This window comes from Paenibacillus sp. Root444D2, assembly GCF_001426375.1.
Taxonomy (GTDB): domain Bacteria; phylum Bacillota; class Bacilli; order Paenibacillales; family NBRC-103111; genus Paenibacillus_E.
The window spans coordinates 1-115343 of sequence record NZ_LMEO01000005.1; the positions used below are offsets into that span (position 1 = coordinate 1).

Consider the following 115343-nt stretch of genomic DNA (forward strand, 5'->3'; position numbering starts at 1 on the left):
CTCATTTGCGTTGCTAGCGAGATTTTGCAATCTCTTTTTTGAACGATTTCTCGTTCGTGCTTACTCACTCGTTGTTCAGTTTTCAAAGATCAATTTCTTTCGTTTTTCCGCATTCTCTCAAAGCCGGATGATCAATAAACATACTAATTTTTATTTCGCAACTTGTTTTTCTTAAGTTACTTTCCTGCCCGTCTTGCGGCCGGAAAAACAATATACCATGGACCGTTACTACAAGGCAATGTTTTATTTTCCCAATTGCAAAAAAGTTTTATAAGATTGATTCTTACTAACTTATATACTATCTCCCTTCAATAGATCCTTATAACCAAAACACCTGCTACTAAATAGACGTCTCTAATACTCGTTTTTCGAATGTAACGTATGTATCATAATTAGATTGGATTGGTTGTATCATACTTCAGCTTCGTTGCAGAGGAAATGTAAAAAAGGCTGAGAATCCGCCCTTTTTACTTCATTTATCCTTTCAATGATTGAAGCCACTCAGAATAACATAGACTGCAAAGTATTTCATAACTGTCTTCGACCCCATCCTCCAGGTAAACCGTGATACTATGCGCGGCTTTAGAGTCCGTGTCTTTTTCGCAATGTTGACAAGTATATATCATAAGTCACCCTCCTTCAGATGCTTTATGATTGCGGTTATTGAGTGGTGATCATGTAAGTGACGCGATCCGTTTGAATCTCCATTCCCTTTTCATTTTGAATACCATGGAAGTTTCCATCGAAAGAAATTTCGTAACTATCTTCAGGAAGCTTTTGCTTTTCACCATCATGTGTCTCGATGCTCCCACTTCCGCGTAGTACGATCACTTTGGGCGATAAATAGGCGTCTAAGGTGTCTGAAAAGCTCATAAGTCCAACGTCATTGACGTTAATTTCTATCTGATCTATATCTTCCTGATCTTCTTTTTTAATCATGATGCTCTTGTCTTTATTGGCTTCAAACCAGCTACAAACCTCTTGTATAGTTAATTCATCCATCATATTGTCCATCCCTTACTTTATTTGATTCGATTCAAATGTTCTACGTAAGCATAAGTATTCTTTACATTAATGTGGATCGGCTATTCTATACTTTGGGTAGTAATAATTGTTACCTTTATTGTTCGACGATAAATACAAAAAGACCCCATTCATAGGGGTCTACATCATTTACGCATATAAAATTTTCTTTGTTTTACGACCATACTTCATTTGCGCAAACTTCATAAAGAGATTTTGAACCATTCTAATTTCGTGATCAGCTAAGTTCATGATGGCGATATACTTCTGAGAATTCCGATCCTTTAAAAAATCGTCCCAACTTAACATCTGGTCATTTACAATAGCATTGTCAAGCGACATAAGGATCCATTTCTTGATGCCGCCCGTACATATTTTCACAGGATCTGGGGTGAAATAGTTGATATCACTTACGATTCCTGGTTTGAGCTTCAATAAAAGCGCAGCATTTAATGCATCATCCAGTGCAGAATGACTTTGTCCGATGAACTGAAGGCCATGATCCTCTAAAGCTTGCTGCAAGCCTCCATCAAAATGCCGCGTCAAGTCCAACAATTGAGTAGTAATCCATTCTGTATGAACATGATTTACTTTGCAATCAACCATTAAAGTGAAGAAATCGCTGGCGCCCCATGAGATCAGCTTATAATCTGTGTCGCAAAATTTTTTGAATTTTTTAATAACCGCTTCAAAAGGCATGCTTTTTAATAACGTTTCTTTTGTGATACCGCAAAACTGCAATGCAAATCTATTTAAAGGAAATTTAGGACGAATAAAGCTTTGGAATGTCTCGATAATTTCCATCTGCTCATTTAATTTTACAGCCCCAATTTCAATAATCTCCATAGGATAAATGTCATAATGCTGCCTACCGTTGAATTCGAGATCGATAACGATGTAATTCATGCTCTATTCACCTCATTACTTCTCATATACCTTGTACATATAAATGAGATTATAATGGATACGAATGTACCACATTCTCTTCATCCACTCAATCCTTCAATTCTTCCCAATAAGGTATCGACATCAACACACTAGCACCTCAGAAAGCTATTGTTTATAAGCTAGTCCCTCGTTAATTGAGCCGATATAACCCTGAAATCCGTACACCATAACCTTTATGTATTTATTGGATTAAGCCCCATGGAGAGATTGCCTAACTTCGTTATATTCGCACTAACGAAATAGAAAGCGCATGCTACCTCGGAGTTTTTCTACTATAACACATGCGCATTCTTTTCATTTTATGGAATACGATTGATTACCATAAATCGTTATAATTCACACTTGGATTTATTTTATAAACTCCACTTCATAATAAGATTTGATTAATGCCAAAGTGTTAAGTTATTTATAAATGCCTATATGTTACATTACGAATTATAAAGATTACATAGATAAAGCACGTTGAGCATTCTATACATCATTTGCTAATAATTGATGGAGGGGTAGGTTTGAACATAAAGAGTTTTTAAAGCTGGATTATTAACACTATTAAGCATACGTTTTAATTGATTAAACCATTTGTTTGGAACGCCTTGAGTTCATGCTTATCTATCGTTTCATCTCAAGCCAGATGCGTATATTTGCTCATTTTTTTTAAAATCCTCCTATAAATTTAAAGGTGAATACAACTGTAATAGTGTATTCGCCTACTCAACATTCGTTATAGATTATTCTTTTATATGCATTGTTCTTAAGAGTTGGTCCTTATCGAGGTGATAAATTCAGGCACTTTCGTAATACATTACATAATACATTTTAGATAGAAACTAGGGAAAATTACTTCAGAAGATACTGGAGGTGATAACGTATGCTTAAACCAAAAAATAAGAAACAAAACATCCAATCTAATTCAGAAATTTATGAAAAGTTATTGACTCAAAAAATTCCAAAAGACAAGCAGCAAGAAATGAACAATAATTAATCAATCAATTTGAAGAAGCAACTCTTCTTTTCTACTACTCCTAAAACTCTAAATTCGTATTTTGGATACAATGCATCTTTTGAAAGTGCTTTGGTATGCTTGATGTAACAATAGATTCATTCTAAATCAAAAGACTGGATTGTTAAAAATTAACTTTCCAGTCTTTTGATTTATGATAATTATGATTATCGCGGATAAAAAGAATCGTGTTTCATTGGTTTTTTTATTTTGAGGATTATCTCACCTTTTTCAATATCCAACATTTCTGCTCCATCTGATGCCCCGACTGTTTGAGCAAACCTCTGCGCTAATAATCGCGCTTCTTCTTCCTAATTCGGTTAACGATATAAGTTCTTGTTACAGGCTTTTGACAAGAATATCGTTAAAATGAAAAAGCCGCAAATAAGCGGCTTCTTCCCATATATGTTCTTTTCACCCGACACCGCTTCTACGTGCGGTAAACGGCTTTTGATTTTTTGGCTTCATGCCCCTAGTGAATTGAAAAATGCAGATTGAAATTTGCGATGAAATCGTCATAGCTTTATGCATGCTAAATCTAAGTTATGAGGGAAGCCACTCGAAAAAGGCTATGCGCTCTGACTTGGTTTCTTGCGTATGCTTGTGAGTTCAAAAGCCTCTTTGGGAATCCCCAGTTCTTGAGCCTTCTTTTTTATAATCACCATAGCTTGTTGTAAGCTAGTGGCTTGAAATTCAACTGTGGTGCTAAGCGGATCCTCAAATGCATAGTAGCTTTTTTTATTGGACATTAACTTAGCGCCTCCTCATCTTATTCTCGAATGATTTTGCCTTGGCCATTTCTCGGCCGCTTACCCAATTCTCGGGCCCTTCCGAGCTGTATCTGCTTGCATTGACGCTGGATGTCGCGAGTATGCCGGCATCGGGATCGTCGAAGTCACCGCCGAGCGTTAAGTAGCCAAGTCTAGGGAAGTCGCCAGAAATGGTGGCTCCCAGCTTGTCCAGCTCTTGAATGCCGGTGCCCGCATAGCCATCGATGTACTCAAACGCATGCTCGAATCCGTCGCCTCTTTTGCCTGGTCAGGCATATTAAAGTAGGCGAAAATTGTTCAATATTAGAAGCTCCTTTCAAAATAATTTCGGCACATATGGCAAATCACCCCAATAGTGTTCGTCTCATCTTAGAGAACTATGCGCGAAGGCTGACCTCATAACTCAACTACGAACACCAGTCACATCCTGCCAGTTGTCTCCACTTTCCATTTATCGAATCATTCTGGGGCACACTTTGCGTTCAAGTGGTATATAAATGAAAATTTATGGTCTGTTGTCAGTTAGACCGTCTTTTTCGCTAAGCTCGAGGCTTTCAGTGAATATGTTTGGGGTTTCAATCACAATATTTTCAACGTAAGTGTGGTCATTCACCGGGATCAAGCCCCATTTCTGCATACACTGCTCAAACATTTTCATGGTAAGGAATTGAGCTTGAGGCTTCAGTTCGTAGCCAAGTTCCCCATTGACCTCGATCGATGCTGTCTTTACATCGGATATTCGAGTTATACTATGTTGTCGCAATCTCATTTCTAACTGCCCATAGGTCATGCGCATTCGTTTCAACTGCTTTTCGTCGACCTTGCCGTCTCTGATGATGATTGCAGGTTTTCCGGTTATCCATCGTTCCATCCATTTGTTTTTGAGCACTAAAACTTCCATAAGAAATAGGATTGCGACAAATAATGCAACGGCTACAATCGATCGCAACACAGAATTCTCAATGATACCTTGCGCCATAAGTTCTCCAATGGAGATCATAACTACTGTAGTAGCAACAGTCATTTGAGCAATCGATTTCCTGCCAGACCACCGTAACAAAATTACGCCGAAGCCGACAATAAATGAACATTTCCAAATGATATGCCATGTAAGTCCTTCCAAACTGTAGCCCCCAATACTTCATTTATTCTTAGAATGTTCCTAAAGAAATGGATTTATTACCAGTATTAGAAAACTTATTAAAAAAAGATCCATAATAGGAATACTGCCCGTTAGAATAACACGGCTGCCGATCCATGCCGGCAGCCGTGTCTAAGTTGCTTATTAAGCTAAAGTTTTCCGAAACAGCTTTTTGTGTTTTATCTCTTGTTCTTCAACATAATTGCGATACTTATTACCGCTGTAGAAATCAACAAAGTCTTAGTTAATTTCTGGGTACAGTTGAATCGAATGCATCTAAAAATCGGTATCCGTTTAACATCTACTTGTTTAGTATCTGGATTTTGTGGAAGTTTGGGATATGAACCTGATATTATTTCACATTCAAATGTAATACCCACAGATGGGTGTCGCCATAAATATAATTGCTTTTAGTTGGTTGATATTCGTAAACAAAAGCAGCAGGTCCGACTTCCACCCGACACCCTTTTCACAGCTTCAACAAAGGTTTCGCCTGGCTCAACACCACCTGCGGGATGATTGTAATGGACACATTTCATTTCCTTTTAGGAGATTCATTACATTAAGCTGCTCTTTAATTGAACGCCCTAATTATCCAAACAAAAAAACAAAAACCCGCACTATGCGGGTCATTAGCGGAAACACGTGCTCTACTCCTCTTCATCTTTTTTCCTTTCCCAATAACTTCCCTCACCAAAGTAATCCTGACAAACGTTATCAAGGTTCTGCAACGTATCGATAAATCCTTTTAAATCACACGTATGAAAAGTATCATTAAGTTCACGATTTTCTTCAGTAACTGAATATACGTGAATTTCTGTACAACCATCCCATCTAACATTAACATCAAGACGCTTATCATCGGTTTCTAGTTCTAGAGCTACAGTTCCACCATCTTCATCTCTTTTATGTTCTGTTTTTATAATCCACAATATAAAACACCCCTTTTGGTATATGATTACCGAAAGGGGAACCTTTTAAAAGCATTTGTTCACTGTTCCTCGTTACTCAAGGATATTTACTTTTTGTCATCCTAGCAGCTTGCACTGTGGTATCCCTCCTTGACGAGGCGATGTTCCCCACATTTCTACCTGATCGGTGGAATTCACGTATGGAAAATGATCGTTCTTTTCATTCACTTTACGCTGCTCACTCTATCTTCTGATGGTACATACGTTTCTGTATGCTCTAACTTTAGACCTGTACATTCGGAAGTTCGTCAGTTCGCTTCTAATGCGAGCATTCTCACCATATCCAGTTTTTCAGCCGAGTGACATATCCGTTGGCATCCCTTTCTAAAAGATGGCTACAGCCTTTCACGATGTTAGTCACTTATTGCAGAACTTGTCATACTTATCCGTTAGTTAAATGGGTGAATCTGTTTCCATCAGTGTTTCTTTCCAATGTACATCAGATGTTCAGCTAAACTCAGTAAGTTCTCACGCTCACATACTTGCTCAGCTAAGTCCAGCCAGGCTTCTACCACTTCAGGTGATTGACTAAGAAGTTCTGGTTCGCGCAAATATAAAAAGCTTTCACAATTAAGTAAATGGAGTTTATACAATTCAAACTGCTGGAAAAAGGGAAGCACATCGCTAGGACGGATAAAGTAATTATCTGAAAACCCATGACCTGAAAAATTCTCATCGTTTACTATGGTATTTAGCTGTAATCTCCTCTCCTCATTTAAGATCATACCTGGATTACCAATCAGATAATCCCACACGAAAGAATAAGAAGAAACAAAAGCTACGAAAATCATTCCGTTAGGTTTTAATTTTTTTAAGCATTCATTAATTGTAATAACCCTATCGTGTTCCTCTTGCAGATGATACATCGGTCCCATGCAAAGAACATGATCAAACTGACCATCTTGGATCTCCGATAAATCACGACAATCAACCCGCAGACCGCTCAGCGGAAGGTTAAGCTCATTTGCCTTATTTAGTGCAAAATCCACGTTATTCTGGGAAAGATCCGCTAATGTAACATGACAGCCGCGCTGCGATAGGTATAATGAATACTTTCCAGGTCCACCACCTAAGTCTAACACACGGTCATTCGGCTTGATGTAACGGTTTATGTAGCGCTTGGTAAGCTCAAATTCCACTTTATGCCGATCAAGTCTCCGCCACTCATAGTTTACGGATTCATCATAAAACTTTCTAACATTTTCCAAACTGTCCATATAAACACCCTCCTAAAAATAAAGTAATTATTTGATCGTTGACATTCTTAATAAAAAAAATCCCGCCCCCAAGACAATTGTCTCAGGGACGAGATTGTGTATTTCTCGTGGTACCACCCAGGTTCGCAAATAGATTACCCTATAAGCCTCTTCAAGTACGGCATTACATAAGAATGCTTATACTCTAGCTCTGTAACAGGAGCTCCCGTCACACCATCCCCTAATTGGTTCCGATGTGCTGCTCAGAGGCTTTCTTCGATAAAGAACTCTTGCTCCATTTCAGCTATCGGAGCTCTCTGTGAAAGAATTCAATTATGTACTTCCCTCTTCTTCGCTTTTCAAATATTGGAATTATGATAACAAGTATTCACACTCCTGTAAACATATTTTCTGAAAAATCAAAAAAGTAAATCTATTACTACTGACTGTTACTTTTACATCCTGCACTATCCAATCCATTGAGCGCTGCCGTTTGAGTCTAATAGTTTATTTTCTCAGTCTACAACTCTATTTCCAGTCTATAACTCAATGAAATAAGATATTTCACATTTCCTTTGAAAATATCCTTTTTTGATTTCGCAAGAATGCCCATTTGCTGGGAAAGTGGATGTTCTATGAAAAAATTACTCCACTCAACAATATCTGCTTCTTTATCAAAAGCTACAGAGAGATATTTAAATAAAAACTTTTTTTCAATCAGCATGGGGGATTAAAAACCCGTACACGAAACACAACCATTTTTCTAATAAGGATTACGGTTTGGAGAAATACTTTTATGGATTAAGACAGGAGGTGAACAATAAACATGAGCAAAACTAAAGAAACTAACAACCCAAAGCATGCCACGTCATCAGGTAAAACTGGAGAACAAAAGAAATCGAAGTAAAGCTTTTACGTACCCGGTCAAATACGATCAAACCATCAACAAACCCGGTTTACTTGACCGGGTTCTTTTTTTGAAATATAGCAAAAAGTGACTCCTGACAATGGTGTTAGTAAGAGATGGTATTGCTTTATATGCACCTGAAACTATTTCTCTCACTGTCCAATATTGGCAAGTTTTTTTTTGGATTTATCCATTCTGTAATTCTATTTGCGATTTACTGTGAACTCCTTTGATCGCCCCAATAATCCCAACTGCTTTGTTAATGCCTGTCTACGGCAACGGCAGATTAAACTTACTATATTTACCAGAGACAGTATTACTAACCATAAAATAAGAGATGGCATCGTCATCCATATTCCGTTCCATGGCACAACCCTCCCACCTCCGATGAAGGACAAAATGGGCGATAGAAACAACAGAACAAGCACGGGGAATAAAGTCCTTACCGATGCGAAGATCAGTTTTCGGCGATATGCCGTGAGCCGATTCTTGTTCTTTTTCAGCCGGTAGAACGAATACCCACCCCAGAGGAGCGTTCCCGCCATCAGCAGAATCATCGCGATTTCCATGTTTCTGCTGTTGATGAGGGAAATTTCGGCCTTTCCTCCATCCACGATTTGGGCAATTCCTCTTACAAACGCGGAATAATCAACGAAAGCGTTCATGCCTGTGTCGAACATCATGGTGATACCAAGTCGCTTCTCCAAATATACGGTTTCTTCTGCCTTGTAAGTCCAGAAAATTCCTGAGTGGGAGATCGTCCGGCCCCAATCGTTATCATTGGAAGCAAGCCACCCCATACCATATGTGGCGTGTTGCCCGGCAGCATGGTACTGTTCCATGAGACTAGGGGAGAGAAGCCGAGGATCATATTGCGCACGCATCCATTTTGCCATATCCTCTGCAGTGGAAATCACGCCGGCCGGGCCATCTATAAACCATAACGGTTCAGCTGTACTTATCGGCTTGCCCAACAACAGATAGTGTCCCTGCGGAATTGTATGATTCTCATTGATTTGTTTCGTGGTACTGACGCTAAAAGTATCATTCATCCTCAATGGCGCAAAGATATGATCATTGAGATATTCGGAAAACCGCTGCCCGCTAATCTGTTCAACAAGTAATGCCAGAAATTGGTAGTTCGGGTTGTGGTAGCTGTATGTTTCACCTGGAACATTGGCAAGGGTTACTAGGTCCAAAGATTTTTTTATCTCTTGTAATGATTGAAATTGAGCGGATTTTGTCATGTCGGGATTCACATTATCGTTAAGGCCGCTTGTCTGATTTAGCAAGTGCCGGATCGTGATACGGTTGACACGATCGTCCGCGGGCGAGATGTCGGAAAAGTATGAGACATACGGAGCGTCAAGGCCGATCAGCCCCTTATCCGCGAGCTGCAATACGGCCAGCGCCGTCATGGATTTGCTCAAAGAGGCAATTGGGAAGGACGTCGTGGCGGTAATTTTTCTTCCATTGGAATATGCGCCATAGCCTTGCGTATAAAGCAAATCTTTCCCATATGCGATTGCAAGAGATGCACCGGAAATATGGTTGACTTCCATGTTTTTCTTAACATAGTCATCAATTTCGGCCACGATCTCTGTTGTACCTCGGGATTCAACAGCGGCAGAAGTCAATGCGGAAATAAACATCGCAAGAAGCAAACAGATTAAGCAAACAGGTATTATCTTACGCGTGACAGTCATCTTTAACACTCCTTAACTTGAGATAAGGAAATGCTAACCCATAAATATCAACTATTTATCAACATGGCATATAAAGCTGGCGGTTACTTTTCCACCGCCACTGGAGCTGTTTGCGACCTGTAAGCCACCTTGATGCTTTTCGCAGAGTACTTTGCAAATGTAAAGCCCTAACCCCTGATGCTCATTCGCTTCCGGCTCCACTCCGCGATAAAAAGGGAGAACAGACTTCCGCAAGTCAACATCGGAAAATCCGGATCCATCATCGATGACCGTTATGGAAAAAATGCCGTTGTAAACAAGGTAATCGACGTTCACTTGATTGGAAGCATAGCGCGCTCCGTTTGCCACCATATTTTCAAAAACCTGCATGACGAGATCCATGTCGACAAACAACAATGTGGAATCTGCAGATCTGCACGAGTCGGATGTTTTGCCGCTTTGGTCTGCGATCCGGCTCGCGCTGTTATCTAGTAAGGCGATTAATGTGTCGAATTCAATCTCCTGTTTGTTTATCGGCATATCATCCAGCTTTTGAATCGAGTTCATAGACTCTACATAACGCTCCATACGCAAAATATGGGTTTCCATCGTTTTGATCGTGTCCAGAAGTTTTTCCTCGGAAATTCTTTTTTGCGGCAGATAGGTGGTTATAAACTCGGAATATCCTTTCATGATAGAAAGCGGCGTTCTCAAGTCATGGGCAAAAATGGCATTGAGCTGATTACGTTCCTCGACCGAACGCCAAAGGGCTTTGAAATTGCTTTCCAGTTGACTGCGCATCTTTTCAAATGCACGGCAAAGCTCGCTCATTTCGTCCTTGCTATCATAGGAAACATGAAACCCCAAATCGTTCGACGATATTTTCTCCGATGCGCTCATCAAGATTTCCAAAGGTTTTTTCAATTTCAGTTTATAAAAAAGGCTGGCTATCAAGACTAATCCGATTCCTATCGTCAACAGCATCGCGATAATCTGAGCAGTTATAACCCAATCGTTTCCGGAAGGATGATCGGCAAAGCGTCGCCGAATCCGATCGGCCCAATCGAATTCGAACACAATGGCTGTTAAAACGGCAACTAAATACACGCAATTTAATGCGACGAAGGATTGCAGCATGGTCATATTCTTCAGTCGAAGATAGCTTATTATTTTCGCCATTTATATCCTACACCCCAGACGGTTTCTACCTTTTTTTCGCAGCCATGCTCTTTCATTTTAGATCGAATGCGCCTGATATGCTCAGCGATCACGGAGCTGTCACCTTCTTCCTCCGTTCCCCATACCCGTTCATAAATGCGTTCTTTATCAAAAACCATTCCAGGATGTGTGGACAGAAGCTCTATGATATCAAACTCCTTTTTAGCTAAAGAAATTTGTATGTCGTTACAGTAAAGCGCTCGCTCTGAATAATCTATGACCAGATCGTCGCTAAATTTTACCGAAGCTTTCTTTTGATTTCGCATTTCTCTTCGTAAATGGGCATCCACTCTGGCGCCCAGTTCATGAATGCTGAACGGCTTTTGAATGTAATCATCTCCTCCAGCCTGAAAACCGGATATTTTATCTGCATCTTCTACACGTGCGGTAAGAAATAAAATGGGGCAGGACACAAAACTCCGGATCTTCCTGCATACGTCAAGACCGTTAATCTCAGGCATATTGATATCCAGCAAAATAATATCCGGTTGCTTTTCTACTTGCCGCAATGCCTCATTGCCGTCCTTTGCCGTCAATACAAGATACCCGTTAACTTCAAAATAATCCGCCAGCAGTTTTCGAAGACCTGCTTCATCATCAATTATCAATATCTTTTTCATTTACATATCCTACTTCCCAAATATTTACTCCCATTATTATACTACCAAGTTCGAATTTTTCACCTGTTTCTGCCTTGCTGACAAGCTCATTCATGATGTCTCTCATTGACGGATATCATCAAAGGGAAACCAGTTTGTTGCTGTATACTTTGCATCTCTTCAGATAATAGAAATTTCATGAAGTCCCATGCGGTTGCTTTAATCGTTGAATTAGCGTTCATGGCAATGGTTTGGATACCACCAAATGCCACTCCTGATTGTTGATCAGCTGCATGCGGCTTCTGATAGACAGTTCCATTGTATAAAAAAGGAATTGCGAGCAATGAAATCTTCTGGGGAATAGATCTCCGACATACGGAAATTAGTATCCTTCTGTCATCGAAAACGGTTATGTTAAATAAGAAATAATGCCTTCGGTAATTGCAGCTGCTGTCTTGTTTTGAAAATCTTGCGTTTGAATTCGCTGTTCATCCGCTCGATTGGATATATAGCCTAGCTCGAGTAAAAGGGATGGGCTCTGATTTTCTCGAATTACGAAGAAGTCCCCCTGTGCAACACCACGATCTCTGGTATCGATGTTTTGTTCGAAAATCTCATCATGTATTGTCGTTGCTAATAGTCTATTTGCTGATTTATTGTAATAAGTCGTAATACCAGCTACGTCATGACTTGTAAATGCATCAAAATGGATACTTATAAATAGATCGGCAGCATTCTTCTCGGCGATCTCCACTCGCTCCGCAAGCGTCAAAAACTCATCCTGCTCACGAGTCAAAACAATCTTCGCACCCGTTTTTCGAGCTAATTCCTGCTTAATATTTAATGCTGTCTGCAGCGCTAGATCTTTCTCATGGACGCCTGATTGGCCTGTTGCACCTACATCTTTTCCACCATGTCCTGCATCAATGACGATCGTTTTCCCTTCTAAAATACGGCTTTCTTTATTCATAGATTTGCTAGTAGCAGAATGTACAACTGTCTGAGCAGTTCCATTCTTAAATAGGCTGCTAGCCTGTACGTTATATAAAATAAGGCCGGATATAAGTGTACTCATTGAAGTAAGGGCAATAGTTACATTCTTTTTCATAGATGGTGTTCCTCTCATTATACAAACTCTAGCTGGTTGAAACTTTTATTTCATAGAGTTAGCTTACAAGAGGCAGATGAAAATAAAGCGGAAATGAGATAAAGATGAGATCAAGACATGACAAAAACCACCTTCCAAGACGTAAAACCTCACGTCATGAAAAGTGGTTATTTCAAGCTTTGTTTAAATAAAAGTAGAACAAAACACCGTCTCCTGTATTCGCAGCACCAAACTCTACGCCATGTAACTCCAAGATATTCTTGGAAATGGCAAGCCCTAAACCTGTTCCACCTTGTGAACGATGGCGAGCCGAATCACCGCGGTAGAAACGATCCCAGACTTTCGCCAATTGATCCTCGAGGATATGTGCTCCTTTATTTTCGATACAAACCTTAACGTTCTTAAGCTCTTCATGTACAGTCACATAAATATGTTCATCTTCTGGCGAATAACGAATGGCATTAGTTAAAAAATTGGTGATAACCTGCTCTATTCGGAGCTGATTGGCTATGACTTCAACGGAGTCAAGCTCCCTATGAACATGAAGCCGTTTACTGTTGAATGCTAACGATAGCTTCTCACAGATCTCCTCGATAAGCTTATCGATGCAGAACGCATCCATCTCCATTTTATACGTACCGGACTCGAACTTAGCAAGCTCCAGCATGTCCACGATCAAGATATTCATCTTATCGACTTCTTTATTCATAGCTTCGAAATAATGATCTGTTTTCTGTACGGCAACGCCATCTTGAAGAATAGAAATACAGCTCTTCATCACACTAAGCGGCGTCTTTAACTCATGAGATACCCCCGAGATAAACTCTTTCCTTGTCCGTTCCAATTGTTTCTCTTTCTCAATGTCCTGCTGCAGCTTGCCAATATAGGAGTGAAGCGTTAGGGAAAGTGAGTTGATATTGCGCGATAATTCACCAATTTCATCATTGGATCGAATCGGTATCGTTTCCGAAAAATCTAACTTCGCAATTCGTTTCGTTGTTTCATTCATTTTCAATAAGGGTCTAGCAATCTTTCTCGAGTAGTACAAGGCAGCAAGAATTATCAGTATTACAACTAAAGCTATCATGTACACATAATAATCTTTAAGCATTTGAACAGCTTCATCGACAGGCTGTAAGGAGGTCATGGAAAAAATATAGCCGGTAATGCCAGTCTGATCATTAATCGGGTCAATAAAGAGCTTATACTTGACGTCATTCTGAGTGAAATCAAGAATTTGCGGGCTATCCAAATTAGTCTTTGACTCATTAAACAACAAGTTCGCTTGAAAGTCTTTTATTCGGTCCAGAAATAAACTATTTGTATAAATATAGCTGGAAGATTCATTCCCGTTAGGCAATTGGACTTTGGTAATCGCTCCATTAAGTGTAATCCCTGGAAAATCTACATTTACCTTCTTATAATTCTTAATATCTAGCGTGAGCTCATCTAGCTTTTTGGTCATTTTCTCATTTACCCAAAATACATTGCTCTTTTCCATTTGCAACCGATAGGGAATTAATTGCGAATCTCGTTTATACAACGAAATAAGGACACGAGCATTGGGAATCAACATAGCAATCATTTGACCGTTTGTTTTATTTAATACTTCATTAATGTTAATCATTTGATAAAGAGGTACCATGATCGTTTTTCCAGCATACGCATTGTTCGCTTTAGTCGAATCTATTTTTACCTCTACATAAAAATCATTTGCATTTCTCAAATTTCCTTGGCTATCTAAGGTTGTAATCCATGTATTATTTTGCCGATAAAAATCTTGCTCTAGCTTCTGAATAGCCAGTAAGTTTCCTGTATCTTTTACATACTCATTCTTAAATATTTGGATATTCGTCTGAATTTCATTGACCTTTCTGTTCTCGTAATATTGTTTAAAAAATATCGTTTGTCCTATATAAATAGTCGCTAGTATGAAAAGGCATAACATCGTTGTCAACGTAAATAGTTTGATGACAATACTGATTTTCATACTTTAGCCTCGAATTTATAACCAGTTCTAATAATGGTTGTGATCAGCTTCGATTTATCCCCGAGCTTACTTCTTAAATTTCGAATATGCGTATTCACGGTACGATCATCCCCCTCATACTCATATCCCCAAATTTTCAGAATGAGCTGCTCTCTGGTAATGACAATGCCGTTATTTTGCATGAGGTAAGCTAATATTTGGAATTCCGTATAAGTCAGGTATACAGGTTCGCCATCAACCGTTAATGCCCTTGAGGGGATATGAATCTGAAGTCCTTTTGCTGATATGGTATCGCTATTGGAAGAATCAGAAGTTGTCGTTTGTCGTTCTTCCCTCATCCTGCTCTCGATTAGTCGCTTGGCTCTAGCCAGTAAGACAGCTGGACTATACGGCTTGGTCACATAATCATCTGCACCTAGCTCAAATCCCAGTAACGTATCATCCTCATCTACTCTAGCTGTGAGCATGACGATTGGCACGTTGGATGATTTCCTAATTCGTCTACAAACCGACCACCCGTCTAACTCCGGAAGCATGATATCCAGAATGATTAAATCAACGTCATGATCATGGAATAAAGTTAATGCTTGTTTCCCATCTGCTGCTTCTAGAACCTGATAACCTTCATTCAGTAGATAATCTTTACTAATTTCACGTAGAATGTCTTCATCTTCTACAACTAATATCGTTTTCTGCATGTATCGTCTCCCCCGCTGTGGTCAACATTCTCATCGAATATTTACAATAGTATTTACCTACTGGAAATTTTTATAAAGATTGCGCATCTAATATTTGTAACATAGTCAGATAAAGATTGTGTAAAGATATTCTACATATTTCGTTCATGAAAAAAGAAGTAAGTTTATTTCATTTCGCTTTTATGAGACATGGGGCGAACCAATGCAGTTTATATCTACAAAAATAAAATTAACCACCAGTCCCAACAGTCGTTCCACTGATCGTTCGAAATAAACCCGGCATGATCTATGCTCCTTCAGCCCTTTGAAGGAGAATACACCATGAAGATATTCGGCTAAGGAGTGTTCGGAGTGGACAAATAACTATGTCGCCCAAATTCCACATCCTGAATACAGCCAAGAAGGCCTAATTTACTGAAGCCCTCTAGTTAATCACACACTCCAAGTCTATCGGTTCCGAATATGTTGTGGGAGATCACACATTATTCGTATTGAGGGAGTGATAGCTATGCCCGGACTGTTACGCACAGTCAACGGAACGACCACCCTTTTCGCAACGGCAAGCTTGAGATCCAAGCAAGCAGGCATTTTAAGCGCTAACATCGAATTGGTCACGAATGCCAGCCGTGGCGTCTCGGACTTCTTCCTGAACATTACACAGAATGCATGCAACCTCGCAACGATCAAAATCCAATCACTGACGCGCACAAGCAGCAGACTCATCGCTTCCTTCGGTAAACCAGTGAAGGGCATCTCCAGCGCCAACATCCTTCTCCAAGATAAGAACGGTAAGCTCACCGCTAGAGGATTTATTAATAAAAAAGCCATCGTTCCCATTAAATTTCATTGCGGCTGTCAAAACGGGTGCTCTTGCACGGGTACGAAAAAAGTACGATTCAAAGACGGCACAACGTTGAATATCTCCATCGACAAATCGGTCGAGTTTGCCCTGAAGCGACTATTCACGAAGCTTGAGCGTGAACTAAAGAAGCTGATTCCGCGTAGACGGAGAGGCGCAGCTGCCGATCCCGATTGCAGAGCAAGATGTGTTCAGATTGGAAACAATTGCCGGGCCGCATGCGGCATCTTCGCTGCCTTATGCGCTCCGATCTGTTTCACCGCGCAGACGGTTTGTATCATACAGTGTGGTTTCTAAGTGGATTCGATGGCATAAAAAATACAGAGCAACGGTGGTTATCCCGCCATGCTCTGTATTCGCCATTTGAATCCTGCTATACGTCTTTCCGGTGTTAAGAAGCTAACGTTCCCGTTAGCTTCTTAACTTAACCTTAAAGTAAACTTTTTGTATTGGTTTAAGCATATATGAAGGAATAACGCTATTTAGAATATGCTGAATTATTTGTGTTTTATAAATTTGGCTCCCGTTTTGCAAACTCTTGTAACATCCCTCTTATTTGTTCTACCAATAAAGCAGGCGCTTTCTTTGGGGAACCCGTATCAAATGGAGGCTGAGGATCGTATTCCAAAATCAGCTGGACTCCTTTACTCATATCTTCTCCCAATTCCCATGCTATTAATTGAAGTGCCATATCGATACCAGAGGAGACACCGGCTGCTGTAACGATTTTGCCCTGACGAACCACTCTTTCATCGGTTGGAATTGTTCCAAGAGATTGAAGCAGGTCGAAGGATCCCCAATGACTGGTGGCTACGGTTCCATTTAACAAGCCTGCGGCGCTCAAAATCAGAGAGCCGTTACAAACCGACGTGGTCCATTTCGTAGTTTCATGTACTTGGCGAATCCAATTTAACGTTTCTTCGTCATTCATTGGAGTTTTATAATTTGGCGGACTGCAACCTGGAACAACGAGAATATCAGCTGAAGTAACTTCAGAAAAACTGTAATCGGCATGCAAATAACCCATAGTTGAGTCCAGTTTAATTAACCCTTTTTTCTTAGCGACAAACTTCACTTCACATTTCAGTGTAGCAGCAAATACATCGTATGGACCAATTGCATCTAATGCTGTGATTCCATCGAAAAGCATGATTGCGATTTTCAAGATGATCTCTCCTTTGGAGTGGGATTTATTTTTACAAGCAAACTATAACATACTCATACGGGGTATGGGTATGTCGATAATGTGAATACACTGCTCGGCGTTCTGGTCATGAGTAGATCTCGACACCGAAGGTTCTTATTTATGGCAACCATGCGTTTGTTGATGAAAAACAGTGAGTTTAAAACGATGCATAAACACAATGTCAGCATGAAGAAGATGAAAAGGATGAAGTCTGTCATGATTTATTACCTCCATTACGCGAAAAAGACAAGAACTTGTATCCTTATAATAAAAAAACCGCGTCCAAATCGCCCATATAGTAATTTGCATTTCCTGGACTATAGTATTCTTGTTTATAATTCTTAGATGCTCATCGTCTTTTTTAGTATATCTTTCAGGTATTACAGAGAGTTGTCGGCACTTTAAAAACAAAAAATGCCTGATTGCTCAGGCATTCTCTTACCGTTCATGATCAACCAATCTCCTCAAGCTCATACAGCGATGCTTCCCTGTTGCGAATAATTCGCCGCAGCAAAGATGCTATATCACGCGTGATGTCTCCCCGCTCGAAAAACACTTGCACCGCATCGCGCTCCGCCTGTATGGCAATCCAGTGGAGCTCGCGTCGGCAATCGTTGAATGACGCATCCTTGCGCCGCGAGCCGAATGTGAATCTGCGCAGCCTATCCAGCATTTGCTGGTAATAGTCCAGCACGCCTTCGGTTGCATCATCGCTTTGGAGGGCGCAGCGTTTGGAGAATTCATCGACGACAGCTTGGCTGCATTGCATTTTCAGCGTGCGAATCGCAGTGATATCAGGTTCGATGTAATTAGTCACCAGATGAGGCTGGGAGATGGACGTCATCAGCATTTTTAAGCGTCGCCAGATGTTCTTGACGATGACTTTGCCTAGATCCAGTTTATTGGCTAGAATGAGCTCTACTTGCTCCAGCATGTTCAAATAATAATTTGCCTGTTCACGGCTAACTTGCCCGTTCTCCAAACGTTCGTTCACATATTTGCGCTCTATATCCAGCGCCAGCAGGCGTATCCCTGCTTCTTCCTGCTGAAAGCGCGGGATTCGTTTCCATTTGCCATCCTTTTGTCCAAGCTGCTGCATCATGAGTTTATAGTCGCCAATCACTGTGTCTACAGCGACCTCGTTCTTCTCGGTGCTGGTCTTCTGGAGTGCCCGCACAGCGGCAGCCATGACCTCGATTTGCCACTCGCGCTCCATACGTTCTCTCTCGGCATCACCCGCTGTGCTTTTCTTCTTTGCAAGAAGCGGCAGAACGATACTCGCCGTCAACAGCGAGAATAGAATGACGGTCGCCGCAAGAAAAATAATGAGATCTCTCTGAGGAAAGAGAGCGCCATTTTGAAGGACTAGCGGAATGGAGAACGCACCGGCCAACGTCACCGCTCCACGCACACCGGAAATAGCTGTTAATGTTAGCATACGCAGGCTGGGTACCTCTTGATTCTTATTCCCAAACCAGCGCCCTCCTCTAGCGAACAGAAGCGTCCAAACAAAACGCAGCAGCAACAACAGTACAAAAATGAGAACTGCATAACCGATGACTTTGAAATTATCGAAATTCGGGTCGCTTAGAATCGTTCGGGATACGCCCGGGATTTGCAGACCCAAAAGGACAAAGACCAATCCATTTAGAACAAACAAAATGACAGACCAAGTTGCATTAGATACATTTTGGAGAGTCGGCATCGTAAACGCCATACGTTCGTTCTCGATCGCATGCACCAGACCTCCCGCTACAGCCGCCAAAATTCCTGATACTCCAAGTTCCTCGGCAATCAAATAGAGCAGAAAAGGCGTCAAAATTTGCAGCAGCATGTGCATCGTCTCATCCTCAAGTCCTGCTCGGCGCAGCAGCTGACGAATGCCGATGATAAGAAAAGCGACCAGAGCTCCGATCACTAAGCCCCCAATGGAGATGACGAGAAAGCTTAGACCTGCCTTCGGTAAAGAAAAAACACCGGTGACCGCCGCGGCTATGGCGAACTTGAAGGCAACGAGACCCGATGCATCGTTCATCAAGGCTTCTCCTTCTAACAGCCGCTTCAAGCTTTTAGGCAAATGAATCCGCCCGGCTAAAGAGCTGACTGCTACGGCATCTGTTGGAGACAGGATGGCTGCTAACCCGAAAGCGGCTGCAAGAGGGATCGAAGGAATCAACCAGTGAACGACATATCCGACGACGCACACCGTTATGAAAACTAGACCCACCGACAAAAGAAGAATCGGAGCGCGCAATTTCCAAAGCTCATCTCGCGGTGTATGCTTTCCATCGTTATACAACAACGGGGCAATAAATAAAAGGAAGAACAATTCCGGTTCCAGCTGCAAGTGAATGCCAAGAGGCACGACCACCAGTATGGCGCCTAATGTAATCTGGATAAGGGGGACGGGAATGAACGGAACGAAGCGGTTCACGACATTCGATACGCCGATCAGAACCAATAGTATGAGAATAATAATAAAAACGTTCAAGCGGTTATCTCCTTCCCCGAATAGTTCAATAGATTTCTAAGAAATCACTATGGACATGTTTGCTATCAGTATACGATGTACTTTTGTAATATTTCAATATTTCCCAAAAGAATCCTTCTCCATCCATGCAACAACGACAACCGATCCATAGACCGACTGCTGTTCGGGAAGGCGTTGGACAAGTATTTGAAATTCATCCCGCATTTTAGTGAAAGTGTAGCCCAACTGAGTTTACGATTATCTTTTGAGTGCCAACTACCACCATATTTATCACCATTTGGATAACTTTAGATGATAATATTATAGCGCTTTAAACTTATGGGAAAGAGATGTGTTCTTGTCAAAATCGGGAATGGATATGTCACCTGACAATAAAAAACAAACACTGCCATTTTTTTCGTTTGGCAGTGTTTGTTTACAGTAACATTACGCTCTGCTAACATTGACTTCATCGGAGATCAATGATTACATATGGATAACTTGACCTCCGTTAGCTGCGCTCTTCCAAGCCGCTTCCGTCAAACGCGCAATTCTTAAACCGCAGCTGGATGGCGCAGCGGCTTCGTTCACCCTGCCCAGGATGAGATCAACAAAATCGCGATTTGGATCACTGGAAACCGGAAGCTCTTCCGATACTTCGACAAGTTCTCTTTGCCCTTCCTTGGCGACGAATATTTTGTTATTACGGTACAATACGGTTCCCTGATCGCCGTGAATAGACACATCCTCATGCCAACCGATGCTGGCGCTGCCGACAATATTGAAAGTCGCAATTGCGCCTTCCCGAAAGCGAACGGTGACGGCCGAGTCGATATCGACTTGCGATCCACGGTTGTCGATGAAAGCAGACACGTTTGCCGGTTCGAGACCGGTAACCCAAAGCACAACGTCAAGAAGATGGCTTCCGGAATCATTTAGCTGCCCCCCACAGGATAATACAGGGTTTTGCCTCCAGGAACCTGTCGTACCTTTCAGCCAACTTTGTGCCTGATAAGCGCAAATGTAATTGATTTTTCCCAGTTCTCCACTTTGGATCAACTCGCGAATATAGATGTATGGGCCCATCAAGTGACGCTGATAGGCAACAGCGAGATGCTTGTTTACACTTGCCGCATGGGCAATGATGCGTTCCGCGTTCTCGGATCCGTCGACAAACGGCTTCTCCATCAGTACGTTTAAGCCGCCGTCCAAGCATGCCATTCCTTGCTCATAATGCATACTGTGCGGCGAGATAATAATGGCTGCATCTGCTTTTGCCTGTGAGATAGCCTCCCGGTAGTCCGTATAAACCGCTACAGTCTTCAACTCGGTAAAACGCTCAGTCACTTGTTCGATTGCTGCAGCGGAAGGATCCGCCAACGCTACAATTTCTGCTTCGGGAACTTGCAGCAATCTTCGAACGTGCTCTCTTCCCATTCCACCCACACCAATTATTAAGAAACGAACTTTTCCCATGTAATTTCCCTCCACAAAAGTATTGAAATGTCTATTCGAAATACTAAATTTCGATATGGCAAAAGCTAGGTTTGCATGGGCTCCTGCAATGGACAAGGTATGCACAAACTCCAAACCCCTGTCCTCGAGCGCCGCCTGTAATTAATGCTGCTTTCCCTTCTCTCCAGCCGTTATTTGAAATACAGAGCCAAATGCTCCGCTGCCTTGACGATTCCTTCCCGCTCCTTCTCCAGCGTCCCCCAGAACCTGTGATCCTCTAGCTCAATGCTGACTGCTCCTTGATAGCCCAGACGGTCAAGTCTCACGGCGACTTTACTCCATTCCACCGCGCCGTGTCCGGGAATCGTATACCGCCACGAGCCTTCGGAGAATCCATATTTTGCGCCGAAAGTCGTCGGTAAGACGCCGCATTCGTACAACTCGTCATGCAGAATCTCCGTATCTTTCCCGTGGCAATGGTTGATACGCTCACCGAATTCTGTCAAAGCTCTTAAATAATCGATACCGAGCCGCACCAAATGGGAAGGATCGTAATTGAGGCCGAAATGCTTGGAAGGTATCGCTTCAAACATAGACCGCCACATCTCCGGCGTACATCCGATTGTCGGATAGTGGGGAGCGGGTCCCGGCCAGCCCTCGATGGCGATGTAGACCCCCTGGCGTTCGGCGTGACGAACAAGCGCTGGGAAGGTGTCCTTCCAAATGGCGAAGCTCTCCGTGCGAGGAGTCGTATGATCCTCAGGTACAAGGCACATGAACATCACCCTTGCGCCGAGCGCAGCCATGTCAGTCATCTGCTGCTTGACTGCTTCCGCTGCTGTCTCCCGTCGGGCTTCATTTTTACTCAACAACGCGGCAGTATGTGCCGCATCGACGGAGCCAATGCCGATTCCCGCTATGTCGCACACTTGCTTGACTTCCGGATTCAGTTTCGGGACATCAAGCACACCCAGACCTGCACTAACGGCCCATGCGGCTACTTTTTCCATTCCTTCAGCGCCGATCTTCGGTGGAATACGCATTCCGATTTGTACGTTCATTTTGTTCTCTCCTTTTGTTGGTTCATCCTTCTATTCAAAAAGGTTTATATCCAGTCGCTCGATAGATCATTTCATTAAACTTCATCATGCTGCTGCCCCTCCTGATTTATTTAATTCCTGAGAAAGTAATTCCTCGGATAAACGCCTTTTGAACGAGGAAATAAAGAAGGATAATCGGCAGCGTTATCATGACCAGCGTAGCCATCATCATCTGCCATTCGGCACCGTGTTGGGACTTGAACGCCTGCATACCGAGCATCAGTGTATACTGGCTCTCATCCGACAAGTAAATCAGCGGTCCCTGATAGTCCGTCCAACTGCCCATGAATTGAAATAGTGCAATTGTCAATAAAGCGGGACGGCATAGCGGAAGCATGATTTGCCAATAAATCCGAAACTCAGAGGCACCATCAATCCGAGAGGCGTCTTCTAGCTCCCTCGGTAACCCCATGAAAAACTGCCGGAGCAGAAAGATAAAGAACGGAGCACCGAAAAATGCCGGCAGCCATAGCGGAATATTGGTCCCTACCCAACCAAAATTTTTGAATGCGATAAAAATAGGAATCATCGTCACCTGGTAAGGCAGCATCATGACAATGAGCGTAATCGCAAAAAGCGGCTTGGCACCTTTCCATGGAATTCTAGCTAAACTATAAGCGACAAGTGGGCAAGAAAATAAAACCGCCACAGTCGCCAGACCTGCAATCGTAACCGTATTCGATAAATATTTAAAAAAAGGAATATAGTCAATCGCTTTAGGATAATTGCTCCATTCCATAACGCTTGGAATCCACACAGGAGGCCAGAGAAACAATTCGCTGTTCGCCTTGAGTGAAGTGGAAACCATCCATAGAAACGGCGACAGAAAAAAGGTGCCAATCACAATTAACACGACATGAGCAAATACTTTTTGAACAGTTCCAAATCCAGTGCCTCCCATGACGATTTCCCTCCCTATTCTTTTCCTTGATAATGAACCCAGCGTTTCTGAGAGACAAAGATTAACGCCGTTAAAATGATCACGAGTAAGAAAAGAATCCAGGCCATGGCAGAAGCATATCCCATCTTTAGATAGCCGAAACCATTCGTGTATAAATACATCACGTAAAACATCATTGAATTGGCCGGTGTACCCTGACCGTTCGAGAGTGTGTAAGGCAGAACAAAATTTTGCAGAGCGCCGATAGTGCCCATAATCAAGTTGAAAAAGATGACAGGTGTTAACAGGGGCAACGTGATGGTCTTCGTCCGCTGCCATGCATTAGCTCCATCCACTTGGGCGGCATCATAATAATCTTGGGGGATATCCTGCAGACCTGCTAAATAAATAACGACCGCTTGCCCTGTCCCCCACAAACTCATAAGAATTAAGGATGGCTTAGACCAAGATTCACTTCCGATCCATGGCGGTCCAGAGATACCGATCTGATCCAACCAATAGTTCACAAGCCCGAATTGCGGGTTTAACAGCCAGAGCCAAATAATCGTCGTCGCTACGGGAGGCACCAAGCTGGGGATAAAAAATAACGTTCTATAAATGCCTTGACCGCGTATTTTCAAATTCAGAAGGAGGGCCAGTCCTACACCCATCACTATGCTCAGTGGGACAAAAATCACCGTATAGTACAAGGTATTATAAATACTGATCCAGAAGACCTTATCTTGAAAAAGTGTCGCGTAGTTATTGAACCCTACGAATTCCCCCGGCTCTAGGATGCTGTAGGAGGTTAAACTATAGTAAGCTGACATGAATAACGGAAAGGCGTGAAAAAGAAGCAAACCGACAATCCAGTGCATCGCGAAGATGAGACCGAACAGGCTGATCTTTTTCTCGAATCGGGTTTTCCTTTTCTTTACCACATCAACTACAACTGTCATTTTTTTTTCGGACGTTTCGATTGCAGGCAATTCTATTACCTCCTCTTTGCATGTCTATTCTATGAGATAAACCTCTATCGAGGTCTTTTGAAGATGTAGTAAAAGAGGGAGGGCAAAGCTATCCACCCTAACCCTCTTTATTTTTACTTTAATACTTGTTATAGGAATCAGTTCTGCTTAGCCAATTCCGCATCTACATTCTTTTTCACTTCATCGAGAAGCGCTTGTGCGTCCCCTTTACCATGAATCGCCAAATCTTGTACGCGCATCGTTTCGTTCCAAAGAAAGGCACCTGCCGGTGAAACCGGTCTGGTGAAAGCTGTCGGCATTAGATCCAAGAAAACTTTCAGATTTGCATTATCGGCAAGTTTCAATTGTTCGTTAACAGCCGGCAAAGCCGTTATATCATTACCGGCATTCGGTCGTTTCGCCCAGAGCAATGTACCTTCCTTATGAGCTACGAATTTAACAAATTCCCAAGCTTCTTTCTCATGCTTCGAGCCCTTCGGAACGACATACGACCAACCGCCCGCCCATGTCACCGATTTATTACCATCAGCCGCCGGCATCGGAGCTACGCCCCAATCGAAGTTAAGCTTGTACTTCGCCAAATCGTTCAGGATCCAGTTGCCGTCGAACTCGAAGCCAACTTTTCCCGTCCAGAATGGATTCATCCCCGTTTGTCCCATGGCGTCAGAGAAGCTAGTCAAGTTGCCAATATCATACTTCTTGGCGTAACCGGCCATCCAAGCAAGTGCCTTCACATTCTGCGGATCGTTGGGAGTCAAATTATGATTGCCATCCTCCCATTTGCCTCCCCAGTTCCAAGCCTGCGTATAGAGAAATCCCTGGTTCATCCATGGAATGAATCCTATTTGAGAATATTTGTTATTGCTTCCTTTTTTGAAAATTTTCTCGGCCATTTGATCCAATTCTTGAATGGTCTGTGGCGGCTTGTTCGGATCAAGTCCCGCTTCTTTCATCAACGTCTTGTTGTAAAACATACCACGATTGTCGGTACCCCATGGCAATGCGTATACCTTGTCTTTATAGACGGTTTCGGCCCAAAGCCCTTTATAATAATCATCCGTAGAAATGCCGCTGTTCTTCACATAGGCCGTCAAATCCGTCAGGGAGCCTTTCGCCGCCCAGGAACCGATCAAGAATCGGTCGAACAAAGCAACGTCAGGAGGATTGCCGCCTGCGATGGCTGTAAGCAATTTATCGGAGGCCTGTGTCTGACCAGTCGTTTCCACGAATGTCATTTTCACTTTTATGTCAGGATGCTGCTTCTCGAATACGTCGACAACATTAGCTTTGAAATCTTTTTGGTAGTCTCCGCCCCACGGAAACCAGAAATCGATCGTAACGGGCCCGCCCGAATTGGTAGAACCTTTAGAACTGTTGTTATCCGTACTTTTGGCATCAGTTCCTTTGCTGTTAGTGCTGCTGGTTGCGGTGTTAGTCGAACTGCAGCCGACTGCCGTTAAAGCCATCGCAAGTGTTGCCGCCAGAGGTAGTACAACAAGCTTTTTGCTTTGCCAGCCTATCCGTATCTTTTCATTGTTCATATTTTAACCTCCTCTTTTCTTATACTCTTTCCGAGCACATCCTTATTGTATCCGTTTTCATTCGTCTCCCGAAACGAGGGGATTTTTGTTTTTAGTGTGTTATTTTTGTGTGTTTATCTGATAACAGCAAAAAACACCTCTCTTATTTGGTAATAGGAAATGACAAGCAACCATCTAACCAAAGAGAGGTGTTTAATTTCGTTATCTAAGTGGAATGACCAACGTGACTTTAGTACCGACACCAAGAGTGCTTTCTATGAAGAGCCCGTACTCCTTACCGTAGGCTAATTTGATTTGTGTATTAATATTTCTCAGCGCAAAATTTTGTTCCCCTACTACCTCGTCGATTTCCAACACTTCCGTCAGCTCCGCCAATTTTTCGGATTCAATCCCGATGCCGTCGTCCTCAACTTCGAAATAAAGAATTTGTTCTTCCATTCTCCAACTTATGTCCAACCGGCCGCTCCCCCGTTTATTTTCCAAACCGTGATAAATCGCGTTCTCCACCAGCGGCTGAAAGACGAATTTCAATACCCGGTAGTGCATAATCGTCGGATCCATCTTCATATTGACCATGAATTTGTCCTGATACCTCACCTTTTGTATGGACAAATAACTTTCCAGCAATTCGGCGCTTTCCTTTACGGTAACAAAATCGTTTCCCTCACTTAAACTGATCCGGAGATATTTGGACAAACCGAAGATCATCGTACTGATCTCATCAACTTTATAAATGCGGGAAATCCAGTGAATCGAATCCAGTGTATTGTACAAAAAATGAGCGTTAATTTGAGATGCCATCATCTTCAATTGGGTTTCTTTTTTTAATAGCTTCTGAATGTACACTTCATCGATTAAATTTTTGATCCTCGTGACCATCGTATTAAAACTGTGAAATAACATGCCAAATTCGTCGTTTCGCACATCCGTAATTTGTACGTCGAAGTCTCCTTCTCTCGCTCTGCGCATGGACCAGAACAGCACCCTGACAGGTTTGTGCATATACTTGGCAAACACTAGGGCAAGCCCGATGGCCACAACGCTAAATCCAATGACAAGATAGACGGTATAGTAACCGATTTCTCTCGAATCGCTGACCAGGTTTTGGATCGGTGCCATTCCGACAAACTTCCAATCGGTGGTCTTCGATTTATCGAAGACCACCATCATTTCTTTGCCATCCACCACGTCGGTTAAAAAACCACTTTGTTCGGATGGAAGATTCAGCCCGGAAGGCTGCATGAGACGGGAAGCGTTCGAATCGGCTACAACCGTGTTGTTTTGATCGACGATAAACGTAGTGCCTTGCGCTTGAAAATCGACCTCGGACATAAAAAGCTGCATCGATTCAGGATCAAACTCCATGATGAGTACACCTATGTTCTGATTTATATGGTCGAAATTTTTGAGCGCCCTACCGAGCACAAAAACCGGTTTATTATCTTCGTTGTTATTTTGTTTTATAAAAGTCGGACGAATTCCGTACCATACCACCTGACCGTCCGCAGCTATAATTTGCTTGTACCATTCTTGAGCTTGATCATCTTTACTAACCATTGGAAGCTCCGCAAAGCCATTGCTTGACAACCGATAGGAAGCGCTGCCTTCACCCATAATATAAATATTCAGAGTGTCGTTTTTCACGTTAACCAAGTTGGACAAAAACTTGGCGATTTGCTGATTGTTGTAGCTTTGATCGTAGCTTTCGCGATATTCTCCGAGAATGCCTTTCTGGATTTCCCTATTACTGAAAACGATTAGAGACCGGTTAGCATACTCGTTCAATAACAATTCGAGACGTCTGTTAGCCTGCTGCACGGTTTGCAAAGCAACCTGCGATACTTTGGAACTAATAATGACATTGGCTTTATGATAGGACAGATAACCCATGATCATAATGGAAATTGACATGCTGACAAAAAATATAATAAACAATTTGTAGCCTACTGAACGCCATTTTAAATGTGCATGAAGATTCAAACCGGCTCCCCCTCGGTCAGGTTACAGTACGCCCAAATCCCTGTACTGGGCAGGGGTCATCCCCTCCTGGTCCTTAAACAGCTTGGCAAAATGCCGGAAATCCTGGTAACCTACCTGTTCAGCGACCTCGTATATTTTAAGCGTCGAAACTTTAAGAAGGTTCTTGGCCTTTTCCATCCTGAGGCGAATTAAATATTTGCTGAAAGTTTCACCTGTTTTCTCATGGAATATTTTACTGAAATAAGACGGATTCAAAAATAGATGTCTGGCAACCTGGTTCATGGTAATCGCTTCCGTACAATGCACTTCCAAATACTTGATTGCCTGTTCGATGGACTTTTTTCGATTTCCGTAGGCGTTGTGGGCTTGTTGGTATTGGCGGACAACCATCAACAGTTCGTCTTTCATTTCCGACAAAGTACAGTAAGGAATGAACAGTCTATTTCTGCTTGAGGTTTGCTCTGAGGGGTGACTTGACTCCAGCTTTTTTTCAATTTCATTAAGCAGAGCTGCCAATCCGTCTCGCAACTGATGAGGTGGATATTTCTGTCGACACGTTTGCAAATGTGCAATCAGCTCATCAATCAATTCACTAAGCGCCGCATCATCGCCCAATTTCACCACATGCACGAACCGATTATCCCAACCGTTAGGCCCTGTATATACCTGAACCTGCAAAGATTGAAGCTGCTCCAATCGCTCTGCTTCGTAAACCTTCCCGTAACCGTCATAAAATGCGTAAGCGCCAGCGTGAACAGCCTCTTGGAAAGATGCATGAAGGTTTACGCTTTCGCTCAATTTGCTTATCCCAATATTGATCCCGATCCCCAAGTGCCTTCGGCAAGCTTCAACGAAGGATTCCATACCTTGTTTGCTTCCGTCGTCCCCCTCATAGAATGGGGTCTGTAATATAACGAGATCCGTATCTTCATGATGATCCAAAGGGCACGTTATCGATTTTCCCGCTGCATTTCCAATTCCTTTAGCTATATTACCTATGGCATAACGAAGCAAATAGTGCTCCTTCGGATTATTTGAATGCGGCCCCCAATCATATACTTTTACACATATCACTTTCAGCCGATTGGGATCCAAATGGATGTTAAGCCGATCCCAAAGAGTCCTCAAATAATGATTCGAAGCGCTTTCATTCATTAACAGCGTTTCAAGATACCTCTGTCGGGCCAAAGGTAAGCTTTCTCGAATACGTTCTGACATCTGAACATATTGACGATGATCTTCATTCTCGCGCTTGATTTGTGTGATACATTTACGCACAACGTCCAGCATCTGCGTTTCTTCAATTGGTTTAAGTACGTAGTCAGACGCCCCGTATCTCAAGGCCTTCTGGGCGGAACTAAAATCACTGTATCCACTAATAATAATAATCTTCGACGGCAGATTGCGATTCTTGATCGTTTCAATTAAAACAAGACCGTCCATTCGGGGCATTTTGATATCCGTGATGATAATATCCGGTGTCCTGGTTTGAATTAATTTTAAAGCCTCTTCTCCATCCTCCGCTTCACCAAGCACTTCGATACCTTCTGCTTCCCAATCAATGGTTGAACGTAAACCTTGACGAACCCATCTTTCATCGTCAACGATCAATAAAGAATACATAAGCACTCTCCTCTTGTTTAATACATAAGAGTTTCATTCCATATGCATATCTTGTCTTCTACCATACTTTATAAGTATATTATACTGGATTTGCAAGAAACAGAATCTTGAATGCGGAAAGCTGGATTGGCTGGATAGCGAGAGAAATGTTGTGGATCTTAGCATTTCCTTTTATCGAAAGAGCGCGAAAATAAAAGGAATACATGTCGATTCGCGTCGAATTATGAATGAATAACAGTCAAAAGGGGTTGTGACAATGAGAATTTCAATGATGAGAATTTCAATGATCTTAAAGCTGATGTGTGTTATTTTTCTATTGCTGTCTGGCTTAAATGGCATTAGTGTGTACTTACTGCAAAAAGACATTAAACAAGAACGGCTGTCCTTGCAGAGACAATCAGAATTTAAACAACTGGGTATAGATCTGGCTAATGCTTCAGATTATTTGACGAATGAAGCCAGAAGATACGTGCAATTCGGGGAAAAAGAGTATTTTAATAATTATTGGAAAGAAGTTAATGAGACTAAGACACGAGATCATGTTGTCATGAAATTAAAGGAATTAAATGCTCCAGAGGTAGAATTGGATCTCATAGAAAAAGCAAAGCAAAACTCAGATGCATTAATAAAAACAGAAGATGAAGCCATGAAAGCAGTTGCGAGTAAAGACTTCGATAGAGCCAGGAAGCTAATGTTTGACAAAAATTATGATGATAACAAAAAGATCATTAGGGATCCGATTGATGAATTTCAGACAAAAATGAATGCAAGGGCTGAAAAAGAAGTAATTCAAGCAAGACAACAGGCAAGCAGTATGTTGAACCTCGCAGTTACATTGTTAATCATCACATTCATAACATTCTTCGCTATGCTTTATTTCATCATTGTTAGGCTTAAACCTTTAAAAACGGTGAATGAAAAAATAGCGGAATTAGCAAGTCAGGGTGGAGATCTTACGACAAGGCTATCCGTAACTTCTAAGGACGAAATCGGAGAAATCGCTTCCTCATTAAACGCTATGCTGGATAGTTTGTTGGCCATGGTTCTAGATATATCCCAAGCTTCAAAGCATGTGTTTCAATCCTCAGAAAAATTAACTTTAAATACCCAAGAAACCACAACTTCAACAGTGGAAATTGCCAGAAGTATAGAAGGAATCCAACAAGGAGCAACAACTTCCGTACAAAATACATTAGACGGAGCGCGAGCAATAGAAGAAATGGCCAAAGGTGTACAGAGAATAGCAGAATCTGCTAATGAGCTATCTGAATCTGCGGGAGACACTGAAAGTGAAGCTATAGAAAGTTTTGGACATATGGAACAAGCACAGCAGCAAATGCATTCGATAGATGATTCCCTTAAATCTTCCCTAAACATTGTCACCAAGCTTAGTGAACGGTCATCACATATTGAAAAAATCGTTGGAGCTATTATGGAGATAGCCAATCAAACCAACTTGCTATCCTTAAATGCTTCAATTGAAGCTGCTCGGGCGGGCGAGCATGGAAAGGGTTTTTCAGTTGTCGCATCGGAAATTAGAAAGTTAGCTGAAGGATCAGCTTCTTCGGCATCGGAGATATCAGATTTATTAAAACAAATTAGAAGCGATTCTACGGAAACTGTAAAAGCTATGCATAGAGTATCTGAAGAAGTGGTGCTTGGAAATCAAAAAGTCCTATACGCAAGAGACTCCTTTCAAAAAATCCTACATTCCGCAAAAGGTATTTCTGTCCAAATCCAGGAGTTGTCAGCCGTTTCAGAACAAATGGCTGCTGGCTCCGAAGAAATTTCAGCCTCCGTATCTGAGATGGCACATGTATCTCAAGAATCGCTAAATGGGGTGAAAATAGTGAATGATAAAACAATCATACAGACTAATTTGGTAAAAGAAGTATCTTCACTGTCAGATTCACTTAGTAAAGAAGCGGAAAAAATGGAGAGAATAATTCAGAAGTTTAAAGTAATGTAAGTTTGACTAAAAAATCTCGGACTGACCCAACATACCAAACAGCGGTAGCCTTGGACGAGAAAATAAAAGCTTAGACTACCGCTGTTTTATTGAACTATCGTTTTTCGTTTGTAATGACCCTTCTCAATCATTGACTTGTCATAACTGAGTTTACAACCTACTAAAATAAATCTGTAACGGCCCCTTTGGAAGCAGATGAAACTAATCTCGCGTATTTACTAAGAACACCTGTAGTAAATTTCAATTGTGGTTGAACCCATTCATTCTTTCGTTTCGCTAACTCTACTTGCGAAATTTCAAAGCAAATTTCTTGCGTTTCACTATCAATGGTAATGATGTCACCCTCTTGCAGAAGAGCTATTGGTCCACCTACTTGTGCTTCCGGTGCAACATGACCAACTACAAAACCATGTGAGCCACCTGAAAATCTACCATCAGTTATGAGAGCAACTTCTCCACCAAACCCTTTCCCGACGATTAAAGCGGTAACTGAAAGCATTTCTGGCATGCCTGGTCCGCCCTTCGGTCCGCAATACCTTATAACTAACACATCTCCTTTGCGGATCTGGTTTTGTAATATTGCCTCAGTAGCCGCTGCCTCGCTATCATATACGCGTGCAGGACCAGTGAAACGAGACTTTTTCATCCCCGACATTTTGGCAATTGCGCCTTCTGGAGCCAGATTGCCCTTAAGAACGACTAACGGCCCACTCGTCTTTAAGGGATTATTAAACGGGCGAATAATGTCTTGATTTTCAAGCAACGGTTTTGATGCTGCCAAATTTTCTGCTAAAGTTTTACCGGTAATCGTCATACAATCACCATGGAGAAGACCTTGCTCAAGAAGAAGCTTCATCACGCCGGGAACCCCACCAATATCACTTAGATCCTGCATAACATACTTTCCGCTCGGCTTAAGATCTGCAATGTGCGGCACTTTTACACGAATGCGTTCGAAATCATCATAGGTTAACTCTACTTGGACAGAGTGTGCAATCGCAATTAGGTGCAGGAAGGCATTGGTAGAGCCCCCCAATGCCATTACAAGTGTAATCGCATTCTCAAATGCTTTCTTTGTCATTATATCGCGCGGATAAATTTCCTTCTCAAGTAGTTCGAGTACTCGCTCACCTGCTTCTTCGCATTCCAATGCTTTTTGAGGTGATATCGCTGAGGTTGAGGATGAACCAGGAAGACTCATGCCTAATGCTTCTGCAGCAGATGCCATTGTGTTAGCTGTATACATTCCTCCGCAAGCTCCGGCCCCAGGGCAAGCGTTGCACTCTACCTTGTGAAGCTCCTCATCACTTATTTTTCCATCATGATACAGCCCTACTGCTTCAAAAGCACTGACAATATCTACGTCTTTACCGTCTAACTTCCCAGGCTGAATTGTTCCGCCATATACATATACCGCAGGCAAATTAAGTCGGCCGATAGCCATTAAACACGCTGGTGTATTTTTATCGCATCCGCCTACAGCAACAAGCGCATCGAAACGCTCTGCGTTCGTAACAATCTCAATGGAGTCTGCTATAGCTTCACGGCTTGGTAATGAGTACAACATCCCGTCATGCCCCATCGAAATTCCATCTGAAACTGTAATGGTGTTAAAAATCAGAGGAGCGCCGCCATGAAGCTGAATTCCCTTTTTCGCTGCAAGCGCTAAGGAATCAATATGCATGTTGCATGGGGTTACTTCACTCCACGTACTCGCCACGCCAATCATCGGCTTCTTGAAATCCTCGTCTTTAAAACCGACAGCCCTCAGCATAGCGCGATTAGGGACGCGATTAACTCCCTCACTTATAACTTTACTCCGAATTCTTAAATCTTTATGACCAGACATACTCATTCATCCTTTCACTATTAGATTAGGGTATACAGTTCATGCATAGGTCTAATTAAGTTTTGTTTCATATGTGCTGAAGCTGTTTCAGTGTCTTTCTGCTCCAAAGCTAATATGATAGATGCGTGCTCTTCCACAGAGGTAAGTGTTCCTGTGACTGGCTGCTTAAGAAAAACATATTTAAACCTTCTTATATGAATTTGCAGTGAAGTACTAAATGATGCGATATACGAATTATCCGATACATCTACAATTAAATTATGAAACTGCTCATCAAGTTCCATAGCTTGGTAAGTCTGTCCACTCTGGATGGCTTGGGCGAATTGCTTATTTATTTCTTTCAAGACCTCGATCTGTTCCAGTGAAATGAGTTTTGCTGCATATTCAGCAGCCAAAGAGTAGAGCGCAGCGAGCGTTGGGTACATCTTAAGAATATCTTCTTTTTCTATGCTCGTTACTCTCGTTTCTTTACCAGGAAACATCGAGACAAGTCCTTGCATTTCCAAAAGCTGAAAAGCCTCCCTGATTGGAGTTCTACTAACAGCCAAAGATTCCGCTAGTTCAGCATCAATTAATTTCTCGCCCGGCACGAGCGTACCCTCAATGATCCATCTTTGGATTTGAGTTAATGCTCGTTCTTTAGCTGATACTCGAGTTGGTGGAGAAAAATTGTGAGGTACTGGCATAAGCAATCTCCTCTTTAATATTGCATGTATATGCAATATATCGCATTCTAGAGTTCAATGCAATGAGTTTATAGAATAATTTATTGACTTAGTTTAAACGCGATGAATTTCCTAGGATATCGATATAGCTAGTCATTTGACCAATGTCCTACGTTTTAAGTGTAAGCTTATTAATACTCATGCGGATATCCTTACTCTGGATTCTTGGTTTAACCGGTTCATCCTCTCCCAGTACATCTACATCTCCACCAAAATACATATAACCAAGTAACCCAGAGCTCTTCCTCACTTCAGAGTTACTCAAGTAATCCTGCCAGTTAACGTAATGGAGGCTGCCATTTGCGCGGCAGCCTCGTTTCTGATTTGAGCTATAGTTTTTTTCTGCCTCATTCCTCCACGATTGCGACCGGACGTGCCCAGCCTGCACTCGCCTTTTCCACTTTGATCGGAAAGCAACATACTTTGAAGCCGAACGGCTTCGGAATTTTTTCTAAATTGGACAGTTTCTCAATCTGGCAATATTCCCGGTCCTTGCCGACATAATGCGCTGCCCACAGGACGCCTTCCCTCGGCTGCTTTTTGTACTCTTCAGCTTGCAGGTTGAGCGGGATATCCCAGCCCCAGCCGTCAGTACCGACTACCTTGATGCCTTGATCCAGAAGCCATAGCGTAGCTTCGGCAGATACCCCGGCGTGAAGGAACGCATAATGTTCATGGTACAAACGTTTGTCCGCATCGCTCCGGATGAGAACGATATCGTACGGTTTCAACGTATACTCGATCCGTTTCAGCTCGGCTATCAGATCGTCCGTCGTAATCTCGTAACCCGGCAGCTTCGTACTGAAATCGAGCACTACACCATCGGAATAAAACCATTCGAGCGGCAGTTCGTCAATCGTTCTTGCCTGCTTCCCTTCCGAAGTCGGCCAGTAGTGCCATGGCGCGTCGATATGAGTACCCGCATGCGTATTCAGGGTTACCGTTTCCGTCGCCCACGCCTTGCTTTCCGGAAAATCGTCCTGCTTAAGCCCGAGTGCCGCCGCAGCTTGCAGTGCCCCGGCCTCATGGTTCGCATACTCGATCTTCGCCGGTAGAGGCTCGCGGATGTGCGGACTAATCGGAACGCTTAAGTCGATAAGCTTCATCACTTATTCCTCCTCCTTTGTCTCCCGATTCAAGCCCATTATACCATATTGCTCCAATTGCTGATCGTCTACCAGTGCGAGCGATGGCCTCTTTTCGAGCAGTGGGTCTTTCCTTGGTCTTCGTCCATAATTCATGGCCGCGTCCCTCAATCCGGCACTATTTTTGATCTACGAACCAAAAGGTATCACCAGTTTTTGAAATGTCGCATCCCTTTAAAATAAAACCCTCCATACCTTGTTCTGACTTCTTTTTTTCTATACTTTTGCAAATTGTACTTGGTCTGCGCAAATCTGAACCAAATGCATCCATTGAGTTATCGAATGTGTAGTGAACTAAATTCCCATCATATGTTAACTCGTAAAAGATTGGATCTCCTTCGACGGTGTACTGAGTAATTCGGACCTTAGAGGGCTGATTACTCTCTAGATTTCCCAAGAATGTTTTCCATTTTTCGATATTAAAATATGTCCCATGGATGTTTACAACATCTCCATTCTTAACTGCTTGTTCTGAATGGTATGGCTTTGATACCTTTGGAAAATCGGAGACGACATTTCGCCCATCATTTTTATTGCAAGAAACTAGTAAAAAGATTATTAAACAGAAGACCACACATTGTCGCCTTGTATTCATCATCACACCCCCTTGATTTCTTGACGTTATTTTATGCTTTGTTGCTGCTTAATTTTAGTATTAAGTCTTTATTCAGCAAGTGTTCCTCGTTAGTTGAACGGCTTGTTAAAATATTTTATACAGTTCGTTTCAGCTTTACTTCAAAGTTAGGTTTCGTTACATACTCCATATAACATGAGTTACCGCCAAAATCCAAATAAGCTTGATAGCGAGTACGTATAGCTGGTGCTATGACTATATCGAGCACTTTATCTTTTTCAAACCAGCGACTTTCACATGTTTCCTCAGAAGTACACAATTCTCCACCCACAGGCATGCACATAAAATCTAACATAACTTTGGTTGGAACATCAGTTACACCGTCATGCCATTTATGAATTCCTGTATTTGAATAAACTCCAATCAAGTAAGAAACAAACACGTCTATGCCACTCTCCTCTTTTATTTCTCTAATTAAAGCATCCATTAGGTTTTCACCTACTTCCACCTGCCCACCAGGAAATACCCAACCACCATGTTGTGTCTTCACTAAAAGGACTTGCTCTCGTTCATTTTCTACGATACCGCCTACAGCTACAATATGGGTTGGCATTGCCATACTTATTACCTCCGAATGTAATTAGGATGGTACAGGGCAAGTTATTTTTTCGACACATGAGACAACTAAGCCTAATATCCTACATTAGCTCATTATTTAAAGGAGAGTTTTGATGGAAAAAAAATTAACTTTTGATTACATTATTGTGGGTACAGGACCCGCAGGAGCGGTAATCGCGAAAACCCTATCCGATGATAAAAGAACATCCGTCCTTGTTTTAGAAGCGGGCGGAAACAACGATAAAGACAAACCGATTAGCGACTCGACAATGGCTTCTGAGCTGGAAGAACAGTTCTTCCCTCAGTATTTTTGGCAAGGAGAAGGTGTCCCGCAAGCGGGGCTGGACGATCAAACGTTTGAATGGACAACAGGACGTCTCTTGGGCGGCGGTTCATCGATTAACGGAGAACAGTACGTGCGCCCAACAGGCGAGGTATTAAAAGAATGGGAAAAGCTGCTTGGTCCTCTCTGGTCTCCTAATCGAGCGGTTCTGCGATTCAAAAGACTAGAAAAATATAATGGGAAAACAAATAATGCCTCTGCACGCGGGTATCGTGGGCCCATTGACATTCGTCAGGCTCCTGTAAATCCGACATCCATGGCAAAAAAATTAGTTACTGCAATCGAGCGAGCTACCGGCCTCCCTGAAATTCTCGATTATAATAACCCGAAAACCACAATTGGCCCCTTTACTCGATGGCAGTTATATCAGAATCCGAATGGCAGAAGGGAAAGTTCCTCCACTGCATTTTTGTCTTCGGATGTCTTAACGTTGAATGGTCGGGGAGTAAATGGTCGTAAATTAAGATTATTTTCTGATTCTACCGCTTTACGGGTGATTTTTAATAATAAACGTGCCTGTGGAGTGGAATTTCTAAAAAATGGTAAGCGCATTATCGCACACGCAAGGAAAAAAGTCATTATTGCAGCAGGTATTAACAGCGCTCAGCTTTTAATGCTATCAGGAATAGGATCTGCAAAAATACTTAAAAAAGCTGGTATTCGCTGCATCTTTAATAATCCAAACGTGGGGAAAAGCTTAAGAAACCACACACTTAACTTTGCTGTATTTCAATCGAATCCTAGTGACAGACCTTTACCTTCAAATGATCCAAATGCCCTTTATACCGGCGGGGCTTTCCTGCCTGACCCTTTAGAAATGGATAGAAAACGTCGAGCGGTTCAAATTTTGGGTATAGGTTCTGAAGGCGATACGTTAACGTTAGGTTTGATTTACTTGCGGCCGAATAGTCGCGGTTCCATCAGAATCCAAAACAAAGACCCGCTTAAAATTGTGCTGGCAGATGAAGGATTTCTAGATAATCCGAATGATTTAGAAGCCGTAAAAAACATTTATAAGATCTATGTAAAGAATATAGCTGCTGAGCTAATGTCCATAGATCCAATATATCGGCTCATTTCTCCAACTGCTGAAACGATTGATAATGACGCTGAACTGGAGCAATTTATTAAAGAAAATTTTGAGCACAATCATCACCAACAAAGCTCGCTTCGAATGGCCCCATTAAAAAATGGAGGGGTCGTTGATCGGCGGGGAAACGTTCACGGGGTAAAAGATTTAATTGTTTCAGATGCTTCAATCATCCCATTTACTGTGGATGGAAATACTTCAGCGGCAGCATATCTAATCGGATATACGATCGCTAAACAAGTCATATGGATAGATAAAAGGAAACAACGGAGGAAGATTCGAGAAAGATTCGAAAATAGTGAAGAAGAATAACTAAAATCTCTTAGTTCAGTTTTCATAAAGGCACTCTATGATCAGAGTGCTTTTTTTTCGTGTTTTTAATAGTCTATGGAATTTGTAAACATTTTTGAAATAATAGTAATTGGTCCAATTCTCTATTCTACTATGATCATACACTATGTTGAACATGATTAAAGGAGGATTTATATGGCACAACTACTGAAAGTAAGTCCGCAATTTAGAAAGCTTTGTATGCAATTTGGCAAAATCTTAGGAGGCGAATCGGAAATTGAAGCAGGTCCGGTTTGTTTTGTGACACGAATGACGAATTTAAAAGAAACAATCTTAGGAAGAAGAACGCGCTCCCCTCTGGTTCAAATGCAAATGTTCTCGTTTGAATCGCTAGATAGCTCGGGTCGTGCGCTATGCTTGGGTGAGACTGCCGTTCATCAAGATCAGGTTAATCGTTTAATAACGAACCTCCGTAAACGCGGGATAAAAGTGACTGCGATTCATAACCACTGGTTAAAAGAAAATCCTCGATTAATGTATATGCACTGGGAAGCCATCATGAATCCTGTCGTATTTGCGAAAAGAACCAAAGAGTCCATTGCATTCTTGGGTTAATTGCCGTTTAGTTTTGTTCGTATCTTATTATGAAAGGATGATTTCATATGGCGGAGCAAGTAAAAGTAAGTCCTGCCTTTAGAAGACTATGTGATCAATTTTCAACCATTTTAGGTGGAACCGAGCATGAAATTACAAAAGGTCCAGTTTGTTTTGTTACTAGAAATAGGAGAGTAAACGCAACTATTTTAGGAAGACGTACAACATCTCCTTTAGTCCGTTATCAACTGTTTTCGTTTGAATCACTGGACAAGTCGGGGCGCGCACTCTGTTTGGGGGAAACGGCTCTCTTCCAAAACCAAGTAAATCGATTGCTCTCAAATCTTCGTAATAACGGGATTAAAGTAACAGCAGTCCATAATCACTGGCTGTTCGAGAACCCGCGTCTTATGTATATTCACTGGGAGTCCATTGATAATCCTATTGAATTTGCAAAGAAAGTAAAACGTTCTATCGCTTTTCTGGGTTAGCAAATTATAAAAAAACATCGAAATATTATTTCGATGTTTTTTTAGCTTTTAAGAAGAAAGGCTTACCGCTGTTTGAATGTTCAGAAGATCAAGCTTCAGCTGCCCTTGTGGATTTCATGGATGATAAAGCCGTTATCATTTTGTCATTTTGAATTATTACTGCTTTTGCAGAATTTCTATTGGCGGGTTTTAATATCTATACATTTTTGTTTAAACCCGTTCCCATATAGGTGATTTTCATTTAAGAAAATTTCCATCTTAATTGGTACATCTAATCAGTTTTCTAGGTTATGACAAGTGATTGTCTCGAGAAATAAAAAATCCGCAGTTTATGTGGATTCTTATCGGTCTATATTCTTTGAGATTTTTCAATAATTAATAAACTTACGTATCAAAATCAAATTGCATAGTTCTTTTAATACGTCTGCCGTTTCTGTACTTTATTTTTCATTTACTAGAGATTGTTATATTCTTCATCCGTTACGGGTTCTAACCAATCTGTTTGTCCTGGTGTAAGAGCTAAATGTACAAACCAGCTATCTTTCGTTGCTCCATGCCAATGTTTTTGGTTTGGTGGTATATTTACCACGTCACCTGTTTTAAGTAATTGGGCTCGTTTTCCTTCTACTTGATACCAACCCTCACCGGCAGTTACTAACAACACTTGCCCCGCATGATGAGAGTGCCAGTTATTACGGGCACCTGGAGCAAAGGTTACATTCCCGATAGCGGTATTGAGTGGGGTTGGGTCGGTAAACACCATTTGTAAGTAGGCGTCACCTATAAAGTATTGTCCTACTTTTTGACCCAACGGAAAGATGGTGCTATTGCTTAAGTGTTCGTTTTTCATTTTTACTCCCTACTTTCTTTTGTTTTTATTAGTAACCAATTGAGCTGTGGGACGAATAGTCATCTCTTCTATACCTACGTATCCTTGTCATTACACATATTCAGGCTTCCCCGCACATGCGCTTTGATTTGCAGCTTGCCTACCTGGCGCCGCCAGTTTCGCCGCGACGGTCTTCGCGCCGATAACAAAAACGCCGCCTCCTATAGCAAGTACAATACGAGAAACGATGAGAAATCCGAAGCCTGGTAAGGTAATTGTCAAAAGTCTGCCGAATACCACTATTGCGAGAGAAAGCATTAATAAGTGAAAATGGGCGAACCGATCGCACTAGCGATCGCGAATACGGTGATCAGTTGTCCTGCAGCTGGTAAAGAGGCACACCGATGTAGGCGTGCCCCTTCAATTTTACTAGGATTAATATTTATTCATTTCCCATTGTGCTGATGTCGATTACAAATCGATACCGGACATCTGAAGCTAGCACGCGCTCCCAGGCTTCATCAATTTGCTTGGCGGAAATAACTTCGATCTCAGGAGCGATGTGGTGTTCAGCGCAGAAATCAAGCATTTCCTGCGTTTCGCGAATTCCACCGATCATCGACCCAGCAAATGAGCGACGATGACCGATAAGGGAGAATACGTTAACGGACAACGGCACCGACGGCGCACCGACGTTGACCATTGTACCGTCCAACGCCAGCAGCGAAAGGTAGGCACTGATATCGATCTTCGCGCTCACGGTGTTCACGATGAGGTCAAACGAACCAGCCAGCTTCTTAAACGTCTCCGGATCGCTTGTGGCATAATATTGGTCCGCGCCAAGCCGCAAACCGTCTTCTTTCTTCTTTAGAGACTGTGATAATACCGTTACCTCCGCCCCCATGGCATGAGCGATCTTCACCGCCATGTGTCCAAGCCCGCCTAGTCCGACAACCGCTACCTTCTTGCCAGGGGCCACTCCCCAATGGCGCAGCGGCGAGTACGTTGTGATACCGGCACACAAGAGTGGTGCGGCCGCATCAAGCTCAATACCGTCAGGAATTCGAACCACGAAATCCTCGGTTACGACGATGTGGGTGGAATAACCACCTTGCGTATATTGCCCATACCGATCAATAGCACCATAGGTGCCCGTCATTCCATTGAGGCAGTACTGCTCCTCTCCCTTATTGCAATTATCACACTCTCTGCAGGAGTCAACCATACAGCCTACTCCTACTCGATCGCCAACTGCATACTTGGTGACTTCCGAACCAACCTGGTTGACAATTCCGGCGATCTCGTGACCTGGAACGAGAGGATAGTTAACCGGTCCCCACTCGCCACGAGCAGTGTGAATGTCGGAGTGGCAAATACCAGCGTACTTTATTTCAATGAGGACATCATGCGGCTGTAGGTCCCTGCGCTCGATCGTGGTTAGTTTGAACGGACCTTCCGGACTGAATGTAGCGCGTGCATGAGCAGTAATCATATATAACCTCCTGTAGTTTATGATTAAAATAAACACATCAAAATTAATCAACACCTGTCTATAATTATAAATCAATTCAAGATGCTATCAATAGTTAAAAGAGCGTAATTCGTCGTTTATTAAACAAATTAATATAAATTGTTTATTATTTTTAAAGGGGCTCTGGTGACAAAAGATGCCAAAAGTAGACAGAAGAATAATTAAAAGCCAAGAAGCCATAAAAAGCTCTGATCAAACTAATGTCTAAAAAGAGTTTTGATGACATAACCATTCAAGACTTTTCTGAAAGGGCAATGGGGATATTCCGTGGGTCGGCAACTGAAAAGGATTGTGTCAGTCGACAGTACACTCTTTGGAATACTTTCAGCCTAATTATTCTTTTCGACGATGGTAGCAAGATAAGGGGCCCCTTATTTTGGCAGTTGTTTCCTTAAAAGATTTGTTGGAGCGCCCGTCCGTAATTTCATTACCAATCGATTGTTTGTCCATCTCTGAAGAATCCTCCTTGGGGTCCCTCGGGTCCAATCGTCGCTAACCAAAGGATAGACTCTGCTGCTTGCTTGGGTGTTCTAGGGGCTGCTGGACCACCCATATCCGTTCTTACCCATCCCGGACAGACTGCGTTGATTTTGATATCACCTTGGATTTCCGCAGCTACCAGTCGAGTCAATCCATTAAGAGCAAGTTTGGACAACTTGTAGGTGCCCACTCCTCGCTCCGACATCTCGTTCATCATTCCATATTCCGATGAGATATTAATGATTCTCCCATAGCCCCTCTTTTCCATGAGCGGCATAAAGGAACGGATGACATGGTAGGCGCCGAAGAAATTCGTTGACATCGTTTTTTCCAGAATGGCAGGATTCGTTTTCAATAATTTTTCATTCTCATCCAGATACACGCCGGCATTATTAATCAAAACGTCCAATCTTCCGAATGTCTCATTTACGTTAAGTGCCGCTTGACGGATGCTTTCTTGATCATCGACATCCATCCGCACAAATGATACATCCAATCCTGACTGCTTAAGGTTTTGGGCAGATGCGTGCCCCTTCTCTAGATCCCGACTCGCCAAAATGGCCTTAAAACCATTCAAAGCCAATTGTTTGACAAGCTCATATCCAATTCCTCGATTCGCGCCTGTAACAAGAGCCACTTGTTTATTGTGCGACATTGAAGTCCCCCCACTTCCAATTTAATAATAATTTCATCCATCATATCGTTTAATGGAATGGTAAACAAAAATCGATATAGCATTTAATAGCGATCCTCTTTTGGAGCGTACCACTTCCATTTGAGCCGGTAGACAAGGCTGCCTTTGCAATATCCACACCTAAACCACGACCGGCACCAGTAATAAACCAAGTTTTTACGTCCATCACTCTTAAATCCCTCCCAAATTTTTATTACATAATTTTGAAACAAACACCTTATCTTTAACCAATATGATTTGATTATTCAACTTACGTCTATTATTATATAAGTGCGATTTAGATTTTCAATGGTTAAAGAAACGTAATTTGTTGATTTCTCAACACAATAATCGAAAATGTTAACTATTTATGAAAGCTTGGTGGATATTTACAATGGCAAAAGTGGATCGGAGAATTCTAAAAACACAAGAAGCTATGAAAAAGGCTGTCATTGAGCTGATGAGTGAAAAAAATTTCGATGACATTACAATTCAGGATATTGCTGACCGGGCAAACATAAACCGTGGTACCATTTATCTTCATTATCAGGACAAATATGATCTATTGGACAAACTCATAGAAGCACACATTAACGAATTAAGGGAGATGGGTGAATGGGCTTGCAGACTGGATTGGAGCAATGCACTTTTACCTTTTTTCGAATATTTTGAGAAAAATCATTTATTCTTTTCGACCATGTTAGCGAGTCAAGGGGCCCCTTCTTTTAGAACGCGGCTTTTTGATTTTATTACGATAGGATTCAAAGGTGAGATTGACAAAGAAAGCGGAAGAAATACGGATTTAAGCGAAGACGTTATACTGCAGTATACTGGGATCGCTTATGTAGGTGTCATAGAATGGTGGATTAGAAATGGAATGCCATCCCCACCTCAAACAATGGCCAAACAAGTTGGAGCCTTGTTAGAGAGAAGTCTGTAGTCCATGTAAAACAAGAGCGTCCTGCTAAATTGTCAGGGCGCTCTTGACGTCGTGCGCCAATAGCGTCTTTATGAGATTTCTGAACAATGGTCGAGATTTCATCTTCTCTTCGTAGATTGTTCCAATTCATCCATCAGAAAGAATAATAAGAATTGCGATGCACATGATCCAATGACGACCCAAGGCAACCATGGGGCATTCAAATTGCTTGAAAGAGAAATCAATAGAAAAACCGTCGCAATCCTACCTGCATCCCAGCAAATTTCACGGACGACCATCGACTCTATTCGCAGCTTGCCCTTCAGAGGTAAGGTGCCAATTAACCGATAAAAATAGGAATCAAATGCGTTTGACTTCAGAGGTCCGAACAGCGTTTGCAGGATTATAAAGCTGATTACAATAACTGGCGACAGTTTAAACAACAGAAGAGAAGCCGCGATCATATAGCCAATGACGGACCAAAGTAAATATTTTCGCTCGTGACGTTCCCTTGCCAGTTTGGCGAATAATATATTGATTAAAATAGTCAGCATTGAGAGGAAAGCTCCAAAATAACTGACGAAAGACTCTTTTTGAAAGACTGTTATCAATAGGATCTGCGGCAGAAATAAAAAGACACCCTGCATAATTCCTGTGATTAAATTGCCATACATCGCTTTACGCCATGTTTTGTTTTTACGCAGCAGCAGCCCCATATGCCCGAGATAATAAGCTTTGCGGTGGCTTGGAGCTTTCGGCACCAGCAGACTCAAGACAGCTGTTAATAAAAACACAACAAAGGCGATACCAAATACGATCGTGTAACCGCGCAAGCCTCCTACCGCGTTGAAGATCACCCCCGATAATAGCGGCCCGGACATCGCAGCAGAAGTCGAGAACGCTGAGCTGAGACCCAAGAACCGCATGCGGTTCCTATCGTTCGAAACATCGTATAGCAGTGTCCAGTAACCTATCCAATAAAACCCGCTGCCAATCCCGGAGAATACGGCGAAAAGTATATAATATTCGGCTACATGCTCCTTCGCCAGCAGGATACAAAGGTAAAACAAAGCAATGAGTGTGATTCCGATTCGGTACACGACCATACGGTCAAATTTCTTTGCCAATTTACCCCCGATTACGAAGCATACGGCAATGAAAGCATTGGAAACAATGTTGTAAATCCCGTTAATCCATAAACTTTCCGTCAACCGCCACAGATACAGGTTCAGAAAAATGCTGGACAGTGATGAACCGAAGGTGAATAGCGACTGAAGTACTAAAGTGATCGATGCCTCTCTGTCCAGACGTTTATCTGGGGGTATGCGATTGAACAAAATCGGAATCGCCATGTCGGTTTAAACTCCTACTCGAAGGACTTGAGTGTTATGGTCGCACTGGAGAACCGTCGGGAATGCGAGAAAGCGTCCACTCTGGCAGACGATTATGGCAGGGATAAAGCGATGCTTTGCTCTCGTCCAGATCGACGCCCAAACCAGGCTTCTCATTCAGATATACATAGCCGTTTCGGACCACGGGACAGCCCGGAAACACTTCGCGCATTTTGTCTGAAAACTCACTCCACTCCTGAACGCCAAAATTCGGGCTGCTCAAGTCAAGATGAATATTGGCGGCCTGACCCACCGGAGAGATATCATTCGGTCCATGCCAAGCTGTTCGTATACCAAACGCCTCACATAGCGTCGCCAGCTTCTTGGCGGGCGTCAGCCCGCCGATGGCACTGATGTGGCAGCGAATGAAATCGATCAATCTTTCTGTCACAAGCGGCATCCATTCCGCTGAATGGACGAACAGTTCGCCCATAGCGAGCGGTGTGGCGCATTGACTGCGGATTTGCCGGAACCAATCCAGCTGCTCGGGCGGAAGAGCATCTTCTAAGAAAAATAATCGATATGGCTCAAGCTGTTTGGCCAACCGTACCGCTTCGATAGGTACAAGGCGCTCATGAATATCGTGCAGCAGCTCAATTTCATTACCGAGCTTGCTGCGCAAATGCTCAAACAACCGCGGCACACTTCGTGTGTATGTATCTGGATCGAAATAGGACCCTTGCTGCGCGTTCTCCGGTGAATGAAACTTATGGCCTTTCCCGCCATACCCGCCCATCTGACAGCGTAGGATGCGGTAGCCCTGTTCGATATACTTGCATACATTCTCTTCTACTTCTTGTTCATCCCGACCGTCAGTATGCCGGTAAACGACCGCCGCTTCCCGGAGCTTACCGCCAAGCATTTCATACACGGGCATGTTCGCGAGCTTCCCCTTAATATCCCACAGCGCCATGTCCACGCCTGAAATAGCATTATTCAACACCGGTCCGTTACGCCAATAGGCACTGACCATTGAGGTTTGCCAAATGTCCTCGATTCGGAGTGGATCCTTTCCGATAAGGAATGGTTTCAAGTATTGATCTACAGCGGTTGCCACGGCCAAATGACGCTGTGTAAAGGTTGCACAGCCCAAACCGTACAAGCCGGGCTCATTCGTTTCTATTTTAACGACAACAAGGTTAACATCATCTGGTGCAGTCAAAATCGTCCGTACATCTCGGATTTGTAATTGTGACATGTTTGGCGTATCTCCCATTTCTGAAAAATTTATTCGAGCTGATTGCAGTGGTTTAAGTCACCTCTAGCTCCACCCGATTCCTTCCTCTGTTTCTGGCATCCCTGGCAGAATGAGTCCGCCATCGACGCGAATGGTCGTTCCCGTTATATAGGACGCCTCTTCTGAGGTAAGCCATACAGCGGCCTTTCCTATATCTTCTGGTGTACCGGGACGTTCTAGAGGAATTCGCTGACCGAACTTGCGATAATAGTCACTTCGATTGTCATTTGTTTGAATCGCCCCTGGAGCAATGCAGTTCACGCGGATCCCATATGGCGCCAAATCCAGTGCAATTGAAGCTGTTACTCGAGTCAGCGCCGCCTTGACACCGCCGTATACAGCATCTCCCGGATAAGCCCTCTCTCCCCGAGTTGAGGTGATATTGAGTATACTTCCACGGACTCCCTGTTCGATCATGTGTTTGGACACCGCCTGCATAAGCAGTAATGGAGCACGTAAATCGAGGTGGAGTAATCGATTGATTTTTTCTAGCTCCATATTGGCCGCATTCTGAAAAATCGTAACACCGGCATTATTAACGAGAACGTCGATATGACCCAGCGTTCGAATGGCTTCCTTCGCTAATTTAAGAGGTTCCTCCTCCTCCTCTAAGTTCCCTTCAAATACAACGCATTGGCGGTTTAGTTGGTTTTCAATCTCCCTTGCCGTGAGATGAGCGTTATCTGCATCCTTCCAATGACTGATCGCGAGATCATAACCCCTGGCTGCCATGGCCAGCGCAATGCCGCGACCGATTCCACGACTTCCCCCTGTAACGAGTGCTGTTTTCCCGCTCATCTGCCCGTCCTTCCTTCCATATCGTGCTCGAAAAAATCAAACTGCCTTACCTAACGAATCATTTGACCCGAAAGCGCGGCAATCTCCATAAATACCTCCGGCGAGATCACATGAGCGTCCCCCCAAAGCGCGATGAATCCAGGGGAAAAATCAACGGATTCACGCATCCCCACACCGGACTTATGCGTCAATTCCCATTGCAAGCCTGGAAGAAAAGGTCCACTTAAGCGTGAGTAAAACGGTTGTTCCGGCGTATAAGCCCAGGTTATATCCCCATCTTTGAAATCTAAAGGAGAACTAGGCTCGCAGGAAAACGTATGTGTCATTGGCAATTTCAGCCGATAGTCTGGTCCGAGAGGATTTCCGTTTAATGCTACGAAATTATGGCAGTATTCATGCGTCACAATTGTTTTTTCACCCAAATTGACTAACTCGTACGCAATGGAAAGCAAGCTATCTTTCACAGATAAGGTTTTAACGAGTTTCGCCGCGTATCCATTGCATCGGTGTGCGTGAACGGTGAACGTCACTTTAGAATCGTCTGCCTTTGTTTCTATGAAGAACGGTTCAACCATGTACGGACGGGAGAATTTATAGCTCGCTTCATCCGGACGGGTCAAGAGACCGACACCCAGCTTCGGGAACTGCCTTCCTGGAAGCGCTTCCTCGTAACCAATTGGCTGAAAAATGCCAAATTCATTGCACAGTCCAGAACCACCCGTTCCATCACCTGGCGTCAACGATTCATCCGTACAAAAAGTGTGACGGTTATGCAACGTAATGCTAGAGACCCAACCGGTCCAATCAAATCTCGAACCGTTGTATTTGATACCTGGCTTTTGAACTGTGACCTCCAGACTATGGGAGCGCAGCACGATCGGTGCAACTTCTACCATATCGCGTTTAATTTCCAGATCGCCAAGGATTCGAACTGGATGCATCCTCCCTCGGCAAAAACGCTGATTCCTAAGCTTTGCGGATCTGGGTAAATACGGAAGGAAGCCGTCGTTTGACCGTCATTCGCGAATAGCTCCATAGAGGAACGATCCAGGAATATTTGCAGCTTCAGTTTTCCATTCGCCGCTGGCATCAACTGAATAACTCTTATTCCTCCGTCTACAATACCCGATCTCGTTCGATCCACGATCAGTTCACCGTTCGTCAGACAGCAGGTAACAATAGTCTCTTGTGAGCTGTCTGCAGAACGCCGCAACCGAAATCCAAAGCGATTGGCACCGCTTTCATTTATATGTATAATCGCAACTATTTCAAGGCAATCTCCCTTGACCTCATCGAGCAGATCCGTTTGCTCAGGAGACAAGCGGAAGGCACCAAATTGTAGCTCGTTGCTTCGAAGTTGCTGAAGCTCTGGCGCTGGCGTGAATGCAAGCTTTCCATTCCCGTCAAGCGTAACGACACGCGGAATGGTCATAGCCCCCGTCCATCCGTAGGCTTGTGTCGGCATCGGATTCCACCACATATCCATCCAACCGAACAGGATAACTCTACCGAGGTCGTCAATCAAAGTCTGAGGTGCATAAAAGTCAGGACCGAGATCTATATCCCCATCTGAAACTTGTGTAAATCTTCCCGTCTCATAATCCATTTGGCCAATCATGTAAATATTGGTGCGGATATCCCGCTCTGTTGGCGACACAGCTGGGGAAGCAAGAAGTACATCCACTCCCTCCAACCGGAAGAAATCCGGGCAGTTCCAAATTCTCCCTTGTCCATCAAGGCCATTGGCCATTACGCCGACATAAGTCCAAGCCGTCAGATCGGCTGACTTGTATAAGAGTGCATTTGCACGCCCATCCTTTCCTGAACCGACAGCCATATACCAGACACCCTCATGCATCCATACCTTTGGATCTCGGAAATCCTTTGAACCCTCCTCGGGAAACTTATCGATAACTGGATTGCCAACATATTTCCGAAAATAAATACCGTCTTCACTGGAGGCGACGCATTGCACTTGCACTTTATCCGGGCCATTCACATTACCGGTATAAATAATCGTCATCGTTCCATTGTTATCAACCGCACTGCCTGAGAAACATCCATTTCGTTCGAACTCTTCGGTGGGTGCAAGAGCTATAGGCAAATGCTCCCAATGAACAAGATCTCGGCTTTTTGCATGCCCCCAATGCTTCAACCCATTTTGAGCACTAAAAGGATGAATTTGATAGAACAAGTGGTATTCCTCACGAAAATAAATCATTCCGTTGGGGTCGTTTATCCAGCAGGATGGCGAAATAAAGTGATAGGCCAGACGGTGAGGATCGTTGGATACCCCTACTGCTAGCAAATCGATCGATTCCTGCGCTTTTCGGATCGCTTCCAGGTGACGGGTTTCCAAGTGTTCTGATGTAAGCATCATCAATCTCCTTCCTTTTTGAGGGTTTTCGAAAGATTATGAAGGATCTTGGCTGTTACTTCCATTATAACCTACATAATCCCAAAATTAATAGTGGTATTTTGTTGTTTATTAATCAAAAATTTGTGGGAATTCGAACGATTCACTTCATATACCAGAAGAAAAGAAGGCTGCCGTTTTATGCTGTAGGCAGCCTTTTCCTGATGACTATAGTTTCCGTTAGTTTTCTTGTCCAAGGCTCTTACTTGACGTATTCAGCCATTACAATATTTCGATATACCCTTCTGTTCCATGCACGCGAATTCGTTGCCCATCTTTTATCAGTTTGGTAACATTTTCCACCCCGACAACTGCTGGCAAGCCATATTCACGTGCGATAACTGCTCCATGGGTCATCAATCCACCAACTTCGGTGACTAGTCCTTTAATGGATACAAACAATGGTGTCCAGCCAGGGTCAGTAAAAGAGGTGACTAATATATCTCCATCTTCTAGATCAGCTTCTTCCATGTTTAAGATGACACGTGCTCGTCCTTCTATCACTCCAGAAGAAACAGGTAGACCTACAATTGCATCAACTGGCAGATTTTCTCGGTTATACGTACCTGTAATGATTTCACCATCTGACGTGAGTACACGCGGGGGAGTTAGTTTCTCGAAAAATTTGTAATCCTCTTTCCGTTTGTTGATCAACTGATCATCAAGTTTGTTAGTGCGTACGACTTCATGAAGTTCTTCAAAAGAGAGAAGGAATATATCTTCTTTTTCATGAATAATGCCCGCCTGTACGAGCCTTTCAGCTTCTTTCAGTAAAGCCTGCTTATAAACGAAATAGCGGCTAATCCAACCGTATTTGGGATATTCACGGTAACCGATGAAATTCCGAATTCGGCGAATCATTCGTTTTGTCTCTTCAGCTTTTTGTTCACCATCCGGCAATTGGAGTAATCGAGCTACTAACTCTTGTTCTTTTTCCAAAGCTTCCTGGCGCCCTTGCTCAAATTTTCGCTGGCCGGCATTAGGCTCAAAGGCTTTGATGTTACCCAGAATCATGGGAATCAATGTAATTGGTTTTTCACTCCAACGCGTTTTAGAAATATCGATTTCTCCGGCGCATCGCATTCCGTATTTATTGAGATAAGCATAGATTGCGTCATGAGCTTCCTGTCCACCCTCGAACTTAACCAGTTCATCCAAAAAGATATCATCTTTTACATGCTGTAAATAATTAATGACTTCCGGATAAGGACGAATCCTATCTGCGACACCCATTAATGCCAGACCCATTTCTGAAGTAATATTGTTGGGAACCGAATGGGAAAGCGTATCTGCTGCGTTTTTTTCACCTAACCACTCGTTCATTTTTTCATTGATCCATAATGAAGCATTTATGGCGGCCATAAACACAGCCGTACTTCGTGGGTCAAATAAGATCTTCCTTAATTGCTGGACATCTTCCAGAATAAAATCAAATAAATCCGATCCTGATTTCGTCTGGATGTTTTGTTTTAACTCTTCTACCGATGCGCGATTACTCTCAATCAAATCAGAAACGATGTTCGGGTTGCTTTCAATTTGTTCCAGCATATCTGTATTACTTCTGCCTGGAATCGGTGCTGTTTGATCATTTGGTAACAATTTAATAAAATCTCGCTCTATAATGGTCATGAGTGCGCCTTTTAAGAGCGGATCGGATCCCACAGTATTTAATAAAGCTTCCCGGTCGGCAGGTTTAGCCAGCCTAGGTGCAACATCAACAAATAACCTTCCACCAGCTTTACGCATAGGTGCTGGAGTTATTAACAGGTAAAAAGATATTCCCAGTGGTTTTATAGGATCAGTCATCATTTGTTGATGACCAACAGATACATAGACGTGATTTTCTTGATCATTCGCTTCAGGGATCGGGTATAAAGTAGTGATTGGCCGACTCTGGACAATATAAAATGTATCATCAACCGAACACCATTCGATATCTTGTGGGTAACCAAAATAAGCTTCGATCTGTCTTCCGATACGTGCCAGTTGTAAAATTTGTTGTTCAGTAAGTGTTTGACTCATTTGCTGATCAGGATCGAGCTGAATTGTCTCTGTTCCGCCTTCTTTTAGTCCATAAATAGCCAATTTTTTGGTTGCTATCCTCTTATTGACGATTTCCCCTTCCTGTACTTTATAACTATCGGCAGATACCAATCCAGAGACCAGCGCTTCTCCAAGTCCAAAACTGGCATCGATGGATAGCAACTTTCGGTTGGAAGTAATTGGATCAGCGGTAAATAAAATTCCTGATGCCTTTGGGAAAACCATCCTTTGAACGATAACAGATATATAAACTTGGCTGTGGTCAAATCCATTTTGCATCCGGTAGATTACCGCGCGATCCGTAAATAGGGAAGCCCAACATTTGCTGATATGCTGCAAGATGGTATCGACGCCGATGATATTTAAATAGGTGTCTTGTTGACCAGCAAAAGAGGCATGTGGTAAATCTTCTGCAGTTGCACTAGAACGAACGGCATAAGCATGTTCATCACCAAACTGGGAGTGATAGTGAGTAACTGCTTTCACAACATCGGAAGGAATTTCTACTTCCATAATGATTTGTCGAATCTTCCTGCTGATTTCACCAATCTGATCTCGATCTTCTACTTTTAGCAATGTTAGTCGATCCAACAAAGCATGATACGTTTCGTTTTGTTCGATGGCCTTTTGATATCCCACTGTTGTAACACAAAATCCTTCTGGTACTTGTATTCCTTCAATTTTTGATAATTCCCCTAAATTTAATCCTTTTCCGCCAACGAGTAAAAGCTGCGTTTTTTCCATTTCCTGAAAACCGAGAACCAAAGAACTCATTCAATATCTCTCCTATCCATTAAATTGAAAAAAACATTTGACAAGAGTTCATCGGCATGGTAAAATAAAATTGTAAGATGAAATAATTATGTCCAATTAACTTGTCAAAGTCGTAATCTGATTATATCATCGTGTCTGTTTATATGCAATAAAAAGAACCTGATAAAGCTACTCAGGTTCTTTTTTGATTCCCCGCATCATTAGTCACATCAAAAACCTTAGTTCGAGCGGAACTCCGTCACTGCATAATTCCCTAGCGGTCCTATGCAGCCTATGCAAATCCTGAAGTTGCATCGACCAACCTTTCAATTATTACTATACATTTCCTCTTCAACTTCTCTTCTCTCGAACCAATTACACCATATATTTACAATATAATTTCAATATAAGTTCCATTCTCAATTGCGTTATACTGCCCGTTTACTTCAAAAGGCTGCCGACTACCGACAAAAAATTGGTAGGATATGAGTATATAAACTTGATTTTGTGAAAGCCTATCCATAAAGGGGGCAACAGCGCTATGTCGGATGAGCAAAAGGAAGCACTCAAGGAGTTGTCAGACCGTATATCATCAGTAACAAATGATTGGTCGACGTACTGGAAAACATACTCAAATATAGATACATGGCAATTTTGGGTAATGATAACATTTTTTATCGTGCCTTTGATTGCCTTAGTATTTATGATTGACAGAAAAAAAGCCTTTCGGATTGGCTTTTATGGTCTAGTCGTTCACGTATTTGCTATTTATAGTGACATGTACGGCACAACACAAAAGTTATGGGAATACCCTTACACATTAACACCTTTTTCACCATCAAGTTTTGGTTTGGACGCTTCTCTAATACCTGTTACTTATATGTTATTGTACCAATGGACGGTTAATCATCGCAAAAACTACTATTTATATATTGGTTTATTAGCTATAGCTTTCGCATTTGGATTTAAGCCCTTTCTTTCCTCCATTGGATTGTTTCATTTAGTGAGAGCAAGTTATGGCTACCTTTTCTTATTTTACCTAGCAGGAGGCTTTGTTAGTAAATGGGTGACCGACTTATTCAAACTTGCACAAGAGCGTGCTTAAACAACCCTTGGACAGACGAAAGATATGAAGCAATTAAAGGATGCAACAGATGAAATAAAAGAGAAGTTTTATAAAGAAACCACCTCGTTGTCAGAGAAGTGGCTTTATATGGTCAAGGTATACTTTGAGTTTAGATACAACTATGGTGATCCTTATCATATATAAAAAGGACTGCTAAAAATTTGCTGATTACTCAGCATTAGACTAAGACAGCATAATAAAACAACAGCAGCTTAGAACTTAAAAATAAAGTCCTAGACCGCTGTTTCAAGCTCGCCGCACCATTTACCCCAGCCATATTTAGCTCCACCCAGTGCTTGAGCATTTGAGATTCCGGAATGTTCGAGATGAAGGTTAACCTTTGCGTCCCCTAAATCCTGCAGCGTCCAGGTGACCGTGTGCATCTCTCCTCCACTGGCCCGAGTATAGGACAACCGGTTTGGTGCGTCCACGATAAGCACTTCGCCGTCAACAATTCCATCCCACCATTCGGTCGGCTGAGTACGAAACTGAAAACGATGTCCTACGACGGGCTTAAAATCATTTTCCATCGCTTGACCGGTGTGGATGTTGGCCACCCACTTGCCAAGCTTGCTTGAATCGGTTAAGGCGGACCAAAGTTTCTCAATCGATGTCTTGTACTGGAAATCCAAGGTTAATACTAAACTCATTCTTCTTCCTCCTCTAATAGTTGGTTCAAGCGCAACATATTTATACTCCAGAACTTGTCGTAGAAAGCCACCCAATCTTGAATTTCTCTGAGTGGAGAGGCGTTTAGCCTATATCTCGTTTCTCTGCCGACTTTTCGTTCAAGTACCAGTCCAGCTTCTTTAAGGATTGTCAAATGCTTGGATACCGCTGTACGGCCCATTTGAAACTGTGCCGTTAATTCATGAAGCGGTATCTCCTCTGCCTCTGCTAACAGACGAATTAGTCGGCGCCTAGTCGGATCTGCAATCGCGTCAAAAACATCCCGCAATTGGTTGTTCTCGCTCATAACGCCCCCTCCTACGCTTTTTGTTTACTCCTCAATCAGATACTTTAGTAGAAATCTATTGGTGGTAAAGTTTACGGCTCTTCGGACGTAGCGCCCACGAGGCGATATTTAGTGCAGCATATGAAAGCGGAAGGATAATATGAAACCCGTAATCACCATAATCGTTAGCAAACGCATGAGATAAAGCCGCACCGGTCATTAAAAAGAAGATTCCAGCGTGAACCCATTCTTTAAGCCGAGGAAAACCTGGCACGACGAGAGCGATGGCTCCAAGCACTTTCCAAATCCCGAGAATGGTCAAGACGTATAATGGGTAACCAAGATTTTTCACTAACTCGATGTTTCCCCCATATTGCATCAGCTGCCCGATACCACTTAACACAATAGCTACTGCGAGTAGAATGGTAACTGACCAATAAGCAATCAAATTTCCTCGGGACTGGGTTTCTAGTTTCGCGGTTATTTCCGCATGGATAATTTTACTCATTTTGTTTCCTCCTCATAATTGTTTCAAGCGAAACTTATTCAGGTTCCAAACATTCCAATTGGACACCATTTGGTGACACTTTGATTATAGGTCACCATTTGGTGTCATGTCAAGCGGATTTTGCTTAGAAAATTACAGGGAGCTTATGAGAAGCAATACATGTTCTTGTCCTGATTCGGAAACCGAGATATGTACTTGTCACTGGCCTTTGACAAGAACATATCTCGTTAAAATGAAAAAAGCCGCAACTGAGCGGCTTCTTATCCATATATATTCTTGTCACCCTTGCACAACTGTTCCGGCCGTCCATCGTTTGGACCTTCAGGCACCGAACGCGCTGAAGCTATTTATGCCATGGTTCTCTTCCTACCCGGTCCTCCATTCACCATACTCTGGCTTTCATCTGATTACTTGGTAGGGGCTATGAACATCTATGATGGTAACTTTCTGTTTACTCAGCTATGTCTCGTATCGCTTGTTTGTTTCTGAACTGACTGAATGCTGCAGAAATACACATCAAAACTCCTGTTGTGACAAAGACACCTACTGGAAAACCCCAACTCCCCCATACGGGGAAAATAAGTGGCATCAACGAGACACCAAATGCAACAGGAATAGGTGTTTTAAACAAATTACAAAGAATGAGTGTAATCAAAACATTAACGACACCAACCCAAATGATCGAACCTGCCAACAAATGATAGACTCCGACTGAAAGAATGGCTGTTATCGTCAATACTGCTAAACGGGGTGGAATCAATTTCCAAGTGAATTTCTCAGCATGAAACACCTCAAAAATCAGGGCAAATACTGGTGGAACGACTAAAACTTCTAGTCTTGTTGTGAATGCCAGCCCAATCCAAAGAGCTAAAACAATGGTTATGATAACCGTATCCGTTTTCTTTCGAAAATTGTCCGGACCACCAGGCAACTTTTCTGGATTTCTCAATCTAAAAGCAGCCAACATAATCACAAACGTAAAGACAGCAGTTGTGATTGCAAAAACATAGTCATGTAGACCTAAAAAGATCGGCAACAATGTTGCAGGAATCGTTGGTCCAAAATTGACGCGAAATATATGCATTAAAATGACAATAATCATAAGACCAAACAATATTTTCGGCAGCGGCATTAGGGACAAATCGTTCAAAGAGGTGCCAATGAATGCACCTAATGTTGGGGAAAGCCACAGATGAACCGGCTTCTTCACCCAATGCGGTACAGGAAACACCATAACCCCCATGGCCATACCAGCAATTTCCGGGAAAACAATATCCTTTTGTTGTAGAACAACAGCAGCAACAAGCATGAGAATGACTAAAATGTATGCTGACAAAAAACTTCTGGATTTTAGAATATTCCAAATCATTTCAATCGTTCTCCTTTTCGACACAAGGCCACTACATGACGGATCTGTAATGGTTCCTTTCTCACTGAGATAACAATTCATTCCTAAATATTATCCGTTTAAGAATGCATTTTATACCCTTTGTATAACAACTCATTCTTTCCGATATTAAGTAGACTCCCGACTGTTATCAACTCCTACCAAAGTAATCGAACTCAATAAATTACCGGCCAGTTGTAATGACTCGATTCTTAAAATCCTTGAATAGATTGTGCATAATTCCTCCATCCTTCGGGAATCTCCTTATTATTTTTACAATAAATGGCCTGTAAATAACAGGACAAGTTCGTTACTTTCTTTTCCACAAGGACCTCGCGGATTTCAGAAGGTTTTGAAGGCACATCATTTTCCCGCACAATCTCGAATTGGTCTAGCGGCAAAAACATTTGCAAACTTTTTTTATAGGAACAACGCGTTGGGTAACGAGGTGAGCTTCCCGAATCGTACTTAGACAACTTAACAGTGTCATAGAAGTCACAAAGCAATGAATGTGCATCCAATTGAAAAATAGCAAATGCTTCATCTGGTTCTCTTCTTGAATAAATCTCCAGCATTTTTTGACAATCTCTTTGCGTCGGCCAAAAAAATACGTGCTGATCCAGATAATTATGAAATTGCTGATGAGTTGTTTTTGCATCCATAACTTGATCTGCAATTCGTAGATGTGCGTTTGCTACAAAAACATTTCCGTGAAAATGAATTTCTCTCCTAACTATCCGTCTTTCATTTGATAAGTTAGGATCAACTTGATTACATGAATACAAAGCATCAAGGTGTGCAATTGAAGGCAAGTTGCGGACTCTCGTAAAATGAAATAGTGACTTCCTTTTTGAGCTGTTCGTTATTTTTTTTACAACTGAATCGTTCATACCATGATCTCCCTTTTCCTCTCATTGCAATAAAACGGAGTTAAATTAAATTATGACCTCTCCCCTGAGTCTTTTATAAGTAAGACCAATGTAGAAATAAACAACAGTCCAAAGATTTATTCGAAAATCTTTGGACTGTTGTTTGGTTTTTCGACGGTGTAACGATAATTTTTAGTTTTTGCCCACCGTTAATACCATCTTCAAAATAAGTCGTTTATATCTTCTCAATCAATGGAAAAGACTGATTAAATCTTTCATGAATGTACTACTGCTGGCTTCACAGTTCTAATATGCTGAATATAATCTTTACTGCTCTTTGCTAGTCGCTCTTCCGTGACGTCTGAGGAGTCGTTTAGTGAAAAGTGAGGCAGATAAGTGGCACTAATAAAATGAGCAAGTGCTTCTACTGGTCGCAATATTTCTTGAAGTGTAAAGCGATTAGACCCGGTTGCTTGATACGATGCTTCAGAACCATATGTTGAAATTGCAACACCTATTTCTTTACCTTTTATCTTAGTTGCTTCCGGTCCATAGGCCCAACCATAAAGTAATACTTGGTCAAACCACTTTTTGAGTAATGGTGGCGTACTGTACCAGTAAAGCGGATATTGAAAAATAATTCGATCATGCGACTCAATCAATTGCTGCTCTTTAGAAACATCTATATTTTCATCAGGGTACGTTTTATATAACTCATGAATGGTGATATCATCATGTTTTTGTAACTCCTCCACCCATGCTTTATTCCAGTTAGATGCTTCGATGTTCGGGTGAGTAACAATTACTAAAGTTTTCATTTTGTTCGCTCCATTTCATATCATTTATTTTGGAATATTTTTAAAACTAAGGAGGTCGTATTTACCTTATTATTATCTAAAAAGAAGCCCCCAACTATTCAATACCAGCTAGAAATTGATGGGCTTGTACATTAGCTTATTTACAGGCTGACTTTGAACGTTGATTTGAAATCTCTCACCACTAATAAGATCTGAACTATCTATCACTCAGCGATTGCATGTGGAGCAATTCATGATTATCCTTTAAGCAGACTCCCATTAAGTAGCACCTTTATTGTTCGAATAAAGAGAACGACCACAACGATACTGAGTAAAGCCAGAATAATCGCGGAAATGGTGATTAACAGCCACGAATCCACGAACATCGCATATTTTAAAGCAGCATTGCTGAGAGCAGCTATCGGAAAGCTTACACCCCACCAGGAAGCGCCAAACGGGATGGACTTTTTGAATACTTTGAAGAACAAGACAGTGAACAAGAACAGACCAAAGTAGAACAAAATGGAGGCGAACTGATCAATTCCGTGTTCAAAGTTCGTATAGCCAAGAAAACCAACCTCAAACGGTGCAATCATGATTATCATAGAAGGCGTTAACCCTGCTGGCATTGGAGCGTGATGAATCAATCTGGATAGGATCAACGTGAAGTATACTAAAGCCACGGTTCCACCGATTGCAAGGGAAAATAAATTAAATTCATGCGCCCATGGGAACGGCATTGTCCCCCCGGCAACCGAAATATCAAGGGTCCCTACCACAGGTACCAGAGAAGCCGGAACCTTGTTAAGCGGCTCGTGATTCCCGTTCAGCAAGCGTGCAACGAAAACAAAACAAAGCGCTAATGCCAATACTGCTCCGATGATCCAAATCACTTGCCCCGATATTTGACTGTAGATGCCGATCACGGAGGAAAGCAAGAGTATGGCAATCGTGATCGTACCGAAAAAATTTCCCACAATGGGATGCATAAATTCACTTTTGACTTTCTGAGGGTATAAAACCCATTTTGAAATATAACCTATGCTTAACGCGATAAAAATCACAAATGCAACAATTCCTATAATATCAGCAATGACGGTGGAAGTGCCGAATAGCTTGCTTGCTTCTCTCCAAGCCAATGATAGACCTGAAATTCCCATAACCGACGCAAATAGGTTAACGGGTAAGAATTGAATTGAACCGATGCTTTTTTGTTTCTGTACGGCAGTTATGGTTTGCATGGATGATAGTCACTACTTTCTTTAATAATTTATATTGACCCGCTTGGCCAATTTCCGAACTAAACCTAATTTATCATGCTTTTAAACGTTTTTTACAAATCTCTCCCGTATGCCGCAATAAGCAAAACAATGGCAATTCACATCCTTAAGCTAATGCTTGTTCAAGGCAGCCATTTATAATTACGTTTGCTCCTCGTTTCACCATTTCAATTGCCGCAGCTTTTCAAATTTCGCTGCTTTCACCGGTAATTACTACAACTTTACCTTGAAAACTCATTTTTATTGCCCCCTAATTTACCTATTAAAAGGTAGTTCAATTAGAAATTAATTGAGATTTGAGGAGCTGGTGAAACAATAAAGGTTGATTCTGTACGTGAATACTGTCTGTTACCCACCTGTACCTCATCGTCAGTGTAAGCTTCTATAGTACCCCCTCCGATCATTCTTCCGTCCTTCATGACCATTACATAATGGCTAAAAAAAATGGCATTGTCTAACTCAGTGTCATGATGAAGTGATTTCATGTTATCTCTTCCTTCCATTTTTAATTGTCTACTTAACGAATGAATTTAACTCGTTGGTTAACATGTTAATGTTGTATTAGGTAGTAAATCACCTACGACTTCTCCACGAGTCATAGCCGTCAAACCTGTACGTGTTAGTTCCAAGATGCCATAGGGTCTCAGCAGCTCAATTAATGAATTAATTTTATCTTGATCTCCAACAACTTGAATGATTAGACTTTCCAATCCTAAATCGACTATAGAAGCACGAAAGGGTTCAACAATACTTAAAATAACCGGTTTCACTTTAGACACAGCACTTACTTTGATAAGTGATAGCTCGCGGTCAACCAGCGGATAAGCGGTTAATTCAACAATTTGAATAACGTCGATTAGTTTATTAAGCTGCTTTTGTACTTGTTCGAGCGTTTTATCATCTCCGGATGTCACAATGATCATTCGGGACAATCCAGGTTCTTCTGACTGACCTACAGTTATACTGTCAATGTTGAAACCGCGGCGTCCGAATAATCCAGCAACTCTCTGTAAAACACCCGGATGGTTGTTTACAAGAACAGATATAGTGTGGCGTTTCATCTTTCATCCCCCATAATCATTTCATCTATCGTGGAACCCGGGGCAACCATTGGAAAAACATTCTCATCCTGAGTAACAACAAAATCAATAAGTACAGGGCCTGGTGTTTCCAAAGCATTTTTCCACACCTTACGAGCCTCTTCTTTGTTTGTTGCCCTGAGCCCTTTAACACCATAGGCTTCTGCCAGTTTTACGAAATCTGGACTACCAGAGAGGTCCATATGACTAAAACGACTATCGTAAATGATTTCTTGCCATTGCCGTATCATGCCTAGGACCTGATTATTCAGAATAACGATCTTCACCGGAATGTTATGAATAGCGCAAATCGCAAGCTCTTGTGCATTCATTTGAATCCCTCCGTCGCCATTCACGGACACCACGAGTCGGTCTGGGCAACCTACTTGTGCCCCTATTGCCGAAGGTAAACCAAAGCCCATTGTTCCAAGTCCACCCGAGGTAATGAACGAACGCGGATGCTTAAACTTATGAAACTGAGCAGCCCACATTTGATGCTGACCTACGTCCGTAGTGACGATCGCTTCGCCATTGGTTGTTTCGCTGATCAATTCAATAACGAATTGTGGCTTTAAAGTTATTTCCGAATCCGTGTAACGAAGAGGATAGTTTCTTTTGTTTTCTTGAATTTCAGTCAGCCATGCTTCTGATTTTGCTGGTTTCGCATGAACGTTAGCCTGTTGAAGCACGGATTTCACATCGCCAATACAAGGGATCGCCGTTTGAACGATTTTCCCAATTTCTGCTGGATCGATATCGATATGCGCAATAGTTTTCGCCTTAGGAGCAAATCCGCTAGTTTTCATCGTTACTCTATCGTCAAAGCGTGCTCCAATACTGATGAGAAGATCGCAATTTTGTAAGGCTTTATTCGCTGTGTATGTTCCGTGCATCCCCGGCATGCCCATCCATAATTCATGTGCACTTGGAAATGCTCCTAAAGCAAGTAATGTCGTCGTAACTGGTATCCGGGTTTTTTCTACAAATTCGAGCAATTCCTTGGATGCGTCCGAGTATATCACGCCCCCGCCAGCCAGAATGACTGGACGTTCAGCTTCTTTGATAGCCATGAGTAACTTTTCAATTTGTATTAGATTTGGATGAATATCCGGGTGGTACCCCCGAATCTTAGGATTATCTAACGGATATTGAAAGATCATCTTTTGGCTCGACACATCCTTTGGAATATCGATCAAAACCGGCCCCTTTCGTCCCGTGGAAGCTATATAAAATGCCTCATGAATGATCTTTGGTAACTCATTGACATCACGAACTAAAAAGTTGTGCTTGGAAATAGGCATTGTGATGCCGGTAATATCCGCTTCCTGAAACGCATCAGTACCAAGTAGCGGCGTCGGAACATTTCCTGTAATCACAACTAATGGAACAGAGTCCATATTAGCAGTGGCGATACCTGTAACAAGATTAGTCGCCCCGGGGCCCGATGTAGCAAAGCAAACCCCAACTTTTCCTGTAGCGCGTGCATAGCCGTCTGCAGCATGAATTGCCCCCTGCTCATGACGAGCTAAAATATGTTTGAACTCTGGAATATCATGAATGGCGTCGTATATGTTCAGGACACTTCCTCCTGGAATCCCAAAGACACTTTCCACACCTTCAATCAACAAGCTTCTGACAAGTGCCTCAGATCCTGTTACCATGTCGTTTTTCATAAGTCTATTAAGCCATTCATGCTCCAAGTGTTGTCCCTCAATCATTTTCATTATTTTTCCCTCCCATTTTCCCAAAAAATTAAAACTCCTTTCCGCCAAAATTCGATGTATACAACAATTAGGGACGAAAGGACCATTTGAGGGTACCACCCAAATTCACCGGAAATCCCATTATTTCTAGCCACATAGAGTCTAAGTAAACTCTTTGACCTCAAGTAATTATTTAAAAGTTTCTTGATTGCTTTCAGGATATGTTATCATAAAGTTATCTATTTCAGTTATGGAAAGATTCAATACCCGTTATTCCAAAACTCGATAACTAAGGGGATGTTAGAATTATGATTGACTTGTTAGAAGGGAGATTTTTCAAGACATTCCTTGCAGTAATAGAGGAAAAGAGCTTTAATCGTGCGTCGGAAAAATTGGGATATGTTCAATCTACTGTTACAAATCATATTCAATTATTGGAACGAGCATGTGGTCAAAAGCTGTTTCATCGTTTATCAAGAGGAGTAAAACCGACTGAAGCTGGTCTAAAACTCGCTAAATTTGCCCATCAATTTGTACATTTGGGGCTGACATTAGAAGAAGCTATGAATGAATCGAACCAACCAAAAGGAACGATTTACCTAAGTATGCATGAATCTTTTTTTGTTACGAGAATGTCTCCGCTTATACAACAGTTTCATCTCAAATTTCCGAATGTTAAATTTAGAGTAGAAACAGGATATCATCATAATGTAATTGATGATGTTTCGCAGCATGTTGTTGATCTCGGATTTCTTCCTCGAAATCCCCAACGTGATGACGTTAATTTTTACCCCATGATTGAGGAAGAGTTGATTTTTATTGCCTCAGATGAATTGACAAGAAATGTTGAGGCTAATGGTTTGAAAGTACTAAACAATGAAGCTGTAATCAGCTATGGAAACAGTTGTTTGTATCATACTCAAGCCAACAAGGTTTTAGAGGAGGCCGGAATAGAAGTAGGTAATGCCATTCAATATCCAAGTATCGAAATGATAAAAAATGCTGTAAAGTGTGGTATAGGTTTTGCATTAATTCCTAAAATAGCAGCGAAAAAAGAAATAGATGAAGGAGTTTTCCGATCGTTGCCTTTAAGCTCAGGGATTTTTTCCACCCATGGAATTATCGTAAATAAAGATAGGAATTTAAACTTTCCAGCCCAAATGTTTAAGTCATTCGTATTGGATCATTACTCTTTTCAGACCGATCCTGAAAAAGCTTGATTTTTCAAGCTTTTTCGAATTGGTTTATGTAGGCATTTTTGTGTGATTACCCACCCACCTTAAATTTCCAGCTTTAATCGAATTTCCCTTCCAATTCATGTAATAACATGTTGAAAGCGCTACCTTAAACGTTGGAATTACGGTATCAATGAATATCAGGAGGATCTAGTCCGAGGTAGACGGTGTAATAGATTCCGCTTATATCGAAGAATGGCTGGAGAATAACTCTTTCTCAAAATCCATTATAAAGAGGCCGACCCGAATTTTTAAGATTCAGGACAGCCTCTTCTTACATATTTATATTCGCATGACCGATGCGTTGCATGGCTGCGTTGTTATAGAGTACGTCGAGCCCGCCGTAGGCGGCAACCTGCTTCCTCAACGACTTGCCGCGCCTGTTCGGGGTCCGTGAGATTGATTGGCGCGATGCCCGTCATCTCACCGCCGCGCGACGTACGAGTTCGACCGTCTCGTTGTTAGCATCAGACTGGATGTCGTCGCACCCGATGACCATTGCTCCTTCTCGCGCAAAGGTCAGAGCCGAAACGCGACCATACCTCCTCCTGTGCCAGTGATCAGCACTACCTTCTTGTCAAGCTTCCCATCTTGCGACCTCTTCCCGAACTCGCGGTGCGACTTCCTTACCCAATAGTTCAATGGATTTCATAACATCCTCATGTGGCATGCTGCCAGCTGGTAAATGTAGAAAAAATCGTGAGAAGCCTAAATGTTTTTGCATATAAATAATTTTATTGGCCACCGTTTCGGGATCGCCTACGTAGAATGCGCCTTCTGGGCTGCATGAAGCATCGAATTGTGAACGGCTATAATGTCCCCAACCACGCTCTTTACTCATTGAATTAAACACTGCCTGAGTTGGAGGGAAATACTTTTCGGCCGCAAGAGAGGTACTCTCTGCAACGAACCCAAGTGAGTGTACGGCTATCTTTAATTTCGATGCATCATGTCCTGCACGAGTAGCAGCTTCCTTATAGAGTGGCACGAGCGGAGCAAATTGCAAGGGGCTCCCGCCAATGATCGCCAAAATAAGAGGCAGTCCCATTTCCCCTGCTCGTATGACCGATTGCGCATTACCCCCACTGCCAAGCCATACGGGTAAAGGGTTCTGAACTGGACGCGGATACACACCCAGATTCGTAAGGGCAGGTCGATGCTTTCCTTTCCAGGTTATCTTTTCCGAGTCCCTTAATTTTAATAATAGTTCCAATTTTTCCGCGTAAAGCTCATCATAGTCTTTTAAATCATAACCAAACAATGGAAACGCATCGACCATAGAGCCTCGACCCGCGATAATCTCAGCACGACCATTTGAAATACCATCAAGCGTGGCAAATTGCTGAAACAAACGTACTGGATCAACAGCAGAGAGCACGGTAACCGAACTGGTTAAGCGTATCCTTTTGGTCATGGACGCCGCTGCAGCCAGCACAACGACAGTAGCGGAATCCGCAAATTCCTTACGATGATGCTCGCCGACCCCAAATATATCCAACCCAACCTGATCAGCAAGGACGATTTCTTCAACTACCTCACGCAACCGCTCTGCGTGACTTATTGTCTTGCCCGTTTTAACATCCGGTGTTGTTTCGACAAATGTATCTATACCTATTTCCATTTTCAAATCCCCCTACATACTAAATTTAAGTAAAATCCATCTTTAAAAAAGCATCTGATCCATCATTTTTGCATTGCCTTCTCGATTCTTGGATACCATACCCAATTTTCTTCAGCACGTGAATAAGTTCGAGCTTCTCTCCGTCCGTTGCGAAGCACAAATTATCGGAGATCGTTTGAACATGCCTTGGGAAGATATTATCAAAGTAGCTTCGCCCTTCAGTAGTCAATGTCACATTCGTTTTTCGTCGATCACCCGGGATAGGGAGTCGTTCCACGAGGCCCTTCTTCTCAAGCTTATCGACCACGTAGGTGATACTCCCGCTTGGAATCGAGAAGGTATCGCTTATTTTCTGGATGGGCTGCGGTCCTTTATTATAAAGAAACTCCAAAATTTGAAAGGTCTCCCCACTGAGGCCATAGCTTTCAATGTCACGTTCTAAGCACCCGTACAACTCTTTCACCATGTTTCTTATTACTCGTATTAATTTTAAATCAAGTTCCTCACCTTCATCATCGCGTTCAGTCATTCTCCATCCCCCTTATCTGGCCTTATCATACAAAGGATATTCAACCTCAGTAGGAACTTCAATTAGAAACATTCGAAGCTTTTCACCTGAAGCGCGTATGTTGATTACTTCTTCTTGTTCAGATTGAATGATCGCAAAGTCTTTATTCTTGAATGAGGTTGGTTCTTGGCCGGATACCCAGATGGAACCACCTGTACCTCTAATCGACAACCCTGCAAGTATCCGGTTTGGCAATAGCCTATGGGCAACTGATGCTCCTGGCTGAATCTCGACGTCGTACATCCGCGCATCAGTTACCAGGTGAAGGACCGGCGAGCCTTCGCCTAATATCGTCTTTACGTTTACCCCATCCTTGCCTGACTGAGGAAACTTCTCGTGCTTGAATAGCGAATAGGTCGGTTGTCGTCTTACTGCTTCATTCAAGTAGGGCTCAAGCCAAATTTGAAAACCCTCGTAACCCGCTTCGACGCTTTCCGCGTGTTGAATACCCGAGCCTGCTTGCATCACTTGAATATCACCCTGTTCAAGAATGCTTTCGGTGCCTAGTGTGTCTTTGTGAAAGCCTTGACCGGCAATACCATATGAAATAATCTCAAACCCCTGGTGAGGATGAAGCCCGATCCCTCCTTTTGCGGCAGCATGCGCCCAAGACCAGTAAAAAAGAGGACCAAGCCTGACCGTAGCTGCCCCTTGCCCCGAGAAACCTAGAGGTTTCTGAACTTGAATTTTGCCGCGGTCAAATTCTTCTTTAGCTTGATATTCAGGTTCTAATATTTGAATATTCATTTGAAAAACTCCTTTTCTTAAAGGTTTGCTCCAAATCAAATGGACAATAACCGCAGATTCACCAAACTGCAGCAATCGGGTCGAAAGAAAAGATATCTTATTAATACTATTCCTATAATTATTTATCCTAACTTTAGTTATTATAATATTAGCATTTATATGTGTCAAGCTGTAAAAAGTAGGACATCTGCGAAAAGAACGCAAACCAAATCCCCCTACAACAAGGGGGCCTTCAACTGTTTGCTCGCAAGTTATAAACATGCCAATAGGGCAGCAGCCATGAATGGGCTGCCACCCTATTGGGAGAGCTTTTATATCACAATAATTAATTTTCACATCGATATTCTCATATCTGCTGCTGCATTTGCTTAGTGACCAGCATTCTGTCCGCCATCAACATATAAGATTTCACCAGTTACAAAGTTAGCTGAATCCAGATATATAACTGCTTCTACGATATCATGCGACTCGCCCATCCTTCCCATAGGATGCAGTTTAGCTAGAGCATCGTGAGCTTCAACTGGATGCATGGGTGTTTTAATTACCCCTGGTGAAACAGCATTTACACGGATACCTCTGGAAGCATACTCAATAGCAAGTGATTTTGTTGCAGCCTTCAGACCGCCCTTTGTCAATGAGGCAAGTACGGAAGGAACGTCAACTGACGGTTGGTCAACCAGACTCGTCGTAATGTTAATGATGTGCCCCGTTCCTTGTTTCAGCATTGCAGCCACCGCACGCTGGGTAACGTGGAAGAAACCGACGACATTCGTAGTTAAATATGTTGTAAAGTCCTCTTCTGTATACTCTGTGAATGGTTTGGACATGAAGATACCGGCATTATTAATTAGAGTATCGATACGCCCATAGCTAGCCAAAACTTCATCGATTAGACGCTGCGCAATCTTAGGATCTGCAATATCACCTGCAACATAACGAACTTGTTTTCCTGTGGAATCAATTTCTTTTGCGGCTTCAACCAACGCTTGTTCGCGCCGTCCATTGATGACTACATTCGCTCCTCGATTCACCAGCTCAATCGCCATAGCTTTCCCAAGACCGCTGCTTCCGCCAGTTATCACAAATACTTTTCCTTGGTTACTCATTTTTTTCTCCCCTTTTTTTAATTTATGGTAATTAATGAACCCCATGTGACATCAGGGGCAACTCGTTTCCGTAAAAACGTCAATTATCAAGTTATTATTAACCAATAACCACTGGCTTTACACTTTTAATATGTTGAATGTAATCGACTTTGCTTTGTGCCAATCGTTCATCGTTAAGGTTAGAAATATCGTTCAGAGAAAAGTGAGGCAGATAAGAAGCGCTGATAAAATGAGCTATAGCTTCAATTGGACGCAATATTTCTTGCAGTGTAAAACGATTGGATCCAGTTGGTTGATAAGATTCTTCGGAACCATATGTCGAGACACCTACGCCAATTTCCTTACCTGCTGTTTTGGCTCCTTCAGGCCCATAAGCCCAACCGTATTGTAATACGGTATCGAACCATTTTTTTAGTAATGCAGGCGTGCTGTACCAAAAAAGTGGAAATTGGAAAATAATCCGATCATGTGCCTCTACCAATTGCTGCTCTTTAGAAACATCTATATTTTCATCAGGGTAGACCTTGTATAATTCATGAATTGTAACATCACCGTGCTTTAGCAATTCCTCCACCCATGCTTTATTCACGCGGGATGCTTCCATGTTCGGGTGAGTTACGATTACTAATGTTTTCATTTTAGTTACTCCTTTTTATAGTTATAGGTTTTTTATTTATGACTGTTTCTAGTACGATTTCTATTATTAATGAAAATGATACTTTCTTGTTGTTCACTAATGGTCCATCGATATCTTCCCAAAAATGCGTCATTTTCATGCCATGCTTTATAAATAAGTTGATAACATGATCTTTGAACCGATCTTAAATTGCTCGCATCTTGCCATGATTCACATGATACATTCACTGTTCGTACAACTCCACTTCACCTCCTTCTACTAATAAATTGAAATTCCTATCGAATACCGCTGCTTCCACCTTTAATCACGTACACCTTACATTGTAAACTGCTGCCTCCATCCTTATCGATTAATAGGTAGATTTTATACTTAAAAAATACCGCCTTCGGACGGAGTCGTATCCTATTTAATTTCTAATGTATTTTTGCTTTTGTTACTATCATTCCCGTTCATATTACTACATTCGACATATCATGCATAATACAGAATAATGATAATTTATATCTGAAAACAAGATACCTAAATCCAAATATACAGGAAATCTAACAGGTGAATGTAGCCTTATTTGAGGCCGAAAGCACAACTTCCGATCTATTTCTTAGTAGAATATACTAGACATAGAAAATAAAGGAACGAAGGAGTAGACCTTATGTGGAAAAAAGCTTCAATGCTTGTACTGCTCGGAGTCGGCATGCAGCTCGGTTTGCTAACCGCAACAGGAAGCGCCTATGAATATGCGGATACGCCTACGGAGCCGGTGGATGGAATTTTTATTCCGAAGCAGCTTACGTTTATTGAAAACATGCCCTACTACGTCATCCCGAATAAGCTGCGTAATCAGCCAGAAGGTACATTCGCGCCGCAAACGGTTGAAGTCGTTGAAGCCGAGGCCAATTGGATGACATCAGGAAATTGGTGGAAAATACATACGGACATCGGCGACCGCTGGATCAAAACCGCTCCATGGCAAATTGAAGTCCCGCCGCCGCCGACCCTGCGCTTAATGTCCGAAACGCCGTTATACGCGCGGCCATCGGAAGCCGGAGGTCAAACCGCGGTGCTAACGCCGCAGGAAGTTACCGTCGTCGATGCGGAGAAGACCTGGTTTCGCCAAGCCGAAGGGGATTATAACCCGCAGCGGTGGATCAAAATCCACACAACGTGGCTAGGGGATCAGTGGGTTCATTTGCATTTGGATGAGATCGGGAATCTGCAGCCGCTGGATCAGCAGGTTTTCTATCCGAATATTTATTACAATAGCACGCCGCATATGAATTACATCTCGTATCAATATGAGGGGTATCTGACTTCACTTTTTGTTCATCAAACAGCGAAATTCCGTTCCTTGCTCGGGAGCTCCTACCAATTTGAAACGATACAAGGCTTAAAATGGGCGTTTGCACCAGGCATGCTGATAGTGCCCGACAAGCAAATCCTCAAACGAAAGCATCCAAGTCCTTTATTCGGTTATCCGGATGCGAATGCCGAGATTGCAGCAACGATTCCTGCCGGTGATCTGAACGTGATGGAGACCACGACCAATCTGGATGCGCCGTGGAGCGTTGAGAACTGGTATCATGTCAAAAACAATCAAGCCGAAGGTTGGTTCAGCCCGACCTATGCCGAACCCGAAGATACCGTGGACGATACTGCTTCCCTCGAGCTCAAGGCGCATGTGACCGCTATATATCAATTCCCGAATACGAGAATATCGCTGGACAATGGCCAAATCGGGCCTCAATCTGTCTCCCCTCTCGCCGCTTGGACCGCACCTGACGGCACACGCTGGTACAAAATTAATTCCTTTGTAGGCCAAGGTTGGATTCAAATGAATCCATATCAAGACCGTGTCGTACTGAAAAACCGCGAAAATGACGTCCAAATCCGTTCGAAAACCTCCTATCAAGGGGYATTTTATCAGAACGAATCCGGTGTATTTACTTATGGGTCTGATACGATCGGCGGTATGCTGAAGGGAGAACCGGCTTTCCGTTCAGCGTTTTTGGCCAATCTATTTCACTATGAGATATCTGGGCCTGACTCCGCGGGCTGGTGGACCTTCAAGAACGCGGACGGCTATGCGGTACAACTGAAAGCTGGCGAGCCGGCAGCCAAGACATTCTGGGACGGCAAGCTGGCAAATGTCGTCAAGCTCACGGAAGCGCCGGCCACGGATTCAGATTCGAAACAAGGGGCTCCCCTTCTAAGCTTAACCCATCTCAGGATTTTGTTCGGCGTGACCACAGCTTACTATGATAAGGTTTCCTATGGAGATAAAAATGTAACGCTCAGCACCAAGGACTATGAGATTTCCGGCTTTGACCTGCCGGAAAAGGCAAACACAGCGAAGCTTCATCTCACAGGGCTGCTGTATGAGGACTTGTACAAGGATGAAAAGGCAATTGACCCGCAATTGCAAATCATTGTCAACAACCGTGAAGCTGCAGACAACCAATCCCCTGTTCAACTTGCACAAATGAAGCACCTCTACAATTTGCGCTATCAATTCGGCTTATCCGATATCGGACTTGACGTTACGTTGAAACCGGGGATAAATCACCTCTCCATTCAATTCAAGGCCGGGGAACGCATCCTGTTACAGCAGGATTGGGAAGTGACCGCGCCGCGAAATTAAGCGCTCCATATAAATAGGCTGCTCGTTGATGAAACGAACCAGCCTTTTTTTCGATTTCGGCCACATGTAGTTTAAACCTTGTGAACTTTCCATTCTCCGGTTAGATTGAATTAGGTATTGAAATAATCTAGATGTTCCTATAAAGCTCAAAGATGGGGTTACCATGGTTCCGCTGCGGTTTGTAAGTGAGCGGTTCTTCTGCCAGGTCCAAATTTAAAGACAGTAAATTAACTTACGTACCCAAAAAGTCTCGACCTGTGAACTGAAGTTCCAATATGGAACATCCAGATTCACAGGCCAAGTAGATTTTCATTCATGGTGATGGCCGACAGGCCATAATAGCCTCTTCTAAATTAGTATCTTGTTTTGTATATTATTTTTGTTGCAGCACTTGCAGCATTGCAGCTACAACGCCATTATGATTGGATAAATGAGCAGCAGTCGTAAGAATCAGCTCTCCGAAATTTTCGGCTTTTTTAAAATTCTCTGGTACTGGCTCTTCGAGTCTATCTTTCAACGCATTGTAAATATGTTCACGTTGTTCTTTCAACTGAGCTGTCATGGTATCCCATGCAGGCAGTTGAGCCAGCTGCTCTTCTTTCCAGTCCGTTACTTTCGTTCCATAATGGAATAGATCTTTATAGTTTTGTGGTAGTGACATGGTTTGTTGCGAAAGACCAAACACATGAAACTCAGTAATTCGAAGTACATGCCCTAAATGCCAATAAAGGCTGGTGTTAAAACCTTGAGGGATAACCATGCGTTGGTCCTCTGGACATTTTGCAAGCAGGTTCATAAAATTATCATGTTCAACATTATATAGGTGAAATACAAAATCTTTTCTCATTTTTTCTGTCTCCTTAAATTTTATATTATGAACAATCACTCAAAATAATTAACCTTATTGTGTACCTTTAGAATAAAAACGATTAAATTTGACTGAATAAATCAACACATAGATAACGATTAGCGCAGCAAACAAGTTTATAAGAACCAACGAGAAGTTCAAACTAAAAAATTGAGTCAGCACTCCGACGCCAACAGGGGGAACAATGAATCCTGAGTATGCGCAGAAATAAAATGCCGAAATGACTCGCGGACGTTCTTCCGGCCTCGGCAACTGGCTGGCAAATCTTAAAGAAACTTGAAACGTCCATCCAGCGCCAATTGCTTGAATGAGGATGCCGGTCCAAAGCAATAATAAACTCGCTGTCTGACCAGAAAAAGCAACAATCCACGATCCAATGGCAAGAAACAGGATTCCTATACGCATCCGTATAACAGGATTACGCGGCCAAGGAAAGAACTGCGTCAAGGCCCCCCCGCCTAGAAGCACCAATATTAACAACCCGGAAATAGAGAGATTGGTGGTGTGAATAACATTCTTGACGAAAGATGGAATAAGAGAAAACACAACTCCACCTAAGGTGAAAAGAGTAAATATCGGAAGCCCGATAAAAGACCAAAAGTGGGAACGAATATTGTCGGGAACACCGAGTGAAATCTTTGTTTTAGCCGGTTTCTGCGCTTTGGAATCTTCGTGCTTAGGTAACATTTCCAGAAATATTAAGGAACTAAATAACATGACGAGCAGAAACCAATACGGCAAACGAAGAGGCTGAAATTGCACATATTGAATGATTAAACCTGAAATGGCTGGGCCAAGGCCAAAACCAATGTTTACCGTTACTCCTGACAACTTGATTGCCGTACTCACTTTATCGTGAGAGGTTTGTTTTAATAAAAAAGCGCTGGCAGTACCTGTAAAAGCGCCATAGGCGATGCCTTCCAAGATCCTTGCCGCATAGAGCATCCATACGTTGAAACTTCCTATAAAGAGTAACGTCGATGCGATGGAAATCCAAATACTAAAGCGAAGAACCCTTTTCAACCCCCAGGCGCTTCCTCTGGCTCCCACGACAAGCAAGGTGGGCAGCAGGATAGCGGCATAAACGGCAAACAAAATGGTGATTTCCAAACTGCTCAGCCGATAATGCTCCCCATATAAAGGGAATAATGAGGAAATAAAAGTAGCTCCGCAGGACATCATAAGAACAACCCAAAGCATTCTTTTCATTTTAGTAATTTCCTTCTCTCATTTATATTTGACCTACTAGTAGGTAAATATTCATTATAGATAAACCCCTTTTAACTTTTAATAAGCGATTTATCTGATTCAGAACTTGGGATAATACATCCATTCCCAATGTACGTTATATTGTAAAGCACCTTTTATACATGACAGTATGGTATAAGCTACTGCATTGACATCTTCTGATTTTCGAACCATATCTTCATTATACCCTGCTGTAAGAATACTTATTAAAACCTTTAATTCAAGCTGACTTACCTCTTGGACAGCTCCTAAATCCTCCTTTTTTTTAAAATGGTAATGTATGCTTGCTTTGTGTTTTTCGATTTTCCATAACTGAATATAACTTACTAGTAGGTAAGTGTCAAGCTTATCGGATCAGAAATCTCCCCCACGCCAGTGCATCGAAGTTCAACCATACCGATATTATTTAAATCGAAAGTGGTGACATTATTGGCACTAACGAAAAAAAGGAATAGTTTAGTGTCACTGAAACGTGACAATAAACCACTCCCTTAATGTCGAAAAGCCCTTAATATATCTAGCAAATAAATATTTTTAACACCTTATTTTTGACGATAAATTGGAGCGCCAAACGGGGATGAGCCAGCGCCACCATCTACACTAATTTCAGCACCCTGTACAAAAGAAGAGTCATCTGAGGCCAGGAATAAGGCAACATTTGCGATTTCCTCCGGTTCACCCAAACGGTTCAGCGGAACCGCGCGCGTGAGTGTGGATTCAAATTGTGCTAACCCCTCAGGCTGCCCCCAAATTGGCGTCCGCGTCGCTCCAGGGACGATGGTGTTCACGCGAATGCCACGCGGCGACAATTCGGAAACCAGCACTCTCGCCATACTGGTGACAGCCCCTTTGCTGGCCGCATAGGCCGACCATCCTGGGCTTCCTGCCTTTGCAAGCACCGAGCCGTTTAAAATCACCGAAGCACCAGCCTTCAGATGAGGCAAAGCAGCTTGAACAGTGAAAAAAGTCCCAGTAACGTTAATCTTAAGTATCTCCTCAAAGACGGAAAATTCTGTGCCGCCTAATGGCGTATTACCGCCGATACCTGCATTAGCGAATACCACATCCAGACGGCCAAATTTTTCAACCGCTGCGGCCACAGCTTTATCCGCGCTTTGTGGTTCGGCGGCATCAGCCTGCACGGCAAGAACGTTGGTGGTGCCAAGCTCCTCCACTGCCGCGTTTAACGCGACTTGATTACGGCCGGTAATAACGACCTTTGCGCCTTCTTCCACAAATAGTTTTGCGGTTGCCAAGCCAATACCGCTACTACCCCCAGTAATTAATGCAACTTTCCCATTTAGTTTTCCCATAATCAATTGCTCCTCTGTGATTTATACTTTTCGCTGTTCCGTTTCTCTTTATTGAGAACGATCATTCTCAAATATATAAAAAAATTTACTTTCTCTTTAAAACTGACATTGTTGTTTCAACTATTTGCATTAATTTCTCTCTGTCATCTGTCGTCTTCGCCAAAACCCGCAGCCCAGTAAATGCATTATTAAAATAACACGACAGCCATTCCGCATTGAGCGTTTTGTCAAGTTCGCCTGATTGTTGACCTGCCTCAATGAGCTCACGTATTAATTGTTCAAAATCAGTCAAGCTTTGGTTGACCCAAGCTCTGGACTCAGAATCATGCGGGGCTAACTCAACCGCGGTATTTACCATCAGGCAGCCTTTAGGGAGCTCATCATCATCCCTTCTGATTGTTGTTTCTAACAACAGCCTAATAGCTTCCTCCGCAGAAATGGTGCCATTTATAATGCGTTTAACCGATTGTTCTATCATTTCACTATATCGCTTTAACGCCTTGATATACAAGGAATGCTTATCGCCAAAAGAGTCATACATGCTTCTCTTGTGAACCCCCATATGTGAGACTAGGTCCATCATGGATGTCTTCTCATAGCCCTGTTCCCAGAATAACCTCATGGCTTTGATCAACACCGCATCCTCATCAAATTCCTTGGTTCTGGCCATTCCATTGACTCCTCCTTTCGATTAGATCTTACCATATTGAGAACGATCGGTAAAGAATTATTTTATACTTCATTTGGGGATGTTCTTTTTGCATAGTATTCTCTCTCATTAAGCGTATAAGCGGATAACGATAAGTCAATACTTGGAACAACCTCGGTGAGGCAAGGAGAGAGAGTGTGTGAAGATGGAGACAACAGAAAAAATCACGGGAAATCAGCTAGGCTTATTACTATTTACTTTTATCGGTTCCACTATCGTCTTAACCATTCCCGGATGGATGGTGATGATTGCAAAGCAGAATGGTTGGATATCCGTGATTCCTTCTACTACAACAGGTTTATTAACTCTGTGGGCGCTGATTACACTCGCCAATCGTTATCCGGGTTTGACGATTATACAATACAGTTCAAAAATCGTCGGGAAATGGTTAGGCAAATGTTTGGGGGCTTTTTATATTTATATTTGGTTTAATTCTATTTCTGTTATGACCATACAGCATACCTTTTTTATTAAAACGCTTCTATTACCAAAAAGTCCGAGCATAGTAGGAAGTCTGTCATTATTAATCCTATGCGGCATAGCCGTTATTGCTGGGATTGAGGTCATTGGAAGATGTAATGAGTTTCTTTCACCATTGATCTTGGTTGTTTCTTTGATTCCGATCTTGATTCTAGCGCTTGTGGAAGCAGATCCCGTCCGGCTAAAGCCTTTTTTAGGAGAAGGAATACTACCAGTATTGCAAGGAGCTGTCATTCCAGCAGGAGCATTCATGAATCAAGTGTTTATATTGGGATGGCTCCTTCCTTTTTTGAATCAGCCGGAAAAGGCGCGCAAGGTCTCGTTGATTGCGTATTTCAGCCTTTCTATTTTAGTATTGATCATTGTATTGCTTACAATTATGGTCCTCGGTACATTAACAGGTAAATTGACCTATTCATTTTTAAGTCTCATGCAATATGTAGGTATTGAAGGTTCATTTGAACGTCTGGAGGCCATCGCTGTTGCTACGTGGGTGTTGGGGAATTTTGTGAAGGTATCGGTCTCGTTGTTTATATTATGTCTTTCTGTAAGCCAGCTTTTCGGGATCCGAAATTATCGTGATATCGTAGCTCCGCTAACACTTTTATCTATTATTGGATCGGCTTCCATTTTCAAAAGTGGTGCGGAGCTTCAAGCTTATCTTGCTTTCATCTACCCGAGCCTGGGTTTTATCACACAAAGTCTCATACCGTTGTCACTTCTCATGATAGACACTATAAAAAGAAAAGTGGACCATTCACTGCTTTAAAAGCATTCTTCCAATGGGTTCAAAAATAATTTTGAAAGGGACAACCATGCTCGGTATGTCAACACGGGCAATTAATAAGGAACCGGTAATGGATGATACTCCAATTATAACGCCGAATACCGCTGCTTCCTTGCTTTTGTGCATACTCAGCATGGATCGGATTCTAACAAAAGACCATACAACCAATAAACATACATATCCCACGATTTGGACGATCATTTTATGATCTCCTTTTCCTTCAAATGTAATGGAGGACCTGCCATCCCGCTTCCTATTATATTTAACTTAACTGCAACGGAAACGTCTACCTCCGGAAACTTTTGACTCCATTGTTCTTTCAACGCTTTCCATTGTTTCGGGTTATTTCGGTAAATTTCTTGGCCGAAACCCACACTATCTACTTTGTACTGCTTCTGGACTTTGGATAATGTATCCAGGACTTGTTTCTCGACCATTTTCTCTAATGCTTTCTGTACAAGTCTAAGATTCTCTGGCAAACTGATATCCAACGGTGTATTATTTTCCCAGATAGCTCCTTCCCCTTCCAGCTGAATCTTGAATTTGATCTTATCACCACTTATCTCTGAGATCATTTTCCGGTTTGCTTTGTCCAGAACCACCCCCACTGTTCCGTCACCTTCTGGTAATCTGACGTTGATTCTACCATTCTTCATTCTACCTGTGACCCAAAGAAATCCATTTGTTTCATTCTCGTTAAGATATCCGACTAACTTGAAATCCTTGAAAATGGCTGTTCCGGCTAGCTTAAATATATGGTTTTCTTTCACTCCTGCTGATAAACCATCAGGCATGATGACTCCCAAAACGGGACTGATCCCATCACTTGATGACGCTAAAAAAAAGTCTCGCAAAGTAACCGCCATCTCGCTTCGTAAAGCTTCCATTTCCTTGATTGCTTCGCTGGGAGCTTGTTCAAAAGGGTAATTAACTTTCAGAAGTCTCCGCCCTTCTGCCCCCTTTACAACCATGATATAGGTTTTTAATCGTTGCTTCGATTCGTGGGTGTAAACATCGAGAATATCTTGAATCCCGTGTTTGGATAACGATTCACCTATAAAAATAGCGACGCGATGTGCGGTAAACAACCTGCGTGAACTTTTTTTCTGAAGCCTATAGAACGCTTCATTAATATTTTTTCCAACAGCCGATATAACAAAAAACTTCTCTTTCTGGCTTCCTCCACTCCCTGGTCCCCCCTGAGCGGAGGAAGGGATGACAATTTGATGCGATAATATATATTCCCCATCGTCCGTTAAGTCAAATGCCGTACCCGCAATGAACGCAAGATCATTAATCTCCGTACGATCCCAACAACCGCTTGTGATCAATATTGTGAATAGTAAACCGATGTAAAGGAATGGTTTCATTCTGAATTTCCTTTCCCTTTCCTCGCAGATTCTGGACTTGGTTTTTGACCTGCTGGTTCACGGACCGAATTGTTAGATCCTGTTGCCTGTGGACGACGAGTTTTAGCCCATATAGGTGCCCGGATGATGACATCCTTCAAATCCGTGAAGGTCATCGGGGCTACCGGGGTGAAATAAGGGACCCCGAACGAACGAAGGGCTGTGACATGTAACAAGATGCCCAGAAAACCAAGTACAATGCCATAAAGTCCAAGCATACCCGCCAAGAATAGCATCGGAAAGCGAAGAACGCGGATTCCATTTGCAAAACTATATCGTGGTATCGTAAACGCTGCAATCCCAGTAATCGATACGATAATGACGACCGGAGCGGATATAATTCCCGCCTGCACCGCCGCTTGGCCGATGACCAATGCCCCAACAATGCTTATGGCTTGCCCTATTTGTTTGGGTAATCGAATCCCTGCTTCCCTCAATGCCTCAAATATAACTTCCATTAAAAAGGCTTCGACCACAGCCGGGAAAGGAACAGGCTCCCTAGAGGAGGCAATACTCAGCACGAGATTAGTCGGAATCATTTCCTGGTGGAAAGTCGTAATCGCAACATATAGGGGAGGAGCAAATATGGCGATACTGATGAAAAGGAATCGAATCCATCGCACAAAAGTTGCAATGGGCCAGCGAACATAGTAATCCTCGCTGGCCTGGAGTCCATTCCAGAATGTCATGGGAACAATTAATACAAATGGGGTGGTATCAACAAGAATGGCTATTTTCCCTTCCAATAGCTCTGCAGCTACAACATCTGGTCGTTCTGTACTGTGTACAAGTGGAAAAGGTGAGAAAGGTGAATCCTCAATAAATTCCTCTATATAGCCTGAATCGAGGATCCCGTCAATTTGAATCCGAGTTAACCTTTTTCGAACTTCCTCAACAACAGACTCCGAAACAATACCCACGATATAAGTAATGACTACTTGGGTTTGAGTAAGCTCCCCGAGCGTAATGGATTCCATTTTTAGTCGAGATGATTTAATTCTTTTTCGTATTAGACCAATATTCGTTGAAATGTTCTCGATAAATCCATCCCTAGGACCGCGAATGACAGGTTCAGATGAAGGTTCTTCAAGACTTCGTTGCGACGTACCATTAACCTTAGCAATCATCGCATTGCTGTCCCCTATCGCAAGAACGGCAGCATGACCATTTACTATATGACTCACAATTTCATTTACTTTGGAAGTAACACACGTCGTTCCAATGGAAATCATTTGATCATCCAGAACTTTTACTTCGTTATATATCAAATCATCTTGGTTGCTTGATTTAGATATCAATGGTTTCAATATATGTTCGTCAATCAACTTCTCTTCAACCAAACTAGTAAGATATATCACAAGCCATTGAATTTGCCCAGCTATCTGAATCTTACGGTATATGATGTCAGAGCTGTCTTGGAATATTTTTTTAAAAATCAATTCATTTTGTTCTAAATTTGAGGTTAAACTGGGGTTTTCTTCATCAATTTGATAATTTTCCGGTATATTTGGATACTCAGGTTTAATGTGCATCCATTTCCTAAACCATTTCACTACAAGACCCCCAAAGAAAACACTGATTCATCTATTTTTCCATATTACGCCAAAAATATTCTAAAGTTAGTTCGATGTCGCTTAAACGTAAGCCAAATCTGTGAAAAGTCATGAACTGTACAATAAAAAGGCATAACATTGGACTGTAAAGCATAATAAATCCCATGCTCAATGCCAAAGCCATGCCCATTGAATATTATTGAATGACTGTACCTACCGTAATTGAAAGTAAGCCTGCAATTTTGACAAAAAAGCCCCAAACTCTTCTCATGATGGAAATTTGTCACATAAGAGATCCCGAGCTCTTTTCGTTTATAAATTTAAAACGTAGTATATACACTTTCACATTCTTTCGCGGTCGGTTGATAAAAACAGTGCTTCTTCCATCGTCCTACGAGCGGCTGATTATACCAAGTTGGCGGACATGGTCCAGGATTTTCGAACGTTCCTGGACGGAAATACCAAAGGGAGAATTTGGCTGGCCAATTCCGCTCCCCATTCACAGCCCGTTGCGCCAGACGGCGTTCCCTCTCTCTTGCGTTTTGATAGTACAAACCATGTTGCAACGCTTCGAACGCATGCGCCTGGTTGATCATTTGGGGGATTGTCCGGATTCCTTTAAAATCGGAGCAATTCGCTCTTATTCGGTTAATGCCAACATTTCCAACAAGGACCATACCCATTTCGCCTTCGGTTTCAGCTTCAGCTCGAAGCAACCTTGCCAACATATCAATATCCTGCTTTCTGGCTTTTACGACTGCCATTGGCTCACCTCTTTAGATTGTGTTTCTAGACACATCATATTGTAGGTGAAGCGGATGTGTTACTCTGGCATTTGGTTGTGAATTGTCGCAAGTCAATCCCCTTTATATACATAAAGCTATCCTTATAGTCAGTTTAGCTTTTGAACTTCACACCAGTCATCTCTTCGCTGAGCTTCCATAGCTGCTCCGCCAAGTTGGCATCGACCGCCCAGGGAAGCACGCCCGTCAGCACTTGGCCCAATCCCTGCAGATCAAATGCAGGAATGACCTCAGCGATGTCGACATCTAAACAGTAAACGCCGCCTTTCCCCTCCAACAGAAGACTCGTCGCGCACCATACACTCGTTGCCGCTCCCTGCTCTGTGGTCTTATATATCCCGCCTATTGCGTTCTCTTCAGGCGATAAATAACGCGCTAAGTCGGTCATAATCCTGCCAGGATGGACAGAGAAGGCGCGGATCCCTTGCGCTTGACCACGTTTGTCCAGCCCGACGGCAAACAACGCGTTAGCCGTCTTGGACTGGCCGTAGGCCTTCCACTTGTCGTACTCCCGCCGTTCGAAGTTTGGATCTTCAAAATCAACGCCCCCGAAACGGATTCCGGTTGAGCTGACCGAGACAACACGCGCGCTTCGCGCCTGCTTCAAGGCCGGCCACAACAATGCCGTCAGCTGGAAGTGACCCAAATGGTTGGTGGCGAATTGAGATTCGTAGCCGCGCGCGTCGCGCATCAGCGGGGGAGCCATAATGCCGGCGTTATTGATGAGCATATCCAGAGGCCGTCCAGAGTCCAGAAACCTCTTCGCAAATGTATCGATCGAAGCGGGGTCCATAAGATCCAGTTCCTCCAGCTCCACACGCGGGATATCAGCAATTGAAGCGCGGGCTTTCTCCGGCGTACGAGCGGGTACAATTACCGTCGCACCTGCTTCCGCCAGAGCGCGGGTTGTCTCAAGTCCGACGCCGGAATACCCGCCTGTTACGATAGCGATTTTCCCGCTCAGCAAACGTCCGTCCAGCGCTTCCCTTGCCGTCGTTTGGGGCCCGAAACCCGATCGAATCGGTTCCTGAGGGGTTATCTTATAATTGTAATCTGTATTCAACTTCAATCTCCTCCTAAGCCGGATTGCTTCATTAGATCCTTAAAATGGAGCAGCTTGTAATTCACAACTTCCAAAGTTGTCTTCATTTCCGCCATCTGCGACTCGATATGGAGTTTATGCTCATAAAGTACGCTATAACAGTTCTCGTAATTATGAGTGGATGCCAAGGACATGTAACGTTCAATTTCCTTTAGTGGCATGCCGGTTCGTTTTAAATGCGAAATGAAGATTAAACGTTCGAGATGGGCTCTGCCATATTCCCTGTGCCCGTTTTCTTTACGCTTCGCGGACGGCAGGAGTCCGATTTTTACATAGTACCTTATCGTATCGTAACTGAAACCTGACTTTTGGGAAATCTCTGCGATTGAAAATGTAGGCTCCATCGTTTACCTCCTCTCTGATTCAGGGTAGCTGTTTCGTTTTCAACCGCATCCGCATCTTAGCGTATGGAGCTTACTCCATGTCAAGCGAATTATCATCGGAGTGCGAATAGCAAATAGATTCACACCGAATGGTGCATTTGTTAGCTCACGAATTTCCCGAATAGCATGGCGAAGCGTTTCTGGATCCCTATAGGCAGCTCCAAGTGTCCCACAATGAAAAATACATATTAGAGACCGTCGATTCATTCAACTAATCTTGCTCTGCATTGAGGTGTCTTAGATCGAGATCAATCGTAAACTATGATCAATTGAGGTTGCTAAATGAATGAATCCATGTTCGCGGTTGAATGATGTTGTAAAAATTGCAACAATTGCTACCTAAATCTCGCCTTTTCCATTAGTTGTTGCATCAAGTACAACAATTTGGTCCAATACAGGCCATTTCGCAACAAATGGGCTCAAAATGTTGCTCGCCTTTTCCATTAGTTGTTGCATCAAGTACAACAATTTGGTCCAATACAGGCCATTTCGCAACAAATGGGCTCAAAATGTTGTACAAACTGCAACTTCAACTTACAAAACAACCTTTTGTCGTGTGAATTGTTGTAGGAAATACAACATTGGTAACCACTGTAGCCCATTTGCCCTAACGAAAGCTGATTGACTCTAAAATCGAATTNACAACCTTTTGTCGTGTGAATTGTTGTAGGAAATACAACATTGGTAACCACTGTAGCCCATTTGCCCTAACGAAAGCTGATTGACTCTAAAATCGAATTTTGGAGTTTTGTTGAGAGACATAATTTAATCAATCGACAGACTCTATTAGTCAACATTATTCTTTTGAAGCCACACATACACATCTCGAAGATGCCTTATTGTTGTGAAAAGGAGCAGCACTAAAAACAACCACGCCAGCTCCCAGATCGCGTTTGGAAACAGTATCATCAAAGAAAAAAAGACAAACGCTTCCGTTCTCTCCAAGATACCCGGGTTATAGTGAAATCCTTTTGCTCCTGAATTTGTAATGACATTGCCTGTTACAAGAAACGCCGTAATATTAACAAGGATTGCTGCTAAATTGAGCACAATCGGCAAATAAGCATCGGGATGGACGAGTAAAATCGCAATGATCAAAGCACCTTCCACTATCCGATCAAACGTGATATCCAAGATATTTCCCCATTTTGATGGTTTGGTCATTCTGGCAAGCGTACCATCCACCGAATCGAGATAGCCGGATATCCAAAGAATAACAACCGCTGCTATGGGAAAACCAAGATAAAACACGACCCCACTTCCTACGCCTATCAACATCGCGATCCAAGTGATCGAATTCGCTGATAAACCAGCTGATCGCAGGATTTTTGCTCCCTTTTCAATTACCGGTTGGACGATGTCACGTGCATAAGAATCCAGCACTTATTACATTACCTCCTTCGGAAGACACCAGACATTTGAGGTTGTCAAGCGAACTCCTGTTTTAATTCCTCGTTCATAATTTGAAAAGCCAAGCTGCTTGATCACGACTGACTCCCCGTTTACATGCGCCCTCACTTCTGTATATTCTCCGCGAAAGGCGCTGCTTTCTATCGTGGCTTCTATAGATGATGCAGAGTCCATTTGGAGCCATTCCGATCGAAGAACTATATGAACCGGACCATCTGGCACGTTTACGCAATGAGGATGGACCTCCAAATCACCTAGAAAGGTTGTCACCCTAGTTCCCCTCTTGATTCCATCTACAACATTGTCGATTCCCATGAAGTCTGCCATCCATCGATTGGCAGGCTCGTAATAGATGTTTTCAAGCGTTCCCGACTGCTGTGCTACACCATCCCGGAGGATCAAAAACTGGTCGCCAAGTGTCAAGGCTTCTTCTCTGTCATGTGTGACCATAATCATCGGAATCTCCCATTTTCGCTTCATGTCACCGAGCCAATGCCCCATTTGCCTACGAAGTAATGGATCCAGTTGACTGAAAGGTTCGTCTAGCAGCATAAGCTGCGGTTCAATGACAAGCGATCTTGCTAACGCCACACGCTGTTCTTGTCCGCCAGAAAGGGAAGAAAGCGGACGATGATAAAATCCCGTCATACCGACTTGATGTAGAATTTCTTCCGATTTAACTCTTCGTTCACTGGAAGGCACCCCTTTTAACTTAAGTCCGATCTCCACATTCGCTCCGACCGTCAGAAAGGGAAGCAAATAAGGTTTTTGAAAAATCATGGACAGATTCCTTTTCTCAGGAGGAAGCTGGTGAATCGGTTTTCCCCCCATTATGATCGTTCCCTGGTTCGGTCTTAATAAGCCTGCAATAAGCTGAAGTAACGTTGATTTTCCGCTTCCTGACGGACCGAGTATGACAAGCAATTTGCCTTTCTCCAGGGTAAAAGACTGCTTGGCCAGGGAAAAGGACTTCATATGATCGTATTGGTATGTCACATCAGTTACTTGTAAATATGGCTCAGACCATCGGGTCAACACGATTCGCCTCCTTTCCTTTGTAGAGATCCTTCTTTACTTCTATCGAACTGAAAATGACGATGATGAGCGCCGGCAGGACAAACATCATGCATAGTGCGCCCATGAGCGAGTAATCGCCACTAGATAATGTACTGAAAAGCAGCATCGGAAGTGTAATCAGATGGCCGCCGCCAATGAAAACTGTAAACAAATATTGGCTCCAGGAAATCAAAAAACTAAATAAGATACTAAGCGACAAGACCGAACGCAGAAGCGGCAGCTCGACCAGCCTGAACGTCTGCAGTCTGCTCGCCCCAAGTAAACGAACCTGCTTTTCATATCCGATGTCGTATCCGGTATAAAATCCATACAACAAATAAATGGAATACGGAATAGCCAGAATCAAGTGTGACAGCAGCACCCCAAGCCACTGGTCAGACAATCCCAAACGAAGAAACAAGACATGCACGCCTATCGCAATGGAAATGCCGGGAATCAATATGGGAGCTATGAGCAAGAACCGAATCGTTTTGTTCCATCTCTTCACATAAAGTCCCAGGGCTCGAGCTGCTGGATACGCCACTACTTGAGACACCAAACTTGTAGCAGCAGCCAATCCCAAGCTATTGATCATCGCATCCCTCACTTGTGAGTGCGTGGAACATACATAATGCCAAGCACGCAGCGAAGCAGTTGGAACCAGATCGGGAAATCTCCATTGCTGCGCGAATGACCAAGCCAGTAGAGGTATAAAGGGGAGAAAAAACAATAAGATCAGGAAGGTATGCAAGACGGCGAAACCTTTACCGTGATTAATTCTTTTTCGCCGCAAAGCCTTCTCCCCATTTCATATATAAAATGATAAGAATCATACTGATTATCGTAATCACCATATTGATTGCCATGGCCGTAGGCCGATACCTAAGATCCGGATTGAGATAAGCTTGATAGGCCAGGATCGGCAATGTTGGCTTGCTCACAGAACCCAAGACATAAGGAACTTCAAACGATCCGAATGTATAGGCAAATACGATAATCGAGGAGGCCAGCAAAGCAGGCAGCATAAACGGAAAAGTGACGAGCCTCCATCTTTGCCATGCATTTGCTCCGAGCAGCTGCAGCTGCTTTTCATAGGGAACGACCCAAGACTTTAGAATACTAAGAACGGAGACCGCAATAAACGGAACTTCCTTCCACACATATTCCAGCACGATTCCAATACCATTCTGATCGGCAACCAATACCGGAAACTGCGAAGGCTGCTGAATCATACCTGTCCAGTAAGCCAACCGGGAGATCAATCCACTTTGCCCAAAGAGCATTAATACGGCAATTGCGCCTACAACATGCGGGACCGGCAGATTGAACAGCAGCAAGAAATGAAGCCCCCCTCCTTGTCTTGTATACCGCCCGATCCAAAGTGCTAGTAAAACGCCAATAAAAGCTGCAATAGCTGTGGAAACCAGGGAGATCCCCAATGAAAAAAAGAGTGAACGATAAAATATGGTGGAATGAAATAGCTCAATGTATACATCTAGCGATATCGTTGTTTTTCCGATTAGAGGGAAGTAATCCAAGCTTTGGACCCCACTAATGAACAGCCCAGCAAAGAACGTTACCGCCACAAATAAAAGGGCTGGAAAAAGCATGCCTCCTAAGATTAGCAGCCTTACTGGTTTACTTTTGGAATAAAACATGGTTCTTCCAGCCCTCTTCCAATGCGGGTGTATAAGCAGCCTGCAGATCAGGTAGCTTGTGCTTCAATAGCACGTCTGCAGGTACGGCTGTTTCGCCGCTTGTGGCTTTAAGCTCATCATAAAGCTTTTTGTGCTCTCCTTCTAATTTCGATGGATCGATCCCAATGCCGTCTCCCCAGCCGCTTGCTGGGTCAGCTTTTTCAAATTGCGTTTTTGGATTAAGAATCACATCGGCCACCACCATAGCAGCAGCTTTGTGTGCGGCATTGTAGGGGATCGCTACATAATGATAATCGCCGATTGTGCCTGTGTCGAAGACGTATGGACGTGCCGTATTGGGCAATTTCCCTTTGCCGATATCCGTCGCGATACCGCCGACATCCTGTGTAAAGGCAAAGTCCACTTCGTTGTTATTGAAAAGTGCCATTAGTTCAGCGATCGTTTTGGGGTATGTTTCCCCTTTTCGCCATAATGACAGTTTTAACTCGTTTAAGTAATCCCACACTTTCGATGCTTCGGTATCAAACTCTTGCTGAACGAAAGGTTTTGACCAATTTTGATACCCTCCGCTTGATTCGTAGAACAATTGCTTCACAAAGCGCGTGCCCGTAAAGTCAGGGGGGGCATTGTAGGTGAATCGTCCGGGATGTTTCTCCACCCATAACTTCAATTCTTTATAATTTCGCGGCAGATCGCTTGGTTTAATCCGTTTGGCATCATACACGAATTGAAATTGCGCACTGCCCCAGACGGATTCGTATCCTTCCGTATCCAGACCGAAGTCCTTCACGACAGCAGGATTATTATAATCGACGTACTTTGCATTCGGAAGCTTAGTTGCAAAAGGGCCAAATAAGGCTTCTGCTTGCTTTAGGGTGGCAAAGTTTTCGCCATTTATCCAAATCAGATCCACACTGCCATCTTGGTTTTTGCCAGCCTGCTTTTCGTTTAGTACCTTATTAACCGCTTCCGCGGTATCGCTGATTGGCACACGGCGCAATGTGATTCCATACTGATCCTTCAATAAAGTCCCGTATTTCTGGTCTACAAATTCATTAATCGCATCGCTCCCACCCCACATATACCAATTCACGGTTTGTCCCTTGGCTTCGGCCAACACTTGATCCCAATTGCCTGAAAGAAGCGAAACACCAGCAGCCTTTCCTTTATCCGTGGAATCTTTACCCGAGCAGGCGGCTGTGATCAAGCTTATGATACATACTAAGAGAATGACTTGAACGTAACGTATATTTCTCAAACGAAGCCCCCCGTATTATCGAAACCATTTTATATAGGCCTTAATCAATCGCCCTGTGATACCACCTTGAAATAACTTATCGCGCCAATATTTATCAGCTGTCTTCAATAAAGCTTCGGAGCGGGCAGGGTACGGATGCACCACTTGCGAAATGTCGGGAAGCTTGTGGCCGAAGCGTTTCGCAAAAACAGCTTGCTGCATCCAGTCCCCCGCTCCATTCCCAGCAGCATGAGCGCCCAAGATCCTTCCTTTCCGATCCGTAATCACCTTAACAATGCCTTCTGTATTCCTATCTGTTATAAATCGATCCACCTGATCCAAGGTCACTTTGTAAATTCGGATATCATTCCCAGCGTGTTTGCGAGCTTCATTCTCCGTCATCCCCAAATGAAAGATTTCCGGATCCGTATAGGTTACCCATGGAACGTTATCGTAGCTTGCTTTTCGTTTCAGACCGAATACTGCGTTTCCTACGACGATCTTACCCTCCATTCCTGCAGCATGCGTATAAGGAAACGCTTTGATCACATCTCCGACGGCGTAAATGTGCGGAATACTTGTCTGCAACGTTTTTTTTACCGCGATATGATCTTCGTCCATTTGAATGCCGATGCGTGAAAGTCCAAGACGGTCGGTGTTCGGCTTTCGACCGGTCGCAATCAATATGGCATCTGTCTCCAATTGAAGCTTTTCCCCGTCATGATCTACAAATATCCGCTTTCTCCCATTAGGTATTGCTTCAACCTTGTTCACACTCGTTTTTAACAGGAATGACATTTCTTTTTCCAACGCAGTTTGTGCGTAGGGAACGAGATCCGCGTCTTCTTTGTTTAGTATTTGCGATCCTCTTACGAGTACGGTCACTTTGGCACCCAAACGGGCGAAAGCTTGAGATAATTCCAATCCAACTGGCCCTGCCCCAATAACAACAAGGCTTTCGGGTAAAGCTTTCATATCAAAAACACTTTCATTGGTCAGAAAATCTACATCTTGCAAACCATCAATAGGCGGAATGGCCGCTCTAGAACCTGTGGCAATGACAATGCGTTTGCCATAAAGCACTTCGCTGCCATCGATTTCGATATGGTGCTTATCCCGGAATTGACCGTGTCCCTGAAACACATCCACACCCATGCTACGGAACCGATCTGAGCTATCATGATGTTGAATGGTTGCTTTAGCAGCTTGGACTCTTCGGTAAGCTTCAAGATAATCTGCTTTACCCTGCAATTCCAATCCATAAGCTTCTGCAGCTTTCTTGGCCGTGTAAAGCTCCTTTGCCGCGGCAATCAACGCTTTGGAAGGCACGCAGCCTGTGTGCAAACAGTCTCCTCCAGGCTCAGGCTCTTTTTCGATCAAAGCCACCTTTACCCCAAAGCCAACTGCACCTGCCGCTACGGTTAGTCCACCGGATCCACCGCCGATGACAATAAGATCATAACTTTTCAAAATATGCGCTCCTCCCCCTTATGAGCTAACCACTCGTTTCTTGAGAACAAGCGGGATCAGTGTCACAAGCACGAAAACAATCACAGCAATGACGATGTATGATTTCTTTTCGTGCAGAAAACTCGAGCCCAGAAAACTATAAGCAAACGTTCCTGGAATGATTCCCAGAAGGGTACCGAATAAAAATGCCGAAAAATTCACTTTGGCCACGCCAGCTCCGTAACTGATAAGATCAAACGGGAATATGGGAATCAGTCGCAGAAGCAAAATATAGATAAAACCCTTCTGCTGCAGTTGCTTTTCAAGCTTGCCCCATTTCTCCTTCGACCTCGTGGAAACCAATTTATTACCTAAGAATCGAGCTAACCAAAAGGACAACACCGCGCCGATCGTCGCACCGACGATCGTATACACGGTTCCCCACACCGGACCGAAAGCCAATCCGCCAGTCAGTGAAAGAACGGACGCGGGAAACAAAATCAAAGGACGCACCGCGTAAATGAAGATGAACAGTACTGGCGAAGCCCAGCCGAATGATAAAATCCAAGCTCTTATGTCTTCTGGACCAAGATGCAGAACCTTATAGTTGAGCCACAATAAACCCCCAATTACTACGATGAACAATAATAGCCATGACCGTGGTTTCATTCTAATCTCCTCATGTGGCTTCTCTAGTTTTTATTTATCAAAAACAGCAGTCAAATATAGAATTTGGACTGCTGTTTTTGTTTTACTTATTATTTTTGTTGCAGTATTTGCAGCATTGCGGCGACAACGCCATTATGATTGGATAAATGCGCCGCAGTCGTGAGCATCAGCTCTCCGAAATTTTCGGCTTTTTTGAAGTTCTCTGGTACAGGCTCTTCCAGTCTGTCTTTAAACGTATTGTAAAGATGTTCACGTTGTTCTTTCAACAGATCGATCATCTCATCCCATGCAGGCAGCTGCGCTAGTTGCTCTTCTTTCCATTCCGTAGCTTTCGTTCCATAAAAGAAAATATCTTGGTACTTTTGCGGAAGGCTCGTTGGTTGTGCACCAAGATCAAACACATGGAACTCAGTAACCCGAAGTACATGCCCTAAATGCCAATAAAGGCTGGTATTAAAACCTTCTGGGACGACCATGCGTTTGTCCACTGGACATTTAGCAAGCAGGTTAAGAAAGTTATCGTGCTCAACATTATAAAGGTGGAATACAAAGTCTCTTCTCATTTTTCCGATCTCCCTAATTTTACAATTTTTTTTATTTTAACCATGAAATTTCAAATGATACCGCAGTTACTGTTTATTAAACAACTCAGCATAAGCGCCATATCCTCTTTGTTCAAGTTCATTTTTCGGTATAAATTGTAAGGCCGCAGAGTTCATACAGTACCGCAATCCCGTTGGTTTGGGTCCGTCTTTGAACACATCGCCTAGAAAGGAGTCCGCATTACGGCTTCTGACCTGGGTAGTCAACGAAAGAAAACCAGAGCTTTCTTTTAATATAATATTGTTTGGCTCCAAAGGTTTTGTAAAACTAGGCCAGCCCGTGCCTGCATCAAATTTATCCTTCGAGCTGAACAAAGGCTCGCCTGAGACAACATCTACGTAAATACCTTCTTCTTTGTTATCCCAATATTCGTTATTAAACGGCGGCTCATCAATACCATTCTGAGTTACATCGTATTGGCGCTTAGTCAGCATTTTCAGCTTTTCCTCCTTATTAAAATTAAAAACTGTACTTGCTGTAATTTTTACTTCCCGATCCTTGCCCCAAGTTTTATCCAAAAATTTATCGCGACCAGATCCAAGCTCACTTACCTTGTAGCTGATTGGGCTTTTTTTGTAATAATCCTGATGTTCCTTTTCGGCTTTGTAAAACGTTGATGCCGATGAAATCTTAGTTACAATCGGTTTATCAAACCTTTTTGATGCTGCTAATGCATCTCTGGATGCCTCAGCCAACTCTTTCTGTTCATTACTATTGTAAAATACAGCGGATTGATATTCATTGCCACGATCAACGAATTGACCGTCTGCATCGGTAGGATCAACGTTTCGCCAGAAAACTTGAAGGAGGTTGTCATACGTATTCTGATTCGGGTTATAACGAACTTCCACTGACTCGAGATGTCCTGTAGTTTCAGAACCCACTTCTGCATAGGTGGGATTTTCCTTATGTCCTCCTGTATAGCCACTTTCTACACGCAAGACACCGTCAATCTTTTCAAAGGCCTCTTCCATATGCCAGAAACAACCACCAGCAAAAATAGCAGTTTCGTAAGGCGTGCTCGAATTTTCATTAACTGTAGTTATAAGCTCTTGCGCCTTCGCTATTTCTTTTTTGTGAAACGACATGTAAAAGGAATAAACAATAAAGACTAATAGGACACTAGTTAACACAACTAAGTTACTTTTCTTTAATTTCAATTTCTCCTTCACCTCCGTGTACTATTGGGGATCTTTCCTCCCCTCTACTGCGTTTGTTTTTCGCTAATCCTTCTTTATTTTTCTTACACTTGGATTTTAACAAGAAAAGAACGGAAGCAAATCTGTTGAAGGTCATGTATTTACAAAGAAAAAGGCAGAACATATGGTCGCCAAAGCATGATAAATCTCACACTCTATGCCAAAAGTCATGCCCGCCCGAATTATATGGAATGACGAACTGAAAACACCGCGAATTGATTTCTCTGTCCTTTTCTTTTCGTTGGATGGCTACATCGGTTAGATCGTTTAGAGCGGCGACGATTTCCATCTGTTCCGGTCCGAGATTGCCCCATTCGGCCGCGTGCATACCGTATGGTTTCCCAATAACCTGAGACGTAGATCCTCCCTTTTTCTTCAATTTCATGTAAGATGCGGTTTAGAGACTCTCCAGCCACAATAAGTGACAAAATGTCAGTTTTTATTCTCAAAATAAGGTTTTCCAATTCAATTTTAGGCATCTTCCGTTGTTCTGAATTCATATGACTAATCCAAATAATGATATCGAGTATCTCAAAATCGGATACCTATACATACAAGAGGTCTATGGGTGCCTTATAAAAGAACCACAAATAAAAACGGTGTACAACTAAAAGGAAAGGAGCTGACGCGTCAGCTCCTTTCCTTTTAATTGTATGATGTATCAAAACTTTAAGTATTTCACTGTCCACCTTGAGAGTAGCTTCATTGCCGTAAAATCTCCTACCTATCAAAAGGTAAATCAATCACAAAAAAATATCCGCCTTCTTTTTTAAGTTAAAGCGGATATTAATCCTTCGGCAATCATGTCAAACCTACTTATATCCCGAAAACTTCTTGCAAGTAATTGCGCACCTTGAAGCGAAGCAAGGAATTGATGGGCTTCCACATTCGCGGCAATTTCAAAATTTAAATGCCCTTCACGCCGCCCCTGATCCAAGACTCGCTCTAGCCAATCTAAATTAGCGGTGAAAAGCTGAGCTAGCCCTTCACGTGACTTGCCTGATAAAGTAGCCAAGTCAGTAGAAATCATCACGCCCAGACAAGTACAATAATCTTGAACAGGGCCACTGTAAAGTAAAGTGAACTTGCGTAGCTTTTCCAAATTGTTCTGTGTTTCGGTATCGATTTGAGCAATTGCAGACATGAACTGTCTGTGATACCGCGAAATCAGCGCTTCTCCTAAATCCTCCTTGTTTGGGAAATGGTAATGAATACTGGCAGTGCGTATCCCTACTTTTTCTGCAATGTGTGCATAGCTAAATCCGTTAAACCCGACATCCTGAACAATCGACTGAGCAGTATCCAAAATGGCCTCTGCTGTATTTTTATTTTTAGTCATATTTTAATTCTACCTTTTAGTAGATAGCGTTGTCAACTAACCTTAGTGTGAAACCTCAAACCTTTATCTTTTAGCTTGTTTGAGCTGCTGGTCGGTTCGGCCTATACCCATTGGCAAGCTAACTGCCCCCAAGAAGACGATGAAAGCCGCTCCGATTAAGGCGGTGAGGTAGCTGCCATTTCTCGATATCAGAAGACCTCCAATAAGCGGCCCGATAATTTGCCCCAAGCCAAAAAAGGTGGTTAGCAAACCTATAATCTTTCGGTTGCTTTTGGGGTATAAATCCTTGGCAAAAGCGACGGACAGTGTCGTTATCCCCATAAAGGTTACGCCGAACAGAATGGCGCCTGCGAATACAGCGGTTGAAGAAGGAATAAGAACCGGAATCGCAATGCCAATGGATTGCAGCAGCATGGCAACGGTCAATGTCCACTTTTTTCCCCATCGAGAGGCAAGCATTGACCAACCGACGCACGAAGGTGTAGCGGCAATACCAACCAGTATCCAACTAATTGATGCAATATTGGGGATGTTAGAAACCGACTTGGCGAAAGCTACAAGATAGGTCCCGGTAACAATGTAGCCCAAGCCTTCCAAGCCATAGGAAATCATCAAACATATCAAGACCCGCCGAACGGCCGAAGAATGATGGGCGTGGTCATGAGATGAGCTTAACGTCTGCGTGACGGTATGCCTGTCCCGCAATGAATACCAGGCTGCCAGACCTAAGATCAGACTGATCAGTCCCAGTCCCTTCCATACTTCGGTCCAATCGCTGTTTCGGGCAAGCAGCGGAACTGAAAGTCCGGTCAGCAGAATGCCCGCTCCCACGCCTCCGTAGAATAATCCGGCTTGGAGCGCCGATAAACGATCTAGTACGATGCTGGAGGCGATGACAAACACGATTGCGCTCGCAATGCCCGACAAAAACCGGAGTACAAGCCAGGCATCTAGGCTGTGGAACAGGCCCATTCCCCATGTGGTAGCAATACATACGATTAACCCGGCGAACAGCAGCATGGATCGGCTTCTAACCTGGACCAACGTCAGGACAAACGCACCAATCAAATACCCCAAATAATTCTGAAGCCAGATAACCCGCACCCGCGGCGGAGAACAGATGGTGATCTATCATCATCGGGAGGATAGGAGTAAAGGCGAACCTTCCGATTCCCATAGCCACCATCAATGCTGCTATGCCTCCGAGCAAAACGATCAAAGTCCTTCTCTCCATTCACTTTCCCTCCTATCTCTACTTTCATCTGTTCATTCATCATACAATGATTCCAGTTATCATGTATAATACAGAATAGTGATATTAAATATCTTAAAATTAGATATCTAAATCTAAATATACAGGAGGTCTATATGGATATTCAATTGCTCAAAGTGTTTTTTACCACGGCGCACGAAGGCAGCATTTCTAAAGCGGCTCATAAATTAAACTTTGCCCAATCCAACGTCACCCATAAGATTCAACAGCTGGAGACCGATTTGCAGACTCAGCTTTTTTACCGCCACAATCGGGGTATTACGCTTACCCCTTCCGGTCAAATCCTTGTTTCCTATGCAGAGAAAATATTGCATGTCATTCAAGAAGCCAGATTGGCCGTCGGAGACTCTTCCGTTCCCGCAGGGCCGCTTCATATCGGGTCTCTGGAAACAACCGCCGCCGTTCGACTGCCTATGCTGCTTACCAAGTATCATACCGAATATCCGGCGGTCGACTTCTCTTTAATTACCGGTACTTCGGAGCAGCACATTCATGCTGTTCTTCATTATGAGCAGAACGGAGCATTCGTGACCGGTCCCGTGGAACATCCCGATTTGGTTCAGGAAAACGTCATTGATGAGGAGCTGGTTCTAGTCACCTCGGTCTCCCATCCGCCTATTAATTCCCTCCATGATATGCAGCTGGCTACGCTCCTCGTATTCCACAACGGCTGTTCCTACCGGGCAAAATTAAATCAGCTGCTCCATGATGAAGGTATATTGCCCGTTAAGCTGATGGAATTCGGATCGATTGAAACGATTATTGGTTGTGTAGGTGCCGGCCTCGGCATTGCTCTTCTACCGCGTTCAATCATAGCCGAATCGGAAAAGCAAGGCCGAATCCGCTGCCATGAGATCCCCGGCAAGCATGCCATCGTCACAACCGTGTTCATCAGGCGAAAAGACGCTTTAATCACGCCTGCATTGTCAGCCTTCTTATCGGAGATTCGAGCCCATTTTAGCTAAAGTACTGAATGAGGGCACCGCACCAGATCGTCAGTCTGTCACGGCGGAAGAAAGGTTGGCGCTCATTGAAGGGGCTAGCGAGCTCTGCTCAACGTTCTGAACAAGCCGTTAGAATTTATCTTCGCAGTTATCGAGGGTTGAACACCGAGAATTGGGGTTAGAGTAGACATTTTCTTATATTAGAAAGCTTGAGCAGATCAGGCTTTCTATTTTTTTATGTAGGTGGATTTGATCTAGAAGAGGTATTCCCTTCTTAACCACCTGTATACATGTGGTTAAGAAGGGAATACTTGGAGAGAATCTGATCTGAAGGAGAAACGCAAATGAAGCCTGCTGAAAAAATATCGGGAACTCAATTATGTTTGTTAATTTTCTCCTTTATAGCCCCTATCGTCATTCTTATCATACCAGGTTTGGAGTCGAAGTCCTCCAAGCAAGATGCATGGATAACGATTTTTCCTGCTGTCTTGATCGGGTCATTAACAATTTGGGTGATGATCATATTGTCGAATCGCTACCCTGGTCTTTCGATTATACAGTACAGCTCTCAAATCATAGGGAAATGGCCTGCAAAATGCTTAGGTTGTTATTTTATTTATTACTGGATTAGTTATGATTTCGTCGTTCTTAATCAGCACATACAGTTTATTAATACCGTTCTGCTCATGAGAACTCCTGGTATCGTTGTCAGTCTAACGTTGGCACTCTTATGCGGTTTAGCAGCCTATATGGGTATCGAATCTATCGCAAGATCTAATGAGTATATTTCCTTACTCATCTTTGTTTTGTTGCTTCCACTCTTGATACTCATGCTCGCAGAATCTGATTCGGAGCGCATCCTTCCTGTGATGAGTCAAGGAATGGTTCCACTCCTTCAGGCGTCCATTTTCCCAACAGCTTACTTAAGTCAATTTTTTATTTTGGGGTGGCTTCTTCCTTATTTGAATCAACCGAAGAAAGCAACCAAAGTTTCGTTCATCGCATTGTTGCTTATCACAGGTGTTCTCTTCATTGCTATTATACCTCTGATTATGATCTTTGGGCCGATAACCGATAATTTGACTTTTCCAGTGTTAGAAGTAATTCGGTATATAGGTATAACAGGAAGTTTTGAACGCTTGGAAGCTTTAGGGGTGGCTATATGGGTTATGGGTTGCTTTGTAAAAGATGCTCTCATCTGCTTTATTATATGTCTAAGTGTAAGCCATTTTTTTAATATTAGAAATTACAGGGACTTTGTATTCCCTGTAACACTTTTGGGAGCGATAGGATCGGTTTCGGTTTTTAAATTTTATTCCACCGATTTGACTACTCTTCTTAAATATTCTTATCCAAGTTATGCCATTTTCACACAATTCATTTTACCCCTTACACTTCTAATGATTGATACGATAAAGAGGCGCTGGAAGAAGTCAGTTGTTTAGATTTCATTGTTTTAAAAAGATTTTTCCGATGGGCTCAAAAATGAATCTCACAGGAGCTGTTGTGTTAATATGAACATGGGCAAGTAATAAAGAACCTAGAATCATACATAATCCCATCAAACAACTATATATAACAGCTACTTTAGGCTGTTTTTTATTTAGAAACATCTGAACTTTATAGTAAGACCAACCCAACGTGAAAATAACAAAAGTTGATATTTGCAGGACCATTATTATTCGGACTCCTTCTCGAAGGAAGAATGTACCATTCCCTCTCCTTTAATTATCAGGTTAACTTCAACCGATATATCTGCCTCTGGAAACCGAGTATCCCATTGGTTTTTCAAAAATGCCCACTTTTCAGGGTTATGCTTATAAATTTCTTGGCCAAAGCCCACGCTATCCACTTTATATTTCTTTTGGATTTTAAATATAACATCTTGGACTAGTTTCTTGGATGCATCTTCCAGCGCTTTTGTTATTAGCTTCAAATTCTTTGGTTCGTTAATATCCAGACCGGAATTATTCTCGACCAAACTTCCTTGAGCTTCCAGTTGAATTTTAAATTGTACAGAATCATGCCCAGTCTGCGTAATGATCTTGCGGTCAGCATGGGTTATCATCATCCCAACTTCCCCATTACCTTTGGGTAAATTTGCCGTGATTCGACCGAACTTTAGCTTGTCCGTCATCCACATCAGACCCAATGTTTCATTTATATCTAATAAACCGGAAAGTTTTAAATCTTTAAAAACGCCGGCGCCCGCTAATCTAAATAGTTGCTTATGTGGATCTTTGGAGTGGATTTCGGATTCAATTACCCCCACGACGGGATGAACCCCCTCACTTTCAGATGAAATAAAAAAATCCTTCAATGTTACTGCTAAATCATCTCCCGAATTTTCCATTTCCCTCACTGCTTCAATAGGCACTTGCTTTAAAGGATAATTTATTTGCAAAATATTCTGCCCTTCATTCCCTTTAACAACCATGATATAAGTCTTTAAGCGATTTCTTGGGTCGTGCGTAAAGATATCCAATACACCTTGAATTCCATGCTTAGCTAAACGTTCACTAATAAACACAATGCTGCGATGAGAGTAGAACAAATGGCGTGAGCTTTTCTTCTGAAGTTTTTGATGAATTTCATTTCCACTTTTTCCCTCTGCGGATATAACGTAAAATTTATCTTTGCTGCCGCCCCCTCCGCCACTCATTCCTCCTTCCGTAGATGGCGTTGCGATTTGAAGGGAACAGAGCATGTTGCCGTCGTCCGTCAGGTCCATCGCAGTACCCGTGACAAATGCAAGATCATTCATTTCCATACGATCCCAACAACCGCTAATAAAGACAAATACGAGAAGAATCATATATTTTAGTCTTCTCATCGCTTAACCCCCGATCGAAATTTCGCCCAAATCGGTATCCTTATCAAAACATCCTTCAAGCCGGTCAACTTAAATGGAGAGACTGGAGAAAAATAAAGAACCCCGAAGGAACGAAGGGAAGTCACGTGTAATATAATGCCTATCAATCCTAGAACAATACCGTAGAGGCCCAGTGTCCCCGCTAAGAATAACATTGGAAAACGAAGTAATCGGATCCCATTTCCAAAGCTATAGCGAGGAATCGTAAACGCCGAAATGCCAGTGATGGACACGATAATGACGACTGGAGCAGATATTAATCCCGCTTGAACCGATGACTGGCCAATAACTAAACCTCCAACGATACTTATGGTTGGGCCTATCTGTTTAGGCAGACGATTTCCGGCTTCCCGCAGGGCTTCAAATATGACTTCCATAAGTAAAGCTTCAATCACCGCGGGAAAGGGAACGGCTTCCCTCGAGGCAGCAATACTCAACACAAGATTAGTGGGTATCATTTCCTGATGGAAGGTCGTAATAGCTACATACAGCGGAGGTGCAAATATCGCTAAATTGATAAAGAGGAATCGAATCCATCGAACAAAGGTAGCGACTGGCCAACGACTATAGTAATCTTCACTTGCCTGAAGTCCTGTCCAGAACGTCATCGGAACAATAAGGACAAATGGGGTAGTATCCACAAGAATGGCAACTTTTCCTTCAAGTAATTCAGCAGCCACCACATCTGGACGTTCTGTGCTGTGAACTTGGGGAAATGGTGAATACGGTTGGTCCTCAATAAATTCTTCGATATACGCCGATTCGAGTATACCGTCCACTTGTATGGAATTCAATCTTGTTCTAACCTCGTCAACTAATGTTTCCCGCACAATACCTTTTAGGTATGTAATGGCAATTCGAGTCTTGGACAGCTCTCCTAGGGTAATATATTCTACCTTTAATTTGGATGTTTTGAGTCTGGTACGTATCAGACTTATATTTGTTGAAATCTGCTCAATGAAGCCGTCCCTTGGGCCGCGTATAACCGGCTCGGATGAAGCTTCTTCAATACTTCTTTTGGATGAACCGGGAATTGAGACCGTTATCACATTGCTGCTACCTGTAATTAGAATGGCGGCATAACCCTCTAATAGGTTACGAATGGTTTCCGATACTTTTGTAGAGCTGTTCGTGGTTCCAACGGAGATCATCTCACTTTTAAGATCTCCTGCTTCCTTCGGAAATTTATCATTTGTTATGCTCGTGAGCATTGGTTTAATTACATGCTCATCAAGCATTTTTGTATCAATCAAGTTATCTATGTAAACAATGAGCCCTTGAAGGTTATGATTACCTTCGATCCTTCGGTATTCCAAGTCAGAACAATCCTTGAATGTTTCTCTTAAAATCTTTTCGTTTTGCTCGATATCCGATGTAAACTCATGATTATTGTCTTCCTCCAGGTTATTGCTTTTCATTGAAGGAAGATTTTCATAATTATTGAATGTATCTTTACCTCTTATAAACCATCTCATGAAAACTCCTCCTGGTTGACACAGTCACTGCTATTATTCCAAATAGAGTAAGACATATTCGATGAATAAAGACGCCCCTTATAAAAACCAAACCCAGTGCCGTGTCGGCACTGGGTTCGATAAAAAAGATATTAAAGTGATTACTTCATCTTAGCGGCAAGCTGCCGGCGGTATTCCAACACAGGTAGTCCGCCCCAACCCCAATTCTCGGTATCAACCTCTTCGATAACTACGAAGGTAGATTCTAACGGCTTGTTCAGAACATTGAGCAGAACCTCGCTGACCCCTTGGATGAGTGCCGCCTTTTCTTCGGCTGTGACAGACTGACTATCTGGTGTGGTACCCTCACGGGTCACTTGGATCGTAACGATCGGCATAATAATTCTCCCCTATTCGGAATGATATGTTTAGTTATTATTGTCTTAAAAGAATCGTTTGCGCCTGATTGATAGTTTCCTGCACGATACTCTCTGCACTTTGGCCAGAAGTAAGCATCCGCAAACCCTGTCCTGCCCACAAAGACATATAATCGGGATTATTTTGCTTGGCAGCAGCATTTCTAATATCCCTTGTCGCTGTATTTTGAGTAGGGAACGGAAGCGGCTCTAATCGGCTCTTCTCCCATGTTTCGATAAATTCGTTAGCAACCCCTCTGGCCGGACGACCGGAAAACACATTCGTGATCACTGTGCTCTCCTCGGTGCTGGCAAGCAGTTTTTGCTGATACGAGATATGTGCTCCTGATTCAATCGAAGTCAGGAAGCGCGTTCCCATCTGCACACCCTGTGCCCCAAGTGCAAGGGCGGCGACAAGCCCGCGGCCATCCATAATCCCTCCTGCCGCAATGACCGGAACATGAACACGGTCAACAATTTGCGGTACTAGGGTCATTGTGCCAATATTAGCACCCATGGGACGATTGGAGATGTCAAATGTCCCACGGTGCCCCCCGGCCTCGCTGCCCTGAGCCACAATCGCGTCGCATCCCGCCTGTTCAGCAAGGAGCGCTTCATTGACCGTCGTCACCATTGTGACAATTCGAATGCCGACCGCTTTGGCTTGCTCAGTCATATGTGCAGGAAGAACGCCAAACGCCGTGCTGACAACCGGGACTTTTTCCTCCAACACAACGGTGAATTGTTGCTCGAAATGATCTGGCGTTCGCACGGCTTCTCCCGCGACCAGCGGTAGCCCGAATTTATTTCGCATATCATTCAGTTCCCGTTGAACTTCTTCAGTTCTCGTATTGTCGTCGGCAGCCCGAATAGCAAATAAATTCACTCCAAAGGGAGCATTCGTTAACTTACGAATTTCACGAATCGCACTGCGGATCGCTTCGGGCTCCATATAAGCTGCTCCTAGCGTGCCAAGCCCACCTGCATTGGATACAGCCGCAGTCAAGCTGACCGTTCCAGGTCCACCTGCCATGCCAGCCAAGAAGATTGGGTGACGAATATTAAAAATGCGACAAAGTTCTGTGTCAAGTTTCATATTCATCTTCCTCCCCTCAAAAAATTTATCTTCCATCCCTCATCCTTGCGGGATAGTGTTTTGGCTTTTAATCGATTTGGAAGAAAGATGATTTTTTCATATAGACAATATCGATTTTCTCATGTAAAGGACCGTTTTGTTCAGTTCTTTCCTTAAGCTCCATCCATTCTGAATCATCCAGAAAAGCTTGGAAGTTCTGTTCACGGGATGCCGCGTCCTGATGCTCAAGTACGTAATACAACCGATCCTTTGATTCGTCCGCATCTATCCAAAAATTAGTTACCTTCATGTCATGCTTAGCAAAAATTCTTATCGTATCATCCCGAAACCGATTCAGTATCGCTTGCATGCGGCCGGGAACAACTTGGTAAATCCGCAGTTCATACAGCATAAACGCCATCCTCCTTTTCTTAATTCAGTATTTGTCCCCATACCAAAGATTATTTACGGCTTACCACTGTCCGGCATTTTGACCGCCATCGACATGAAGAATCTCTCCAGTCACGAATTGTGCGGATTCTAGATACACAATGGCATCAACAATATCCTGAACCTCGCCCATTCGGCCCAATGGGTGCAATTTAGCCAAAAAGTCGTGTGTCTCAACCGAATGCATCGGCGTCTTAATAACCCCTGGTGCGACTGCGTTCACACGAATGCCCTTGTCCGCATACTCAATCGCCAACGATTTCGTTGCCGCATTCAAGCCGCCTTTGGTCAGTGCGGTAAGTACGGCTGGCATAACTTTAAGAGACTGCTCTGCGCCTCCGCTTGCCGTGATGTTGACGATATGTCCGGAACCCGCCTTCAACATCTCGGTCAGCGCACGCTGAGTAACTTGGAAGAATCCTACCACATTGATGGACAGTATCGATTCAAAATCCTCTTCAGTGAAGTCCGTGAATGATTTCCCTATAAAAATACCGGCACTGTTCACCAGTGTGTCGATACGTCCAAAACGCGAAAGTGCTTCGCCGATTAAGCGTTCAGCTATTTGGGGATCTGAAATATCACCGGCAACATATGCGACATGCGCGCCTGTCGGATCCATCTCTTTTGCAGCCTCTACCAGCGCTTGTTCGCGGCGCCCACTGATGACTACATTGGCTCCTCGTTTCACCAATTCAATTGCCACTGCTTTTCCAATACCGCTGCTTCCACCTGTAATTACTGCTACTTTACCTTGAAATTTCATTTTATCATTCTCCTTGATCCAAGATTAACTTGTACCGTGCAGCTTAACTATTTTCAAACGCTTTTATAAAATCATTAGGAGATTGTAGACCAGATAAGCTGACCTTCTCGTTGATAACAAAATAAGGCACCCCTCTGATACCTAGCTTCTCCGCATTGCGCTGTGCTAATTCCACCTTTTCGATCCCATCGCCTTTAATAAGCCGCCTTTTGAGCTCACCAGCATCGTCAGTGATCCCGTTTGCTCTTGCTATTTCCACAAGTTCATCCACATTACCGATATCGATCCCATTTTCAAAATAAGCCGTATATATTTTCTCGATCAATTGTTCTTGTAAGTTCTCTGGCGTAATAGCTATTAACTGATGGGATAAGGTAGTATTCGGTGTATATTTCACACTATCCATGTTATATATAAGGTTGAAATGTGCACCGGTTTCATTATACTGCTTCATTCTTGCTTCGAATTGAGGAACCCCGCCTAATCTGCCGATCATAACCTGCCGATAATCTTCTCCTTCAGGACGAATACCAGGATTAATCTGAAAAGCATGCGAACGAACGATTGCCTTAGTGCCTTCTGGCAATTGCTTCAAAGCCGTTTGCAGACTGCTAGTTCCCATACGACACCAAGGACACATCGTATCCATATAAACATCAATGATCAAGTCTTTCATTAGTCCACCACAACTGGCTTTACCGTTTTAATATGATTCACGTAATCGATGCTGCTCTGTGCTAATCGTTCATCCGTAACGATAGAAGTGTCGTTTAGTGAAAAGTGAGGCAGATAAGAGGCACTAATAAAATGAGCAAGTGCTTCTATAGGTCGCAATATTTCTCGCAGGCTAAAGCGATTGAACCCGGTTGCTTGATACGACTCTTCCGTACCATAGGTCGAGATCGCAACACCGATTTCTTTACCCGCTGTTTTAGTGCCTTCCGGACCATAAGCCCAGCCGTATAGCAAGACAGAATCAAACCATTTTTTGAGTAATGGCGGTGTGCTGTACCAATAAAGCGGATATTGAAAAATAATCCGGTCATGCGCTTCAATCAATTGCTGCTCTCTAGCAACATCGATATTTTCGTCTGGGTACGCTTTATATAATTCATGAATCGTGATATCGTCATGCTTTTGCAATTCCTCCACCCATGCTTTATTCCAGTTGGATGCGTCGATGTTCGGGTGAGTAACGATTACTAAAGTTTTCATTTTATTTGCTCCATTTCATTATTGTTTTTAGAAATCTTTTTTAATTTACAAACAGGTTCCTGTATGATTTTCATTTGTTATCGAAAAATGATACGTTTTGCATAAATATACTTTCTTGCTTCTTAACTAAGGGTCCATCAAGTTCTGAGATTCGTTTTACTTCAATCCATTCAGGATCGTTGCGGAAACGATCATAGTTAAGGTTACGCATTTCCATATTGGCATGCTCAACAACATAATAAAGACGGTTATTCGCTTCATCTGAATCTTCCCAGAAATGCGTCACTTTCATACCATGATTCATAAATAATTGAATAACATGATCTCTGAACCTGTCTTGGATAACCTTCATCTTACCTGGATTTACATCATATACTCGCAGCTCATATAGCATCTCTTTCCTCCTCCATTTATAAAAAATGTTTGTTTACTACTTAACTTTGCCAGTAATATCAAAGAGTTAGTGAGGCGAATAGCTCAGCAGCCATTTTCAGTATTTGTCTGTATTCCAAAGATTACTTACGGCTTACCACTGTCCGGCATTTTGACCGCCATCGACATGAAGAATCTCTCCAGTCACGAATTGTGCGGATTCTAGATACACAATGGCGTCAACGATATCCTGAGCCTCGCCCATTCGGCTCATTGGGTGCAATTTAGCCAAAAAGTCGTGTGTCTCTACCGAATGCATTGGCGTTTTGGTGATGCCTGGCGCGACTGCGTTCACGCGAATACCCTTGTCCGCATACTCGATCGCCAGCGATTTTGTTGCCGCGTTCAAGCCTCCTTTGGTCAGTGCGGCAAGTACGGATGGTACGGCTTTAAGGGGCTGCTCTGTGGTTCCACTTGCCGTGATGTTGACGATGTGGCCGGAACCCGCCTTCAACATCTCGCTCACCGCACGCTGAGTAACTTGGAAAAATCCTGCCATATTGATGGACAGTACCGATTCAAAATCCGCTTCAGTGTAGTCTGTGAATGGTTTCGCTATAAAAATGCCGGCATTGTTCACCAGCGTGTCAATACGTCCAAAGCGCGAAAGTGCTTCGCCGATTAAGCGTTCTGCTACTTGGGGATCTGAGATGTCGCCGGCAACATAAGCTACATGCGCGCCTGTCGAATCGATTTCATTTGCAGCATCAACCAACGCTTGTTCGCGGCGGCCATTGATGACTACATTGGCTCCTTGTTTCACCAGTTCAATTGCTGCTGCTTTTCCAATACCGCTGCTTCCACCTGTAATCACTACTACTTTATCTTGAATATTCATTTCACCATTCTCCTTTGTTATCTACCTATTAATAGGTAGTTTGTATTTAAAAAAATATCAGATCTTCTAATCTGCTCATTCAATATACAATGATTCTATTATCCTGCATAATACAGAATAATGATGTCGGGCATCTCAAATACAGATATCTAAACCTTCACATACATATGTCATTCAAAAATTGTTTTACTTCACAGCTTTCTTATAGGTTGTACTATAGTCGCGGCGAGACGAACAATTTGATATACTTAATCTCACAAGTGAAATATATTTCTTTTCGATGGAGGCTTCACATGTCTAATTCCAGTATGTTTACCATGGCGATGTACCGCCCCCATCCGGGTAAAGAAGGCGAACTAGCCGAGATTGTCAAAGGACACGTCCCGATGCTTCGCGAAGAAGGGCTAATCACGGATTTTACGCCAGTAACGCTGCAGTCTGTAGACGGTACGCTGATTGAAATATTCGAATGGTTGTCCGAGGAAGCCAAGGACAAAGCGCATACATCTCCGAAAGTATGGCCGATATGGGAAAACATGATGAAAGTTGCCGAGTTGGTAAGCCTTTCATCGTTGCCTGAAGCGGACAAGCCGTTTCCGAATTTCAAAAGAGTCACCCTATAACCAGCAATGTTGCGTAAGAAACCTTCATGATAACTTGGAGGTTTTTTTGTATGAGCAAAACAGTATGCCCCGTTTGAAACTTGCAAGATTGAAAATGGTGAGTTGTGGAGGAATATTCGTCCAATCTATCGGAGGAATGAATCATACATTGAATAAGATGATTCATTAGTCGAAAGGTGGGAGTTACCGGTGGGAGACAATAAGGCGTTAGGGAATTCTGGACAAAAAGGCGAACATACGCTTTACAATCTGACTAAAGATATGTATTTGGAACTCCTAAAAAAAGCGATTTTATTTGAGATCTGGCATGAAGATGCCGAACGATATCAGCCTTTGACTCCGGATATACAACTACATCTTCCTGCTGAATTAATGATTCAACTGCGTGCCCAGGATTTGGAGGTTGTTAAACGTTTTCATCCCAACCGTGATGTGCGCCGTATTGGTTTTGACTGGCCTCCTGTCGCTCATAGCATGATCGGCAGAGTTCGCATGGAAAATTTACAGCAATGCATGCAGACCGTATTGAATGACAATATAGAGGGCGATTTTGTAGAAACCGGGGTCTGGAGAGGCGGAGCTTGCATTTTTATGCGAGGTTTTCTCAAAGTTAACGGGATCCAGGATAGAAGTGTGTGGGTGGTCGACTCTTTCGAAGGATTGCCCAGACCGGAATGTGCGCAAGATAGCGGCGATATTCACCATACTTTTGATTTTTTGAAAGTTTCTTTGGAAGAGGTAACAGAAAATTTTCGAAAATATGATCTCTTGGATAGTCAAGTCCGATTTCTAAAGGGGTGGTTTAAAGACACTTTACCTTCCGCTCCGATTAATAAGATTGCGGTGTTGAGATTTGACGGAGATATGTACGGTTCGACCATGGATTGTTTGTATAATCTGTACCCGAGAGTATCCAAAGGCGGATTTATTATTATTGATGACTATTGTCTGCCGAATTGCGCTGCCGCTGTCAACAACTTCAGAAATATGCACGGAATTAATGACCCGATGTATTTGATTGAAGGATGCGGCTGTTATTGGCGGAAAATGGAATAGACGCGGCAAGGGTAACAATTATGTCAGAACAGGATCTGCTCCGAGAAGCCAAATACAACCAAGTTTACTGGCAAAATTCACATGACTAACTCCAACAATGAGAAAAACCCCCATTGTTGCTAAACATAGCAATTTTACCATAAATGGTTACTATTCCGCATAGTTTCCCGTAACCTAAACAGGCTGCCAATAATGCTGGCAGCCTGTTGTCATGGCACTATCGTTTTCCGTAAGATCAAAAGACTACTCTTGAGACTCTTTCTTTTTCTAAGAATCATTACCATTTTTAGAATTATTCAGATAAGATCCCCCCAAATCTACCCCGAATGGGGGATTGTTATTAATTACTGTTCCGATAGAATTAATCTAATCAGGATACATAACGTATGAACAATCAATCGAAATGATCCGACATTGATTGACTAGTAGGAGGCGAAAAAATTGTGCACATCTGATCAATTGAAATTCGTTGTACAACTCTCTAATGGAAAAATCATTAGTCAACCCATGCCGTACAAGGATGCCCAACAAGTATTTATTAATTTGTTCGATCAAGTGAGTGGAATATTTCTCGTTACCTATGATCCGAGTAAAGATGAAACCCAATATTAATAGAGGTGACTAGAAGATTAGCGAAAAAACAACCCCACCGATATCGGATATCGCGGGGGTTGTTTTTTTTGCTTTTTCGTATAAAAAGTATGGATTAATCCTGAATGACGGTAATGTTAGATTCGCCGCCTGAATAGATTCGGTTTGTTCGCGGGTTTAGCACCGTGGCACCTGATCTCTTGGTGAGGCGAAGAATTGCGATACGCTTCAGAGTGCTGCCGTTATAGACATTAAGCGGAGATGCTCCGGTCTCCCGAAACTCCGAAATGAATAAATGGTTCGTACGCGGGTTGATCAACATATTTGTTGAAGAAGGAATAGTTAAGGTTCTGATCACACGATCAAATCTGCCATCAATGACAAACAACCGCCCCTTTATTGATATTTGCGCGCTTGATACATAGATTCGGTTCGTCACAGGGTTAAGTGTAATTTCACTTTGAAGTCTGCCGAGTTGTATATTGTGTATTCGATTCGTTCGCAGGTCCAATACAGAACAGAATCGGCTTAGGTTGTTTGCAATATAAAGGCGGTTTGTCCTTGTATTTAAGGCGGGAGCTATGACTGGATTTCGCCCCACTTTGACAGATGTCAGAATGTTATTCGTACTTCCGTCAATAACTGATACTGTATCTTTGCTGGTGTTCGTCACATAAATTCGGTTCGTTCTTTCATCAATTGTAATTTCTGAAGGACGTCCAATAAAAGGGATTCTTTGTTGGATCTTGTTGGTACTCCCGTTTAGAACTGCAACATCGGCCTTTTTAGACGATAAGGATATGGTCTCTATATAGATCAGATTCGTTCGGGAATTAAGCGCGATTTCATCACAGCGTTCTCCCACTTTTACTGTTGTGATGATCCGATTCGTGCGGCCGTTAATAACGGAAACAGTACCATCAAAGAAGTTAACAAGATAAATACGGTTCGTTCTCGTATTGACTGCCATTTGGAAAGGCAATTGTCCCGTTTTCAATGTTGCTATGATTTTGTTTGTGTTCCCATCCAGAACACTCAAATCGTTTTCGCCTTGTAAAAAGTACACGCGATTCGTCACTGGATTAACGACGATGTTGGAGACCGGGCTTTTTACAGGAATAGTTGCTATTATGCGGGGTGTTAGCTTATTGACTCGAGGCTTCAAGACGTGCCAAGACTTTCGCTTCATTCTGTCTCCCCTTCCAGTAGGCCGATGCTTCATTCAGTATATTCATACTGTTCTGAAAGGGAACTATTTAGCAACGTATCCACAAGAAAGTCCGCCCATTATGGAAATAAGCAAAAAGGCCACCCACTCAAGCTTATGAACTTGGTTTGGGGGCTGCCCTTATTTTATTATTCAAATATCGTGACAACAATGTTTTAAAAAATACGCACCGCAGCTTGATTGGAGATGTTGGATATTTCATCCAATGCAGCTGCGTGAATTAGTCGCAAAGCTCGAAGAACCTACAACCGTCTCCTATTTATTTCCCTTTGCTCACCCAGAACGTGATGCGGTCGCCATTTTTGACGACAGTGCCGGGAGTTAGGTCTTGCTTAAACACGATTCCCTTAACCGCGGCAACATTCGATTCCAGGAAAAACTGGTATCGAAGCCCGGAGGCAATTGCCATCTTCTCGGCATCCTCCCTTGTATAAGTGACCAAATCAGGAACGACGCCCGCCTTGGCTTGTACTTCGTCATTGACTGCCGGCTGAACTTCGGCGTCAATAGGCGTTCGCGTCGGCGCACCTGTTTGAGCCGGCATCCCGGATGCCGATGCTGCAGGCTTAGAAGCCTCGGTACGATTCATTGATGTCTTTATAGAAGCGGGCGTCGGAATTGTCTGCGGCTTAGGGTGCGGACTCAGTGACAGCCAGAGCAGTAGAACGAATACTCCGAAGACGGCCGTAGAAAGCAGATGCCACTTGCGCAGCTGAATCGATTCGCGGAACAGCTCGCTGAGTTTCGCAATTTTGCGGTCAGTAGCCTTAATTATGCGCGCCTGAAGCTCCCTGGGCTCATGCCCCTCTGCCTTTTGCTTCTCAGCCCTCCGCACCCCGGTTTTAGGCGCTACAAACTCATGTACGGTGGTTTTCCGCTTCCGTCCGTTTGATGACTTCATATCTTTAGCCGGTAATGCCGATGTAAGAAGTTGCGTCTTCCTCTCGTTTTTGATACCGAGTATTACTTCCAGTTCCTGTTGAAAATCAGCAAGCGTACATGTCCCTTCATACGCCTTGCAGGCCAAATCTACGGCACGTTCCCGAGTTTCATCCGAGAAATCCGTAAACGACCGATTCAGATCGAATGCGTATGCACGAATAGAGGATGTCGGAATATCCGTTTTGGCACACAGCTGGTACAGAAGCAAAGCCAGCCCCGGCACACCGCGTCGTCCGTTCTTCCCTTCCGTCCAATAATTCATGATCCGCAACCGGCCATTATCTTCAAGCCATAAATTTTCCGCGTCAACCGAACATTCAGGCAGTCGATTGAGGCGAGTTTCTCGAATGCCCTTGGCCAGCTCGTACACATACGTAAGCGCCTTGTGACCCGTAATCTCCAAGACACTCAGTCGATCAGACAAAGGACTTCCCGTTAACGCTTGAACAATAGCGAACAACGTTCCGTCTTCTGAACCTGCGTCGAGAATATGCATGAAGTGCTCGTCGGACAACTGGGATGCTTTTCTCATCCATCCTAAGGTTTCCTGATGCGCTGATTCGTCTGTCTCTTGGCAAGTATATAGAAGAACATCGCGTTTGAAGGTCAGATCCATCCCTCTTATCCACAACCCGTTCGCCATCCTCTTGAGCGGTTGATTGAGCGTATAGCGGTTTCCGATGATAACCATTGGCGTACCCCCCTTATACGCATAGTTATTCGCTTATCATCTATATTTTACGTCACTACTGGTTGTAATTCCCAAAATCGTTAGTGATTAATAACCCCTTCGTGCACGTATTAACATTCCCCTTCTTGGAAATATATAGTTCATGAATCTTTTTTTCATTTAGGTGATATTTTTGAAATGAGGTAGCCAAATGTTTAATCAAGTTATTCAATGGTTTGTTTTTGTTGTTTCTTTAATTATTTTACTCATAATCTTAAAGAAATCACTTATCAGAGATTCTTTAATCGTATATCTAATTACCGTTTTTTTTAGCAGTTTTATTCCCGTAATTCTAATTGAACAGCATTATTATGAACATCCCGTCCGATTTCTCAGTCAATACTTCTCATCAGCGGTTTTGTTCGATTATCTTGCATTTCCAACGTTAAATGTTCTTTTCAACCTAACAACGAAACAATCGAAGCTTGTCGGGGTATTGGCACAGGCTGTTTTGTATAGTGCTCTAATGACAACAGTGGAGTTCATTTTAGAAAGATATACCGAATTAATTAAGTACTATACTTGGACCTGGATGCACTCTTTTGTAACCTTAATTGCATTTTTTTTGATCGTGAGACTGTTAATCTCCCTTATCCGAACAGCGGACGAAAGAGAAAGAAGTAGAGTGGGTTGAATCAGCGGTATATGACAAGTAATATCTAATTCACCAACCATTAATTGATTCACATTTTCAAATTGTATTAAATACCGTATTATACTTTACTCATTTATGTTTAAATAACTTCATCTTTTGGTACTTCATCAGCCGTTTAAGTCAACGAGAATGTTTTGCATCTACTCCGTTATTAAGGTTGCTCACATCCCTACATGGAGTCACCCAGTATGAACATCTAAATGATCAACCAATGTTTTGGCTTTCCTACGCATTAACATGATCATCAAAACGATGCTTACGATGGAAGATATGATGATCAAGATGAAAGGCAGCCTGGGATCGATGGTATACGTCCACCCCCCGATTATGCCAGATGGAGAGATGCATAGTAAGACAAGAACTTGCAGAATCGAAAACATTTTGGCACGTTGTTCGTCATCGATGGAATTTGCTACAACCGCCTCCAGATAGGGACTTGAAATAATACTGCCTGCAGCGGCAAGCATTGTACTGATTATCACCAGAGTAATTTGCCCCGGGGCAACGGCAATTAATATAATTTTTGACACGATTGCAAGTGAAAATCCCCATATCATGTAACCTTGTGCCTTATTCTCTTTTAAGCGCGGAACAACGAGGAACATTAATGCGAGCATTGCTAAGGAAGATACCGCTGGAAATATTGAAATGAGTGCGTCGCTAATATTCAAAGCTTCAACAAGATAAATCGAGAGATATGTATTTTGCAAAGTCACTTGAAAATTAAAGGAAATGTACACACCAAAGACAATCATCAACGCCCGGTTTGACAGGATGGTCTTAACTGTATCGATATAAGCTTGAAAGGTGTCCTTCAGATTATAAGATGCGCTCTCTTTTCTTTTTCGGATTCCAATCTCCGTCTCATTAGTGGCGAAGTTTCGGGCGAAGAACATCACCGTTAAGCTAACGCAGAAAATGGCGTACATCATGCGCATTGCAGGGATAAGTGTGAAATGATTAACCAGCAGTCCACCTAGCGGAGCGAACAATCCCCCGATCACCCCGATGAGTTGCAGAATTCTAAATACATTAGATCGATCATTTTGAGCGGTATCTTCCACCAACAAACAGTACCATGCTGTATTGGGTACCCTAAGGAAACTGTTAAATACCGCGGCAATCAGAAAATACCAGAAATTTTGCGATACAGCCCAGATAAGTGCGGCGGCACTCCAACTTACAAGATCGTAATAGAGAAGCGCCCGACGCCTACCCATCCGGTCCGTAAGGTATCCACTGATGAAAGAAGTAAAGATCTGCATAATCAGTCCCACCGAAGTAATTAAACCGATTTGTCTCTCACTGACTCCCAATTGAAACATATATACTGTCGCATACGTTGTAAGCATACTGTACGGTAAAATAAACATCGGTTCATATATTAAGCAGCCTCTAGCGTTCCCTTGGATTTTCTTAAACATACGAATCCTCCTAAACATTGCCTAAAATAGACGCTATGTATAAACTACAGAATGAGATATTCCATCACGAACAAATTCATAGGCTTTCTTCCGTTTCTACCAAATAATCTAGGAAATTCGATTCAGTTATTAAAATCATCCCTTATCACCTTCTTCTCTACACTTATGAAGCCACATGAACTCAATCCATTGTTAATTTCATTTTCCTTCCTCCGGTAATTTCGAAATTATTATTTTCGTAAAACGATACAGCTCTATCGAACTCTGGAAGAGCATATAGAGAGTAACTTTCACACAAAGATAAAAAGCCAATAGTTTGCTCGTTAATTTCATCAATTGCCTTAAATACTTTATAAATTCCTGACTCCAGATAATGTTTACATCTATCCATTGTACCTGAGACAATAAATAAATCTGGTGAGTTATTATTATTATACAATCACTTCCAGCATTCCCACAAAAATAATAAACGTTCACCCAATAGAGTGAACGCTACTAATTATGATACAAAATAAATGACGAATGTTTCGCTCCAACTTGATTTCACTAAAAGTATCTCAACTATTTTTGCAAAGAAAACAATTTGCGCACTTGCTCATTCCTCAACCAAAGGCCTCCCCAAACCAACACTGCAAGATAACAGGGAAAAAGGATCGTAGAAAAAAGTGGGGCATCTAGTCGAACCTGTGTCGCAATCACACCGCCAAAATATCCGGTCAACATTATTGCACCTAAGATCGTTGTACGAGGTAATGCATATAGAATAGTAGAAAGAAGTCCGAGTATGCCAATCAAAAAAATATGATGTTCCTGGTAACCAAGTGATACGGTAGAATCAACAACAAACGCAGGTTTAAATAATTTCATGATACTGTCAAGCAGCATAAACAAAATCGCTATTCCGCTCATCACTCTTGCCGTCCATAGTCGGCCTTTAGAAATTGTTCTTGTCATCGTCCATCTCTCCTTTTAACTGACTCACTATTGATTACAAAACTATAGAAACACAAAATTGTCCTTCTATGAATACAACGAGTGAACAATGGTGAAATCGACAAAGGAAGAAAATACTTTTTTTATATTGTTTTTTAGCTTGTGAGGCCGAGAACCTAGTCCCACACCTTTGGACGTTCAATTCCTGCTGTTCTCATATAATCCAATAGTTGACCAGTGTGAACAGATTCGTGGTAAGCAATTCTCATCAACATATCTCCTAAAGTTCGAACATACCCCACATCGCTTCGATTAATCTCTACATTGGATAGATCTTCTTCAGAAAACGATTTAACCGTATTTATAAATTGGTTTCTATATGTTTGAGCAAAAGTTAGCTCATCTTTAACTGTTGTAAATATCCGCTTTTCAAATGGTGAATCGTAAGAACTCAAGCTTCCTTTATTAAGCAATGCAAGGTGATAATAATGCTCACTGTCCAAAACATGACGGATCTTATCTTTAATACTCAAAGCGTTGAGGTCTGGTTTCCATTCTAGACTTTTCTCAGGAATACTTTCCCACACTTTTATACTTCTACGTCGAACTTCTTCAAAATTCAATAATATTACTTCTATAGCGTTCATGAGTATCATTCCTTTCTGATTTCAGTGACTTTTATCATTCTATCAGAACGTACGTTCTAAATATAGTCCCTTTTTGGTACTTGCCCACTAAATACTAAAAAATAGTCGGTACCATTCCCCCATCCATACGGATTGGAGAACCTTTAAATGCGGATGCATAAGGACTACATACAAATGCAGTTAGTCTACCTATTTCAATAGGCTTGATAAATCGCTGTATTTCAGATTGAGGCAGGTTTGTAGTCATAAATTCTTTCTCTTTTTCTGAAAAAGTCATATCTTCATTAGGGTACATACCCGCAATTATTTGATGCACATTTTCAGAAAGTGTTGGTCCAGGCATGATCGTATTGACTGTAACTTCTGTTCCTATTGTTAATTTAGATAAGCTTTTTGACAAAGATAATAGCATTGATTTTGTCATACAATACTGAGGCATTAGTCCTGAAGGCATAATTGCTTCTTCACTCGCAATAAAGATAATGCGGCCATAATCATTTTTCAACATTTTAGGTAAATAAAATTTAGATAATCCATTTGCAGAAAGAACATTAGTACGGAAGTATTTTTCCCATACTTCATCGTCAACGTCATCATATTGCTTAATTTCATAAATACCCATATTGTTAACTAAAATATCAATATTGGGGTATTTATCAAATAAAGCTTCTCTTTGCCCAATATCCACAATATCGGCTGTTGCATTTTGAGGAGAAGTAGCCGGGAAATCTGACTTCATTTCATTTACAGTTCGTTCCACCTCTTCATAATTTCGTCCATTAATTAGTACATGAACACCTTCTTTGGCAAGTTCAATGGCAATTGCTTTACCTATCCCTTTCGTTGATCCTGTAACTAAGGCTGTTTTATTGTTTAATCCCATATCCATCATAAATTTCTCCTTTTAATTTAAACTTCTTTAATATCGAGCGAGGGGTCTGCCAGGTACTCTCGTGCTTGCTCATGTCTAGCTTGTGTCAACAGATGCTTGAAGCTCGTGTTTTCGTCAGTAAGCCGGCGCTGCAAGGTACGATCGCTCATACTGAGCTCCTTTGCGACAGCCTGAATGTCGGGGCGCCCTCCTGTGAGGCTGCGTTTCATGATCCATTTGACCATCTCGGGTAATGAGCGGCTGCGCTGCTGTTCATCGAGCGATCGGTCCAGAACGGGAGTCAGGATCTCCAGCAACTCTTCATTGTACGAGACAAAGGGGCGGTCCAAATCGCTTCGATGTAGCGTCAACCGGTTACAATTTGCACCAATCCGGACACGGCATCCGAAATAAGCTTCAAGGGCTTGTACATCTCCCATTGCGTGCGAAAATTCGACGAACCGCGCCGTCAAAGGTTGACCTGTGCCCCGGCGGCCAAGCTCCAGAAGAAATGCCAGCGTGATACCAACAAGCAACGACGGAACGGGTTGCTCAGTATTCAGCCATTCCAGTTCGATTATACAGTGCTCTCCCTCCTCGGTAATACGTAAGCTTTCGGGGGGACACAGTTGTTTATACCGAGCCATTCGGTTTATAGCGTCGCGGTAGTCACGAGCGTGGTAAGTCGCTAAGACGGTCGGTGGGTACTTCGCTGTTTCAAAGACGGTCGCAAGCTTGATGATTCCTTTGGCAGTATCACCAATGAGATCGGAATAAGCCTGCCAGATCGCGAAATATTGGGCAGTGGTGACTACTGGTTCAGTAATAATGGTGAGCGGCAGTCGTGCTTTGCGAGCTACGTCGTGGGCGGCAATCCCTATTTGACGCAATCCTGCCCAAAATCCTGGCGGGATTTTAATACGGTCAGATGTATGAGACTTCATACATACAGGCCTCCTTTAGCTACTTACATATTCATATATTCTCCATTAGCTCAACAAAATTCGTTAATGTACATGTTTTCGATACTTTGCCTTTTCATAACCGCAATAAATGTGAATGTATAATAGTTCCTTCCACTCCACATTATAAGAGTACACCAAAAAAAGGAGTGATTTTTTCCATGGCAAACAATAACACATTAGTTGTTCCTCAAGCAAGAGCGGCTTTAAATCAAATGAAATTTGAAGTAGCTCAACAATTAGGAATACCTCTACAACCAGATGGTTACAATGGAAATCTCGCTACACGCGACGCAGGCTCTATCGGTGGCGGTATTACAAAAAGATTGGTACAAATGGCTGAACAACAACTGCAAGGCTTTCAACGTTAATTCTTTGATGTAGGATCAAGTGCAAAAAGACTCCAATCACCTATCCTCCTACTGGTGAATGTAGTCTTTTTTATGTTGATCAAAATCTATATTATCATCATTACTCTCCAATGAAATCGGGATTAATAACCTAATGTCAATTCGACCACTGACTAGTGAGTGCAGCAGGTTTAAGCTTTGATTATTCCCAGTATTCTTTCATAAGGTCTGATACCCAGTATGGTTGCTTGATCTCTCCTTTCGGGGCAAATTCCTTCATTACAGGCTTCAAGTCCAACACGGGTGTCCCGTTTATTGCATCAAGACCTTTTATGTAAATATTTTTTCCCTCGCGCTTTAAAACCTCTACTGTAGTTAACCCCAGTTTGTTCGGCCTATTTTTACCCCGCTGTGCAAAAATCCCTACTTTAGGGTACTCTTTATTATTCCGAGGGTGTCTGGCATCGAATTGAATATTATCATCTTTCACTTGATTAAAATAGAAAATGACTTCTAGATGGGAAAAATCCTCGATCCCCTTTACGCTTTCTTCGCTAAATTCGCTTGTGAGTTCAATAGTGGATACAACATTGCCCCAATAATCATCTTCTATTACTTCTCTACTGTTTCTGATATATGCAATGGGTGTAACGCTGAACATAAGTTCCCTCCTAATATACTGGATAATTTCCTTGTGATTATTAAAGCTTAATAGTTTTATACCTGTAAAACAACTCCAATGTTAATCTTCTTTTTACACTAAGAAATAGATTTAGAAACAATAAACGCCTCGTTTTAAGAGGCGTTCTTATTTATTGATTACTTATAATATGAGGTTGTTAGTGGTATAAAAACACCTGTTTCTGCTGTATCCTTGTCGGTTGCATAGAGCACAGTAACTTCATCTAGTCCTGCGATATTAGCTTCTATTACTTTCAAACCATCATTAACCGTTACAGTATCTTGTTTTAA

At 42.6% G+C, this 115343-nt stretch carries 111 protein-coding genes, 3 pseudogenes and 1 other annotated feature (1 of these 115 running past the window's edge); of the genes and pseudogenes, 18 read left to right on the forward strand and 96 right to left on the reverse strand.

Annotated elements, in window-relative coordinates:
* Positions 1-660 precede the first annotated feature (660 nt).
* From ASD40_RS04300 to ASD40_RS04365, 14 genes are all read right to left on the reverse strand, one after another.
* Positions 661-1005 (reverse strand): hypothetical protein, encoded by a 345-nt coding sequence (locus tag ASD40_RS04300; protein ID WP_057302105.1) that lies wholly within the window; start codon positions 1003-1005, stop codon positions 661-663.
* Between the two features lie 168 nt (positions 1006-1173).
* Entirely contained in the window at positions 1174-1929 is a 756-nt protein-coding gene (locus ASD40_RS04305) for a 3'-5' exonuclease (protein WP_057302106.1), read from the reverse strand.
* Positions 1930-3540: 1611 nt separating this feature from the next.
* Entirely contained in the window at positions 3541-3720 is a 180-nt protein-coding gene (locus ASD40_RS04310) for a hypothetical protein (RefSeq protein WP_057302107.1), read from the reverse strand.
* A 526-nt stretch (positions 3721-4246) separates the two neighbouring features.
* Positions 4247-4864 (reverse strand): DUF421 domain-containing protein, encoded by a 618-nt coding sequence (locus tag ASD40_RS04315; RefSeq protein ID WP_057302108.1) that lies wholly within the window; start codon positions 4862-4864, stop codon positions 4247-4249.
* 668 nt (positions 4865-5532) lie between these two features.
* Positions 5533-5814, reverse strand: a complete 282-nt coding sequence (locus ASD40_RS04320) for a hypothetical protein (RefSeq protein WP_235549163.1) — start codon at positions 5812-5814, stop codon at positions 5533-5535.
* Between the two features lie 455 nt (positions 5815-6269).
* A complete protein-coding gene (locus ASD40_RS04325) occupies positions 6270-7070 on the reverse strand; it encodes a class I SAM-dependent methyltransferase (protein WP_057302110.1) in 801 nt (266 codons plus the stop codon).
* An 81-nt stretch (positions 7071-7151) separates the two neighbouring features.
* Positions 7152-7411, reverse strand: a binding site (T-box leader).
* Positions 7412-7569: 158 nt separating this feature from the next.
* Entirely contained in the window at positions 7570-7773 is a 204-nt protein-coding gene (locus tag ASD40_RS04330) for a hypothetical protein (protein WP_057302111.1), read from the reverse strand.
* Positions 7774-8159: 386 nt separating this feature from the next.
* Positions 8160-9662 (reverse strand): serine hydrolase domain-containing protein, encoded by a 1503-nt coding sequence (locus ASD40_RS04335; protein ID WP_057302112.1) that lies wholly within the window; start codon positions 9660-9662, stop codon positions 8160-8162.
* 51 nt (positions 9663-9713) lie between these two features.
* Positions 9714-10820, reverse strand: coding sequence for a HAMP domain-containing sensor histidine kinase (locus tag ASD40_RS04340; RefSeq protein ID WP_057302113.1), 1107 nt, complete (start codon positions 10818-10820; stop codon positions 9714-9716).
* The gene (locus ASD40_RS04345) at positions 10808-11479 is read right to left on the reverse strand and encodes a response regulator transcription factor (protein WP_057302114.1); all 672 of its coding nucleotides are present in this window, start codon (positions 11477-11479) and stop codon (positions 10808-10810) included. Before ASD40_RS04345 ends, ASD40_RS04340 begins: the two co-directional genes overlap by 13 nt.
* An 86-nt stretch (positions 11480-11565) precedes the next feature.
* Positions 11566-11802 carry an extracellular solute-binding protein gene (locus ASD40_RS04350; protein WP_057302115.1) on the reverse strand — a complete coding sequence of 79 codons (237 nt, stop codon included), beginning with the start codon at positions 11800-11802 and terminating at the stop codon, positions 11566-11568.
* Positions 11803-11867: 65 nt separating this feature from the next.
* The gene (locus tag ASD40_RS04355; protein WP_057302294.1) at positions 11868-12428 is read right to left on the reverse strand and encodes an N-acetylmuramoyl-L-alanine amidase family protein; all 561 of its coding nucleotides are present in this window, start codon (positions 12426-12428) and stop codon (positions 11868-11870) included.
* Between the two features lie 310 nt (positions 12429-12738).
* Positions 12739-14556 (reverse strand): sensor histidine kinase, encoded by a 1818-nt coding sequence (locus tag ASD40_RS04360; protein ID WP_057302116.1) that lies wholly within the window; start codon positions 14554-14556, stop codon positions 12739-12741.
* Positions 14553-15254 (reverse strand): response regulator transcription factor, encoded by a 702-nt coding sequence (locus ASD40_RS04365; protein WP_057302117.1) that lies wholly within the window; start codon positions 15252-15254, stop codon positions 14553-14555. Before ASD40_RS04365 ends, ASD40_RS04360 begins: the two co-directional genes overlap by 4 nt.
* 508 nt (positions 15255-15762) lie before the next feature.
* On the opposite strand from ASD40_RS04365, the gene ASD40_RS04370 reads away from it, so the two are divergent.
* Positions 15763-16410 (forward strand): hypothetical protein, encoded by a 648-nt coding sequence (locus tag ASD40_RS04370; protein WP_057302118.1) that lies wholly within the window; start codon positions 15763-15765, stop codon positions 16408-16410.
* Positions 16411-16621: 211 nt separating this feature from the next.
* Here ASD40_RS04370 and ASD40_RS04375 read toward each other — a convergent pair whose 3' ends face one another.
* From ASD40_RS04375 to ASD40_RS04420, 9 genes are all read right to left on the reverse strand, one after another.
* A complete protein-coding gene (locus ASD40_RS04375; RefSeq protein ID WP_057302119.1) occupies positions 16622-17278 on the reverse strand; it encodes a DJ-1/PfpI family protein in 657 nt (218 codons plus the stop codon).
* A gap of 472 nt (positions 17279-17750) precedes the next feature.
* Positions 17751-19790 (reverse strand): Na+/H+ antiporter, encoded by a 2040-nt coding sequence (locus tag ASD40_RS04385; RefSeq protein ID WP_057302121.1) that lies wholly within the window; start codon positions 19788-19790, stop codon positions 17751-17753.
* Between the two features lie 465 nt (positions 19791-20255).
* Positions 20256-21245 (reverse strand): Gfo/Idh/MocA family protein, encoded by a 990-nt coding sequence (locus tag ASD40_RS04390; protein WP_057302122.1) that lies wholly within the window; start codon positions 21243-21245, stop codon positions 20256-20258.
* 170 nt (positions 21246-21415) lie between these two features.
* Positions 21416-22285, reverse strand: coding sequence for a sugar phosphate isomerase/epimerase family protein (locus ASD40_RS04395; RefSeq protein ID WP_057302123.1), 870 nt, complete (start codon positions 22283-22285; stop codon positions 21416-21418).
* Positions 22286-22391: 106 nt separating this feature from the next.
* Positions 22392-23225, reverse strand: a complete 834-nt coding sequence (locus tag ASD40_RS04400) for a carbohydrate ABC transporter permease (RefSeq protein WP_057302124.1) — start codon at positions 23223-23225, stop codon at positions 22392-22394.
* Between the two features lie 14 nt (positions 23226-23239).
* The gene (locus ASD40_RS04405; RefSeq protein ID WP_235549164.1) at positions 23240-24193 is read right to left on the reverse strand and encodes a carbohydrate ABC transporter permease; all 954 of its coding nucleotides are present in this window, start codon (positions 24191-24193) and stop codon (positions 23240-23242) included.
* 137 nt (positions 24194-24330) lie between these two features.
* A complete protein-coding gene (locus ASD40_RS04410; RefSeq protein WP_057302125.1) occupies positions 24331-25734 on the reverse strand; it encodes an ABC transporter substrate-binding protein in 1404 nt (467 codons plus the stop codon).
* Between the two features lie 201 nt (positions 25735-25935).
* Positions 25936-27714, reverse strand: a complete 1779-nt coding sequence (locus ASD40_RS04415) for a cache domain-containing sensor histidine kinase (protein ID WP_057302126.1) — start codon at positions 27712-27714, stop codon at positions 25936-25938.
* Positions 27715-27735: 21 nt separating this feature from the next.
* Positions 27736-29337, reverse strand: coding sequence for a response regulator (locus tag ASD40_RS04420; RefSeq protein WP_057302127.1), 1602 nt, complete (start codon positions 29335-29337; stop codon positions 27736-27738).
* A 256-nt stretch (positions 29338-29593) separates the two neighbouring features.
* On the opposite strand from ASD40_RS04420, the gene ASD40_RS04425 reads away from it, so the two are divergent.
* Positions 29594-31306 carry a methyl-accepting chemotaxis protein gene (locus tag ASD40_RS04425; protein ID WP_057302128.1) on the forward strand — a complete coding sequence of 571 codons (1713 nt, stop codon included), beginning with the start codon at positions 29594-29596 and terminating at the stop codon, positions 31304-31306.
* A gap of 160 nt (positions 31307-31466) precedes the next feature.
* Here the strand turns inward: ASD40_RS04425 and ilvD are convergent, their stop codons facing one another.
* From ilvD to ASD40_RS04450, 5 genes are all read right to left on the reverse strand, one after another.
* The gene (gene ilvD, locus ASD40_RS04430) at positions 31467-33155 is read right to left on the reverse strand and encodes a dihydroxy-acid dehydratase (RefSeq protein WP_057302129.1); all 1689 of its coding nucleotides are present in this window, start codon (positions 33153-33155) and stop codon (positions 31467-31469) included.
* A gap of 20 nt (positions 33156-33175) precedes the next feature.
* Positions 33176-33841, reverse strand: coding sequence for a GntR family transcriptional regulator (locus ASD40_RS04435; RefSeq protein ID WP_057302130.1), 666 nt, complete (start codon positions 33839-33841; stop codon positions 33176-33178).
* 386 nt (positions 33842-34227) lie between these two features.
* Positions 34228-34986: a cyclase family protein gene (locus ASD40_RS04440; protein WP_057302296.1), complete on the reverse strand. Its 759-nt coding sequence runs from the start codon at positions 34984-34986 to the stop codon at positions 34228-34230.
* Positions 34987-35143: 157 nt separating this feature from the next.
* Complete coding sequence (locus tag ASD40_RS04445; RefSeq protein WP_082562060.1) at positions 35144-35623, reverse strand: DUF4362 domain-containing protein; 480 nt, start codon at positions 35621-35623, stop codon at positions 35144-35146.
* A 112-nt stretch (positions 35624-35735) separates the two neighbouring features.
* Positions 35736-36218 carry an NUDIX hydrolase gene (locus tag ASD40_RS04450; protein ID WP_057302132.1) on the reverse strand — a complete coding sequence of 161 codons (483 nt, stop codon included), beginning with the start codon at positions 36216-36218 and terminating at the stop codon, positions 35736-35738.
* Between the two features lie 112 nt (positions 36219-36330).
* Between ASD40_RS04450 and ASD40_RS04455 the strand changes: the two genes are divergently transcribed.
* The 3 genes from ASD40_RS04455 (at position 36331) to ASD40_RS04465 (ending at position 39026) form a co-directional block, all read left to right on the forward strand.
* On the forward strand, positions 36331-37962 hold the full coding sequence (locus tag ASD40_RS04455; RefSeq protein WP_057302133.1) for a GMC family oxidoreductase: 1632 nt from the start codon (positions 36331-36333) through the stop codon (positions 37960-37962).
* 174 nt (positions 37963-38136) lie between these two features.
* Positions 38137-38556 (forward strand): DUF1259 domain-containing protein, encoded by a 420-nt coding sequence (locus ASD40_RS04460; RefSeq protein ID WP_057302134.1) that lies wholly within the window; start codon positions 38137-38139, stop codon positions 38554-38556.
* 47 nt (positions 38557-38603) lie between these two features.
* Positions 38604-39026 carry a DUF1259 domain-containing protein gene (locus tag ASD40_RS04465; RefSeq protein WP_057302135.1) on the forward strand — a complete coding sequence of 141 codons (423 nt, stop codon included), beginning with the start codon at positions 38604-38606 and terminating at the stop codon, positions 39024-39026.
* Positions 39027-39480: 454 nt separating this feature from the next.
* On the opposite strand, the gene ASD40_RS04470 is transcribed toward ASD40_RS04465, so the two are convergent.
* The 5 genes from ASD40_RS04470 to ASD40_RS38445 form a co-directional block, all read right to left on the reverse strand.
* The gene (locus ASD40_RS04470; RefSeq protein WP_057302136.1) at positions 39481-39876 is read right to left on the reverse strand and encodes a cupin domain-containing protein; all 396 of its coding nucleotides are present in this window, start codon (positions 39874-39876) and stop codon (positions 39481-39483) included.
* 90 nt (positions 39877-39966) lie between these two features.
* Entirely contained in the window at positions 39967-40137 is a 171-nt protein-coding gene (locus ASD40_RS38135; protein ID WP_200957353.1) for a hypothetical protein, read from the reverse strand.
* Between the two features lie 160 nt (positions 40138-40297).
* Positions 40298-41347: an NAD(P)-dependent alcohol dehydrogenase gene (locus ASD40_RS04475; protein ID WP_057302137.1), complete on the reverse strand. Its 1050-nt coding sequence runs from the start codon at positions 41345-41347 to the stop codon at positions 40298-40300.
* A 466-nt stretch (positions 41348-41813) separates the two neighbouring features.
* Positions 41814-42521: an SDR family oxidoreductase gene (locus tag ASD40_RS04480; RefSeq protein WP_057302138.1), complete on the reverse strand. Its 708-nt coding sequence runs from the start codon at positions 42519-42521 to the stop codon at positions 41814-41816.
* A 49-nt stretch (positions 42522-42570) separates the two neighbouring features.
* On the reverse strand, positions 42571-42729 hold the full coding sequence (locus ASD40_RS38445; protein WP_235549165.1) for a hypothetical protein: 159 nt from the start codon (positions 42727-42729) through the stop codon (positions 42571-42573).
* Between the two features lie 204 nt (positions 42730-42933).
* Here ASD40_RS38445 and ASD40_RS04485 point away from each other — a divergent pair, with 204 nt between their 5' ends.
* On the forward strand, positions 42934-43479 hold the full coding sequence (locus ASD40_RS04485) for a TetR/AcrR family transcriptional regulator (protein WP_057302139.1): 546 nt from the start codon (positions 42934-42936) through the stop codon (positions 43477-43479).
* A gap of 98 nt (positions 43480-43577) precedes the next feature.
* Here ASD40_RS04485 and ASD40_RS04490 read toward each other — a convergent pair whose 3' ends face one another.
* The 6 genes from ASD40_RS04490 to ppsA all read right to left on the reverse strand — a co-directional run bounded on the left by ASD40_RS04490 (position 43578) and on the right by ppsA (position 52117).
* On the reverse strand, positions 43578-44810 hold the full coding sequence (locus tag ASD40_RS04490) for an MFS transporter (RefSeq protein WP_057302140.1): 1233 nt from the start codon (positions 44808-44810) through the stop codon (positions 43578-43580).
* 34 nt (positions 44811-44844) lie between these two features.
* Complete coding sequence (locus ASD40_RS04495) at positions 44845-46047, reverse strand: enolase C-terminal domain-like protein (RefSeq protein ID WP_057302141.1); 1203 nt, start codon at positions 46045-46047, stop codon at positions 44845-44847.
* Between the two features lie 63 nt (positions 46048-46110).
* Positions 46111-46884 (reverse strand): SDR family NAD(P)-dependent oxidoreductase, encoded by a 774-nt coding sequence (locus ASD40_RS04500; protein WP_057302142.1) that lies wholly within the window; start codon positions 46882-46884, stop codon positions 46111-46113.
* Positions 46885-46934: 50 nt separating this feature from the next.
* Positions 46935-47825: a hypothetical protein gene (locus ASD40_RS04505; protein ID WP_082588134.1), complete on the reverse strand. Its 891-nt coding sequence runs from the start codon at positions 47823-47825 to the stop codon at positions 46935-46937.
* Positions 47774-49264 carry a glycoside hydrolase family 32 protein gene (locus ASD40_RS04510; RefSeq protein WP_082562061.1) on the reverse strand — a complete coding sequence of 497 codons (1491 nt, stop codon included), beginning with the start codon at positions 49262-49264 and terminating at the stop codon, positions 47774-47776. The genes ASD40_RS04505 and ASD40_RS04510 overlap by 52 nt, the downstream gene beginning before the upstream one ends.
* A gap of 258 nt (positions 49265-49522) precedes the next feature.
* Positions 49523-52117 carry a phosphoenolpyruvate synthase gene (gene ppsA, locus ASD40_RS04515; RefSeq protein WP_057302144.1) on the reverse strand — a complete coding sequence of 865 codons (2595 nt, stop codon included), beginning with the start codon at positions 52115-52117 and terminating at the stop codon, positions 49523-49525.
* A gap of 520 nt (positions 52118-52637) precedes the next feature.
* On the opposite strand from ppsA, the gene ASD40_RS04520 reads away from it, so the two are divergent.
* The gene (locus ASD40_RS04520; RefSeq protein WP_057302145.1) at positions 52638-53201 is read left to right on the forward strand and encodes a CBO0543 family protein; all 564 of its coding nucleotides are present in this window, start codon (positions 52638-52640) and stop codon (positions 53199-53201) included.
* Between the two features lie 254 nt (positions 53202-53455).
* Here the strand turns inward: ASD40_RS04520 and ASD40_RS04525 are convergent, their stop codons facing one another.
* The 10 genes from ASD40_RS04525 to ilvB all read right to left on the reverse strand — a co-directional run bounded on the left by ASD40_RS04525 (position 53456) and on the right by ilvB (position 61815).
* Positions 53456-53872: an SRPBCC family protein gene (locus tag ASD40_RS04525; RefSeq protein ID WP_057302146.1), complete on the reverse strand. Its 417-nt coding sequence runs from the start codon at positions 53870-53872 to the stop codon at positions 53456-53458.
* Positions 53869-54198, reverse strand: a complete 330-nt coding sequence (locus ASD40_RS04530) for an ArsR/SmtB family transcription factor (protein WP_057302147.1) — start codon at positions 54196-54198, stop codon at positions 53869-53871. The genes ASD40_RS04525 and ASD40_RS04530 overlap by 4 nt, the downstream gene beginning before the upstream one ends.
* Before the next feature lie 55 nt (positions 54199-54253).
* The gene (locus ASD40_RS04535; RefSeq protein ID WP_057302148.1) at positions 54254-54685 is read right to left on the reverse strand and encodes a DoxX family protein; all 432 of its coding nucleotides are present in this window, start codon (positions 54683-54685) and stop codon (positions 54254-54256) included.
* A gap of 451 nt (positions 54686-55136) precedes the next feature.
* Positions 55137-56054 carry a hypothetical protein gene (locus ASD40_RS04540; protein WP_057302149.1) on the reverse strand — a complete coding sequence of 306 codons (918 nt, stop codon included), beginning with the start codon at positions 56052-56054 and terminating at the stop codon, positions 55137-55139.
* Positions 56055-56284: 230 nt separating this feature from the next.
* Entirely contained in the window at positions 56285-56962 is a 678-nt protein-coding gene (locus ASD40_RS04545; RefSeq protein WP_057302150.1) for a DUF7002 family protein, read from the reverse strand.
* Positions 56963-57216: 254 nt separating this feature from the next.
* Positions 57217-57759 (reverse strand): NAD(P)H-dependent oxidoreductase, encoded by a 543-nt coding sequence (locus ASD40_RS04550; protein WP_057302151.1) that lies wholly within the window; start codon positions 57757-57759, stop codon positions 57217-57219.
* A 236-nt stretch (positions 57760-57995) separates the two neighbouring features.
* A complete protein-coding gene (locus tag ASD40_RS04555; protein ID WP_057302152.1) occupies positions 57996-58979 on the reverse strand; it encodes an SLAC1 anion channel family protein in 984 nt (327 codons plus the stop codon).
* A gap of 317 nt (positions 58980-59296) precedes the next feature.
* Positions 59297-59503 (reverse strand): hypothetical protein, encoded by a 207-nt coding sequence (locus ASD40_RS04560; protein ID WP_057302153.1) that lies wholly within the window; start codon positions 59501-59503, stop codon positions 59297-59299.
* A gap of 57 nt (positions 59504-59560) precedes the next feature.
* Positions 59561-60079, reverse strand: coding sequence for an acetolactate synthase small subunit (ilvN, locus tag ASD40_RS04565; RefSeq protein WP_057302154.1), 519 nt, complete (start codon positions 60077-60079; stop codon positions 59561-59563).
* Positions 60076-61815: a biosynthetic-type acetolactate synthase large subunit gene (gene ilvB / locus ASD40_RS04570; RefSeq protein ID WP_442952627.1), complete on the reverse strand. Its 1740-nt coding sequence runs from the start codon at positions 61813-61815 to the stop codon at positions 60076-60078. The genes ilvN and ilvB overlap by 4 nt, the downstream gene beginning before the upstream one ends.
* 293 nt (positions 61816-62108) lie before the next feature.
* Here ilvB and ASD40_RS04575 point away from each other — a divergent pair, with 293 nt between their 5' ends.
* The gene (locus ASD40_RS04575; RefSeq protein ID WP_057302156.1) at positions 62109-63020 is read left to right on the forward strand and encodes a LysR family transcriptional regulator; all 912 of its coding nucleotides are present in this window, start codon (positions 62109-62111) and stop codon (positions 63018-63020) included.
* Positions 63021-63612: 592 nt separating this feature from the next.
* Here ASD40_RS04575 and ASD40_RS04580 read toward each other — a convergent pair.
* The 5 genes from ASD40_RS04580 to ASD40_RS04600 form a co-directional block, all read right to left on the reverse strand.
* Complete coding sequence (locus ASD40_RS04580; protein ID WP_057302157.1) at positions 63613-64656, reverse strand: LLM class flavin-dependent oxidoreductase; 1044 nt, start codon at positions 64654-64656, stop codon at positions 63613-63615.
* 25 nt (positions 64657-64681) lie between these two features.
* Positions 64682-65185: a MarR family winged helix-turn-helix transcriptional regulator gene (locus ASD40_RS04585; protein WP_057302158.1), complete on the reverse strand. Its 504-nt coding sequence runs from the start codon at positions 65183-65185 to the stop codon at positions 64682-64684.
* 12 nt (positions 65186-65197) lie between these two features.
* Complete coding sequence (locus ASD40_RS04590; RefSeq protein ID WP_057302159.1) at positions 65198-65971, reverse strand: pirin family protein; 774 nt, start codon at positions 65969-65971, stop codon at positions 65198-65200.
* Positions 65972-66339: 368 nt separating this feature from the next.
* On the reverse strand, positions 66340-67077 hold the full coding sequence (locus ASD40_RS04595; RefSeq protein ID WP_057302160.1) for an SDR family NAD(P)-dependent oxidoreductase: 738 nt from the start codon (positions 67075-67077) through the stop codon (positions 66340-66342).
* A gap of 97 nt (positions 67078-67174) precedes the next feature.
* The gene (locus ASD40_RS04600) at positions 67175-67714 is read right to left on the reverse strand and encodes an NAD(P)H-dependent oxidoreductase (RefSeq protein ID WP_057302161.1); all 540 of its coding nucleotides are present in this window, start codon (positions 67712-67714) and stop codon (positions 67175-67177) included.
* A gap of 649 nt (positions 67715-68363) precedes the next feature.
* On the opposite strand from ASD40_RS04600, the gene ASD40_RS04605 reads away from it, so the two are divergent.
* Both ASD40_RS04605 and ASD40_RS39340 read left to right on the forward strand, forming a co-directional pair.
* Positions 68364-70349: a hypothetical protein gene (locus ASD40_RS04605; protein ID WP_057302162.1), complete on the forward strand. Its 1986-nt coding sequence runs from the start codon at positions 68364-68366 to the stop codon at positions 70347-70349.
* A gap of 136 nt (positions 70350-70485) precedes the next feature.
* A pseudogene (locus ASD40_RS39340) lies at positions 70486-70566 on the forward strand (stalk domain-containing protein); the annotation flags it as partial.
* Between the two features lie 156 nt (positions 70567-70722).
* On the opposite strand, the gene ASD40_RS04610 reads toward ASD40_RS39340, so the two are convergent.
* The 4 genes from ASD40_RS04610 to ASD40_RS04625 all read right to left on the reverse strand — a co-directional run bounded on the left by ASD40_RS04610 (position 70723) and on the right by ASD40_RS04625 (position 74448).
* Positions 70723-71196, reverse strand: coding sequence for a DinB family protein (locus ASD40_RS04610; RefSeq protein WP_057302163.1), 474 nt, complete (start codon positions 71194-71196; stop codon positions 70723-70725).
* Positions 71197-71250: 54 nt separating this feature from the next.
* Positions 71251-72426 carry an MFS transporter gene (locus ASD40_RS04615; RefSeq protein WP_057302164.1) on the reverse strand — a complete coding sequence of 392 codons (1176 nt, stop codon included), beginning with the start codon at positions 72424-72426 and terminating at the stop codon, positions 71251-71253.
* Between the two features lie 581 nt (positions 72427-73007).
* Positions 73008-73778, reverse strand: a complete 771-nt coding sequence (locus ASD40_RS04620) for an SDR family NAD(P)-dependent oxidoreductase (RefSeq protein ID WP_057302165.1) — start codon at positions 73776-73778, stop codon at positions 73008-73010.
* Positions 73779-73863: 85 nt separating this feature from the next.
* On the reverse strand, positions 73864-74448 hold the full coding sequence (locus ASD40_RS04625) for a TetR/AcrR family transcriptional regulator (protein WP_057302166.1): 585 nt from the start codon (positions 74446-74448) through the stop codon (positions 73864-73866).
* 184 nt (positions 74449-74632) lie between these two features.
* Between ASD40_RS04625 and ASD40_RS04630 the strand changes: the two genes are divergently transcribed.
* Positions 74633-75736 (forward strand): GerAB/ArcD/ProY family transporter, encoded by a 1104-nt coding sequence (locus ASD40_RS04630; protein ID WP_235549171.1) that lies wholly within the window; start codon positions 74633-74635, stop codon positions 75734-75736.
* Here ASD40_RS04630 and ASD40_RS04635 read toward each other — a convergent pair.
* From ASD40_RS04635 to ASD40_RS04720, 19 genes and pseudogenes are all read right to left on the reverse strand, one after another.
* Complete coding sequence (locus ASD40_RS04635) at positions 75725-75955, reverse strand: hypothetical protein (protein ID WP_057302168.1); 231 nt, start codon at positions 75953-75955, stop codon at positions 75725-75727. The two genes, ASD40_RS04630 and ASD40_RS04635, sit on opposite strands and share 12 nt — an antisense overlap.
* Positions 75952-77124: a Ger(x)C family spore germination protein gene (locus tag ASD40_RS04640; protein ID WP_057302169.1), complete on the reverse strand. Its 1173-nt coding sequence runs from the start codon at positions 77122-77124 to the stop codon at positions 75952-75954. The genes ASD40_RS04635 and ASD40_RS04640 overlap by 4 nt, the downstream gene beginning before the upstream one ends.
* Complete coding sequence (locus ASD40_RS04645) at positions 77121-78716, reverse strand: spore germination protein (protein ID WP_057302170.1); 1596 nt, start codon at positions 78714-78716, stop codon at positions 77121-77123. Before ASD40_RS04645 ends, ASD40_RS04640 begins: the two co-directional genes overlap by 4 nt.
* Before the next feature lie 320 nt (positions 78717-79036).
* The gene (locus ASD40_RS04650) at positions 79037-79480 is read right to left on the reverse strand and encodes a cell wall hydrolase (RefSeq protein WP_057302171.1); all 444 of its coding nucleotides are present in this window, start codon (positions 79478-79480) and stop codon (positions 79037-79039) included.
* A 133-nt stretch (positions 79481-79613) separates the two neighbouring features.
* Positions 79614-80582: an SDR family NAD(P)-dependent oxidoreductase gene (locus ASD40_RS04655; protein ID WP_057302172.1), complete on the reverse strand. Its 969-nt coding sequence runs from the start codon at positions 80580-80582 to the stop codon at positions 79614-79616.
* A 2-nt stretch (positions 80583-80584) separates the two neighbouring features.
* Positions 80585-80965, reverse strand: coding sequence for a MerR family transcriptional regulator (locus ASD40_RS04660; RefSeq protein ID WP_057302173.1), 381 nt, complete (start codon positions 80963-80965; stop codon positions 80585-80587).
* Positions 80966-81079: 114 nt separating this feature from the next.
* Positions 81080-81175 (reverse strand): annotated as a pseudogene (locus ASD40_RS39020) (hypothetical protein); the annotation flags it as partial.
* A gap of 615 nt (positions 81176-81790) precedes the next feature.
* On the reverse strand, positions 81791-82387 hold the full coding sequence (locus ASD40_RS04665) for a CDP-alcohol phosphatidyltransferase family protein (protein WP_057302174.1): 597 nt from the start codon (positions 82385-82387) through the stop codon (positions 81791-81793).
* 3 nt (positions 82388-82390) lie between these two features.
* The gene (locus ASD40_RS04670; protein ID WP_156389897.1) at positions 82391-83452 is read right to left on the reverse strand and encodes an ABC transporter ATP-binding protein; all 1062 of its coding nucleotides are present in this window, start codon (positions 83450-83452) and stop codon (positions 82391-82393) included.
* Entirely contained in the window at positions 83433-84263 is an 831-nt protein-coding gene (locus ASD40_RS04675) for an ABC transporter permease (protein WP_057302176.1), read from the reverse strand. Before ASD40_RS04675 ends, ASD40_RS04670 begins: the two co-directional genes overlap by 20 nt.
* Positions 84244-85128: an ABC transporter permease gene (locus tag ASD40_RS04680; RefSeq protein ID WP_057302177.1), complete on the reverse strand. Its 885-nt coding sequence runs from the start codon at positions 85126-85128 to the stop codon at positions 84244-84246. The genes ASD40_RS04675 and ASD40_RS04680 overlap by 20 nt, the downstream gene beginning before the upstream one ends.
* Positions 85109-86386, reverse strand: a complete 1278-nt coding sequence (locus ASD40_RS04685; protein ID WP_057302178.1) for an ABC transporter substrate-binding protein — start codon at positions 86384-86386, stop codon at positions 85109-85111. Before ASD40_RS04685 ends, ASD40_RS04680 begins: the two co-directional genes overlap by 20 nt.
* A gap of 15 nt (positions 86387-86401) precedes the next feature.
* Positions 86402-87835, reverse strand: a complete 1434-nt coding sequence (locus ASD40_RS04690; protein WP_057302179.1) for a dihydrolipoyl dehydrogenase family protein — start codon at positions 87833-87835, stop codon at positions 86402-86404.
* An 18-nt stretch (positions 87836-87853) separates the two neighbouring features.
* Complete coding sequence (locus tag ASD40_RS04695; protein ID WP_057302180.1) at positions 87854-88483, reverse strand: TVP38/TMEM64 family protein; 630 nt, start codon at positions 88481-88483, stop codon at positions 87854-87856.
* A gap of 89 nt (positions 88484-88572) precedes the next feature.
* Positions 88573-89046 carry a DinB family protein gene (locus ASD40_RS04700; RefSeq protein ID WP_057302181.1) on the reverse strand — a complete coding sequence of 158 codons (474 nt, stop codon included), beginning with the start codon at positions 89044-89046 and terminating at the stop codon, positions 88573-88575.
* Positions 89047-89112: 66 nt separating this feature from the next.
* Positions 89113-90174 carry a peptide-methionine (S)-S-oxide reductase MsrA gene (gene msrA, locus ASD40_RS04705; protein WP_082562080.1) on the reverse strand — a complete coding sequence of 354 codons (1062 nt, stop codon included), beginning with the start codon at positions 90172-90174 and terminating at the stop codon, positions 89113-89115.
* Between the two features lie 259 nt (positions 90175-90433).
* The gene (locus ASD40_RS04710; protein WP_057302182.1) at positions 90434-90670 is read right to left on the reverse strand and encodes a hypothetical protein; all 237 of its coding nucleotides are present in this window, start codon (positions 90668-90670) and stop codon (positions 90434-90436) included.
* A gap of 384 nt (positions 90671-91054) precedes the next feature.
* The gene (locus ASD40_RS04715; RefSeq protein ID WP_057302183.1) at positions 91055-91624 is read right to left on the reverse strand and encodes a TetR/AcrR family transcriptional regulator; all 570 of its coding nucleotides are present in this window, start codon (positions 91622-91624) and stop codon (positions 91055-91057) included.
* A 63-nt stretch (positions 91625-91687) separates the two neighbouring features.
* A pseudogene (locus tag ASD40_RS04720) lies at positions 91688-92858 on the reverse strand (YbfB/YjiJ family MFS transporter).
* A gap of 134 nt (positions 92859-92992) precedes the next feature.
* Here ASD40_RS04720 and ASD40_RS04730 point away from each other — a divergent pair.
* Complete coding sequence (locus ASD40_RS04730; RefSeq protein ID WP_057302186.1) at positions 92993-93862, forward strand: LysR family transcriptional regulator; 870 nt, start codon at positions 92993-92995, stop codon at positions 93860-93862.
* Positions 93863-94185: 323 nt separating this feature from the next.
* Positions 94186-95286 (forward strand): GerAB/ArcD/ProY family transporter, encoded by a 1101-nt coding sequence (locus ASD40_RS04735; RefSeq protein WP_057302187.1) that lies wholly within the window; start codon positions 94186-94188, stop codon positions 95284-95286.
* Between the two features lie 233 nt (positions 95287-95519).
* Here the strand turns inward: ASD40_RS04735 and ASD40_RS04745 are convergent, their stop codons facing one another.
* The 10 genes from ASD40_RS04745 to ASD40_RS04790 form a co-directional block, all read right to left on the reverse strand.
* Positions 95520-96674 carry a Ger(x)C family spore germination protein gene (locus ASD40_RS04745; RefSeq protein ID WP_057302189.1) on the reverse strand — a complete coding sequence of 385 codons (1155 nt, stop codon included), beginning with the start codon at positions 96672-96674 and terminating at the stop codon, positions 95520-95522.
* Complete coding sequence (locus ASD40_RS04750; protein WP_057302190.1) at positions 96671-98188, reverse strand: spore germination protein; 1518 nt, start codon at positions 98186-98188, stop codon at positions 96671-96673. The genes ASD40_RS04745 and ASD40_RS04750 overlap by 4 nt, the downstream gene beginning before the upstream one ends.
* A gap of 140 nt (positions 98189-98328) precedes the next feature.
* Positions 98329-98565, reverse strand: a complete 237-nt coding sequence (locus ASD40_RS04755; RefSeq protein WP_057302191.1) for a tautomerase family protein — start codon at positions 98563-98565, stop codon at positions 98329-98331.
* Positions 98566-98602: 37 nt separating this feature from the next.
* Positions 98603-99685, reverse strand: a complete 1083-nt coding sequence (locus tag ASD40_RS04760; protein WP_057302299.1) for an NAD(P)H-dependent flavin oxidoreductase — start codon at positions 99683-99685, stop codon at positions 98603-98605.
* Positions 99686-99746: 61 nt separating this feature from the next.
* Positions 99747-100070, reverse strand: a complete 324-nt coding sequence (locus ASD40_RS04765) for an NIPSNAP family protein (RefSeq protein WP_057302192.1) — start codon at positions 100068-100070, stop codon at positions 99747-99749.
* Between the two features lie 60 nt (positions 100071-100130).
* Positions 100131-100874: an SDR family NAD(P)-dependent oxidoreductase gene (locus ASD40_RS04770; protein ID WP_057302193.1), complete on the reverse strand. Its 744-nt coding sequence runs from the start codon at positions 100872-100874 to the stop codon at positions 100131-100133.
* Positions 100875-100917: 43 nt separating this feature from the next.
* Positions 100918-101550, reverse strand: coding sequence for a DsbA family oxidoreductase (locus ASD40_RS04775; RefSeq protein WP_057302194.1), 633 nt, complete (start codon positions 101548-101550; stop codon positions 100918-100920).
* Entirely contained in the window at positions 101550-102089 is a 540-nt protein-coding gene (locus ASD40_RS04780; RefSeq protein WP_057302195.1) for an NAD(P)H-dependent oxidoreductase, read from the reverse strand. Before ASD40_RS04780 ends, ASD40_RS04775 begins: the two co-directional genes overlap by 1 nt.
* 70 nt (positions 102090-102159) lie before the next feature.
* Positions 102160-102483: an NIPSNAP family protein gene (locus tag ASD40_RS04785; protein WP_057302196.1), complete on the reverse strand. Its 324-nt coding sequence runs from the start codon at positions 102481-102483 to the stop codon at positions 102160-102162.
* Positions 102484-102615: 132 nt separating this feature from the next.
* Positions 102616-103359, reverse strand: coding sequence for an SDR family NAD(P)-dependent oxidoreductase (locus tag ASD40_RS04790; RefSeq protein WP_057302197.1), 744 nt, complete (start codon positions 103357-103359; stop codon positions 102616-102618).
* Between the two features lie 293 nt (positions 103360-103652).
* Between ASD40_RS04790 and ASD40_RS04795 the strand changes: the two genes are divergently transcribed.
* From ASD40_RS04795 to ASD40_RS37035, 3 genes are all read left to right on the forward strand, one after another.
* Positions 103653-103982, forward strand: a complete 330-nt coding sequence (locus ASD40_RS04795) for a hypothetical protein (RefSeq protein WP_057302198.1) — start codon at positions 103653-103655, stop codon at positions 103980-103982.
* 261 nt (positions 103983-104243) lie between these two features.
* A complete protein-coding gene (locus ASD40_RS04800) occupies positions 104244-105038 on the forward strand; it encodes a TylF/MycF family methyltransferase (RefSeq protein WP_057302300.1) in 795 nt (264 codons plus the stop codon).
* Between the two features lie 441 nt (positions 105039-105479).
* Complete coding sequence (locus ASD40_RS37035) at positions 105480-105650, forward strand: hypothetical protein (RefSeq protein ID WP_156389898.1); 171 nt, start codon at positions 105480-105482, stop codon at positions 105648-105650.
* A gap of 94 nt (positions 105651-105744) precedes the next feature.
* Here ASD40_RS37035 and ASD40_RS04805 read toward each other — a convergent pair whose 3' ends face one another.
* A complete protein-coding gene (locus ASD40_RS04805; protein WP_057302199.1) occupies positions 105745-106818 on the reverse strand; it encodes a YncE family protein in 1074 nt (357 codons plus the stop codon).
* Positions 106819-107116: 298 nt separating this feature from the next.
* Positions 107117-108490 (reverse strand): Stk1 family PASTA domain-containing Ser/Thr kinase, encoded by a 1374-nt coding sequence (locus ASD40_RS04810; RefSeq protein WP_057302200.1) that lies wholly within the window; start codon positions 108488-108490, stop codon positions 107117-107119.
* Positions 108491-108680: 190 nt separating this feature from the next.
* On the opposite strand from ASD40_RS04810, the gene ASD40_RS39345 reads away from it, so the two are divergent.
* Positions 108681-109163: a CBO0543 family protein gene (locus ASD40_RS39345; RefSeq protein ID WP_057302201.1), complete on the forward strand. Its 483-nt coding sequence runs from the start codon at positions 108681-108683 to the stop codon at positions 109161-109163.
* 200 nt (positions 109164-109363) lie between these two features.
* On the opposite strand, the gene ASD40_RS04820 is transcribed toward ASD40_RS39345, so the two are convergent.
* The 5 genes from ASD40_RS04820 to ASD40_RS04845 form a co-directional block, all read right to left on the reverse strand.
* Positions 109364-110608, reverse strand: a complete 1245-nt coding sequence (locus ASD40_RS04820; protein ID WP_057302202.1) for an MFS transporter — start codon at positions 110606-110608, stop codon at positions 109364-109366.
* Between the two features lie 561 nt (positions 110609-111169).
* Positions 111170-111562 (reverse strand): DoxX family protein, encoded by a 393-nt coding sequence (locus ASD40_RS04830; protein WP_057302204.1) that lies wholly within the window; start codon positions 111560-111562, stop codon positions 111170-111172.
* Between the two features lie 155 nt (positions 111563-111717).
* Positions 111718-112188 carry a DinB family protein gene (locus tag ASD40_RS04835; protein WP_057302205.1) on the reverse strand — a complete coding sequence of 157 codons (471 nt, stop codon included), beginning with the start codon at positions 112186-112188 and terminating at the stop codon, positions 111718-111720.
* A gap of 94 nt (positions 112189-112282) precedes the next feature.
* Positions 112283-113077, reverse strand: a complete 795-nt coding sequence (locus ASD40_RS04840) for an SDR family NAD(P)-dependent oxidoreductase (RefSeq protein WP_057302206.1) — start codon at positions 113075-113077, stop codon at positions 112283-112285.
* A 20-nt stretch (positions 113078-113097) separates the two neighbouring features.
* The gene (locus ASD40_RS04845) at positions 113098-114003 is read right to left on the reverse strand and encodes an AraC family transcriptional regulator ligand-binding domain-containing protein (RefSeq protein WP_082562064.1); all 906 of its coding nucleotides are present in this window, start codon (positions 114001-114003) and stop codon (positions 113098-113100) included.
* Positions 114004-114182: 179 nt separating this feature from the next.
* Here ASD40_RS04845 and ASD40_RS04850 point away from each other — a divergent pair, with 179 nt between their 5' ends.
* Positions 114183-114392, forward strand: a complete 210-nt coding sequence (locus tag ASD40_RS04850; protein WP_057302207.1) for an alpha/beta-type small acid-soluble spore protein — start codon at positions 114183-114185, stop codon at positions 114390-114392.
* Positions 114393-114573: 181 nt separating this feature from the next.
* On the opposite strand, the gene tsaA is transcribed toward ASD40_RS04850, so the two are convergent.
* On the reverse strand, positions 114574-115032 hold the full coding sequence (gene tsaA / locus ASD40_RS04855) for a tRNA (N6-threonylcarbamoyladenosine(37)-N6)-methyltransferase TrmO (protein ID WP_057302208.1): 459 nt from the start codon (positions 115030-115032) through the stop codon (positions 114574-114576).
* A 158-nt stretch (positions 115033-115190) separates the two neighbouring features.
* Positions 115191-115343: the end of a stalk domain-containing protein gene (locus ASD40_RS04860; RefSeq protein ID WP_063870719.1), read on the reverse strand. Its footprint extends 513 nt past the window's final position; the window shows 153 of its 666 coding nt (coding positions 514-666); the start codon falls outside the window, past its right edge — the gene reads right to left on this strand; its stop codon occupies positions 115191-115193.

Excerpts from the sequence above, each read along its gene's own strand:
- ASD40_RS04300 (WP_057302105.1), bottom strand. The coding sequence starts at position 1,005 with ATGATGGATGAATTAACTATACAAGAGGTTTGTAGCTGGTTTGAAGCC.
- ASD40_RS04305 (WP_057302106.1), bottom strand. The coding sequence starts at position 1,929 with ATGAATTACATCGTTATCGATCTCGAATTCAACGGTAGGCAGCATTAT.
- ASD40_RS04310 (WP_057302107.1), bottom strand. The coding sequence starts at position 3,720 with ATGTCCAATAAAAAAAGCTACTATGCATTTGAGGATCCGCTTAGCACC.
- ASD40_RS04325 (WP_057302110.1), bottom strand. The coding sequence starts at position 7,070 with ATGGACAGTTTGGAAAATGTTAGAAAGTTTTATGATGAATCCGTAAAC.
- ASD40_RS04330 (WP_057302111.1), bottom strand. The coding sequence starts at position 7,773 with ATGCTGATTGAAAAAAAGTTTTTATTTAAATATCTCTCTGTAGCTTTT.
- ASD40_RS04335 (WP_057302112.1), bottom strand. The coding sequence starts at position 9,662 with ATGACTGTCACGCGTAAGATAATACCTGTTTGCTTAATCTGTTTGCTT.
- ASD40_RS04340 (WP_057302113.1), bottom strand. The coding sequence starts at position 10,820 with ATGGCGAAAATAATAAGCTATCTTCGACTGAAGAATATGACCATGCTG.
- ASD40_RS04345 (WP_057302114.1), bottom strand. The coding sequence starts at position 11,479 with ATGAAAAAGATATTGATAATTGATGATGAAGCAGGTCTTCGAAAACTG.
- ASD40_RS04355 (WP_057302294.1), bottom strand. The coding sequence starts at position 12,428 with ATGAATAAAGAAAGCCGTATTTTAGAAGGGAAAACGATCGTCATTGAT.
- ASD40_RS04360 (WP_057302116.1), bottom strand. The coding sequence starts at position 14,556 with ATGAAAATCAGTATTGTCATCAAACTATTTACGTTGACAACGATGTTA.
- ASD40_RS04365 (WP_057302117.1), bottom strand. The coding sequence starts at position 15,254 with ATGCAGAAAACGATATTAGTTGTAGAAGATGAAGACATTCTACGTGAA.
- ASD40_RS04370 (WP_057302118.1), top strand. The coding sequence starts at position 15,763 with ATGCCCGGACTGTTACGCACAGTCAACGGAACGACCACCCTTTTCGCA.
- ASD40_RS04390 (WP_057302122.1), bottom strand. The coding sequence starts at position 21,245 with ATGGGAAAAGTTCGTTTCTTAATAATTGGTGTGGGTGGAATGGGAAGA.
- ASD40_RS04395 (WP_057302123.1), bottom strand. The coding sequence starts at position 22,285 with ATGAACGTACAAATCGGAATGCGTATTCCACCGAAGATCGGCGCTGAA.
- ASD40_RS04400 (WP_057302124.1), bottom strand. The coding sequence starts at position 23,225 with ATGGGAGGCACTGGATTTGGAACTGTTCAAAAAGTATTTGCTCATGTC.
- ASD40_RS04410 (WP_057302125.1), bottom strand. The coding sequence starts at position 25,734 with ATGAACAATGAAAAGATACGGATAGGCTGGCAAAGCAAAAAGCTTGTT.
- ASD40_RS04420 (WP_057302127.1), bottom strand. The coding sequence starts at position 29,337 with ATGTATTCTTTATTGATCGTTGACGATGAAAGATGGGTTCGTCAAGGT.
- ASD40_RS04425 (WP_057302128.1), top strand. The coding sequence starts at position 29,594 with ATGAGAATTTCAATGATGAGAATTTCAATGATCTTAAAGCTGATGTGT.
- ilvD (WP_057302129.1), bottom strand. The coding sequence starts at position 33,155 with ATGTCTGGTCATAAAGATTTAAGAATTCGGAGTAAAGTTATAAGTGAG.
- ASD40_RS04435 (WP_057302130.1), bottom strand. The coding sequence starts at position 33,841 with ATGCCAGTACCTCACAATTTTTCTCCACCAACTCGAGTATCAGCTAAA.
- ASD40_RS04440 (WP_057302296.1), bottom strand. The coding sequence starts at position 34,986 with ATGAAGCTTATCGACTTAAGCGTTCCGATTAGTCCGCACATCCGCGAG.
- ASD40_RS04445 (WP_082562060.1), bottom strand. The coding sequence starts at position 35,623 with ATGATGAATACAAGGCGACAATGTGTGGTCTTCTGTTTAATAATCTTT.
- ASD40_RS04450 (WP_057302132.1), bottom strand. The coding sequence starts at position 36,218 with ATGGCAATGCCAACCCATATTGTAGCTGTAGGCGGTATCGTAGAAAAT.
- ASD40_RS04455 (WP_057302133.1), top strand. The coding sequence starts at position 36,331 with ATGGAAAAAAAATTAACTTTTGATTACATTATTGTGGGTACAGGACCC.
- ASD40_RS04460 (WP_057302134.1), top strand. The coding sequence starts at position 38,137 with ATGGCACAACTACTGAAAGTAAGTCCGCAATTTAGAAAGCTTTGTATG.
- ASD40_RS04465 (WP_057302135.1), top strand. The coding sequence starts at position 38,604 with ATGGCGGAGCAAGTAAAAGTAAGTCCTGCCTTTAGAAGACTATGTGAT.
- ASD40_RS04470 (WP_057302136.1), bottom strand. The coding sequence starts at position 39,876 with ATGAAAAACGAACACTTAAGCAATAGCACCATCTTTCCGTTGGGTCAA.
- ASD40_RS04475 (WP_057302137.1), bottom strand. The coding sequence starts at position 41,347 with ATGATTACTGCTCATGCACGCGCTACATTCAGTCCGGAAGGTCCGTTC.
- ASD40_RS04480 (WP_057302138.1), bottom strand. The coding sequence starts at position 42,521 with ATGTCGCACAATAAACAAGTGGCTCTTGTTACAGGCGCGAATCGAGGA.
- ASD40_RS04485 (WP_057302139.1), top strand. The coding sequence starts at position 42,934 with ATGGCAAAAGTGGATCGGAGAATTCTAAAAACACAAGAAGCTATGAAA.
- ASD40_RS04490 (WP_057302140.1), bottom strand. The coding sequence starts at position 44,810 with ATGGCGATTCCGATTTTGTTCAATCGCATACCCCCAGATAAACGTCTG.
- ASD40_RS04495 (WP_057302141.1), bottom strand. The coding sequence starts at position 46,047 with ATGTCACAATTACAAATCCGAGATGTACGGACGATTTTGACTGCACCA.
- ASD40_RS04500 (WP_057302142.1), bottom strand. The coding sequence starts at position 46,884 with ATGAGCGGGAAAACAGCACTCGTTACAGGGGGAAGTCGTGGAATCGGT.
- ASD40_RS04505 (WP_082588134.1), bottom strand. The coding sequence starts at position 47,825 with ATGCATCCAGTTCGAATCCTTGGCGATCTGGAAATTAAACGCGATATG.
- ASD40_RS04510 (WP_082562061.1), bottom strand. The coding sequence starts at position 49,264 with ATGATGCTTACATCAGAACACTTGGAAACCCGTCACCTGGAAGCGATC.
- ppsA (WP_057302144.1), bottom strand. The coding sequence starts at position 52,117 with ATGAGTTCTTTGGTTCTCGGTTTTCAGGAAATGGAAAAAACGCAGCTT.
- ASD40_RS04520 (WP_057302145.1), top strand. The coding sequence starts at position 52,638 with ATGTCGGATGAGCAAAAGGAAGCACTCAAGGAGTTGTCAGACCGTATA.
- ASD40_RS04525 (WP_057302146.1), bottom strand. The coding sequence starts at position 53,872 with ATGAGTTTAGTATTAACCTTGGATTTCCAGTACAAGACATCGATTGAG.
- ASD40_RS04530 (WP_057302147.1), bottom strand. The coding sequence starts at position 54,198 with ATGAGCGAGAACAACCAATTGCGGGATGTTTTTGACGCGATTGCAGAT.
- ASD40_RS04535 (WP_057302148.1), bottom strand. The coding sequence starts at position 54,685 with ATGAGTAAAATTATCCATGCGGAAATAACCGCGAAACTAGAAACCCAG.
- ASD40_RS04540 (WP_057302149.1), bottom strand. The coding sequence starts at position 56,054 with ATGATTTGGAATATTCTAAAATCCAGAAGTTTTTTGTCAGCATACATT.
- ASD40_RS04545 (WP_057302150.1), bottom strand. The coding sequence starts at position 56,962 with ATGAACGATTCAGTTGTAAAAAAAATAACGAACAGCTCAAAAAGGAAG.
- ASD40_RS04550 (WP_057302151.1), bottom strand. The coding sequence starts at position 57,759 with ATGAAAACTTTAGTAATTGTTACTCACCCGAACATCGAAGCATCTAAC.
- ASD40_RS04555 (WP_057302152.1), bottom strand. The coding sequence starts at position 58,979 with ATGCAAACCATAACTGCCGTACAGAAACAAAAAAGCATCGGTTCAATT.
- ASD40_RS04560 (WP_057302153.1), bottom strand. The coding sequence starts at position 59,503 with ATGAAATCACTTCATCATGACACTGAGTTAGACAATGCCATTTTTTTT.
- ilvN (WP_057302154.1), bottom strand. The coding sequence starts at position 60,079 with ATGAAACGCCACACTATATCTGTTCTTGTAAACAACCATCCGGGTGTT.
- ilvB (WP_442952627.1), bottom strand. The coding sequence starts at position 61,815 with ATGATTGAGGGACAACACTTGGAGCATGAATGGCTTAATAGACTTATG.
- ASD40_RS04575 (WP_057302156.1), top strand. The coding sequence starts at position 62,109 with ATGATTGACTTGTTAGAAGGGAGATTTTTCAAGACATTCCTTGCAGTA.
- ASD40_RS04580 (WP_057302157.1), bottom strand. The coding sequence starts at position 64,656 with ATGGAAATAGGTATAGATACATTTGTCGAAACAACACCGGATGTTAAA.
- ASD40_RS04585 (WP_057302158.1), bottom strand. The coding sequence starts at position 65,185 with ATGACTGAACGCGATGATGAAGGTGAGGAACTTGATTTAAAATTAATA.
- ASD40_RS04590 (WP_057302159.1), bottom strand. The coding sequence starts at position 65,971 with ATGAATATTCAAATATTAGAACCTGAATATCAAGCTAAAGAAGAATTT.
- ASD40_RS04595 (WP_057302160.1), bottom strand. The coding sequence starts at position 67,077 with ATGAGTAACCAAGGAAAAGTATTTGTGATAACTGGCGGAAGCAGCGGT.
- ASD40_RS04600 (WP_057302161.1), bottom strand. The coding sequence starts at position 67,714 with ATGAAAACATTAGTAATCGTAACTCACCCGAACATGGAAGCATCCCGC.
- ASD40_RS04610 (WP_057302163.1), bottom strand. The coding sequence starts at position 71,196 with ATGAGAAAAGATTTTGTATTTCACCTATATAATGTTGAACATGATAAT.
- ASD40_RS04615 (WP_057302164.1), bottom strand. The coding sequence starts at position 72,426 with ATGAAAAGAATGCTTTGGGTTGTTCTTATGATGTCCTGCGGAGCTACT.
- ASD40_RS04620 (WP_057302165.1), bottom strand. The coding sequence starts at position 73,778 with ATGGGAAAACTAAATGGGAAAGTTGCATTAATTACTGGGGGTAGTAGC.
- ASD40_RS04625 (WP_057302166.1), bottom strand. The coding sequence starts at position 74,448 with ATGGCCAGAACCAAGGAATTTGATGAGGATGCGGTGTTGATCAAAGCC.
- ASD40_RS04630 (WP_235549171.1), top strand. The coding sequence starts at position 74,633 with ATGGAGACAACAGAAAAAATCACGGGAAATCAGCTAGGCTTATTACTA.
- ASD40_RS04635 (WP_057302168.1), bottom strand. The coding sequence starts at position 75,955 with ATGATCGTCCAAATCGTGGGATATGTATGTTTATTGGTTGTATGGTCT.
- ASD40_RS04640 (WP_057302169.1), bottom strand. The coding sequence starts at position 77,124 with ATGAAACCATTCCTTTACATCGGTTTACTATTCACAATATTGATCACA.
- ASD40_RS04650 (WP_057302171.1), bottom strand. The coding sequence starts at position 79,480 with ATGGCAGTCGTAAAAGCCAGAAAGCAGGATATTGATATGTTGGCAAGG.
- ASD40_RS04660 (WP_057302173.1), bottom strand. The coding sequence starts at position 80,965 with ATGGAGCCTACATTTTCAATCGCAGAGATTTCCCAAAAGTCAGGTTTC.
- ASD40_RS04680 (WP_057302177.1), bottom strand. The coding sequence starts at position 85,128 with ATGTTTTATTCCAAAAGTAAACCAGTAAGGCTGCTAATCTTAGGAGGC.
- ASD40_RS04695 (WP_057302180.1), bottom strand. The coding sequence starts at position 88,483 with ATGAAACCACGGTCATGGCTATTATTGTTCATCGTAGTAATTGGGGGT.
- ASD40_RS04700 (WP_057302181.1), bottom strand. The coding sequence starts at position 89,046 with ATGAGAAGAGACTTTGTATTCCACCTTTATAATGTTGAGCACGATAAC.
- msrA (WP_082562080.1), bottom strand. The coding sequence starts at position 90,174 with ATGTCGTTTCACAAAAAAGAAATAGCGAAGGCGCAAGAGCTTATAACT.
- ASD40_RS04710 (WP_057302182.1), bottom strand. The coding sequence starts at position 90,670 with ATGAAATTGAAGAAAAAGGGAGGATCTACGTCTCAGGTTATTGGGAAA.
- ASD40_RS04715 (WP_057302183.1), bottom strand. The coding sequence starts at position 91,624 with ATGACTAAAAATAAAAATACAGCAGAGGCCATTTTGGATACTGCTCAG.
- ASD40_RS04730 (WP_057302186.1), top strand. The coding sequence starts at position 92,993 with ATGGATATTCAATTGCTCAAAGTGTTTTTTACCACGGCGCACGAAGGC.
- ASD40_RS04735 (WP_057302187.1), top strand. The coding sequence starts at position 94,186 with ATGAAGCCTGCTGAAAAAATATCGGGAACTCAATTATGTTTGTTAATT.
- ASD40_RS04745 (WP_057302189.1), bottom strand. The coding sequence starts at position 96,674 with ATGAGAAGACTAAAATATATGATTCTTCTCGTATTTGTCTTTATTAGC.
- ASD40_RS04750 (WP_057302190.1), bottom strand. The coding sequence starts at position 98,188 with ATGAGATGGTTTATAAGAGGTAAAGATACATTCAATAATTATGAAAAT.
- ASD40_RS04755 (WP_057302191.1), bottom strand. The coding sequence starts at position 98,565 with ATGCCGATCGTTACGATCCAAGTGACCCGTGAGGGTACCACACCAGAT.
- ASD40_RS04760 (WP_057302299.1), bottom strand. The coding sequence starts at position 99,685 with ATGAATATGAAACTTGACACAGAACTTTGTCGCATTTTTAATATTCGT.
- ASD40_RS04765 (WP_057302192.1), bottom strand. The coding sequence starts at position 100,070 with ATGCTGTATGAACTGCGGATTTACCAAGTTGTTCCCGGCCGCATGCAA.
- ASD40_RS04770 (WP_057302193.1), bottom strand. The coding sequence starts at position 100,874 with ATGAAATTTCAAGGTAAAGTAGCAGTAATTACAGGTGGAAGCAGCGGT.
- ASD40_RS04775 (WP_057302194.1), bottom strand. The coding sequence starts at position 101,550 with ATGAAAGACTTGATCATTGATGTTTATATGGATACGATGTGTCCTTGG.
- ASD40_RS04780 (WP_057302195.1), bottom strand. The coding sequence starts at position 102,089 with ATGAAAACTTTAGTAATCGTTACTCACCCGAACATCGACGCATCCAAC.
- ASD40_RS04785 (WP_057302196.1), bottom strand. The coding sequence starts at position 102,483 with ATGCTATATGAGCTGCGAGTATATGATGTAAATCCAGGTAAGATGAAG.
- ASD40_RS04790 (WP_057302197.1), bottom strand. The coding sequence starts at position 103,359 with ATGAATATTCAAGATAAAGTAGTAGTGATTACAGGTGGAAGCAGCGGT.
- ASD40_RS04795 (WP_057302198.1), top strand. The coding sequence starts at position 103,653 with ATGTCTAATTCCAGTATGTTTACCATGGCGATGTACCGCCCCCATCCG.
- ASD40_RS04800 (WP_057302300.1), top strand. The coding sequence starts at position 104,244 with ATGTATTTGGAACTCCTAAAAAAAGCGATTTTATTTGAGATCTGGCAT.
- ASD40_RS04805 (WP_057302199.1), bottom strand. The coding sequence starts at position 106,818 with ATGAAGCGAAAGTCTTGGCACGTCTTGAAGCCTCGAGTCAATAAGCTA.
- ASD40_RS04810 (WP_057302200.1), bottom strand. The coding sequence starts at position 108,490 with ATGGTTATCATCGGAAACCGCTATACGCTCAATCAACCGCTCAAGAGG.
- ASD40_RS39345 (WP_057302201.1), top strand. The coding sequence starts at position 108,681 with ATGTTTAATCAAGTTATTCAATGGTTTGTTTTTGTTGTTTCTTTAATT.
- ASD40_RS04820 (WP_057302202.1), bottom strand. The coding sequence starts at position 110,608 with ATGTTTAAGAAAATCCAAGGGAACGCTAGAGGCTGCTTAATATATGAA.
- ASD40_RS04830 (WP_057302204.1), bottom strand. The coding sequence starts at position 111,562 with ATGACAAGAACAATTTCTAAAGGCCGACTATGGACGGCAAGAGTGATG.
- ASD40_RS04835 (WP_057302205.1), bottom strand. The coding sequence starts at position 112,188 with ATGAACGCTATAGAAGTAATATTATTGAATTTTGAAGAAGTTCGACGT.
- ASD40_RS04840 (WP_057302206.1), bottom strand. The coding sequence starts at position 113,077 with ATGGATATGGGATTAAACAATAAAACAGCCTTAGTTACAGGATCAACG.
- ASD40_RS04845 (WP_082562064.1), bottom strand. The coding sequence starts at position 114,003 with ATGAAGTCTCATACATCTGACCGTATTAAAATCCCGCCAGGATTTTGG.
- ASD40_RS04850 (WP_057302207.1), top strand. The coding sequence starts at position 114,183 with ATGGCAAACAATAACACATTAGTTGTTCCTCAAGCAAGAGCGGCTTTA.
- tsaA (WP_057302208.1), bottom strand. The coding sequence starts at position 115,032 with ATGTTCAGCGTTACACCCATTGCATATATCAGAAACAGTAGAGAAGTA.